Raw genomic sequence first — 115,343 nt, 5'->3', positions numbered from 1 at the left:
GGCCACCGCTCGATCGGCCTGATCGAGCATCCGCAGTCGTACACCGACCGCAACGCCGGCTTCGTCCGCCGCTTCGACGACGCCTTCGAGGCGGAGTGCGCGGCCCTCGGCCTCGCCCTCAGCGTCGAGCGCCCGCACATCGGCCGCGCGAGCGCGTCGGCGGCGGTCGACGCGCTGCTCACCGGCCCGGTCTCCGCCCTCGTGCTGCACTGCAACGAGCCGGTGGCGGAGGCGGCGATCGAGCGCCTCGTCGAGCGCGGCCTCTCGATCCCCGGCGACCTGTCGGTCCTCGCGGCCTGCGCGAGCTACGACGGCGCGGCGCTCCCGGTGCCGGTCAGCAGCATCCCCCTCCCGTTCGACGCGATGTGCCGCGCGGCCGTCGCCCGCACCCTCCAGCAGATCGACTCCGGCCGCACCACCGGCGTCGACCTCCTCCCGCCCCACTACGTCGACCGCGGCTCCCTCGCGCTCGCCGCGACCGGCGCCCCGGTGCCGGCCGCTCCCTGACCCTTTTCAGTCCTCTTCGCCTCCGCGTTCTCCACGCCGATCGTCGAAACGCTTCGACAGCTCGGCCGGTCTCAGAGAGCGCTCTTCGACTCGCACGATCCACCACTCACAGCCCTCGTCCACAGCCCCGCGGCACCGTTTGAAGGAGAACTCCCGCTATGTCGCTTCGTCCCCGCACCGCCTTCCACCGCCCTTCCGCCGCCACCGTCGGCTCGCTGAGCCGCCGCGGCCTGATCGCCGGCGGTGTCGGCATCGGCGCGATGTTCGCGCTCGCCGCCTGCTCCGGAGGCGGCTCCGACGCCGGCTCCGACGCCCTCGCCACCGATGTCGACGGCGCCGGCCGCACCCTCACCATGTGGGACTTCGAGACCCCCGACAGCGACCGCGGCATCGCCTGGCTCGCCGCCCGCGACATCTTCACCAAGGAGACCGGCGCCGAGATCGCCTACGAGTTCAAGGCCTTCGAGCAGCTGCGCACGGGTGCCAGCCAGATCTTCAACTCCAACTCCGCGCCCGACGTCGTCGAGTACAACAAGGGCAACGCGACCAGCGGACTGCTCTCCAGCCAGGGCCTGCTCACCAACCTCGACGAGGCCGTCGAGTTCTACGGCTGGGACAAGCTGATCCCCGGCGCTCTGCAGACCACGGCCAAGTACGACGACAAGGGCATCATGGGCTCCGGCTCCTGGTACGGCATCCCCAACTACGGCGAGTTCACGTTCGTCTACTACAACAAGGACGTCTTCGCGGCGAACGGCCTCGAGGTCCCCACGACCTACGACGAGTTCACCGCCGTGCTCGACGCCTTCGTCGCCAAGGGGATCACCCCGCTCGCCGAGGCCGGCGCGGAGTACCCGCTGCAGCAGCTCTTCTACCAGCTCGCGCTGCTGAAGGCCGACCGCCAGTGGATCACCGACTACCAGACCTACACCGGCGAGGTCGACTTCGAGGACGCGGCCTGGAGCTACGCGGCCGACCAACTGCAGACCTACGTCGACAAGGGCTACTTCTCCGCCGACGCCTCCGGGCTCAAGGCCGAGGACGCGGGCACCGCCTTCATCTCCGGCGAGTACCCGATCTTCTTCTCGGGCTCGTGGTGGTTCGGCCGCTTCAAGACCGAGATCACCGGCTTCGAGTGGGACACCTTCCTCTTCCCGGGCGCCGAGTTCACGATGGGCTCCGCCGGCAACCATTGGGTCATCCCGGAGACGGCGAAGAACAAGGACCTCGCCTTCAAGTGGATCGACATCACGATGCGCCCCGAGATCCAGAACCTCATCGGCAACAACGGCGGCATCCCGCTGGTCGTCGACGAGACGGCGATCACCGACGAGAAGAGCAAGGCGCTGCTCTCGCAGTGGAAGACGGTCGTCGACCAGGACCAGCTCTCCTTCTACCCCGACTGGCCCACCGCCACCTTCTACGACGACCTCGTCGCCGCCTCGCAGGAGCTCATCAACGGCTCGGTCGACCCCAGCGGAATGCTGACGGAGCTCCAGGGCAAGTACGACGACGGCGTCGCGGACATCAAGTAACCGCTGACGGGGCGGGTCTCGATACGCCCCTGCGGGGCTACTCGACCAGCAAGAAATGGGCCCGCCTCCTTTCCATGCTGATCGAGTAGCCCGCGCAGCGGGCGTATCGAGATCCACCTTCCGTCCGAAGCTCCGGCGACAGCGGGTCTCGATACGCCCCTGCGGGGCTGCTCGACCAGCAAGCCCTCCCGCCCCCCCTTAGCCCCCACGTTCAAGGAGTACCCATGACGACGACCGTTCCGCGTCGCGCGGAGAGCGCCCCGCCGCCTCCCACGGCGGAGAAGCCGCCCCGCGAGAAGCGCTCCGGCGGCTACTGGCTGTACCTGATCCCGGGCTTCGTGCTCTTCGTGTTCATCGTGCTGATCCCGCTGATCTGGAACATCTACATCAGCTTCACGTCGTGGCGCGGCATCAAGCCGCCGATCTTCATCGGCCTCGACAACTGGATCGAGCTGATGGGCGACGACCAGTTCTGGACGTCGTTCCTCAACTCGGTCTACATGATCATCGCGATGGTGATCGTCCCGACGATCCTCGGCCTCCTCCTCGCCGCGATCCTCTTCGATCTGGTCGGCAAGAAGTTCGGCGGCCGGATCGCCTCCTTCCTCCGCGCGACCTACTACCTCCCGCAGATCCTGCCGACGGTCATCGCCGCCATCGTGATCGGCTGGATCCTCCGCCCGGACAACGGCGCCCTCAACTCGATCCTCGAGGCGGTCGGCCTCGGCTCGCTCGCGCACGACTGGCTCGGCAAGCCCGACACCGCGATGCTCTCGATCATGGTCGTGATGATCTGGGTGCAGCTCGGCTACCCGGTCGTCATCTTCATGGCCGCCCTGCAGCGCGTGGACCCCGAGCTCTACGAGGCCGCCGAGCTCGACGGCGCGAACTGGTTCCAGCGCTTCCGCTGGATCACGATCTCGATCATCCGCCCCGAGGTCTTCGTCGTCACCCTCACCTGCACCATCGCGGCGCTCAAGGTCTTCGGCCCGATCTACGCGCTGACCCGCGGCGGCCCGGGCGACTCGACCATCGTGCCGAGCTACTACTCCTACACCGAGTTCTTCCAGAAGCAGCAGGTGGGCTACGGCGCCACCATCGCGACCGCGCTGACCATCGTCATCGTGATCCTGGCCGTCCTCTTCATCCGCGCCCAGGAGCGCGTCGAGCGCAGCGAAGGAGCCCGCTGATGTCGGCCATCGAAGCCCTGCCGTTCACCCAGGCCGGAACCGACGACACCGATCTGACCACGCCGAAGAAGGCGCCCAAGGCCTCGAAGGGCGCGACCAAGCGCACCCTCGGCGACTGGGCGATCCTGGTCGTGGCCGTCGTGATCGGACTCGTCATCATCAGCCCGGTGCTGCTGATCCTGCTCAACTCGTTCAAGACCCCGGCCGAGTACTCCGTGGGCGGTCCGCTCGCCTTCCCGACCGGCCTCTCCTTCGACGGCCTCTCGACCTTCTGGGAGCGGGTGAACTTCCCGGAGAAGCTCGGCAACTCGATCCTGATCTCGGGCTCGGTCGCGATCCTCGCGGTCGCTCTCTCGGTGCTCAACGCCTACGCCATCGGCATCGGCCGGGTGAAGGGCCGGAGCTGGATCATCATCCTGTTCCTGCTGGCGAACATGCTGCCGCAGGAGGCCCTGCTCTACCCGCTGTACTACATGTTCAAGGCGGTCGGGATCTACGACAGCCAGCTCTCGGTGATCATCATCTTCACCGTGATCCAGTCGGCCTTCGGCACCTATCTGCTCTCCAGCGTCTACGGCACCTTCCCGAAGGAGATCCTCGAGGCCGCGGCACTCGACGGCGCCTCCAAGTGGCAGGTGCTCACCCGGGTGATCGTGCCGATCTCGCGGCCGACGCTCTCGGTGCTGATGATCTTCTTCTTCATCTGGACCTGGAACGAGTTCCTCATCCCGCTGGTCTTCCTGGTGAGCGACGCGACGCAGACCGTCCCGATCGCCATCTCCAGCCTGCAGGGCGACAAGATCATGGACGTCACGACGACCAGCGCGAGCGCCCTGCTCGGACTGCTGCCGACGCTGATCTTCTTCCTGATCTTCCAGCGCACCCTGACCCGCGGCATCACCGCCGGCGCGGTCAAGTAGCCCCTTCTCACCGCGGCGCGGGTCCTTCCACCGGGGCCCGCGCCGCTGATCCCCTCGGCGCGCCCGGCCGGGAATCGAAGCGCTTCGACCTCGCTCCCGGCATCGGCCTCCCCATCAGAAAGGCACCACCCCATGAAGTTCACCGACGGGTTCTGGCAGACGAGGGCCGGATTCACGCCCCTTTTCGCGCAGGAGGCGTACGACATCCGCTCCCACGGCACCTCGCTCGAGGTGATCGCCCCGACGAAGGTGATCCAGGGCCGCGGCGACGTGCTGAACCGGCCCACGCTGACCGTCACCGTGTCCTCGCCCGCCGAGGGCGTCGCGAAGGTCCGGATCGAGCACTGGCGCGGCACCGCGACCCGCCGCGGCTTCGACCTGGTCGACGACGCGGTCGGCGAGGCGAGCCTGACGGAGTCCGGTGGCGTGCTGCGCACCGGCGACCTCGAGGTCCGCGTCGCGCAGGGCGCGCCCTGGTCGCTCGAGTTCTGGGACACCGCGACGAACACCCGCCTCACCGGCTCCGGCCATAAGGCCGAGGGCTACCTCACCGGCCCCGACGGGGAGGCCTACCTGCACGAGCAGCTCGACCTCGGCGTCGGCGAGCTCGTCTACGGCCTGGGGGAGCGCTTCGGCCCGTTCGTGAAGAACGGCCAGACCGTCGACGTCTGGAACGCCGACGGCGGCACCTCCTCCGAGCAGGCCTACAAGAACGTCCCCTTCTACCTCTCCAGCCGCGGCTACGGCGTCCTCGTCAACGACCCCGGCCTGGTCTCGTTCGAGATCGGCTCGGAGACGGTCGAGCGCGTGCAGTTCTCCGTCGGCGGCGAGGCGCTGGAGTACCTGGTGATCCAGGGCCCGACCAAGAAGGACGTGCTCCGGCGCTACACCGGGCTGGCGGGCCGCCCCGCGATCGTCCCCGCCTGGAGCTACGGCCTCTGGCTCACCACGAGCTTCACCACCAGCTACGACGAGGAGACGGTGAGCTCCTTCATCGACGGCTTCGCCGAGCGCGAGCTGCCGCTGTCGGCCTTCCACTTCGACTGCTTCTGGATGCGCGAGTTCCAGTGGACCGACCTCGAGTGGGACCCGCGCACCTTCCCCGACCCGGAGGGCATCCTCGCCCGCCTGCACGAGCGCGGCCTGCACACCTGCGTCTGGATCAACCCCTACATCGCCCAGGCCTCGGCGCTGTTCGAGGAGGGCCGCGAGAAGGGCTACCTGCTGCGCACCACCGCGGGCGACGTCTGGCAGTGGGACCTGTGGGTCGCCGGCATGGCGCTGATCGACTTCACCAACCCGGAGGCGACCCGCTGGTTCCAGGACAAGCTGGGGGTCCTCGTCCGCCAGGGCGTCGACTCCTTCAAGACCGACTTCGGCGAGCGCATCCCGTCCGAGGGCGTGGCCTGGTCCGACGGCTCCGACCCCGAGGGCATGCACAACTGGTACACCCAGCTCTACAACCGCGCGGTGTTCGAGGTGCTGGAGGAGGAGCTCGGCGAAGGTCGCGCGGCGCTCTTCGCCCGCAGCGCCACCGTCGGCGGTCAGGCGCTGCCGGTGCACTGGGGCGGCGACAACACCTCCTCCTACGTCTCGATGGCCGAGACCCTGCGCGGCGGGCTCTCGCTCGCACTCGGCGGCTTCGGCTTCTGGGCGCACGACATCGGCGGCTTCGAGGGCACGCCCGACCCGGGCGTCTTCAAGCGCTGGCTCGCCTTCGGGCTGCTCTCCTCGCACTCGCGGCTGCACGGGTCGTCCTCGGTGCGGGTGCCGTGGGCGTTCGACGAGGAGGCGGTCGACGTCACCCGGCTCTTCACCCGGCTGAAGCTCTCGCTGATGCCCTACCTCTACGCGGCGGGGGCGGAGGCGGCGCGCACCGGCACCCCGGTGATGCGGCCGATGACGCTCGAGTTCGAGGACGACCGCAACGCGGCGCACCTCGACACGCAGTACATGCTCGGGCACGACCTGCTGGTCGCGCCGGTGTTCACCCCCGGCGGCTCGGTCGAGTTCTACCTGCCGCGCGGGCGCTGGACGAACTGGTGGACCGGCGAGAGCACGGACTCGGCGGGGGAGTGGCGCCGCGAGGTGCACGGCTTCGACTCGCTGCCGCTCTACGTCCGCGAGGGCGCGGTGATCCCGGTCGGCGCGCGCAGCGACGTCGCCGAGTACGACTACGTCGACGGGCTGGAGCTGCGGGTGTTCCCCGGTGCGGACGGCGAGACGGTCGTCCGGGTGCCGGCGCACGACTCCGGCGCGGAGACCGTGTTCACGGTGACCCGCTCGGGCGGCGACGTGAGCGTCGACGCTCCCGCCGGCAGCTGGACCTGGACCCGCGCGGGGTCCTGACCGGTGAGGCCCGCGCACAACATCAGCTGAGAGAGGGGTCCCTCCTCTGTGGGGCGAGGGACCCCTTTCTCAGCTGATGTCGTGCGGCCGGAAGCGCCCGCACCCGCGGATAGGCTGGCCACGGAGAGCAGAGGAGACCGCGGAATGGCCGAGAACGCGACGCGCGGCAACAACCTCGACCGGGTCCGCCGGCACAACCTGTCCGCGCTCCTGCGCCTCGTGCACCGCGGCGGCCCGCGCTCCCGCTCGCAGCTGACCCGCCTCACCGGCCTCAACCGCTCCACCATCGCCGCCCTCGTCGGCGAGCTGGTCGAGCTGGGCGCCGTGCGCGAGCTGCAGCCCGAGACCCTCAACCAGGTGGGCCGGCCGAGCCCGATCGTCGAGACCGATCCGCGGGTCGTCGCGATCGCGGTGAACCCGGAGATCGACGCGGTCACGGTCGCGATCGTCGGCCTGGACGCCGAGGTGCGCCGCCGCATCCGCCGCACCGCCGCCGTGCCGAGCGCCGAGGCCGCGGCGGCGCTCGCGGCCGGCGCCATCGCCGAGCTGGTCGCCGAGCTGCCGGCGGACGCCCGCACCGTCGGCGTCGGCGTCGCCGTCCCCGGTCTCGTCCGCGACGCCGACGGCCTGGTCCGGGTCGGCCCGCACCTCGGCTGGACCGATGAGCCGTTCTCCCGGATGCTCGCCGAGGCGACCGGACTGCCGGTGCTCTCGGCCAACGACGCGAATCTCGGCGCGCTCGCCGAGAGCGTCCTCGGCGCCGGCCGTGACGTGTCCCACCTCGTCTACCTCAACGGCGGCGCGAGCGGCGTCGGCGCCGGCGTGATCGTCGGCGGCACCCCGCTGCACGGGATCGACGGCTACGCGGGCGAGATCGGCCACACCCTCGTCAACAGCGCCGGCGTCGACTGCCACTGCGGCGCGGTCGGCTGCCTCGAGACCGAGGTCGGCCGCGCCGAGCTGCTGCGGGTGCTCGGCCTCGACGAGAGCGCCGACGTGAGCGAGCGGCTCGAGGAGGCGCTCGCCGCCTCGAGCGATCCCGCGGTGCGCGCCGAGGTGGAGCGGCAGCTCGGGCACCTCGCCGTGGCGCTGCGCAACGTCGTCAACATCTTCAACCCGCAGCTGGTCGTGCTCGGCGGGTTCCTCGGCGCGCTCGTCGGCGTCGCACCGGGCTTCCTCGAGGAGCGGCTGGGCCGCGGCGGGCCGTTCCGGGTGGCGCTCGACTCCGTGCGCATCGCCCGCACCGAGCTCGGCGCCGACCTGCTGATGCTCGGCGCGGCCGAGCTGGCCTTCGAGCGCCTGCTCGCCGATCCGCTCACCGCCGAGCTGCACCCGGCCGGCGGCGCGCGGCCGGCGGCCTGAGCGGCGCTCCCCTCATCCCGAAGGCGCGCTCCCGTCCACGGGCTCGGCTCAGACCCTTGCGCGACACCCGGTCGAATTGATTCGATAGTCGGGGAATGAATCCGGTCTCCCGTCGCTTGGCGGTAGAGGCGGTGCCCTTCCGCACGCCCCTCTCCCTTCTCCGCTCTGCGCTCCGCAGGAAGGCTCCGTGACCTCTCTCGCCCCGACCCCCACCGGCTCGATCCCCGTGCACCGGCACGCCGGCGACGCCCTGACCAACCGTCAGCGCCTCGTCTACGTGATCGTGCTCGGCGCGCTCACCGCGCTCGGCCCGTTCACGATCGACCTCTACCTCCCCGCCTTCCCCGCGCTGCAGAGCGAGCTGAACGTGTCGGAGGCGGCGGTGCAGCTGACCCTCACCGGCACGACGCTCGGCTTCGCGCTCGGGCAGCTGGTCGTCGGGCCGTGGAGCGACGTGGTCGGGCGGCGGCTGCCGATCCTGCTCGCGACCTCGCTGCACGTGCTGGCCTGCGTCGGAGCGGCGTTCGCCCCCGAGATCGTCTCGCTCGGCGTCTTCCGCTTCCTGATGGGAGCCGGCGCCGCCGCGGGCGGTGTCGTCGCGATGGCGATGGTCCGCGACCTGTTCGGCGGGCGTCCGCTGGTGAAGATGCTGTCGCGGCTCGCACTGGTCTCCGGTCTCGCGCCCGTGCTCGCGCCGGTGATCGGCTCGCAGCTGCTGCTGGTGATGGACTGGCGCGGCATCTTCGTCTTCCTGGCCGCCTACGGCCTGCTGGTGATGCTGGCGGTCGCGCTGCTGATCGTCGAGACGCGCCCCCGGGTGGCGCGCGCCGACCGCGACTCCCGCTCGCTCGTGCAGCGCTACCGCGCGGTGCTCTCCGACCGGGTCTTCGTCGGCGTCGCGATCATCGGCGGCATGACCTTCGGCGGTCTGTTCACCTACCTCTCCAGCTCGTCGTTCCTCTTCCAGGGGCTCTACGGACTCGACGCGCAGCAGTACGGCCTGCTCTTCGCGGTGAACTCGCTCGGCGTGGTCTCGGGCGTCCAGGCGTCCTCGTACCTCAGCCGCCGCGGCGTCGGCCCGCAGTGGATCCTCGCGATCACCACGGTCACGCTCTTCGTCACCGCCGGGCTGATCGCGCTCTTCGACGGCCTGGGCTTCGGCATCTGGGGCACGCTCGTGCCGCTCTGGTTCTTCATCGCGGCCTGCGGCTTCAGCTTCCCCTGCGTGCAGGTGCTCGGCCTGGTCAACCACGGCCGCGAGGCGGGCACCGCGGCGTCGCTCCTCGGCGCGGTGAACTTCGGCACCGCCGGCATCCTCTCGCCGATCTCCGGCCTCTTCGGCGCCGAGTCGGCCGTGCCGATGGCCGGCGTGATGATGGCCACCGCCGCCGTCTCGATCCTGGCGCTCTGGCTCGTCGTCCGCCCCCGCACGGTCCCGGCCCTGCAGGACTGACCCGCCGAGCCGGATCTCCGGCTCGCGATCCCGGCCTCGGCTCGCCGAATCGCCGTCTTTCCGCGAGCCGGACGCGTTCTCGCGAGCCGGAGGTGCCCGCTGCTGACCTCCGGCTTGCGGAACCGGCTCCGGCTCGCGGAAACGCGCCGGTTCCACGTGCCGGACGCGATCCCGCGTGCCTAACGCGTCCGCCCGGCATCTCCGGCTCGTGGAATCGGCTCCGACTCGTGGAAACCCGCAGGTTCCGCGTGCCGGACGTGGTTCCGCGAGCCGAACGCGTCGCTCGGGATCTTCGGCTCGCGGAATCGGCTCCGGCTCGCGAGAAAGAGCCGATTCGGCGTGCCGGACGTGTTTCCGCGTGCCGGAGGCGTTCGCGTCTGATCTCCGGCTCGTCGTTCCGGCTCCGGCTCGCCGGAACGCGCCGCTTCCACGTGCCGGATGCGTTTCCGCGAGCCAGACCTCGCCGCGGCCGCCCGCAACCCCCAGCGCGTGAACGGCCGGCGACGGCATCATGTCCGGATGGATCCTCGCCACGACCCCCTGAAGACCGAGCCCGGCGTCGCCCAGCCCGACGCCGTGCAGCGCGAGCGCCTGCACCGGCGCGCCCCCTCGGACGACGTCGTCTCGAAGGTCCTCACCACGGAGGCCGCCCGGCACGTCTCGCGCCGCTGGCCGCTGATCTCCGCCTCGATCGCGCTGGCGGTGACGATCGTCCTCGCCGTGATCATCGCCTTCCGCCCCACCTCCGCGTTCTCGTTCGACGTCGAGTGGATGGACGAGATCGTCGAGCACCGCTCGAGCGTCTGGGACGTCCCGGCGCTCATCATGAACACCGTCGGCGCCGGGATCGTCGGCACGGCGATCATCCCGGTCGCGATCATCATCGTGCTGCTGGTCTTCCGCCGGCGCTGGGCCGCGCTCTACTACGCGCTCGCCGCCCTCGTCAGCGTCGGCGCCACCCAGCTCGTGAAGGAGCTGGTCGGCCGCGCCCGCCCCGAGGACATGCTGGTCACCAGCGACTACGGCTCCTTCCCCTCCGGCCACACCGCGAACGCCTCGACCACCGCGATGGTGCTCGCCCTGGTCTTCCCGCTGCTCTGGGTCTGGATCGCCGGCTTCCTCTACAGCGTCGCGATGATGGCCAGCCGCACCTACCTCGGCGCGCACTGGCTCACCGACACCATCGGCGGCCTCCTCCTCGGCCTCGCCGTCGCCCTGATCGTCTGGGCCCCCCTGGCCGGCCGCCTCCGCACCGAGTCCGAGCTCCCCCACCCGCCGATCTGGGTCCGCACCTCGCGCTGATCCCTCCGCCGCGAGATGCCACTTGTGAGCGCGACACGCCGTGGAAAGCGCTCATAAGTGGCATCTCGCGGAGGGATCAGAACGCGCGCAGGCCGTCCAGCTCGTTGAAGGTGTAGACGTGCAGGCCGGCGAGGCGGTCGCCGGCGGCCGCCTCGAGGCGGGCGACGAACGCGGCGGGGTCGAAGCGGCGGCCGCGCAGCAGCCCGCCCGCGACCGACGAGCTCCGCTTCAGGAAGCCGAGCGACGAGCCGACGCCGATCCGCCCGCCCAGCGACAGCAGCCGCGCCCGCTCGACCGGCCCCGGCACGCCGGCCCACAGCTCCGCGTCGATCCCGTCCGCGCGTAGCCGGTCGGCGTAGCGGACGACCGCGTCCACGTCGAAGCACATCTGCGTGACGATCCCGCGGAGGTACGGCGCCCGCTCGCGCAGGTGCTTCGCGATGCTCTCGTCCGAGAGGTGCGGGTGCCCCTCCGGGTAGCCGGCGACGTCGACGGCCAGCTCGGGCCGCAGCTCGCGGGCGTCGCGGATCAGCTCGAGCGAGGTGGAGTAGCTGCCGGCGGCGCTCCTGGCATCGCCCGAGATCACGAACGCCTCGTCGATCCCCGCGTCCCCCATCCGCCCGAGCGCGCGCTCCAGCGCCTCGCGCCCGTCCACGTTCCGCGCCGCGAGGTGCGGCACGACCCGGAAGCCGCGGCCGGCCAGCTCGACCGCGGCGTCGATCGTCCGCTCCGTCCCGTGCTTCGGCAGGCTCGTCACGGTCAGCGTCACCGCGGCCGGATCGGGGAACGCCCGCTCCGCCTTCTCGCCGATGCCGTCCGACGGGATGATCTCGAAGCGCGCCCTGGTCATCCGCCCAGCCTCGCACGCGCCGGTGTCGGAGGGTCGCCCTACCCTGGAGGCGGTCGTCGCCCGGCGGCCCGGGAGGGAGTCGCGTGTATCTCGAGGACGACCGCAGCGGAGGAGTCCGCCTCGTCACGAGCCCGACCGACCTCTCCTCCTGGTCGGCCTGCGAGTGGGCGGTGCTCCGCCGGCTCGACGCGACCCTCGGCCGCGCGCCCCGCGTCGTCGTCGAGGAGGACGCGATGCTGCAGCGCACCGCCGTGCTCGGCGACGAGCACGAGGTCGCCTTCCTCGCCGAGTTGAAGCGCACGCACGAGGTGCTCGAGTTCGCCCGCCCCGAGCGCGCCGACTACGCGAGGGCCGCCGACGAGGCGGTCGAGGCGATGCGCGCGGGCGTCGACGTGCTCTACCAGGCCACCTTCTACGACGGCACCTTCATCGGCTTCTCCGACTTCCTGCTCCGCACCGCGGACGGCGCCTACGAGGTCTACGACACCAAGCTCGCCCGGCACGCGAAGATCCCGGCGCTGCTGCAGCTCGCCGCGTACGCCGAGCAGATGGCGGCCCGCGGGATCCGCGTCGGCGAGCAGGTGCACCTCGTCCTCGGCGACGGCACGACCACCAGCCACGACCTCGCGACGATCGCCCCCGTGCAGCGGGTCCAGCGGGCCCGCCTGCGCGCCGTCCTCGAGGAGCACCTCGCCGCGACCGAGCCGGTGGCCTGGGGCGATCCGCGCGTCACCGCCTGCGGCCGCTGCGGCCTCTGCGCCCCCGAGGTGCAGGCGCACCGCGACCCGATCCTCGTCGCCGGGATGCGCCTCGACCAGCGCGCGAAGCTCGCCGCCGCCGGCATCACCACCCTCGACGCTCTGGCGGTCAGCGAGGGGCCGGTCCCGGGGATGAGCGCCGGGGCCGCCGGGACGCTGCGCGCCCAGGCCCGCCTGCAGCTCGCCACCGAGGCCTCGGCCGACCGCGTCCCCGCCGTCGAGGTCGTCGACGCCTCCGTGCTGACCGCCCTGCCCGCCCCCGACCCGGGCGACCTCTTCTTCGACTTCGAGGGCGACCCGCTGCACGCGGAGGACGGCCAGTGGGGCCTCGACTACCTCTTCGGCATGGTCGACCAGGACGAGGCCTTCACCGCGTTCTGGGCGCACGACCTCGCGGCCGAGCGCCGCGCCCTCGTCGACTTCCTCGCCCTGCTCCGCGAGCGGCGGGCGCGATTCCCGCGGATGCACGTCTACCACTACGCCTCCTACGAGCGCAGCCACCTGCTCTCGCTCGCCCAGCGGCACGGCACGGGGGAGGAGGAGGTCGACTCCCTCCTGCGCGACGGCGTCCTCGTCGACCTCTATCCCGTCGTCCGCCGGGCGCTGCGGGTGGGCTCGCGCAGCTACTCGATCAAGAAGCTCGAGCCGCTCTACATGGGCGAGGAGGCGCGCGACGCCGAGGGAGTGACGAACGCGGCGGACAGCATCACCGAGTACGTCGAGGCACGGGCGCTGCTGCAGTCGGCCGATCGGGACGCCGCGTCGGCGGAGTGGGACCCGGCGAAGGCCGAGGCCGACCGCCGCGAGGGCGAGCGCCGCCTCGCCGAGATCGGCGAGTACAACGCCTACGACTGCCGCTCCACGCTGCGCCTGCGCGACTGGCTGCGCTCGCTCGTCCCCGCCCGCGAGGAGGAGCCGCTCCCGCTCGTCGACGTCGACCTGCCCGTCCCGCGCGAGCCGGACCCGGTCGCCGTCGCGCTCCTCGCCGAGGTGGAGGGGATCGAGCCGCGCGAGCGCACGCCGGATCAGACCGCCCTCGCCCTCGCCGGCGCGGCGATCGACTACCACCGCCGCGAGGCCAAGACCTTCTGGCAGGAGCACTTCGACCGGCTGCGCCAGCCGCTCGAGGACTGGGCCGACGCCCGCGACGTGGTCGTCGTCGAGCGGGTCGAGGTCGTCCGCGACTGGTCGACCCCCGCACGGGCGCGCACCCTCTCCCGCGAGCTGCGGATCCTCGGCCGCCTCGCCCCGGGCAGCCGGCTCGGCATCGGCGCGAAGCCGTTCCTCGTCTACGACTCGCCGGCCCCGCCCGGCGCGCCCTCGCCCGGACCGGGGATGCGCGGAGCCTCCGACCGCGCCGAGATCCTCGGGGCCTCCGACGACGGCGAGCGGATCGTCGTGCTGCTCAAGGAGGGCCTGCGCGCGGAGGAGGACCCGCACGACGACGTCCCGATCGCCCTGGCGCCCGCACCGCCGCCCCGGGCCGCCCCGCAGCCCGAGGCGATCGCGGAGTGGGGCGGTCAGGTGCTCGACGCCCTGCCCGCCCTGCTCGCCGACCCCGCCCTCGACGTGCTCCGGCGCGTGCCCCCGGCCGTCGTCGCGCCGGTCGAGGGCGACGACGTGATCGGCGCGGTCGTCGAGACCCTGCTCGGTCTCGAGCGCGCGACGCTCGCCGTCCAGGGCCCACCCGGCACCGGCAAGACCTACGTCGGCTCGCACGTCATCGCCCGGCTCGTCACCGAGCACGGCTGGCGGGTCGGCGTCGTCGGGCAGTCGCACTCCGTCGTCGAGAACGTGCTGACCGCGGTCGTCGCGAAGGGCGTCGACCGCGCCCGGGTCGCGAAGGTGCCCAAGGCCGGCAGCTCCACGGAGGCGCTCGCCGCCGTCGCCTGGACGCCGGTGAAGAACGGCGCCGCCCTCGCGGCGCTCGCCGAGGGCGGCGGCGGCGTCGTCGGCGGCACCGCCTGGACCTTCGCCAACGCGGGCAGCGTCCCGCGCCGCTCCCTCGACCTGCTGGTGATCGACGAGGCCGGCCAGTTCTCGCTCGCGCCGACCATCGCCTCCGCGATCGCCGCCGAGCGCGTGCTCCTCCTCGGCGACCCGCAGCAGCTCCCGCAGGTCAGCCAGGGCTCGCACCCCGAGCCGGTCGACGAGTCGGCGCTCGGCTGGCTCGCCGACGGCCACGACGTCCTGCCGCCCGCCTTCGGCTACTTCCTCGCGCAGACCTACCGGATGCACCCCGCGCTCGCCGCGGCCGTCTCCGAGCTCTCCTACGAGGGCGCCCTCTCCTCCCGCGCCCCGGAGGAGCGCCGGCTCGACGGCGTCGCGCCCGGACTGCACGCGGTGCCGGTCGTGCACGCCGGCGACACCACCTCCTCCCCGGACGAGGCGCGCCGGGTCGTCGAGATCGCGCTGACCATGGTCGGCCGCACCTGGCGGGACGAGCACGGCGAGCGCGCGCTCACCGCCGCGGACGTCATCGTCGTCGCCCCCTACAACGCACAGGGCGCCCTGCTCCGCGAGGCCCTCGACGCGGCCGGGCTCGAGGAGACGCTGGTCGGCACCGTGGACCTCTTCCAGGGCCGGGAGGCGGTCGTCGCGATCGTCTCGCTCGCCGCGTCCTCCGGCGCCGACGTCCCGCGCGGCCTCGAGTTCCTGCTGCTGCCCAACCGGCTGAACGTCGCGATCTCGCGGGCCAAGTGGGCCGCGTTCCTCGTGCACTCGCCCGCGCTCGCCGCCTCGCCGCCCACCTCGATGGCGGCGCTCGAGCGGCTCTCGCGCTTCATCCGCCTCCTCGAGATCGCGGAGGAGACGGCGCAGGAGTGACGGATTCCGTCGTGCGGATCCGCTCCGCCTCCCGATTTCCACAGTCCGGGCCTTGAACCACGAGTGATTCCGTCGCTACGGTGGCTGCATGAGAATCCTCCTGGTCGGCGCCGGCGGCGTCGGCGACGCCTTCGCGAAGATCGCCGCCCGCCGCTCCTTCTTCGAGCAGATCATCGTCTGCGACTACGAGCTCGCCCGGGCCGAGCGCACCGTCGCCTGGATCCTCGAGCGGCACGGCGCCGACGGCGTCGAGAACCGCTTCGTCGCCGCGCGCATCGACGCCTCCGACGCCGAGAACGTCGAGACCGTCGCCCGCGCGCACGGCGCGACCCACGTGATGAACGCGGTCGAGCCGTCCTTCGTGCCGACGATCTTCGCGGGCGCCCTCGCCGCCGGCGCCGACTACGTCGACATGGCGATGAGCCTCTCCCGGCCGCACCCCGAGGAGCCGCACACCAGGACCGGCCTGAAGCTCGGCGACGAGCAGTTCGCCGCCGCGCCCACGTGGGAATCCGCCGGCCGTCTCGCCCTGGTCGGCATGGGCGTCGAGCCCGGGCTCTCCGACGTCTTCGCCCGCTACGCCGCCGACCACCTCTTCGACGAGATCGACGAGCTGGGCGTCCGCGACGGCGCGAACCTCGTCGTCCGCGACGACTCCGGCGCCGAGATCTTCGCGCCCTCCTTCTCGATCTGGACGACCATCGAGGAGTGCCTGAACCCGCCCGTGATCTACGAGAAGGACCGCGGCTGGTTCACGACGCCGCCGTTCTCCGAGCCGGAGGTGTTCGAGTTCCCCGAGGGGATCGGCCCCGTCGAGTGCGTCAACGTCGAGCACGAGGAGGTGCTGCTGATGCCGCGCTGGCTCGATGCGAAGCGGGTCACCTTCAAGTACGGCCTCGGCGCGGAGTTCATCGGCGTCCTCCGCACGCTCAACCTGCTCGGACTCGACCGCACCGAGCCGGTCCGGGTCCGCTCCGCCGACGGGCCGGCGCTGGTCTCGCCGCGCGACGTGGTCGCCGCGGGCCTGCCCGACCCGGCGAGCATCGGCCCGCGGATGACCGGCAAGACCTGCGCAGGCCTCTGGGTCTCCGGCGCCAAGGACGGCGAGCACCGCGAGGTGTACCTGTACCACGTCAGCGACAACGAGTGGACGATGGCCGAGTACGGCACCCAGTGCGTCGTCTGGCAGACCGCGCTCAACCCGGTGATCGCCCTCGAGCTGCTCGCGACCGGCGCCTGGTCCGGCGCCGGGGTGCTCGGGCCGGAGGCGTTCGACGCCGAGCCGTTCCTCGAGCTGATGGCCCGCCCGCTCGAGGAGGGCGGCTACGGCCAGTCGTGGCACGTCCGCGAGGACTGAGCGGGGCCGGGCGCGGATCCGGGCCGGGATGTCGCGCCGCCGCGAGCCTAGGCTGACCCCATGAGCAACGACGACGGGCTCGCCTCGGCGAGGGACGACGCACGCACGGCCCTCGAGGCCGCCCGACGACTGCAGGCCCAGGCCGCGGAGGCGCTGGCCCGCGCCGAGGCTGCTGCCGCGGCCCTCGAGGCGGTCGCCGGTCCGGAGGAGGCGGCCGCGGTCGTCGACGACGTGCGGCTGGTCGACGGCGGGCCGGGGGAGGGGCCCGCGCCCGCCGCTGCACCCGCACCGGTCGAGGCGTCCGCGCCCGCCGCGGCACCCGCACCCGTACCGACAGCCGCCCCCACTCCCGGACCGCTCGCCGAGTCCGCCGTCGACGCCGTCCGTGCCGGCTACGCCTTCACCGGCCCCGCCCTCGAGATCGGCGCCCTCGTCAACGGCGACGCCCGCGCCGACGTCCCCGTCCGCATCCCGCTCGGGATGCTCAACCGCCACGGCCTCGTCGTCGGTGCGACCGGCACCGGCAAGACCAAGACGCTCCAGGTCCTCGCCGAGCAGCTCTCCGCGCACGGCGTCCCCGTCTTCGCCGCCGACATCAAGGGCGACCTCTCCGGACTCGCGACCGCCGGCACCGCCGACGAGAAGCTGCTCGCCCGCACCCGCACCATCGGCCAGGACTGGACCCCCGAGGCCGCTCCCGCCGAGTACTTCGCGCTCGGCGGCGTCGGCACCGGTGTCCCCGTCCGCGCGACGGTCACCGGCTTCGGCGCCCTGCTGCTGGCGAAGGTCCTCGGCCTCAACCACACCCAGGAGTCGAGCCTCGGCCTGGTCTTCCACTACGCCGAGAGCGCCGGCCTGCCGCTCGTCGACCTCTCCGACCTGCGCGCCGTGCTCACCTACCTCGTCGGCGACGAGGGCAAGGCCGAGCTGGCCGAGCTCGGCGGGCTGTCCAAGGCCACCGCCGGCGTCATCCTGCGCGAGCTGATCGCCTTCGCCGACCAGGGCGCCGACGTCTTCTTCGGCGAGCCCGAGATCGACACGGCCGAGTTCCTCCGCCTCGCGCCCGACGGCCGCGGCGTGGTCAGCCTGCTCGAGGTCCCCGGAGTCGCGGACAAGCCCGCGCTGTTCTCCACGTTCCTGATGTGGCTGCTCGCCGACCTCTTCAACGACCTGCCCGAGGTCGGCGACCTCGACCGGCCCAAGCTGGTCTTCTTCTTCGACGAGGCGCACCTGCTCTTCCGCGACGCCTCGAAGGACTTCCTCGCCGCCATCACGCAGACCGTGCGGCTGATCCGCTCGAAGGGCGTCGGCATCGTCTTCGTGACGCAGACCCCCAAGGACGTGCCGAGCGACGTCCTCGCCCAGCTCGGCTCGCGGATCCAGCACCAGCTGCGCGCGCACACCCCCGACGACGCGAAGGCCCTGCGCGCCACGGTCTCGACCTACCCCGAGAGCGACTACGACCTCGGCGAGGTGCTGCAGGCGCTCCCCATCGGCGAGGCGATCGTCACGGTGATGAACGAGCGCGGCGCGCCGACCCCGGTCGCCTGGACCCGGCTCCGGGCCCCCCGCGGCTCGATGGCGCCGACCCCCGAGGCCGAGCGGGAGGCGAGTGTCCAGCGCTCGCCGCTGCTCGCCCGCTACGGCACCCCGCTCGACCGCGACTCCGCCCGCGAGATCCTCACCCGCCGCCTCGACGCGGCCGCCGACGCCGAGGAGGCCCGCGCCGCCGCCGAGGAGCAGGCGGAGGAGGAGTCCCGCCGCGCGAAGGAGCAGGCCGCCGAGGCCGCCCGCAGCGCCAAGGAGCAGGCCGCCGAGGACGCCCGCCGCGCCAAGGAGGACGCCCGCGCCGCCGCCCAGCGGGCCAAGGACCGCGCCGCCGCCGAGCGCCGCGCCGACCAGGCCGCCGAGCGCTCCCGCCGCCGCACCGCGCCCACCACCCGCTCCCGCTCCACCCGCCGCGACAAGACCGTCGTCGAGGAGGTCCTCGGCTCCTCGGTCGGGAAGACCTTGTTGCGCGAGGTCGTCCGAGGCATCTTCGGCACGGCCCGCCGCGGGCGCTGACGGGGCGATCTGCGGCGTTGTCGTCGGTCGCGATACCGCCGGTATCGCTCCCTCCTCCGCCTTGCAGCTCACCCCGTCAGCGCCTGCGGCGACTGCTGGCCCAGTTGAGGTCTGCGGCGCGCGCCCTCTTCATGCTGATCGAGTAACCGCGCCGCGGAAGTCCATGCTGATCGAGTAGCCCGCGGAGCGGGCGTATCGAGATCCGCCGTGCCCGGCCGGGTGGGTCTCGATACGCCGCCCTGCGGGCGCCTACTCGACCAGCAAGGAGCGCTGATCGCACCCTCGCCTTCGCTGATCGAGCAGCCCGCTCCGCGGAAGCCCCTGCTGATCGAGCAGCCCGCTCCGCGAAAGCCCCTGCTGATCGAGCAGCCCACTCCGCGGAAGCCCATGCTGATCGAGTAGCCCGCGAAGCGGGCGTATCGAGATCCGCCGTGCCCAGCCGGGCGGGTCTCGATACGCCGCCCTCCGGCCGGCTACTCGACCAGCATGGAGCGCTGATCGCGCCCTCGCCTTCGCTGATCGAGTAGCCCGCGCAGCGGGCGTATCGAGATCCACCGTGCCCAGCCGGGCGGGTCTCGATACGCCGCCCTCCGGCCGGCTACTCGACCAGCATGTGCCGCCGCCCCCAGTGCTGTCGGTGGAACCGGCCCTGTGCCCTCCATGCTGATCGAGTAGCCCGCTCCGCGGGCGTATCGAGATCCACGTCACCCGCACTCCCCGTGCAGGGCCGCTAACGCCGCCGTGTTAGCGTCGATACTCGTGACCGAGAGCCCGACGACCCGCGACCGCATCCTCAGTGCGACGGCGGCGCTGCTCGCGGAGGGCGGCCGCGACGCCGTCTCCACCCGGGCGATCAGCTCGGCGGCCGGCGTCCAGGCGCCCACCATCTACCGCACCTTCGGCGACCTCCGCGGCCTGCTCGACTCCGTCGCCGCCGCGGGCTTCGCCTCCGCCCAGGCCGAGTTCGACGCCGTCGACGCACCGGCCGACCCCGTCGACGCCCTCCGCGCCGCCTGGGACCACCACATCGCCTTCGGGCTCGCCGAGCCGCACCTCTACGCCCTGATATTCACCGGGCGCCCGGGGGAGGAGTCGGAGGCGGCCCGCCTCGCCCGCGGCGTCCTCGCCGCCCACGTCCGCGCCGTTGCCGAGGCCGGCCGCCTGACCGTCGAGGTCGAGCACGCCGCGCGCCTGCTCCAGTCCGCCGCTCTCGGCTGCACGCTGACGCTGGCGTCCGCGCCGGACGACGAGCTCTCCGCCCGCTCCCGCGAGGCCGTCCTCGCCGCGATCACCACGGCGGAGGCGGGCCCGACCGACCCCGCGGCCCGCGCCTTCGCCGCTCACGCGGTCGCCCTGCGGACCGCGCTGCCGGGCGTCGACGGCCTGACCGCCGCCGAGTCCGCCCTCCTCGACGAGTGGCTCCTGCGCCTCACCCGCTGACCAGCGCGTCGACTCGCCCGAGAAGGCTCGTTCTCCACCCCGGGAACGAGCTTTCTCGGGCGACTCGAACGCCGTCTCGGGCGACTCGGCGGGGGAGGCGCCGTGCGCCGGGAAACACCATGCGCCGGGAAACAGAGAACGGCGCCGCAGCTGGCGAGAGCGTGCGGCGCCGTTCGGCGGAGGATGGGGGATTCGAACCCCCGAGGGCTTGCACCCAACACGCTTTCCAAGCGTGCGCCATAGGCCACTAGGCGAATCCTCCTGGCGCGACCGTGGCCGCGACTCATCGATACTAGCCGGTGCCGGCGGCCTCCGCTGACCACGGCCCCGCGACGGCCGTGCCTGCACGCCGCCGACGTCGGTTAGACTGTCTCCCGGCTCCCCGCGTGGCGCCATCCAGGCCAACTCCCCCAGGGCGGAAACGCAGCAAGGGTAACCGGGCTCTGGCGGGTGCGCGGGGGGTCTTTCCTCTTAACGGGTCGCGCACCCGGCCCACCTCTCCTCCCCAGCCCGCCGCTTCTGCACGCTCTCCCATCCGGGGCACCCGCCCAGCCTCCGGAGGGCCCCCGTCGCTAGGCTTGCGCCGATGGTTCAGAGCATCTACATCTCGTCCGCCGAAGGTCATTCGGGCAAGTCCACGGTCGCCCTCGGCGTCCTCGACCTGCTCAGCAGTCAGGTGCAGCGGGTCGGCGTCTTCCGCCCGATCGCCCGCTCCACCTCCGAGCGCGACTACGTGCTCGAGATGCTGCTCGGCCACTCCGACTCGGGTCTCGCCTACGACGACTGCATCGGCGTCACCTACGAGGACGTCCACGCCGACGGCGAGGCCGCCCTCTCCCGCATCGTCGAGCGCTACAAGGCCGTCGAGGCGCAGTGCGACACCGTCGTGATCCTCGGCTCCGACTACACCGACGTCGGCAGCCCGACGGAGCTCGGCTACAACGCCCGCATCGCGGCGAACCTCGGCGCTCCCGTCCTCCTCGTCCTCACCGGGCGCGACCCGTCGCGGAGCGAGCAGCTCGGCCAGGCCCCGGCCCGCACGCCCGACGAGATGCGGCAGATCACCGAGCTCGCCGCCGTCGAGCTGCGCACCGCGCACGCGAGCCTCATCGGCGTCGTCGCCAACCGCGCCGACCCGGGCACCTCGGAGCAGGCCGTCGCCGCGATCCGCGAGGCCCTGCCCTCCGGCGCCCCGGTCTGGGCGATCCACGAGGACCCGTCCCTCGTCGCCCCGAGTGTCTCCCGCATCATCGACGCCGTCGACGGCGTCTTCGTCGCGGGCGACCCGGAGCTGCTCGGCCGCGAGGCCCTCGGCGTGGTCGTCGCGGGCATGTCGATGGTCAACGTGCTGCCCCGCCTGATGGAGGGCGGTGTCGTCATCGTCCCCGGCGACCGCCCCGAGGTCGTGCTCGCCGTGATCATGGCGCACGCCTCGGGCAACTTCCCGACGGTCTCCGCGATCATCCTCAACGGCGGCTTCGAGCTGCAGGAGCCGATCGTCCGCCTGATCGAGGGCGTCGACAACCGCCTGCCGATCGTGATGACCGAGCTCGGCACCTACGACACCGCGGTGCGCGTCACCGCGGCACGCGGTCGCCTCGCCGCCGACTCGCCGCGCAAGCGCGACACCTCCCTCGCCCTGTTCGCCGAGGCGATCGACCCGGTCGAGCTGCTCACCCTCCTCGACGTCGGCCGCTCCGAGGTCGTCACCCCGCTGATGTTCGAGTACGGCCTGATCGAGCGCGCCCGCATCGCCGACCGGCACATCGTGCTGCCCGAGGGCGGCGACGACCGCATCCTCCGCGCCGCCGCGACCGTGCTCAAGCGCGGCATCGCCCGCCTGACGATCCTCGGCGAGGAGGTCGAGGTGCGCTCCCGCGCCGCGAGCCTGGGCCTGGACATCGACGGCGCCCGCGTCCTCAGCGTCCTCGACCCGGAGCACCGCAACCGCTTCGCCGAGGAGTACGCCCGCATCCGCGCGCACAAGGGCATCACCTTCGACCACGCCTACGACACCGTCACCGACGTCTCCTACTTCGGCACGATGATGGTCCAGCTCGGCCTCGCCGACGGCATGGTCTCGGGAGCCGCGCACACCACCGCGCACACCATCCGTCCGGGCTTCGAGATCATCAAGACCAGCCCCGGCGTCTCCGTCGTCTCGAGCGTGTTCCTGATGGCGCTCGCCGACCGCGTCCTCGTCTACGGCGACTGCGCCGTGAACCCCGACCCGACCGAGGCGCAGCTGGCCGACATCGCGATCTCCTCCGCCGAGACGGCGCAGCAGTTCGGCATCGACCCGCGGATCGCGATGCTCTCCTACTCCACCGGTGAGAGCGGAGCGGGCGCCGACGTCGAGAAGGTCCGGGCCGCGACCGCGCTGGTCCGCGAGCGCCGCCCCGACCTGCTCGTCGAGGGCCCGATCCAGTACGACGCCGCGGCGGACGCGGCCGTCGCCGCCTCGAAGATGCCCGGCTCGCAGGTCGCGGGACGTGCGACGGTGTTCATCTTCCCCGACCTCAACACGGGCAACAACACCTACAAGGCCGTGCAGCGCTCGGCCGGCGCCGTCGCCATCGGGCCGGTCCTGCAGGGCCTGCGGAAGCCGGTCAACGACCTCTCCCGCGGCGCCCTCGTGCAGGACATCGTCAACACCGTCGCGATCACCGCGATCCAGGCGGCGACGCAGGCCATCGTCCCGCCGACCTCCGCCATCCCCGTCGTGCGCTGAGGGCCACCCGCCCGAGCGCCCCGTCCGACCCCGAACCCCCAGGAGTCCCACCGTGTCCGTCGTCCTCGTCGTCAACAGCGGCTCGTCGTCCTTCAAGTACCAGCTCATCGAGATGACGACGGAGGAGACGCTCGCCAGCGGCCTCGTCGAGCGGATCGGCGAGGAGACCGGCCGCACGAAGCACAGCCACGACGGCGACACCGTCGAGTTCGAGACGCCGATCCCGGACCGCACGGCCGGCTTCGACGCGATGATCCGCGCCTTCGCCGAGCACGGCCCGAGCCTCGACGAGTTCCCGCCGATCGCCGTCGGCCACCGCGTCGTGCACGGCGGCAAGCGCTTCTACGAGCCGACCGTCGTCACCGACCTCGTCAAGATCAACATCGAGGACCTCAGCGACCTCGCCCCGCTGCACAACCCCGCCAACCTCGAGGGCATCGAGGCCGCGCAGAAGGCCTTCCCGAGCGTCCCGCACGTGGCCGTCTTCGACACCGCGTTCCACCACACCATCCCCGCGGCGGCCTCCACCTACGCGATCCCCGCCGAGCTCGCCGACAAGCACCGCATCCGCCGCTACGGCTTCCACGGCACCTCGCACAAGTTCGTCTCCGAGGCGGCCGCCGCGTTCCTCGGCCGCCGCCGCTCCGACCTCAAGACGATCGTCCTGCACCTCGGCAACGGCGCCTCCGCCTGCGCGATCGACGGCGGCGCCTCCGTCGAGACCTCGATGGGCATGACCCCGCTCGAGGGCCTCGTGATGGGCACCCGCTCCGGCGACCTCGACCCCGCCGTCGTCTTCCACCTCGCCCGCAAGGCCGGCCTGTCCACCGACGAGCTCGACACCGTCCTCAACCGCCGCAGCGGACTCCTCGGCCTCTCCGGCCGCGGCGACATGCGCGACGTGCAGGACGCGTCCGAGGCCGGCGACGAGACCGCGATCGCCGCGCTCGAGGTCTACTACCACCGCCTCCGCCACTACGTCGGCGCCTACTACGCCCAGCTCGGCCGCGTCGACGCGATCGTCTTCACCGCCGGAGTCGGCGAGAACGTCCCCGCCGTCCGCGCCGGCGCCCTCCGCGGCCTCGAGGGCCTCGGCATCGAGCTCGACCCCGAGCGCAACACCGCCCGCGACCGCGGCCCCCGCCGCATCTCCACCGACGACTCCCGCGTCGCCGTCCTCGTCATCCCCACCAACGAGGAGCTGGAGATCGCGCGGCAGTCCTTGTCGGTCGTGTAGCGGCGCAGCCGCTACACGACTCGCGGTCGGCTTGCAGGGGTGGGAGCGTTCTGTGGAGCGGGTCGCGTCGGGCTGCCCTGAATCGCTGGCACGCGATTCCGGGTCGGGCCCTCTGCCCTGCCCGTGCAAGCCCGGTGCGGCCGACGTCCTCGGTGGTCGTCTGAGCAGCGGTGGGGCCGCGCTGGCGCGCGCGCTGCCGCCCCATGTTGGTCGAGTAGCCCCGAAGGGGCGTATCGAGACCCACCGTCATCAGCAGGGCGGGTCTGCGGACTCAGGTTTTGACGTGGGTGGATCTCGATACGCCCGCTGCGCGGGCTACTCGATCAGCGGAGTGGGCCGCGCTGGCGCGCGAGCTGCTGCCTCCCGCGGCCACCGCGCCCTGCATGCTGGTCGAGTAGCCGCGGGACGCGGCGTATCGAGACCCACCGTTGTCTGTGCTCGGGGTGCCAGTCCGCCCGCTGCGCGGTCGGCGGGTGGGGCCGCGCTGACGCGCGAGCTGCAGCCTTCCGTGGTCGCTGTGCCGTGCATGCTGGTCGAGTAGCCGCGGGACGCGGCGTATCGAGACCCCGCGTCAGCCGGCGAGGCGGGCGTCGCCCGCGTAGACGTTGAAGCCCGCGCCGCGGCTGAAGCCGATGAGGGTGAGACCCGCGTCGCGGGCGAGGTCGACGGCGAGCGAGGACGGGGCGCCGACCGCCGCGAGGAGGGGGACGCCCGCCATCACGGCCTTCTGCACGAGCTCGAACGAGGCGCGGCCCGACACCTGCAGAAGCGAGCCGCGCAGCGGCAGCCGGCCCTCGCGCAGGCCCCAGCCGACCACCTTGTCGACCGCGTTGTGCCGCCCCACGTCCTCCCGCAGCACCAGCAGCGCGCCGTCCGAGTCGAAGAGGCCGGCCGCGTGCAGGCCGCCGGTCCGCTCGAACACCGCCTGCGCCTCGCGCAGCCGGTCCGGCAGCGACACGACCAGCTCGGTCGAGACCCGCAGCGGATCCTCCGCCACGCTCCAGGCGGACTCCGTCGCGACCGCCTCCAGCGAAGCCAGCCCGCACACCCCGCACGAGCTCGACGTGTACACCGAGCGCTCGCGGTCGAGCAGGATCTCCGCGCGGCCCCCGCGCACCGTCGCGTCGATCACGTTGTAGGTGTTCTCGCTCGGCCCCGCGCCGCTCGCGCAGTAGCGCATCGCGGCGAGCTGCTCCGTCGAGGTGAGCACCCCCTCCGACACCAGGAACCCGGCGACCAGGTCGAAGTCCTCCCCGGGCGTGCGCATGGTGACGCTGAAGCGCCGCCCGCCCACGCGGATCTCGAGCGGCTCCTCGACGGCGAGCACGTCCTCGCGGCGGCGGGTCGGCTCCCCGGCGCGGACGGCCATCAGGCGGGTCCGGGCGACGGCACGGCTCATGGGGTCCTCCTCGACGCGGCTGGCGCACCGCCCCACGACCTGAGAGCCCGGACGGCAGGCGCTCATCCTCCCACCCGCTCCCCGACGTACGATGCAGGAATGGTCGATGACGCCGAAGCCCGTGAGAACCCGATCGACGAGCGCGCCGTCACGGTCGGCGCCCCGAAGCGGCGGGCCGTCGGCATCCCCGGCGTCGCCCACGCACTGCAGATCTCGCTCAAGCAGATGGGCCCGCTGCGCAGCGCCGAGACGCTCCTCCGGGTGAACCAGAAGACCGGCTTCGACTGCCCCGGCTGCGCCTGGCCCGAGGCCGACAAGCGGCACGTCGCCGAGTTCTGCGAGAACGGTGCGAAGGCGGTCGCCGAGGAGGCGACGCTGCGCACCGTCACGTCCGCCTTCTTCGCCGCGCACGCGATGACCGAGCTCGAGGGCTGGGACGACTACCAGCTCGGCCAGCAGGGCCGCCTCACCGAGCCGATGCTCCTGGACGAGGGCGCGACGCACTACCGCCCGGTCGGCTGGGACGAGGCCCTCGACGTCGTGGCGGACGAGCTGCGCGCCTGCGCCGACCCGGACGAGGCGATCTTCTACACCTCCGGCCGCACCTCCAACGAGGCCGCGTTCGTCTACCAGCTGCTGGTGCGCGGCTTCGGCACCAACAATCTGCCCGACTGCTCCAACATGTGCCACGAGTCCAGCGGCTCGGCCCTGACCGAGACGATCGGCATCGGCAAGGGCACGGTCAGCCTCCGCGACGTCGAGCGAGCACCCCTGCTGATCGTCGCCGGCCAGAACCCCGGCACCAACCACCCGCGGATGCTCACCGCGCTCGAGCGGGCGAAGCGCGCGGGCAGCACCATCGTCGCCATCAACCCGCTGCCCGAGGCGGGCCTGCTGCGCTTCGAGAACCCGCAGACCGTGCGAGGGATGATCGGCGGCGGCACGGCCCTCGCCGACCACTTCCTCCAGGTGCGGCTCGGCGGCGACCAGGCGCTCTTCCAGGGCTTCGGCAAGGCGCTCCTCGACGCGGAGGAGGCACGCGGCGGCGTCTTCGACCGCGCCTTCATCGCCGAGAGCACCGACGGGCTCGAGGGCTACCTCGACGAGATCCGCGGCACCGAGTGGTCCGAGATCGAGCGGGCGAGCGGGATCGACGAGACCCGGATCCGCGCGATCGCCGAGCTGATCGCCGCGAGCGAGGGCACCATCGTCTGCTGGGCGATGGGGCTCACCCAGCACGCGCACTCCGTCGCGACGCTCAAGGACGTCGTCAACGTCCTGCTGCTGACCGGCAGCATCGGCAAGCCCGGCGCGGGCGTCTGCCCGGTCCGCGGCCACTCGAACGTGCAGGGCGACCGCACGATGGGCATCTTCGAGCGGATGCCCGACTCCTTCCATGACGCCCTCGACCGCGAGTTCTCCTTCGCCTCGCCGCGCGAGCACGGCACCGACACGGTCGCCGCGATCCGAGCCATGCGCGACGGCAAGGCGCGCGTCTTCATGGGCCTCGGCGGCAACTTCGCCCGCGCGACGCCCGACACCGGCGTCACCGAGGCCGCGATGCGCTCGCTCGCGCTCACGGTGCACGTCTCGACCAAGCTCAACCGCTCGCACGTCGTCACCGGCCGCCGCGCGCTGATCCTGCCGACCCTCGGCCGCACCGACTCCGACAAGCGCGCGACGGGGGAGCAGCGGGTCACCGTCGAGGACTCGATGAGCGCCGTGCACGCCTCGCGCGGGCGGCTCGCGCCGCCGAGTCCGGTCCTGCAGTCCGAGGTCGCCATCCTCACCGGCATCGCGGAGCGCCTGCTCGCCGATCGCCCGAACGCGCCGGTCGTCGACTGGGCGGGGCTGCGCGAGGACTACCGCCTGATCCGCCGGCACATCGCCGCCGTCGTCCCCGGCTTCGAGGACTTCGAGCGCCGCGTGAACGAGCCGGGCGGCTTCGTGCTGCCCAACCCGCCCCGCGACGAGCGCCGCTTCGCCACCGCGACCGGCCTCGCCCGCTTCACCGCGAATCCGCTGCAGTACCCGAAGGTCCCGGAGGGGCGCCTGCTGCTGCAGACGCTGCGCTCGCACGACCAGTTCAACACCACGATCTACGGCAAGGACGACCGCTACCGCGGCATCCACGGCGGCCGTCGCGTCGTCTTCGTGCACGCCGACGACATCGCCGAGCAGGGCCTCGCCGACGGCGCGATGGTCGATCTCATCTCGGAGTGGGAGGACGGCCTCGAGCGCCGGGCCCCGTCCTTCCGCGTCGTCGCGTACGACACCCCGCGCGGCTGCATCGCGGCCTACTACCCCGAGACGAACGTGCTCGTCCCGCTCGACTCCACCGCGGCCGTCAGCGGCACCCCGACCTCCAAGTCCGTCGTCGTCCGCCTGGAGCCGGCCGCCTGACCCGCCCGGTGGATCTCGATCCGCCCGCTGCGCACCATGCTGGTCGAGTAGCCGCGCAGCGGCGTATCGAGACCCACCCTTCCCGACGGTGGTGGATCTCGATACGCCCGCTGCGCGGGCTACTCGATCAGCATGGAGGCGGGCCACTAGATATGGCCGCTGGGCAACATGCTGGTCGAGTAGCCGCGGAGCGGCGTATCGAGACCCGCCCCTGCAGACCCCCGTGTCGACGCCGGCGGATCTCGATACGCCCGCTGCGCGGCCTACTCGATCAGCATGAAGGCGGGCCACTCGCTACGGCCGCTGCGGAACATGCTGGTCGAGTAGCCGCGCAGCGGCGTATCGAGACCCGCCCCGTCAGCAGTCCGGTCGCGCTCACCACGGCAGCCGCAGCAGCCGCACCCGCTCGCCGGCCGCGGCACCGCCCGCCGGAACGACGGCGACAGCCTCCGCCACCGTGAGCCCCGAGAGCATGTGCGAGCGGATCCCGTGCACCGCCCGCCAGACGCCGTCCGCCTCGACGACCGGCACGAGCACGGTCGACCCGGCGCGGCCGAGCGGCTCGCCCAGCACGCCCTGACGCAGCACCGGCGCGGCGGCCCCGCTCGCCGCGTCCAGCGCCGGCGGCAGGAACGACAGCGCCGCGAGGAACGCCGCGAGCGGGTTCCCGGGCAGCGCGAGCACGACCGCCCCGCCGGGCAGCGACGCGATCACCGTCGGATGCCCCGGCCGCATCGCGACCCCGTCGACGACGAGGGTCGCTCCCGCGATCCGGAGCGCCCGCCGCACCGCGTCCACCCGCGACCGCCCGGTCCCGCCCGTCGTGATCTGCAGTGGAGCCGTGCTCGCGAGCAGCGCGCGGGCGATCGCCTCGTCGTCGTCGCCGAGCCGCCGCACGGATCCCACCGCACCCCCGCCGCGCGCGACGAGCGGCGGCAGCAGCGGCGTGAACGCGTCGCGGACGCGGCCGGACCCCGGCATCCCCGCCGTGTCGACCTCGTCACCGGTGAAGAGCAGATCGACCGTCGCCGGCCGCCGCACGACGAGCTCGTCGAAGCCCGCGATCGCGAGCAGCGCCAGGTGCGCCGGCCGCAGCCGCACGCCGGAGTCGACGAGCGCGGTCCCGGCCGGGGCCTCGTCGCCCGCGCTGCGGATGTGCCGCCCGAGCGGCACCGGATGCTCCGAGGAGAGCACGTCCCCGGTCACCCGGCCGCGCTCGCTCGGGACGACGCCCTCGCACCACTCCGGCACGATCCCGCCGGTGACGATCGGCTCGGCACTGCCCGGTCCGAGCCGCCAGGGCGACGCCCCTCGGACGGCCCAGCCGTCCATTGCCGAGGAGTCGTAGTGGGGGAGCGGTCGCGGCGCGAGCACGGCGCCCGCCGTGACGCAGCCCTCCGCCTCGAGCAGCGGGACCGTCGCGAGCGGCCCGGGAGCGGTCGCCGCGGCGATCCGCGCGCGAGCGCCGTCCCAGTCGATGTCGCTCATCCGTCCATTCTGGTCGCGCCCAGGGCGGGCGAGCGACGGCGCCGGATCCGAGGACCCGGCGCCGTCGACCGGCTCAGCCGAGGTACCCGTTCGGGTTCAGCACGAACTTCTTCGCCGCGCCCTTGTCGAAGTCGGCGTAGCCCTGCGGCGCCTCGTCCAGCGTGATGGCCGTGGCCTGCACCGCCTTCGCGATCTGCACCTTGTCGTGCAGGATCGCCATCATCAGCGAGCGGTTGTACTTCATCACCGGGCACTGGCCGGTCGTGAAGGACAGCGACTTCGCCCAGCCCAGCCCGAGGCGGATCGAGAGCGAGCCCTCCTGCGCGGCCTCGTCCACTCCGCCCGGGTCACCGGTGACGTAGAGCCCCGGGATGCCGAGCGCGCCGCCCGCCGCGGTGATCGACATCAGCGAGTTCAGCACCGTGGCCGGCGCCTCGGTGCCCGAGTCGGCGCCGTTGCCGTGCGCCTCGAAGCCCACGGCGTCCACGCCGCAGTCGACCTCCGGCACGCCGAGGATCTGCTCGATCTGCCCGGCCGGGTCGCCCTTCGAGACGTCGACGGTCTCGCAGCCGAACGAGCGGGCCTGCGCGAGCCGCTCCTCGTTGAGGTCCGCGACGATCACGACGGCCGCGCCGAGCAGCTGCGCACCGACGGCCGCGGCGAGTCCGACCGGGCCCGCTCCGGCGACGTACACGGTCGAGCCGACGCCGACGCCCGCGGTGACCGCGCCGTGGAAGCCGGTCGGGAAGATGTCCGAGAGCATCGTGAGGTCGAGGATCTTCTCGAGCGCCTGGTCGCGGTCGGGGAAGACGAGCAGGTTCCAGTCCGCGTAGGGGACCATCACGTACTCGGCCTGGCCGCCGACCCAGCCGCCCATGTCGACGTAGCCGTAGGCGCTGCCCGGGCGGTCCGGGTTCACGTTCAGGCAGATGCCGGTCTTGCGCTCCTTGCAGTTGCGACAGCGGCCGCAGGCGATGTTGAACGGCACCGAGACGATGTCGCCGACCTTGACGAACTCGACGTCCGGCCCCACCTCGACGACCTCGCCCGTGATCTCGTGCCCGAGGACCAGATCGGCGGGAGCGGTGGTGCGCCCGCGGACCATGTGCTGGTCCGAGCCGCAGATGTTGGTCGAGACGGTGCGGAGGATCGCGCCGTGCGGCAGCTTCCTGCCGATGTTCGCCGGGTTCACGCCCGGCCCGTCCTTCAGCTCGAAGGTCGGGTAGTCGATGTCGATGACCTCGACGACGCCGGGGCTCTTGTAGGCGACTGCTCTGTTGCCTGACATGCGGTTCTCCTTCACGGGATGCGACCGCGGTGCGTGAGCGCCCGCGGGAGCCGCGCCGCGATCGTCCGGAGGAGGGCCGCGGCGTCGAGGCTCGAGCGAACCGTACGCCCGAAGCCTGGTGCCGGATCGAGGGGGAGGGAGTAGCGTCTCAGAATTCGTGCGTTCGCATGCGAATGGCCTCGAGCGACGTCCGCACCGCCCCGTCGAGCGCCGCCCGGTCGCCGCCCTGCAGTCCCGCCGCGTAGCCGGCGAGGAACGTCGTCAGCGGAGCGGCCGGCCGCACCACGCCGTGCGCCGCGTCGCCGGCCAGGGAGAGCAGGGCGTCGCGCTCGACCGGCACGTCGGCGAGGCCGAGGGCGGCGCTCAGCTCGTCCCACCAGGCGGCGAGCAGTGCGGCGGTGTCCTCGCGGGCGTCCGGGGCGGAGGAAGGGGTCGCGTTCGTGTCGTGGGTCACGCGTTCAGTCTGCGCCCGGTTCGGATCCTGCGCCCGGCGCGCTCTCCGCGCCCGGCACGGCGATGCCGTGGCGGCGGGCGTCGGCGCGGTCGTCGACGTCCGCGGTCGATCCCACCGGCACCTCGACGAGCCGCACGGCCAGCCCCACCAGGAGTGCGCGGACGGAGGCGCCGTCGACCGCGGGGAGCCGGGTCACGGCGGCGGTCAGTGCGGCTCGGCGGTGCAGGCCGAGGAGGAGCTGAGCGCGGCCGTCCCCGTCGACGGCGAGCAGGGCGTCGTCCTCCGGATCGGCGGAGGCGGCGATCGCCAGCAGCCGGTCGAGCGCGGGGGCCGGATCGACCAGGTCGGCCGCGAGCACGGCGATCCAGCCGGCCGCGTCGTCCCGCGCGAGCAGGGGCAGCGCCGCCGCGAGACCGGCGACCGGTCCGCCGAACGCGGGCCGCTCCTGGACGAGGAGCGCCGCTCCGACTCCGCCGCGGAGCTCCGGCGGTCCCGCGACCACGACGCTCCGCGCGCCGGCGACCGCCGCGAGGGCGTGCCCGAGCAGCGTCGAGCCGTCGTGCTCGAGCAGCGGCTTGGCTGCGCCGCCGAGGCGCTCGCCGCGTCCGCCGGCGAGGATCACGGCGTCGAACGGGGGAGTGCTCGGGCGGTCGGTCACGGCCTCGAGGCTACGGGAGGCGGCCGCTCCGGCGACCCGCGTCCGGTGTCGGAGGTCGCGGCTACTCTTGTCGGGTGGTAGCAGCCCTGTATCGCCGGTACCGGCCGGAGACGTTCGCCGAGATGATCGGCCAGTCCCAGGTGACCGATCCGCTGATGACGGCCCTGCGCACCAACCGCGTCAATCACGCCTACCTCTTCAGCGGCCCGCGCGGCTGCGGCAAGACGACCTCGGCGCGCATCCTCGCCCGCTGCCTCAACTGCGCCCAGGGTCCGACGGACACCCCGTGCGGCGTCTGCGACAGCTGCGTCGAGCTCAGCCGCGACGGCCAGGGCTCGCTCGACGTCGTCGAGATCGACGCCGCGAGCCACAACGGCGTCGACGACGCGCGCGACCTGCGCGAGCGGGCGATCTTCGCCCCGGCCCGCGACCGCTTCAAGATCTTCATCCTCGACGAGGCGCACATGGTGACGCCGCAGGGCTTCAACGCGCTGCTCAAGATCGTCGAGGAGCCGCCGGAGCACGTGAAGTTCATCTTCGCGACGACCGAGCCCGACAAGGTCATCGGCACGATCCGCTCGCGCACCCACCACTACCCGTTCCGGCTCGTCCCGCCGGCGCAGATGCTCGACTACACGCAGGAGCTCTGCGAGCGCGAGAAGGTGGGCGTCGCCGCGGGCGTGCTCCCGCTGGTCGTCCGGGCCGGCGGCGGCTCGGTCCGCGACACCCTCTCGCTCCTCGATCAGCTGATGGCCGGCTCCGAGAACGAGACGGTCGAGTACGAGCGCGCGGTCGCCCTCCTCGGCTACACCCACGGCGCGCTGCTCGACGAGGTCGTCGACGCCCTCGCCGAGCACGACTCCGCCGAGGCGTTCGGCGCCGTCGACCGGGTCATCCAGACCGGTCAGGACCCGCGCCGCTTCGTCGAGGACCTGCTCGAGAAGCTCCGCGACCTCATCGTCGTCGCCGCCACCGGAGGCGCGGCCTCCGCGGTCCTGCGCGGCGTCTCCCAGGACGAGCTCGACCGGATGGCCGGCCAGTCGCGCGCCCTCGGCCTCGGCGAGCTCTCCCGCATCGCCGACATCGTCAACGACGCGCTCACCGAGATGACGGGCGCGACCTCGCCGCGGCTGCACCTCGAGCTGATGATCGCGCGCACGCTGGTGCACGGCTCCGGCGCGGCGGCCGCCCCGGCGTCCGTCGTGGTGCCGGCGCCGTCGCAGGCCGCCCCGGCGCCGACGCGGCCGTCCGCCGACTCGCGTGCTCCGGAGCCGCGCGCGCCCGAGCCCCGTGCCGCCGCCTCCCGCGCACCCGAGACCCGCGCACCCGAGTCGCGCATGCCCGAGCCGCACCTCCCGTCGCACGCCGCGACGCCGGAGTCGGTGCCGGAGTCGATCGCGGCGGCCCCGCGCGTCGAGGCCCCGGTCGTCTCCGCGGCGTCGGTCGAGGCCGGCTCCGGCACGCCCGACGCCGCCCCGAGCGAAGCCGCCGACGTGACTCCGGCCGACTCGACTCCCGCCGACACCGCGGCGTCCCGCCCGGCCGCCCCGGCCCCGGCGCCCCACCCCTCCGCGGCGGACGAGCCCGGCGGTGTCACCCTGCAGCGGATGAAGGACAGCTGGCCCGAGATCCTCGAGGTCGTGCAGAAGGCCCGGATGACGGCCTGGCTCGTCGCCTACACCGCGCAGGTGCGGGCGCTGAAGGACGACGTCCTCACCCTCTCCTTCCCGAGCCAGAACGACGTCGACTCGTTCAAGATGGCCGGCAGCGCCGGTCAGCCCGGCGTCAGCGAGCACCTGCGCCAGGCGATCCAGCAGGTCCTCGGCCTCCGGGTGAAGTACATCGCCCGCGTCGAGCCCCGCGCGACCGCGCCCGAGGCCGAGCGCGCTGCCGTCGAGGCGACCCCGCCGCCCGCCGCCGAGCAGCCCGCAGCGCAGCAGCCCTCGGCGGCGACCGCCCCCAGCGACCCCGACGAGTGGGCGACGGTCGCCATCCCGGCCGACCCGGCCCCCGCCGAGGTCGCCGCCGAGCCCGCGATCGAGTCGGTCGTCGCCCCGGAGCCGACCGACGTGCCGGTCCTCGCCCCGTCGCCGCGCTCGGCGCCGGTCGTCCCCGAGCAGGAGCCGCCGGTCCGCCCGGCGGCCTCGTCGGCCGGCCCCGCCGACGACGAGCCGCCGTTCGACGAGGAGCCGCCCGAGGAGGACATGCCGCCGGTCGAGCCGCCGATGCCCGACTCCTGGGCGACCGTCGCGCCCCCCGGCGAGCCGTCCGCACCCTCGGCGCCCATCGCCCCCGCACCCGTCCGTGCCCGCGAGCGGCCCGAGCCGGCGCCCCGCCCCGTGACCCGCACCACCCGCTCGGCCACGGCCGACGGCCGTCAGCGCTACGGCGAGGCGGTGGTGCGCGAGATCCTCGGCGCCCAGTTCATCGAGGAGCAGCCGCACGTCCCGCGCGGTCCCCGAGTGACCGGCGCATGACCGCCGCCCCGCTCCTCGCTCCCGCTCTCCTCACCACTGAACCCGCATCCCGAGAGGAGGCGACCGCATGTACGAAGGCATCGTCCAGGAGCTGATCGACGAGCTCGGCCGGCTCCCCGGCATCGGCCCGAAGTCGGCCCAGCGCATCGCGTTCCACATCCTGCAGACCGAGACCTTCGACGTGACGCGCCTCGCCGAGATCCTGCTGGAGCTGCGCAACCGCGTGCACTTCTGCGACATCTGCGGCAACGTCGCGGAGGAGGCCACCTGCGGCATCTGCCGCGACCCGCGCCGCAGCCGCGCCGTCATCTGCGTGGTCGAGGAGGCGAAGGACGTCCCCGCCATCGAGCGCACCCGCGAGTTCCGCGGCCTCTACCACGTGCTCGGCGGCGCGATCAGCCCGATCGACGGCATCGGCCCCGACCAGCTCCGGATCCGCCAGCTGCTGCAGCGCCTGGCCGACGGCGAGGTCCAGGAGGTCATCATCGCGACCGACCCCAATCTCGAGGGCGAGGCCACCGCGACCTACCTTTCCCGCATGCTCAGCACCCTCGGCATCCGCATCACCCGCCTCGCCTCCGGCCTCCCCGTCGGCGGCGACCTCGAGTACGCCGACGAGATCACCCTCGGCCGCGCCTTCGAGGGCCGCCGCCTCGTCGAGAACTGACGCGGACCGCCCCGCCCCCGCCCCTCCCTTCTCCACCTCCGGCTCGCGGAATCACCCCCGGCTCGCCATTCCGGTCGGTCCCGGCGTGCCGGGCCTGTTTCCGCGTGCCGAACGTCCCCGGACCGGACCTCCGGCTCGCGGTTTCACCTCCGGCTCGCGGTCTGGGTCGGTTCCGGCGTGCCGAGGCCGTTCTCGCGTGCCGGACGTCCCTGGAGCGGACCTCCGGCTCGCGGTTTCACCTCCGGCTCGCGGTCTGGGTCGGTTCCGGCGTGCCGAGGCCGTTCCCGCGTGCCGGACGTCCCCGGATCAGACGTCGGGCTCGCGGATTCACCTCCGGCTCGTGGTTTCGGTCGGTTCTGGCGTGCCGGGCCTGTTTCCGCGTGCCGGAGGTCCTCGGATCGGACTTCCGGCTCGTGGTTTCATCTCCGGCTCGTGGTTCCGGTCGGTTCTGGTGTGCCGGAGCCGGTTCCGCGTGCCTGACGCGCCCCGCCGGGCTCGGAGGACACCCGCACAGCCGCCGCCGCAACATGGCCCCTCGCGCATGCGCCCGCCGGTAGACTCCTGCGTCGGGTCGCCACGGCCCGAGCCACTGACCCGGGAGTAGCGCGTGAGCCTGATCGTCCAGAAGTTCGGCGGGTCCTCCGTCGCCGACGCGGAGAGCATCAAGCGGGTCGCGAAGCGCATCGTCGCGACGAAGCAGGCGGGCAACGACGTGGTCGTCGCCGTCTCCGCGATGGGCGACACCACCGACGACCTGCTCGAGCTGGCCCACCAGGTCACGCCGATCCCCGCGCCGCGCGAGCTCGACATGCTGCTCTCCTCCGGCGAGCGGATCTCGATGGCGCTGCTCGCCATGGCGATCAAGAGCATGGGCTACGACGCCCGCTCCTTCACCGGCAGCCAGGCCGGCATGATCACCGACGCCCAGCACGGCGCCGCCCGCATCGTCGACATCACCCCGGTCCGCCTGCGCGCTGCGCTCGATGAGAACGCGGTCGTCATCGTCGCCGGCTTCCAGGGCTTCAACCGCGACACCAAGGACATCACCACCCTCGGCCGCGGCGGCTCGGACACCACCGCTGTCGCGCTCGCCGCCGGCCTCGGCGCCGACACCTGCGAGATCTACACCGACGTCGACGGCGTCTTCACCGCCGACCCGCGGGTGGTCAAGAAGGCCCGCAAGCTCGACCGCATCTCCAGCGAGGAGATGCTCGAGCTCGCCGCCGCCGGCGCGAAGGTCCTGCACATCCGCGCCGTCGAGTTCGCCCGCCGCCACGGCGTCACCCTGCACGTGCGCTCGTCGTTCAGCCCCAACGAGGGCACCATCGTCTACAACGCCGTGCCCGGCGAGGACGCCCCCGGAAGCACCGAGAAGAATGGACAGCCCGTGGAAGAGCCGATCATCGCCGGAGTCGCCGCCGATCTCAACGAGGCCAAGATCACCGTCGTCGGCGTGCCCGACATCCCGGGCAAGGCCGCGCAGATCTTCACGATCGTCGCCAAGACCGGCTCGAACATCGACATGATCGTGCAGAACGTCTCCGCCGCCGCGACCGGTCGCACCGACATCTCCTTCACGCTGCCCAAGGCCGACGGCCAGACCGTCCTCACGGCGCTGAACGCCGAGAAGGACGAGGTCGGCTTCGAGTCGCTGCAGTACGACGACCAGATCGCCAAGCTCGCGCTCGTCGGCGCCGGCATGCGCACCAACGCGGGCGTCTCGGCCAAGCTGTTCCGCTCGCTCTACGAGGCGGGGATCAACATCGAGATGATCTCCACGAGCGAGATCCGCATCTCGGTCGTGACCCGCGCCGACACGGTGAACGACGCGCTCCGTGTCGTGCACACCGCCTTCGGCCTCGACGCCGAGGACGAGGCCGTCGTCTACGCCGGCACCGGGCGCTGACCGCCGAACGCCCTCGCGATCCCGCCGATCGCACCCTCCGGCCCCGTCGACTCCGCCGTCGTTCGGTACCGTCTCCGGGGAGCCCGCCCCGGCCCTCCCGCCAGCACCCCTTCGCGCCGCTCCTTCCGCGAGCGGCCCACGGACGAAAGAGCCCAGCATGAGCAGCACCCCCCTCCACGTCGGAGTCGTCGGCGCCACCGGCCAGGTCGGCACCGTCATGCGCCGCCTCCTCGAGGAGCGCGACTTCCCGATCGCGTCGATCCGCTTCTTCGCGACCGCCCGCTCGGCCGGCACGACCCTGCCGTTCCGCGGCGAGGACATCGTCGTCGAGAACACCGAGACCGCCGACCCCTCGGGGCTCGACATCGCGCTCTTCTCGGCCGGAGCGACGGGGTCGCGTGCGCAGGCACCGCGCTTCGCCGCCGCGGGCGCCGTCGTCATCGACAACTCCAGCGCCTGGCGGATGGACCCCGAGGTCCCGCTGGTCGTCAGCGAGGTGAACCCGCACGCGATCGAGCAGGCCGTGAAGGGCATCATCGCGAACCCGAACTGCACCACGATGGCCGCGATGCCGATCCTCAAGGTCCTCGACCAGGAGGCCGGGCTCACCCGCCTCATCGTCAGCACCTACCAGGCCGTCTCCGGCAGCGGCCTCGCCGGCGCGAACGAGCTGGCCGGCCAGGTCCGCGCCGCCGTCGCCGACGAGCACCTGCTCGACCTCGTGCACGACGGCTCGGCGGTCGCCTTCCCGGCGCCGGACAAGTACGTCGCGCCGATCGCCTTCGACGTCATCCCCTTCGCCGGCAGCCTCGTCGAGGACGGCCTGAACGAGACCGACGAGGAGAAGAAGCTCCGCAACGAGAGCCGCAAGATCCTCGAGCTCCCCGGCCTGCTGGTCTCGGGGACCTGCGTGCGCGTGCCGGTCTTCACCGGCCACTCGCTCTCGGTCAACGTCGAGTTCTCCGCGCCGCTCAGCCCCGAGCGCGCCCGCGAGCTGCTCGCCGACGCCCCCGGAGTCGCGCTGCGCGAGGTGCCGACGCCGCTCGAGGCCGCCGGCAGCGACCCGAGCTACGTCGGCCGCATCCGCGCCGACGAGGGAGCCCCCGAGGGCCGCGGCCTCGCCCTCTTCATCAGCAACGACAACCTCCGCAAGGGCGCGGCGCTCAACGCCGTGCAGATCGCCGAGCTGATCGCCGCGAAGCAGCCCGTCGCCTGACCCGGCGGACCGCCATGCCGGTCGAGTAGCCGGAGCGGCGTATCGAGACCCACGCCTCCAGGACGATGGCTTCCGGCCGCCGTCTCTGCGACGGTGGATCTCGATTCGCCCTCTGCGAGGGCTACTCGATCAGCATGGGGTGCCCGCCTGCGCGCCGCGGCGCCTGCAGGGGGAGCGCCTGCCTGCGTGCCGCGGCGCCTGCGTGAGGTGCGCCCGCCTGCGCGCCGCGGCGGCTGCAGGGGGTGCGCCCGCCTGCGCGCCGCGGCGGCTACAGGGGGTGCGCCCGCCTGCGCGCCGCGGCGCCTGCAGGGGGTGCGCCCGGCTGCGCGCCGCGGCGCCTGCATGGGGTGCGCCCGCCTGCGCGCCGCGGTGGTTGCATGCTGGTCGAGTAGCCGCGCAGCGGCGTATCGAGACCCACGTGTCCGAGCAGCGGCCGCCGCCGCCGCCCCACGACGGGAAAAGCCGTCAATTTGATGGGCGAGCGACCCCTCGGCCCGCCTGCCGCCCGGCGCCCGACGGTAAACTCGACTCTCGTGAACTCCTCGGAACCGGTCGACGTCGCCCTCATCGGTGGGGGCATCATGAGTGCCACCCTCGGTGCACTCCTCACCAAGCTCCAGCCCGACTGGACCATCGCCGCCTACGAGCGCCTCGGCGACGTGGCGCAGGAGTCGTCGAACCCCTGGAACAACGCGGGCACGGGCCACGCCGCCCTCTGCGAGCTGAACTACATGCCCGAGGCGGCCGACGGCTCCGTCGACCCCGCCAAGGCGATCCAGATCAACGAGCAGTTCCAGATCTCGCGGCAGTTCTGGTCGAGCCTGGTCGAGGCCGGCGACATCCGCGAGCCCTCGAGCTTCATCAACTCCGCTCCGCACATGACCTTCGTGCACGGCGAGGCCAACGTCGAGTACCTCCGGAAGCGCTACGAGGCGCTGAAGGACCAGCCGCTCTTCGCCGGCATGGAGTTCACCGAGAGCACGAAGACCATCCACGAGTGGGCGCCGCTGCTGATGGAGCAGCGCCCCGCCGGCGGTGGACCCTACGCCGCGACGCGCATCCCGGCCGGCACCGACGTCGACTTCGGCGCGCTCACCCACCAGCTCTTCGACTACGTCGTCGCGCACGGCGGCACGCTCGACACCGGCCACGAGGTCACCGGCATCACCCGGCAGAAGGACGGCACCTGGCGCCTGGACCTCAAGCAGAAGGTCGGCGGCACGCCCAAGAAGGTCGTCGCCCGCTTCGTCTTCGTCGGCGCCGGCGGCGGTGCGCTGCACCTGCTGCAGAAGTCCGGCATCCCCGAGATCAAGGGCTTCGGCGGCTTCCCGATCTCGGGGCAGTTCCTCCGGACCGACAACCCGGCGATCGTCGCCCGGCACCAGGCGAAGGTCTACGGCAAGGCCGCCGTCGGCGCCCCGCCGATGTCGGTCCCGCACCTCGACACCCGCGTCGTGGACGGCCAGGCGTCGCTGCTGTTCGGCCCGTACGCCGGCTTCACCCCCAAGTTCCTCAAGCGCGGCTCCTGGCTCGACCTGCCGCTGTCGATCCGCCCGCACAACATCGGCCCGATGCTCGCCGTCGCCCGCGACAACCTCGACCTGATGAAGTACCTGCTCGGCGAGGTTCTGGCCGGCCGCGACAAGAAGATGAAGGCGCTGCGCGAGTTCCTGCCCACCGCCCGTTCCGAGGACTGGTACCTGATCACCGCCGGCCAGCGCGTCCAGGTGATGAAGAAGGACGAGAAGAAGGGCGGCGTGCTGCAGTTCGGCACCGAGGTCATCACCGGCGCCGACGGCACGATCGCCGGACTGCTCGGCGCCTCGCCCGGCGCCTCGACGGCCGTGCCGATCATGCTCGACATCGTCAAGCGCTGCTTCCCCGACCGGATGAAGGCCTGGGAGCCGCGGATCCGCTCGCTCGTCCCCAGCTACGGCTCGACTCTCAACGACGCCCCGGAGACGGCGGAGCGCACCGTCGCCGCCACCTCCGAGGCGCTCGCGCTCCGCGCCTCGGTCTGAGCACCGAGGGCGAACCGCCCTGCTGATCGAGCAGCCCGCACAGCGGGTGTATCGATCGCATGCTGATCGAGTAGCCCGCGCAGCGGGCGTATCGAGATCCGCCATCGTCAGAAGACGAGTCTGCAGACCCGCCCTGCTGAGGACGGTGGGTCTCGATACGCCGCTTCCCGGCTACTCGACCAACATGCGTCCACCGGAAACGTTCGAACACATGTTCTAATGGACGCATGAGGTGGAGCGGACAGGCGATCGGCGCGGCGGACGAGGCCGCGCTCCCGGGCCTGGTGAAGCTCACCGAGCTGGTCCGCACCGTCCGCACCCCCGAGTTCGACGGGATCACCTTCTACGAGGTGCTCGCCAAGTCGGCGCTGAACCGGGTGCACTCCTCGTCGAAGATGCCGTTCGGCTGGACGATCAACCCGATGCGCGGCTGCACTCACGCCTGCACCTACTGCTTCGCCCGGCCCACCCACGAGTACCTCGAGTTCGACGGCGGGCGCGACTTCGACTCGCAGATCGTCGTCAAGGTGAACGTCGCCGAGGTGCTCACCCGGGAGCTCGCCCGGCCGAGCTGGGAGCGGCACCCCGTCGCGCTCGGCACCAACACCGACCCGTACCAGCGGGCGGAGGGCCGCTACCGGCTGATGCCCGGCATCATCGCCGCGCTGGCCGCCTCCGGCACCCCGATCTCGATCCTGACCAAGGGCTCGCTGCTCCGGCGCGACCTGCCGCTGCTGCGCGAGGCGGCCGAGCACGTGCCCGTCGACCTCGGCGTCTCGATCGCCGTGTTCGACGAGGATCTGCAGCGCTCGATCGAGCCCGGCGCTCCGTCCGCCGCGGCCCGGCTGGCGACCGTCACGGCCGCCCGCGAGGCGGGCTTCGAGTGCTCGGTCTTCCTGATGCCGATCCTGCCGTTCCTCACCGACACCCGCGCCCACCTGGACGCCTCGCTCCGCGCCTGCCGCGAGGCGGGGGCGAGCACGATCATGTACTCGACCCTCTACCTCAAGCCCGGGGTCAAGGAGTGGTTCCTGCAGTGGCTCGCGCAGGAGCACCCCGAGCTGCTCGACCGCTACCGCTCCCTGTATCCCGGGCGCTCCGCCTACGCGCCTGCGGAGTACCGCCGCTGGCTGTCCGCCCGGATCCGCCCGCTGATGCGCGACCACCGGCTGGAGGAGGGGGAGGCCGACCCGGCGACCGGCTCGATGCGCTCCTCCGCACTCGGACCGACCGCGCGCGGCGCCTCGGCGCTGCCCTCGCTCGGTGTGCTGCGGACCCTCGGCGGCGAGCACGGCCGCCCGCAGGACGGCGACGAGCCGGCCCGGCACGCCGGCCTCCGCGGCGGCGGACTGATCCTCCGCGAACTGGGCGAGGACGGCGCCTCGATGCTGCCCGGCGTGGGCCAGCCGACGCTGTTCTGAGAGGGCCGCGGAGGCGATCCGGCCTCGCGGCTAGGATCGTCGCATGCTCCCTCGCCCCGGTGAGCCGACGTCCGGCTCCTCCGCCCGGGCCGCCGAGTCCCGGTCTGTCGAGACGCGGTCCGCAGAGACCCCCTCCGCCGACGGCGGCGCGCGACCGGTCCGGCTCGGCATCCTCGACGACCACGAGCTGCTCCTGGACAGCATGAGCAGCTGGATCGCCGCGAACGCCCCGGACTTCGAGCTCGTCGTCAGCGCCGGCACCTGGATGGAGCTGGTCACCAGCACGGTGTTCCCGACGCAGGTCGTCCTGATGGACTTCGAGCTGAGCGAGCCGATCTCGATCGAGGCGCGGATCCGCACCTGCCGTGCCGCGGGCGCGACCGTGATCGTCCTCGCCGAGCGCGAGGACGACGAGATCCGCGAGCGCTCGCTGCGGGCCGGCGCCGCCCGGCACCTCACGAAGGCGCAGTCGATGCAGGACGTGATGGAGGCGGCGCGCTCGGCCATGGCCATGCGCTCGACCGCGGGGTCCGCCTCGCAGTGGCGACCCCTCCCGATCGGTGTCGCCGCGCAGCAGCGTCCGCGCCTGAGTGCGGGGGAGCTCGAGGCGCTGCGCCACTACGTCGCCGGCGCCAGCACTCCCGAGGTCGCCGCGAGGATGAACGTCCAATTCGAGACGGCGAAGACCTATCTGCGCCGCGTCCGGCAGAAGTACGCCAAGATCGGCCGCCCGGCCAGCCGGCGCGCCGACCTGATCCGGCGGGCGGCGGAGGACGGCCTCCTCGAGTGACCGGCACGACCGCCGACGTCACCACGACCACGACGACCACCACGACCACGACGGCCGCGCCGGGCGCGGCCCGCGGGCACCGCCCGCCCCCGAGCAGAGACAGGACCTGATGGCGAAGCTCTACTTCCGCTACGGCGCGATGAACAGCGGCAAGAGCACCTCGCTCCTGCAGGCCGCGCACAACTACGAGGAGCGCGGGCACCGGGTGCTGCTCGCGAAGCCGGCCGTCGACACCAAGGGCGACGAGCTCATCGTGTCCCGCCTCGGCGTGACCCGTCCGGTGGACATCCTGTTCGAGCCCGACGGCGATCCGGTCGCCGTGTTCTCCGCCGCGCGCGCCCGCGTGCTCGCCGAGACGGCTCGCGACGTCAGCGCGCTGCTCGTCGACGAGGCGCAGTTCCTGCCCGAGTCGCACGTCGACGATCTGCTCCGGATCGCGATCCTCGAGAACGTCCCCGTCCTCGCCTACGGCATCCGGACCGACTTCCGGACCGCCGCGTTCCCCGGAAGCAGGCGGCTTCTCGAGATCGCGCACAGCCTCGAGGAGCTCAAGACGATCTGCCGCTGCGGGCGGAAGGCGATCTTCAACGGCCGGGTGGTCGACGGCCGATTCGTCTTCGACGGCGACCAGGTCGCCATCGACGGGGCCGAGGTCACCTACGAGTCGCTCTGCGGCTCGTGCTACCTGCAGGAGAGCCGCGGCCGACTGCGCGGCTAGCAGTGTCGAGCAGTGCTCATCAGGCGTGACCCGAATGAAACAGGGAAGTGGGTAGCCTTGCGGGCGTGACATCACCGGAAACGCACGCAGGCCTTCCGACGCAGCACGCGAGACCGGGGGGTTCGATGGCTTCGCAGGAGACTCCGCCGAAGCGCCGTCCGTCCTGGGAGCAGGACTACCGCCGGCGCCTCCTCGCCACCGACGTCGTCGCGATCCTCGTCTCGGTCTTCGGCACGCAGCTGTTCTGGTTCGATCTCAACCTGAACTCCGACGTGGGCTTCAACAACCCCGTGGACATCGCCGTCAGCTACACCTGGGTCTCGGTCGTCCTCTCGATCGGCTGGCTCCTCGCCCTGCAGGTCTTCGACACCCGCGACCGCCGCATCGTCGGCACCGGCTACGTCGAGTACCGGCGGATCGTCGACGCCTCCATCTGGCTGTTCGGCATCGTCGCGATCATCGCCTACCTCCTGCAGATCCTGCTGGCGCGCGGCTACATCATCACGGCGTTCCCCGCCGGGATCCTGCTGATCTGCGTCGGCCGCCTGGTCTGGCGCTCCTGGCTGACCCGTCAGCGCAGGGTCGGCCGCTTCTCCAGCCAGGTCGTCCTGCTCGGCTCCCGCGCGAGCGTGCTGCACACCGCGCGCGAGCTCCGGCGCGGCACCGAGGCCGGCTACAAGCTGGTCGGCGCGGTCTCCACCTCCGTCGGCGGCGCCGAGGCCCTCACGAGCGAGGCCGAGCTGGCGGGCCTCTCGCTGCACGGCTTCTCCGGGATCGACGGCGTGCGCGCCGTGATGGACGCGACCGGCGCCGACACCGTCGTCGTCACGAGCTCCGACGAGCTGGCCCCGCAGCGCATCCGCGAGCTCAGCTGGACCCTCGAGCCCGGTCGCGAGCACCTCGTCGTGGCGCCGAGCCTCACCGACATCGGCGGCCCGCGCATCCACACCCGGCCGGTCGCCGGCCTGCCGCTGATCCACGTCGAGACCCCGCGCTTCGACGGCCGCCAGCGCTTCGCGAAGCGGCTGTTCGACATCGCCGCGTCGACGATGCTGATCATCCTCAGCGCGCCCGTGCTGATCGTCGTCGCCGTGCTGGTGAAGACGACCAGCCCGGGCCCGATCCTGTTCCGCCAGGAGCGCATCGGGCTGAACGGATCGACCTTCGAGATGCTGAAGTTCCGCTCGATGGTGGTCGACGCCGAGGCGCGCCTGGCCGAGCTCGCTGCCCAGCAGCGCGACGAGGGCAACAGCATCCTCTTCAAGATGGCCAAGGACCCCCGGGTCACCAAGGTCGGCACCGTCCTCCGCCGCTTCAGCCTCGACGAGCTGCCGCAGTTCCTCAACGTCTTCCGCGGCGACATGTCGCTGATCGGCCCCCGCCCGCCGCTGGCGCGCGAGGTGGAGCAGTACGAGGAGCACGTGCACCGCCGCTTCCTGATGAAGCCCGGCATCACCGGCCTCTGGCAGGTGAGCGGCCGCTCCAACCTCTCGTGGGAGGACACCGTCCGCCTCGACCTCTACTACGTCGAGAACTGGTCGATGACCGGCGACATCGTCATCCTCTTCAAGACCGCGCGCGCGGTCCTGGCGAGGGACGGGGCGTATTGAGCTCCTCCGTGCAGACGGGTGCCGACCGGCCCGGTGACGAGCGATCGGGGCCGGAGCGATCCGGACCACGCAGCATGTCGCTGGTGGTCCTCGAGGTCCCGTTCCGCGTCGAGTTCGGGCCAGGACTGTCCGACGAGGACGTCGCCCGGATCCGGAGGAGCTGGCGCTCCTGCGCCGCCGCCGACAGCGCCGACGCTCGCGTGATCTCGGCCGAGGTGTCGCTCCCCGGCGCGGTCCCGCCGGGCGGCGTCCGGGTCGTCTCGCACTCCGTCGCGCAGCTCGAGGAGTCGCTCACGTCGACGCTCACGCTCGAGGCCATCGGTGAGCGCCGCAGCGACCTCCTGATGCTGCACGCCTGCGGCGTCGCCGCCGACGACGGCCGCGTGCTCGCGTTCGTGGCCGCCTCCGGCACCGGCAAGACGACCGCCTCGCGGGTGCTGGGGGAGCGCTTCGGCTACGTGACGGACGAGACGGTCGCCGTGACTCCCTCCGGCGCCGTGCTGCCCTATCCGAAGCCGCTGTCGGTGAAGCCCGCGAGCGGAAGCGCCCCGAAGGCCCAGCTCTCGCCGGTCGACCTCGGTCTGCGCCCCGTTCCGCATGCGCCGCTCGTGCTGGCCGGGATCGTTCTGCTCGAGCGCCGAGACGGCGTCGACGCGCCCCGCCTCGAGCAGGTGGAGCCGACCGTGGCGATCGACGCCCTGGTGCCCCAGACCTCCTACCTCGCCGCCCGGCCGAGGGCGCTCTCCGCGCTGGTCCGCACGATCACCTCGGTCGGTGGCGCGAAACGACTGGTCTACTCCGAGGCGGCCGACGTGCTCGATCTCGTCGACGGTCTGCTCGCCGCTCCGGTCGAGCCGGCGCCGGCGGTCTGGCAGGACGTCGTCGCGCTCCCGCTCGAGGCGGAGGACGCGGCCCCCGGCGGCTCCCTGCGCCGGGCGGACGTCGACGACGCGCTCGCTCTGCCCAGCGGCGAGCTGCTCGTCTTCCGCCAGAACACGGTGATCCGGCTCGCCGGCATCGGTCCGGTCCTCTGGCGCTCCGCCGCCGGCGGCGCCGATCTGCCCGACCTCGTCGCCGCGGTGCTGGCCGAGCTCGGCGGACCGCCGGAGGGGATCGACGCCTCGGCCGCGGTGTCCGCCGCCGTCGACGAGCTGCTCGGGCTCGGCGTGATCGCGAGAGCGACTCCGCTCCCGCCCACCCCGGAAGGGGTGCACGTCTGACGGTCCCCGAAACGGGGCCGATACACCGGCGTGCAATGATTCTGAAGCCCGTCTCCGGCAGTCGCCGATCGGTCCGGACCAGTGAAGGAACTTGACACTGTGGAACTTAGAGACGTCCTCCGACTTCTCCGCGATCACTGGATCGCCATCGTCGCAGCCGTGCTCCTGGGCACCCTCGTCGCCTACGGCTGGTCGCTGACCCAGAAGCCGCGCTACGCCGCGGAGGCGCAGGGCCTCGTCTCGGCGGCCGTCGCCGATGCCGGGGGAGACCCGAGCCAGGCGATCTACCTCCGCCAGATCGCGGACTCCGTCGCGAAGTCGAGCACCCTCACCTACGTCCCGATCGCGAAGTCGCGGAACGTGGCCGAGATCGTCATCGGCAACCTCGGGCTCGACGTGACCGCGGAGTCGCTGATCACCGCCGTCCAGGTCACGCCCGACCCGGAGTCGCCCATCCTCAACGTCCGCGCGACGGCGTCCACCCCGGAGGGCGCCCGCACCCTCGCCGACGCCTGGATCGACGCGATCGCCATCCGCATCCAGCAGGTGAACCAGGAGTCCGGAGCCGGCGACACCGTCAGCCTCTCCGGAGTCCAGGCGGCCGCGCTGCCGTCCGCGCCCGAGTTCCCGAACGTGCGCCTGGTGCTCGGCGTCGGCGCGCTGGCCGGCCTCGTGCTGGGCCTCGTCTACGCCTTCGTCCGCAACACCCTCGACCGCCGCATCCGCACCGCCGAGGTGGTCGAGCGGCTGTTCGACCTCCCCGTCGTCGGCACGCTCCCCGTCGACAAGCGCCTGAACGAGACCAACCGCATCGTGCCCGAGGCGGACACGACCGACTACGTGAAGTCCGACGGCAAGCACGCGCTCGCCGAGGCGCTGCGCGAGCTGCGCACGAACCTGCAGTTCATGAACGTCGACAGCCCGCCGCGGATCATCGTCGTGACCAGCCCGCTGCCCTCCGACGGCAAGTCGACCGTGACCGCGAACCTCGCGGTGACGCTCGCCGCCTCCGGTCAGCGCACGGTCGTCGTGGACGGCGACCTCCGCAAGCCCACCGTCGCGAAGTCCTTCGGCCTCGTCCCCGGGGTCGGCCTCACCGACCTGCTGATCGGCAAGGCGGAGCTGCAGGACGTGCTCCAGCCCTGGGGTCCCTCCGGCAACCTCTGGATCCTCGGCGCGGGCTCGATCCCGCCGAACCCGAGCGAGCTGCTCGGCTCCAACGGCATGGACATGCTGCTGCACGAGATCGCCCGCGAGGCGATCGTGCTCGTCGACGCCCCGCCGCTGCTGCCCGTGACCGACGGCGCGATCCTCACCGCCCGCACCGACGGCGCCCTCGTCGTCATCTCGGCCGGCCGCACGACGACCGACGAGCTCGGCAAGGCGATCCAGAACCTCGAGCGCGTCAGCGGCCACACCCTCGGCGTCATCCTCAACCGCGTCCCCCCGCGGGGCCAGGTCGGCCGGGGCTACGGCTACTACTACACGAGCTACTACGGCTCGCAGAAGTCGGGCGCGCGTCCGGACGCGGCAGCCGCTCCGGCTCCTGCTCCGGCCCCCAGCGCGGTCTGAGCGGCCGCGGATGACGTTCCCGGGGGACGACGGCCTGCGGCGCGCCCGGCGCGGGTGGCGCCCCGGTGAGGCGGCCTCGACGCCCGCCGCTCCGGTCTTCACCGTCCTCTCGGTCTGCACCGGAAACATCTGCCGCTCGCCGATGGCGGAGCAGCTCCTGCGGGCGCAGCTGGGTGACCTCACCGCGCCGAGCGGAGCGGCGCTCCTCGCCTTCCGCAGCGCGGGCGTGCAGACGCGGGACGGCTACCCGATGGAGCCGACCTCCGCACGCCTGTCCGCCGAGCTCGGCGGCGACCCGTCCGGCCACCTCAGCGCGAAGCTCTCCGACGCCGTCGCGGGCGAGGCCGACCTGATGCTCGCGATGACCCGCGACCACCTCGTCGACGCGTCGCGGAGCCACCCGCCGCTCCTGCTGCGCGGTTTCACCCTGCGCGAGTTCGCCCGCGTGCTCCCCTTCGTCCTCGCCGAGGTGCCGATCCCCGCGGTCGAGGACCCCGCCGCTCGACTGCGCTCGGTGGTGCGGCTCGCCGCGGCGAACCGTGGCCGGGCGCCCCGCGGCGAGGGCGACGACATCGACGATCCGATCGGCCGCAGCGAGAGCACGCACGTCCGCGTCGCTCAGGAGATCGCCGCGGCCGTCCACGACATCTCCCGGGATCTGAGAGCATTGGCGCGGAGCTGACCTCGCGCGTGCCGCGCGGGCTCCCTCCGCTCCACCCGTTCCTCCCTCCTGCAGTCGCCGACGCGACATCGACCCGCCTACGATTCGGAGAAATCCCGTGAAGCTTTCTGTCATTGGTTGCGGCTACCTCGGAGCCGTCCATGCGGCCGCGATGGCCGAGCTCGGACACGACGTCATCGGCATCGACGTGGACCCCGCGAAGATCGAGGCGCTCTCCGCCGGCACCGCTCCGTTCTTCGAGCCCGGTCTGCCCGAGCTGCTCTCCTCGGGCGTGGCCTCCGGCCGCCTCCGCTTCTCGACCGACACGGCCGACGCCGCCGATGCCGCCGTGCACTTCATCGCGGTGGGAACTCCGCAGAAGAAGGGCGAGAACGCGGCCGACATGACCTACGTCGACGCGGCGATCGACGGCATCCTGCCGCTGCTGACGGCGGACTCGCTCGTCGTCGGCAAGTCGACCGTCCCGGTCGGCACCGCCGCCCGCCTCGCCGAGCGGATCGCCGCCAGCGGCGCGACGCTCGCCTGGAACCCGGAGTTCCTCCGCGAGGGCTTCGCCGTCGAGGACACGATCAGCCCGGACCGCCTCGTCTACGGCGTGCCCGCGGGCGCGGCCGGCGAGGCCGCCAAGGCGACCCTCGACGAGGTCTACGCGACGGCTCTGGCCGCCGAGACCCCGCTCGTGGTCACCGACTACGCGACCGCGGAGCTCGTCAAGGTCTCGGCCAACGCCTTCCTCGCCACCAAGATCTCGTTCATCAACGCCATCGCCGAGATCGCCGAGGTCACCGGCGCCGACGTGACCCAGCTGGCCGACGCCATCGGCTACGACGTCCGCATCGGCCGCCGCTTCCTGAACGCCGGCATCGGCTTCGGCGGCGGCTGCCTGCCCAAGGACATCCGCGCCTTCTCCGCCCGCGCCGACGAGCTCGGCGTGGGCGACTCGGTCGCCTTCCTCAAGGAGGTCGACGCGATCAACCTGCGCCGCCGCCAGCGCGTGGTCGACCTCGTCACCGAGGGGCTCGGCGGCTCGGTCGAGGGCAAGAAGATCGCCGTTCTCGGCCTCGCGTTCAAGCCGGAGTCGGACGACGTCCGCGACTCGCCGTCGCTCGACGTGGCGACCCGCTTCCACGACCTCGGCGCCGACGTGGTCGCGACCGACCCCGAGGCGATCGAGAACGCCCGCCGCCGCTACCCCGACATCACCTACACGACCGACGTCGACGAGGCCCTGCGCGAAGCCGACGCCGTCGTGGTCGTCACCGAGTGGAAGCAGTTCCGCGCGATCGACCCCGTCGCCGCGGGCGAGAAGGTGGCCGGGAAGCTCGTGGTCGACGGCCGCAACTGCCTCGACCAGGACGCCTGGCGCGCCGCAGGCTGGGAGTACCGCGGCCTCGGCCGCTGATCCACGGCAGCTGACGGCCGCCCGCTGACCGGCGGCCGCTCCGTTCCACCCGGGGATCGACCCCCGTCACGCCGGAGGGCGGCGGAGCGGGACACGTGCGCGAGCGCGGTCCCGCTCCGCCGCCCTCCGGCGTCGTCGTGCCAGGACTCGTCGGCGCAGGACGACGCCGAGGACCGCGCCGATCGCGGCGCCCGCGGTGTTCGCCAGCACGTCGTGCACGTCAGCGTGGCGCTGGGGCAGCAGCAGGAGCTGCACGGTCTCCACGGCGGCGCTCGTCGCCGCGCCGAGCAGGACGGCGAGCCGCGCCCGGTGCCCGCGGAGGTGCAGCGCCGCGAGCAGTCCGAGCGGGACGAAGAGCAGCACGTTCGCCGTCGCCTCGATCCCGCTGTAGCCGAGGAGCCCGAGGTCGTGGGCGCGGGGCTGTGCGAGGGCCTGCTTCAGCTCGCCGGCGTGCCCGCCGTCGACCGGTGTCGGCCAGAAGACCACGGCGGCGAGGACCAGGGCGTAGGCGAGGGCGACGACGACGGTGAGCCGGGTCGGGGGTCGAGGCACGGTTCTCGTCTCGGCGAGGGTCGCTGCGGCGACGGGAGGGAGCACGTCGTCAGCGACGGCGAGAGCGCCCCAGTCTTCCCGGCTGCGTCGGGCTCCGACGGCCCTGGCGCCGGAACGCGGGCTCCGTGGCGCCGCTTGTCCGTCCGCACTGCGACGTCGCTCTGTCCGTCCGCACTGCGGAAACGACGAAGCCCGGCCGGATCATCGATCCTGGCCGGGCTTCTCACCGGTCGGGGTAGCGGGATTCGAACCCACGACCTCCTCGTCCCGAACGAGGCGCGCTACCAAGCTGCGCCACACCCCGGTGGACTCTTCGCGGTGAACCGCTCACGAGCCTCGTCAATAGTAGCCGATTTCCGCGGCGGTGTCGGACACCGGTCGCGGCGCCTCGAGCGGGACTCCTCGAGCGGGACCGCTCAGGCCACCGGCTCGAGCGTCAGCAGGCTGACCTCGGGGCGGCAGGCGAAGCGCACCGGCGCGTAGATCGAGGTGCCCACTCCCGCGGAGACGTTGAGGAAGGAGCTGTGCAGGCCGTTGTCCCAGCTGGAGAAGCCGGAGACCTTGTCGCGGGGGATGTCGCAGTTGGTCACCAGCGCGCCGAAGCCGGGCACGCAGACCTGACCGCCGTGGGTGTGGCCCGCGAGGATCACCTCCGCCCCCCGCGCGACGAAGTCGTCCAGGACGCGCTGGTAGGGCGCGTGCGCGACGCCGATGCTCACGCCGGCCGGCTCCTCGGCCGAGGCCCGCAGCTCGTCCACGGCGCCCGCCACGAGGTCGATCCGGTCCAGGCCGATGTGCGGGTCGTCGACGCCGAAGACCTCAACGCGGGTGCCGCGGACGGTGAGGGCGTGCGCGGTGTTGTTGAGGTCCTGCCAGCCCAGCTCGTCGGTGAAGAATCCGGTCAGTGCGGCGGTGTCGAGGTCGCTGGCGTTGCGCGCGGGGTTCTTCGACGGGCCTCGGAAGTAGCGCAGCGGGTTCTTCACCCGGGGGCCGAAGTAGTCGTTCGAGCCGTGGACGAAGACGCCGGGCACGCCGGCGAAGGGCTCGAGGGCACGGCGGATGCCGAGGACGCCGTCGCGGTGCCCGAGGTTGTCGCCGGTGCCCACGACGAGGTCGGGGGCCAGGGCGGTGAGCGAGCGCAGCCAGTCCTGCTTCTTCGTCTGCCACGGCGCCATGTGCAGGTCGGAGAAGTGCAGGATCCGGAGCGGTGCGGAGCCCGCGGGCAGGACGGGCACCGACTCGTGGCGGACCGTGAACATCGTCCGCTCGACGGCGATGCCCCAGACGGCGGCGGCGCTCCCGACGGCGGCGGCGGCCGCGAGGGCCGTGGTGAGGGGGCGAGCGCTGCTGCGTCCGGTCATGGATCCTTCTCTCGTCGGGGCGGTGCCGCGGGAGCGGCCGCGTACAGTCTGCCCGACGCGGCCCGGGGGACCGCCCGGGTTCAGCCGCCCGGCGGCGGGGTGGACGGACCGGCGCTGATCTGCAGTGAGATCGCCGCGCCGCGGGCGAGTCGGGAGCCGGCCGGCGGGTTCGACTGGGCGACGGAGCCGGCGGGCCGGTCGGACGGCACCCGCGTCGGGTCGACCGAGACGACGAAGCCGAGCTCGCGCAGGCGCGCAGTGGCGGCGGCGGGGTTCTGGCCGGTCACCTCCGGGACCGCCTGCTGCGGCGCGTCGACGAGCGACTGCTGGGGCGAGGGGAAGGCCGAGCCGCCGTACTTCTGATCGGCGACGCGCATGATCCGCGGCCAGATCTGGTGGCGCACCTGCCCGGCGTTGACCCGGTTGAGGCTGAAGCCGCGCATCGAGGTGAAGCCGCTGACGTTGCCGACCCAGGTGGCGGTGGCGACCTCGGTGCTGGCACCGACCATCCAGGTGTGGACCGCGTTGTCGGTGGTGCCGGTCTTGCCGATGTGCGGGACGCCGGTGCCGGTCGCGGAGGCGCGGCCGGTGCCGCCCGTCATCACCTGCTGCAGGGCGAAGTCGGCGGTCGCGGCGACCTCCTCCGACAGGCCCTGCGTGCAGGCGCTCGCGGGCGGGGCGACGTCGGCGCCGCTGCGGTCGACGATCCGGTCGATCGCGATCGGCGTGCAGACGGTGCCCTTGTTGGCGAAGCCGGCGAACGCGGTCGCCATCGTCAGCGGGGCGATCTCGTTGGTGCCGAGGATGGTCGGCGCGAACTTCTGCAGCTCGGTGCCGTCGGCGCGGTGCACGCCCATCGCGAGCGCGGTGTTGCGGATGCCGCAGAGGTCGAGCTGCTGCGCCATCGCGGCGAAGCCGGTGTTGATCGAGCCCTTGGTCGCGTCGAGCGCGGAGTAGACGCCGCCGTTGCCGCCCTCGTCGTTCTTGGGGTCCCAGGGCTCGCCGCCGTAGTAGGTGCCGTCCGGCTCGCAGCTGTCGCGGAAGGTCGTGTACGCGCGACGGGTGCCGTCGACGGTCTCGTTCAGGGCCCGGCCCTCCTGCAGCCATTCGGCGAGGGTGAAGACCTTGTAGGTCGAGCCGACCTGGAAGCCGCTGGAGCCGCCGTAGCCGAAGTCGGTGCTGTAGTTGACGCTGGTGTAGTTGGCGCCGCTGACATCGGGGTCGTTCGAGTAGTCCTTGTTCTGCGTCATCGCGAGGATGCGGCCGGTGCCGACCTCGACCGAGACGCTCGCGCTGCCGATGTCGACCCGGGCCATCGACTTCGGCACCCAGTCCTCGGTGGCGGCGACCGCGGCCTCCTGCAGATCGGAGTCGAGGGTCGTGTAGATCTGGTAGCCGCCGCGCTTGAAGGTCGCGTCGCGCTCGTCCTGGCTGGCGCCGAAGGCGTCGTCGTTCTTGATCACCCAGGTCACGTAGTCGCAGAAGTAGGCCGCGATGCCGGCGGTCTGGCAGCCGGTGCTCGGCTCCGTGATCGCGGGGACGACCGGCGTCGCGGACGCCTCGGCGATCTGCTCCGGGGTGACCTTCGACTCGATCCCCATCCGGGTCAGGATGTAGTTGCGGCGGTTGAGCGTCTCGGGGTACCCCTCCACCGCGAGGTTGGCCGGGTCGTCCGGGCGATCGAAGCGGAACTTCTCGGGGTTGTTCACGATCGCGATCAGGGCGGCGGACTGCGCGAGGGTGAGGTCGCGCGCGCTGGTGTCGAAGTAGTACCGCGCCGCCGCCTCGATGCCGTAGACGGTGCCGCCGAAGAGCGCGATGTTGAGGTAGCCGAGCAGGATGTCGTTCTTCGGGTACTCCTTCTCGAGCCCGATCGAGAGGCGCATCTCGGCGACCTTGCGCTCGGCCGTGGTCTCGGTGGCCTCGCGGTAGGCGGCGTCGCGCTCGATCGGGTCGGAGAGCGCCTCCGCCTTCTGCACGAGCACGTTCTTGACGTACTGCTGGGTGATCGACGAGCCGCCCTGCACGTTGCCGCCGGAGGCGACCGTGGCCGCGGCGCGGATCGTGCCGAGCAGGTCGATGCCGCCGTGCTCGTAGAAGCGCGGGTCCTCCGAGGCGACGACCGCGTCCTTGACGAAGGGGGAGATGTCGTCCCAGCCGACCTCCACGCGGTTCTGCGCGTAGAACGAGGCGAGGAGCACGTCCTGGCCGTCCGCGCCCTTCGCGTAGACGTCGCTCTTCTCGGCGAGCGTGCCGATCTCGAGGTAGCCCGGGAGGTTGTCGAACATGGTGACCGTGTTGTTCGCGGCCATCCCGCCGAGCGCGATCGCCGGAGTGACCGACGCCGCGACGAGGACTCCGGCGATGACGCTCATGGCGACGATCCCGATCAGTCCTCCGACCGCGGCGCCGATGGACGTGACGACCCTGTTCCCGACTGCCCCCGACATAGAATCAGCGTAACCGCCGCTCCTGACACCGGACGCGGCGCTCGACCCGCCGGCGCCGGCTCCTCCGGGTGCGGACCGCCCGGCACCCGCACCCCTGCCTCACGAGGAGAGCCATGTCCGTCCCCCGCTGGGAATACATCACGACGCCGCTGATGATCCACAACACCACCGCGATCCTGAACACCTGGGGCTCCGAGGGCTGGGAGCTGGTGCAGATCGTCACCGGTCCCGAGGGCGGGCTCGTGGCCTACCTCAAGCGCCCGGTCGCCGAGGCCGGCGCGTGATCGCCCAGCGCCTGGCCGAGCTGGGCATCGAGCTCCCCGCGGTCGCGGTGCCGGCCGGCGCCTACATCCCGGCCGTGGTCGAGGGGAACCTGGTCTTCACGGCCGGGCAGATCCCGTTCGTCGACGGCGCGCTGCCGGCGACCGGCAAGGTCGGCGCGGGCGTCGAGCCCGAGGTCGCGAAGGACCTGGCCCGCGTCTGCGCCCTGAACGCGCTCGCGGCGATCGCCGACGTGATCGGCTCGCTCGACCGCGTGACCCGCATCGTCAAGGTGACCGGCTTCGTCGCCTCCGCGCCCGGCTTCAACGGCCAGCCCGGCGTCATCAACGGCGCCTCCGAGGTGCTCGGCGAGATCTTCGGCGAGGCGGGCCGGCACGCGCGCTCGGCCGTCGGCGTGGCGGAGCTCCCGCTCGACGCACCGGTCGAGGTCGAGCTGATCGTCGCCTTCGCCTGAGCCGGATCCCGGCTCGACGCCGAAGGGCGCCGCTCTCCCTCGGGAGGCGACGCCCTTCGGCGTTCGAGGCTCAGCACGCTGCGGCTCGGCCCTCAGCGGCTCGGCCGTCCGGGGCTCAGTCGTCGGCGGCGACCGCGGAGGAGATGACGGACATCACCTGCGTGTCGGCGAGCGTGGTCGTGTCGCCGACGGCCCGGCCCTCGGCCACGTCGCGCAGGAGCCGGCGCATGATCTTGCCGGAGCGGGTCTTCGGCAGCTCCTGGACGATGAAGATGCGCTTCGGCCGGGCGATCGCGCCGATGTGCTCGGCGACGTGCGCCTTGAGCGTCGCCTCGAGCTCGTCGTGGCCGCTGGCGAGCGCCTCCGCCTGGCTCGCCTTGGCGATGACGAAGGCGACGACGGACTGGCCGGTCGTCTCGTCCGCCGCGCCCACCACGGCCGCCTCGGCGACCACCGGGTGCGAGACGAGGGCCGACTCGATCTCGGCCGTCGACAGGCGGTGGCCGGAGATGTTCATCACGTCGTCGACGCGGCCGAGCAGCCAGAGGTCGCCGTCCTCGTCGAGCCGGGCGCCGTCGCCGGCGAAGTAGCGGTCGCCGAACTTCGACCAGTAGGTCTCGACGTAGCGGTCCGGGTCTCCCCAGATGCCGCGCAGCATCGACGGCCAGGGCTCGGTGATGACCAGCAGCCCGCCGGAGCCCGCGCCGACCGGGGCGCCGGAGTCGTCGACGACGTCGATCGAGATCCCGGGGACGGGGACCTGCGCCGAGCCCGGCTTCAGGGTCGTGACGCCGGGCAGGGGCGAGACCATGATCGCGCCGGTCTCGGTCTGCCACCAGGTGTCGACGATCGGGGTGCGGCCGCCGCCGATGACGTCGCGGTACCAGATCCAGGCCTCGGGGTTGATCGGCTCGCCGACCGAGCCGAGCAGGCGGAGGCTCGAGAGGTCGAAGCGCTGCGGGATCTGCCGGCCGAGCTTCATGAAGGTGCGGATCGCCGTGGGGGCGGCGTAGAGGATCGTGACGCCGTGCTTCTCGATGATCTCCCACCAGCGTCCGGCGTGCGGGGTGTCGGGCGTGCCCTCGTACATCACCTGGGTGGCGCCGTTCGCGAGCGGTCCGTAGACCACGTAGCTGTGCCCGGTGATCCAGCCGACGTCGGCGGTGCACCAGTAGACGTCGGTCTCGGGCTTGAGATCGAAGACCGTGCGGTGGGTGTACGCGACCTGGGTGAGATAGCCGCCGCTGGTGTGCAGGATGCCCTTCGGCTTCCCGGTCGTGCCGCTCGTGTAGAGGATGAACAGCGACTGCTCGGCGGGGAACGGCCGCGCGACGTGGTCGGCGTCCACCGCGACGATCTCCTCGTGCCACCACAGGTCGCGGCCGGCGCTCCACTCGACGGTGTTGCCGCCGCGGCGGACGACGAGGACGTGCTCGACGCTCGACGTGCCGCCGTCCAGCGCCAGCGCCGCGTCGACCGCGGGCTTGAGCGGGAAGACCGAGCCCTTCCGCCAGCCCCCGTCGGCGGTGACGACGAGCTTCGCCTCGGCGTCGTCGATCCGCGCGCGCAGGCTCTCGGCGCTGAAGCCGCCGAAGACGACCGAGTGCACGGCGCCGAGCCGGGCGACCGCGAGCATCGCGATGACGGCCTCGGGGATCATCGGGAGGTAGATCGCGACGCGGTCGCCGGCCTGCACGCCCAGGCTCGTGAAGAGGTTGGCCGCGCGCTTCACCTCGGCGGTGAGCTCGGCGTAGGTTAGGTCGCGGCTGTCGCCGGGCTCGCCCTCCCAGTGGATCGCGACGCGGTCGCCGTGACCGGCCAGCACGTGCCGGTCGAGGCAGTTGTAGGCGACGTTGAGCTCGCCGTCGTCGAACCAGCGCGCGAAGGGCGGCTCGCTCCAGTCGAGGGTGCGCGTGAACGGCCGGTGCCAGTGCAGCAGCTCGCGGCTGCGGTCGGCCCAGAAGGCGAGGCGGTCGGCGGCGGCCTGCTCGGCCTGCCCGGCGGTCGCGGCGGCGTCGGCGGCGAACTCGGCGGGCGGCGGGAAGCGGCGCGTCTCCTGCTGGAGGCTGTCGATGGCGCTCGAGCCTGCGGCCCCGGACGCGTCGAGGGGTGTGGACATCTGCGATTCGCTCCTTCGCGAGTGCGACGTGCGCCGGCCGGCGTGGTCGGTTCCGGACCACCGTAGCGTCCGGCTCTCGGGTGGGGAGGGGACGACGCGAAGCTGACCGTCCGGCGGGGTTTCGTGAAGAGTCGGCTCAGAACGCGGATCCGACTTGGCGAAATCGCCTCCGTGCCCTAACGTTGCATACGGCCGAATGAACTTCGGCTCAGCGGCGCGAGTGATTCCCCCCAATCCAGCGCCGCCGAGGCGGCACCTGTTCCCCCCAATGGGTGCCGCCCCCTTCTCTTCCCTCCGCTGGTCGAGCGTCCCGCTCCCCCGGAGGATCCGCACGGCCGCTGGCCGGCCGCATCTTCGGCCCGCGAGAGCACGCTGGGCACGCTGGACAGGCCGGTTCCGGCGAGCCGGGGCGTGGATCGCGAGCCCGACGTCCGCTTGGTAGACCTCCGGCTCGCGGAAACGCCTCCGGCACGCCCGATCAGCCGGTTTCAGCGTGCCGGGGCCCGAATCGCGTGCCCGAGCTTCGACCGGTGGACCTCCGGCTCGCGGAATCGACGCCGGCACGCCGGATCGGCCGGTTCCGGCGAGCCGGGGCGCGGACCGCGTGCCGGAGTTCGGAGCGGCGCACCCTCGGCTCGCGAGAACGCCCTCGGGCCGGAGCTCGTCGCTCCTCCCCAGGGGCGTCCTCGGCGCTGACGTCCACCGATGCGGTCCTCGGCGCGCCACCGGAGGGCGCGCGCTCCTACCGTTCCCGGATGACCACCGGTTTCGTCCCGCTCGTTCCCGCCGCCTATCGCCCGGACGCACCTCGCCCGCCGGGTGAGGACGACGGCGGTGCACCGCGAACGGCGCCGGTCCGTCCGGCGGCGGCGGCGCTCGGCCTGCTCGCGCCGTTCGCCGCCGATCCGGCGGTGACCGACCTCTTCGTCAACGGCGACTCCGGTCTCTGGCTCGACCGCGGTGGCGGGGCGGTCCGCGTCCCCTCCTGGACGCTCGACGCCGCGGGCGCCAGGAGACTCGCGGTGTCGCTGGTCGCGGCCGGCGGACGGCACGTCGACGAGGCGAGCCCGTGCGTGGACGTGCGGCTGAAGCACGGCGTCCGCGTGCACGTGGTGCTGCCGCCGGTCGCGACGGCGGGGACGCTGATCTCGGTGCGTGTGCCGCGGGCCGATGCCTGGAGTCTCGACGAGCTGCACGCGGCGGGGATGCTCGACGACGCGGGACGCGGCCTGCTGCGCCGCGCCGTCGCCGCGCGCTGGAACCTGCTCGTCACCGGTGCCGGCGGATCGGGCAAGACCACGCTCCTCGGCGCCCTCCTCGGCTGCGCGCCGCCGCACGAGCGCCTGGTCGTGATCGAGGACGTCGGCGAGCTGCGGCCCGCGCATCCGCACGTCGTCTCGCTCGAGGCGCGCCAGCCGAACCTCGAGGGCGCGGGCGGCGTCGGCCTCGACCGTCTGGTCCGCGAGGCTCTGCGGATGCGGCCGGACCGGCTCGTCCTCGGCGAGTGCCGCGGCGTGGAGCTGCGCGATCTGCTGTCCGCGCTGAACACCGGGCACGACGGCGGCGCGGGGACGCTGCACGCCAACTCGCTCGCCGACGTCCCCGCGCGGCTGGAGGCGCTCGGGTCGCTCGCCGGGATGGGGCCGGAGGCGGTCGCGCGGCAGACGGTCAGCGCGATCGACCTGGTGCTGCACCTCGAACGGCGGAGCGGCCGGCGCCGGCTCGCGGCCTCGGGCTGCTTCCGGCTCGATCGCGCCGGGCGGCTCCGGATCGAGGAGGGCGCCGTGCCGCAGCGGGGCTCGCCGTGAAGCGCGGGGAGGGGGTCGACGAGGTCGCGGCCGTGGTGCACCGCCTCTCGGTGCTGCTCGCGGCGGGCGTCGCGCCGGCGTCGGCGCTGGCGCACCTCGCGGCGTCGGACGACTCGGAGGCGGCGGGTGCCGCGCGACGTCGTCGGCTGCTGCGCGCGGTGGCGGTCGAGGCGGCGCGCGGCGGGGACGTGACGGCGGCGCTCCTGGCGGGCGTGCCCGCCTCCCGCCGAGAAGAGGGGCGGGGGGAGGGCGAGCGGGCCCCTCGCCGCAGGGCAGGCGCCGCGCGGCCTTCGCGTGATCGCGGCGAGGAGACGGCCTGGGCGGCCCTGGCCGCCTGCTGGCGGGTCGCCGCGGACTCCGGGGCGCCGATCGCCGCGGCCCTCGGCGAGCTGGCCGAGTCCCTCCGGGAGCTCGGCCGGGCGCGGCGCGACATCGAGGTCGCCCTGGCGGGGCCGCTCGCGACGAGCCGGGTGGTCGGCGGGCTGCCGCTGGTGGCGCTCGGCTTCGGCACGCTGCTGGGCTTCGATGTGCTGGGTGTGCTGATCGGGACGGTGCCGGGACTCGTCTGTCTGGTGGGCGGGCTCGGGCTGATGCTCGGTGCCGCGGCGTGGACGCGCCGGCTCGTCCGCGGCGCCGGCCCGGGGGACCCGGCACCGGGGCTGGCGCTCGACCTGCTCGCGGTCGCGCTCGCGGGCGGGGGATCGATCGGGGGCGGGCGGGAGCGGGTGCTGGCGGCGCTCGCCGAGTGCGGGCTCGCGTCGGGGCCGCCCGCGCTCGCCGCGGCGGAGCCCGTGCTCGCGCTCTCGAGCGCGGCAGGGGTGCCCGCGGGCCGGCTGCTGCGCAGCGAGGCGGCACTGGCGCGGGTGCGGGCCGCGTCCGAGGCGCGGGAGCGGGCGGCGAGGCTCGGTGTGACGCTGCTGCTGCCGCTCGGAGTCTGCGTGCTGCCGGCGTTCCTCCTGCTGGGCGTGGCTCCGATGATGATCTCGGTGCTGCTGTCGACGTTCGCGGGGCAGCGGTGAGCGGTCCCGCGGGAGCTCTCCACAGGCCCCTCCTCTCTCCTCTTGTCCACCGTTCGCGAGCTCGCCACCCCGACCCGCTCCGTGCTCGGCGATCCTCGAGTGGGGGCAGTGACGACGAACGGAGCGAGCGGATGAACGGCAGTCGGAGCAGTGGTGCGGGGACGATCGGACGAGTGACGGGCGGTGCCGGGCGGGAGCGCTTCCCGCAGCCCGCGTGGGAGGCGGGGCCGCTGAGCGGATGGCGCGACGAGGAGGGCTCGGCCACGGCCGAGTACGCGATCGCGACGATGGCCGCGGTCGGCTTCGCAGGTCTGCTGGTGGTGATCCTCAAGGGCGACGAGGTGCGCGGGATCCTCACGGACCTGGTCACCCGGGCGCTCACCGCGGGCGGATGAGCGGTGCGGTACCCGAGTGGTGCCCGGGTGGCGACGAGAGCGGAGGAGGCCGGGATGCGGACCGGCGACGGCCGTCGAGGCGAGGACGGCTCCGCGACGGCCGAGCTGGCGGTCGTGCTGCCGGCGGTGGTGGTCGTGCTGGCGCTCTGCCTCGGCTCGGTGGCGGCCTCGGCGCAGTACGTCCGGCTGGTCGACGCAGCGGCGGACGGCGCCCGGTCGCTGGCGCGGGGGGACGATCCGGGTCGGCCCGTCGCGCGGGTCGATGCGGGAGCGAGTGTCGCGACCTCCGCGGACGGCGAGCTCGTCTGCGTGGACGTCGCCGCGCGGCTCCGGCCGCTGCCGGCGCTGGAGCTGCCGGTCTCGGTCTGGTCCTGCGCGCTGGGCGGAGGACGGTGATCCCCCGGCGGGAGCCGGACCGCGCAGGGGAGGACGGCTCGGCGGCGGTCGTCGCGGTCGGCGTCGTCGCGGGGACGATCCTCGTGACCGCGGCCGTGCTCGCCGGTTGCGGGGGAGTCGCGGGGCACCAGCGTGCCGTGGCCGCGGCGGATGCGGCGGCGCTCGCCGCGGCGGACGTGGCCTCCGGGCTGCTGCCGGGCGAGCCGTGCGGGGCGGCCGAGCGCGTCGCGGGGGCGATGACGGCGACCGTCGCGGGCTGCGCGGTGGAAGGAGGAGTGGCGACCGTCGAGGTCGTCGTGTCCGTCGGGCCGCTCGCGCTCCCCGCCCGGTCGCGCGCCGGGCCGCCGCCGTGACGCTCCTCCCGCGACGGGGACGGCGGCCACGGCTCCCGCCGCGCCCGGGGCGCAGCAGCAGCGCGCTCCCGTGCTCGGTCGGGTCGCCGGTGTCCGACCCGCCCGGTGGGACCGGGGCTCAGTCGGCGCTGACCCGCAGGTAGCGGTAGGCCGCCGCGGTGGGCAGCGCGCCCGCTCCCTCGTCGTGCTCGAGAGCGCCGGCGAGGAGATAGAGGTAGCGGGTGCCCTCGCGGGCGGCCGGGATCTCGAGGCGGCCCGCGGGGGCCGTCGCCTCGCCGTAGGAGCGGCGGAGCGTCTTGCCCTCGAGCGGCCCGTCGAGGAATTTCGCGGTGTAGGCGGAGGTGGTCGGAGCGGAGGTGGTGTGCGTCGTTGCCATGCCCCTCATCATGCGCCGATCGCCGCGATCCGTCACCGGGTGCGGTCGTCCCGATTCGGCGGATTCCCGGGCGGCGGCCGGAGTGCTCCCAGCGCGCGGCGAGCGGACGACGGCGAGGGACGCCCGGAGTCAGTGTGTATGGTGTGCCTGTCGGGCGCCCCGAAGCCGACGCGAACGGATCGTCGTTCCTCCTGCGGACGCCGCGCACCGCCTCCCCGCCGAAGGGGACCCGTCGGACTCGCTGAGCGTCCGATCCGACAGCATCAATCGAGGAGAACTGTGTCCGGCACGAAGAAGCTGGTGATCGTCGAGTCGCCGGCGAAGGCCAAGACCATCGCCCAGTACCTGGGCGAGGGCTACGAGGTGCTCGCCTCCGTCGGGCACATCCGCGACCTCATCGAGCCGAAGAACCTGCCGCCCGAGCTCAAGAAGGGCGGACTGGGCAAGTTCTCCGTCGACGTCGACAACGGCTTCGAGCCCTACTACGTCGTCTCCGATCAGAAGAAGAAGACGGTCGCCGACCTCAAGCGCGCGCTGAAGAACGCCGACGAGCTCTTCCTCGCGACGGATGAGGACCGCGAGGGCGAGGCCATCGCGTGGCACCTCCTCGAGGAGCTCAAGCCCAAGGTCCCCGTCAAGCGGATGGTCTTCCACGAGATCACCAAGGACGCGATCCAGACGGCCCGCGACAACACCCGCGACATCGACACCTCCCTCGTCGACGCGCAGGAGACCCGCCGCATCCTCGACCGCCTCTACGGCTACGAGATCTCCCCGGTCCTCTGGCGCAAGGTCGGGCCCGGCCTCTCCGCCGGCCGCGTGCAGTCCGCCGCCACGCGCCTCGTCGTGGACCGCGAGCGCGAGCGCCTCGCCTTCGTCTCCGCCTCCTACTGGGACCTCGCCACGGTCCTCGCCCCCGAGGCCGACGCCTCGGCGGCGTTCGACGCCCGCCTGGCGCGCCTGGACGGCAAGCGCATCGGAAGCGGCCGCGACTTCGACGACCGCGGTCAGCTGAAGGGCGACGTCACCGTCCTCGACGAGGCCTCCGCCGGCGCCCTCGCCGAGGCGCTACGCGACCCGAAGACGCTCGTCCGCGTCTCGAACCTCGAGTCCAAGCCCTACTCGCGGCGCCCCGCCGCCCCGTTCACCACCTCGACGCTCCAGCAGGAGGCGGCGCGCAAGCTCCGCTTCTCGGCGCGCCAGACGATGAGCGTGGCGCAGTCGCTCTACGAGAACGGCTTCATCACCTACATGAGGACCGACTCGCCGAACCTCTCGCAGCAGGCGCTGAACGCCGCCCGCTCGCAGGCGGCCTCGCTCTACGGCGCCGAGACGGTCCCCGAGAAGCCGCGCCTCTACTCCGGCAAGAACAAGAGCGCGCAGGAGGCGCACGAGGCGATCCGGCCCGCGGGCGAGACCTTCCGCACCCCGGACCAGCTCGCCGGCACCCTCCGTGGCAACGACCACCGCCTCTACGACCTGATCTGGAAGCGCACCGTCGCCTCGCAGATGGCCGACGCCAAGGGCTCGACCGCCACGGTCACCCTGCTCGCGAATCCGGCCGGCGACACCGAGCGCACGGCCGAGTTCACCGCCTCGGGAACGGTCATCACCTTCCGCGGCTTCCTGCTCGCCTACGAGGAGGGCCGCGACGAGGAGCGCCACGGCGTCCGCGACGAGAAGGACGCCAAGCTGCCCGTCCTCGAGGTCGGCCAGAGCCTCGTCGTCGCCGAGGTCGAGGCCAAGGGCCACGAGACCTCGCCGCCCCCGCGCTACACGGAGGCGAGCCTCGTCAAGTCGCTCGAAGAGCTGGGGATCGGGCGCCCCTCGACCTACGCCTCGATCATCACGACGATCGTCGACCGCGGCTACGTCACTCCGCGCGGCACGGCGCTCGTGCCCAACTGGATCGCCTTCTCGGTGGTGCGCCTGCTCGAGGAGTTCTTCTCCGACCTCGTCGAGTACGACTTCACCGCCGCGATGGAGGGCGACCTCGACCGCATCGCCGGCGGCGAGGAGGACCGGGTCGACTGGCTGAACCGCTTCTACTTCGGCGGCGGCGACCAGCCGGGCCTGCGCCACGTCGTCGACAACCTCGGCGAGATCGACGCGAAGAGCATCAACTCGGTCCGGATCACCGACGACATCACCCTGCGCATCGGCAAGTACGGGCCCTACCTCGAGGTCGCCCAGGAGGAGGGGCAGGAGACGCCGCGCCGGGTCAACCTGCCGCTCGAGCTGGCCCCGGACGAGCTCACGCCCGCGAAGGCGCAGGAGCTCGTCGACGCCCCCGTGCAGACCGACCGCGTGCTGGGCAGCAACCCGGACTCGGGCAAGACCGTCGTGGTCAAGGACGGCCGCTTCGGCCCGTACGTGACCGAGGTCGACCCGGAGCCCGAGACCACCGCCGACCCCGCCACCGGTGAGGTCGTCGAGCCCGTCTCCGCTCCTGCTGCGAAGCGCGGTGCGAAGAAGGCGGCCGCGGTCAAGCCGCGCACCTCCTCCCTCTTCAAGTCGATGGACGTCGCGACCGTCGACCTCGCCACCGCTCTGCGCCTGCTCGACCTGCCGCGCACCGTCGGCGAGGACCCGGAGTCGGGTGAGCCGATCACCGCGCAGAACGGCCGCTACGGCCCGTACCTGAAGAAGGGGACGGACAGCCGCTCGCTCACCAGCGAGGACCAGATCTTCGAGGTCGACCTGCCGACCGCGCTCGAGGTGTTCGCCCAGCCCAAGTACGGCGCCAAGCGCGCCACGAGCGCCCTCGCGGAGTTCGAGGCCGACCCGGTCAGCGGCAAGCCGATCCGGATCCGCGACGGCCGCTTCGGCGCCTACGTGACCGACGGCGAGACCAACGTCACGATCCCCAAGGGCCAGCCGATCGAGGAGATCGACTTCGAGCAGGCGGTGCAGATGCTCGCCGACAAGCGGGCGAAGGGTCCGGCGCCCAAGAAGGCCCCGGCCAAGCGCGCCCCGGCCAAGAAGCCCGCCGCGAAGACGACGGCGGCCAAGGCGACGGCGACGAAGACCACCGCCGCGAAGACCACGGCGGCGAAGGCGACGGCGGCCAAGACCACGGCGGCCAAGACCACGGCGGCGAAGACGACGGCGGCCAAGACGACGGCCGCCAAGGCGACGGCGGCGAAGACCACCGCCGCGAAGAAGCCGGCCACCACCCGCGCCCGCAGCACTGCGGCGGAGGCGACGGGCTCGACGGAGTCGTGACCGGGCTGTTCGTCACCCTCGAGGGCGGGGACGGCGCGGGCAAGACCACGCAGGCCCGGCTGCTCGAGGAGTGGCTGGGCTCGCGCGGTGAGACCGTGCGGCGCACCCGCGAGCCCGGCGGCACCGAGGTGGGCGTGCAGATCCGCGAGATCGTGCTGCACCACCGCGGCGAGATCGATCCGCGGGCCGAGGCGCTCCTCTACGCCGCGGACCGCGCGCAGCACATCGGCACCTTCGTCCGGCCCGCGCTCGAGCGGGGCGAGGTCGTCGTCCAGGACCGCTACATCGACTCCTCCGTCGCCTACCAGGGCGCCGGCCGGGTGCTCGACGCCGCGGAGGTCCGCTCCCTCTCGGAGTGGGCGACCCGCGACCTCCGCCCCGACCTCACCGTCCTGCTCGACCTCGACCCCGCCGTCGCCCGCACCCGGCTGGACGCCGCGCGCACCCGCTACGACCGGCTCGAGGCGGAGAAGGCCGAGTTCCACGGCCGGGTCCGGCAGGCGTTCCTCGACCTCGCCGCGGGCGACCCGGAGCGCTTCCTCGTCCTGGACGCGAGCCGTCCGGTCGAGGAGCTCGCCGCGGCCGTCCGCGCCCGCGTCGAGCCGATGCTCAGCGCCGGTCCCCAGGGCGCGCGGCCCGCTGTCGGACCTCGCGGTTAGCCTGGATCCGTGACCGTCTGGAGCCAGCTCGTCGGCCAGGAGCACGCCATCGGCGCCCTGCGCGACGCCTCGACCCCCCGCGACGAGAGCGGGCACGAGTCGACCTCGATGACCCACTCCTGGCTGATCACCGGGCCGCCCGGCTCCGGCCGCTCCAACCTCGCCTACGCGTTCGCCTCCGCGCTGCTCTGCCGCCGCGGCGGCTGCGGCGAGTGCCCGGACTGCGCGCAGGTCGCCGCCCGCTCGCACCCCGACCTCGCGGTCCTCGCCACCGAGCGCGTCATCATCTCGATCGAGGAGGTGCGCCGTCTCGTCTCCTCCTCGCAGTACTCGCCGTCGGTCTCGCGCTACCGGGTGATGGTCATCGAGGACGCCGACCGGATGAGCGAGCGCACCTCGAACGTCCTGCTGAAGGCGCTCGAGGAGCCGCCCGAGCGCACCGTCTGGATCCTCTGCGCGCCCAGCGAGGCCGACCTGCTGCCGACGATCCGCTCGCGGGTGCGCTCGGTGCGCCTGCGCGTCCCCAGCGTCGAGGACGTCGCCGGCCTGCTCGAGCGCCGCGACGGCGTCGACGCGGAGACGGCCGAGCGCGCCGCCCGCCAGGCCCAGAGCCACATCGGCATGGCGCACCGGCTCGCGACCGATGCGAACGCCCGCGAGCGGCGCGAGGAGACCCTGCGCATCGCCCTGAGCCTGCGCGGGGTGTCCGACGCGGTGCTCGGCGCCGCGCGGATGATCGAGGTCGCCACCGAGGACGCGAAGGCCTACACGCTCGAGCGCGACGAGGTCGAGCGCCAGCAGGCGCTCCGGTCGCTCGGCGTCGAGCCCGGCGGCACGATCCCCGCCCAGCTCCGCTCGCAGCTGCGCACCCTCGAGGAGGACCAGAAGCGCCGGGCGACGCGCAGCCTCCGCGACGGCCTCGACCGCATCCTCGTCGACCTGCTCTCGCTCTACCGCGACGTCGTGCGCCTCCAGCTCGGCGCCCCCGGCGGCGTGATCAACGAGGAGGTGCGGAGCGAGATGACGGCGCTCGCCTCGGCCACCGCCCCCGAGCGCACGCTCGCGGTGCTCGACGCCGTGGCGGAGGCCCGGCAGCGCATCGACGCGAACGTCTCGCCCGTCCTCGCCCTCGAGGCGATGCTCGTGGTCGCCGCGCGGCGCCCGGTGGCCGCGTGAGGCGCCCGGGCCGCTGGTCGGCGCTCGCCGCGGTCGGCGCCGCGGTCGCGCTGCTCTCCGGCTGCTTCGCTCCCGGACCCTCGCCCGAGCGCACCTCCACCCCCGCCGCGCAGGCCGTCGACGCCGATCTCGAGCAGTACTACGGCCAGGTCCTGGTCTGGGACGACTGCGGCGAGGGCATGCAGTGCACCGACGCGACAGTGCCGCTCGACTGGGACGACCCGGCCGGCGAGACCGCCTCGATCGCCCTGGTCCGCCACCCGGCGACGGGCGGGGACGCGATCGGCTCCCTCCTGGTCAACCCGGGCGGGCCCGGCGGATCCGGGGTCGACCTCATCCGCGACAGCCTGGACTTCGCCGTGGACGACGAGCTCGCCGCCCGCTTCGACGTGGTCGGCTTCGATCCGCGCGGCGTCGGCGCCTCGACCGCGGTCTCCTGCCTCGACGCCGCCGGACTCGACTCCTACCTCTACGACATCGTCCCGGGTGAACGCGGCAGCGACGAGTGGATCGCCGCCCAGCGCACCGCCTCGGCCGCCTTCGCCGCCGCCTGCGAGGAGCGCAGCGGAGCGCTGCTGCCCGAGGTCGGCACCACCAGCGCGGCCCGCGATCTCGACGTGCTGCGCGCGGCGCTCGGCGACGAGTCGCTGCACTACCTCGGCTACTCCTACGGCACCTTCCTCGGCGCCACCTACGCCGGCCTCTTCCCCGATCGCGTCGGCCGGCTCGTGCTCGACGGCGCGATCGACCCGGCCGCGAGCTCGCTCGACGTCGTCCGCGAGCAGGCGATCGGCTTCGAGAGCGCCCTGCGCGCGTATCTCACCGCCTGCCTCGGCGGCGAGGGCTGCCCCTTCACCGGCACGGTCGACGAGGCGATGGCGCAGGTCGCCGCGATGCTGGAGCGGGTCGACGCCTCGCCGATCCGCGCCCAGGACGGCCGGCAGCTCGGCTCGAGCACGCTGCTCACCGCGATCGTCTACCCGCTCTACTCCGCCTCCTCCTGGGGTGGGCTGAGCGAGATGCTCACGGACGTGCGGCAGGGCGGCGCGGAGATCGCCTTCCAGTACGCGGACGCCTACAACGGCCGGACGGCCGACGGCGACTACTCCGACAACGCGACCGAGGCCTTCCTCGCGATCAACTGCGTCGACTACGCCTACGACGCCGAGACGGAGTCGATGCGGGCGGACGCCGCGGAGCTCGAAGCGGCGGCGCCGACGCTCGGCCGCTACCTCGCCTTCGGCGACATCCTCTGCGGCGAGTGGCCGGCCGCCTTCGAGGGCTCGCGGGCGCCGATCACGGCGGAGGGCTCGGGCCCGATCCTCGTGGTGGGCACCACGAACGACCCGGCGACCCCCTACGTCTGGGCGCAGGCGCTGGCGGAGGAGCTGTCCGACGGGCACCTCGTGACCTTCGACGGCGAGGGCCACACGGCCTACAACAAGTCGAACTCGTGCGTGAACGACGCGGTGGACGCGTACCTGCTCGAGGGCGTCGTCCCCGAGGAGGACCCGCAGTGCTGACCGAGCAGGAGCGCCGGGGCGCGCCGGAGCAGCCGGGACTCCGGGAGCGCAAGCGCCTCGCGACCCGGCGCGCGATCGAGACCGCGGTGCTGCGGCTCGCGAGCGAGCGCGGGCCGGACCGCGTCACGATCGAGGACGTCTCGCGGACGGCCGACGTCTCCACGCGCACCTTCTTCAACTACTTCGCCTCGAAGGAGGACGCGCTGGTCGGCGGCCTTCCGGTGATCTCCGACGAGACGGCCGCCGCGTTCCTCGCGGGCGACGCGCCGCTCCTCGTCGATCTGCAGGCGGTCTTCGTCGCGGCGGCGGAGGTCCCGGGGGAGGAGGACCGCGAGCTGCACCTGCTGCGGCGCAGCCTCTTCCGCGAGCACCCGCAGCTCGTCGGCCTCAAGATCGCCGGCATGCGGGAGTTCGAGCTCGCGATCGAGGATCTGGTCGCCGAGCGCCTCACCCGCGGCGGGACGGACGCCGAGGCGGTGCGCAGCCGGGCCCGGATGCTCACCCTGCTCGGCCTCGCCGCCATGCGGCACGCCTGGGCCGGCTGGGTCGACCACGACGGTCGCGACGCGCTCCCGGGACTCATCGTGCACTCGTTCGAGGAGCTGCGCGGCGCGCTCGCCGAGTAGCCCGCGGGCTGCGCGCACCGATTCACGCCCCGGCCCGCGAGCAGGCTATGCTGTGTAATCGTGTCCGGGGCCAGCGCCTCGCGAGCACGCCGCCTTAGCTCAGTCGGTAGAGCGTCTCACTCGTAATGAGAAGGTCGTCGGTTCGATTCCGACAGGCGGCTCCGCATTCCTTCCCGTGGTGCAGCCGCACGTGCAGCCGACGCCTCGGATCCCTCGAACGGATCCCTCGCCCCCAGGCCCCGTCGATCCCGTCCGGCTACCCTGGTTCGGATGACCGACACCCCGCCCCGCCGCCGACCGCGCGCCCTCGTGGCCGCCGCAGCCGTCGTCGCCGTGCTGCTGGGCGTCGGAGCCTTCGGCGCCGGGACGGCGATCGGCCGCACGGCGACTCCCGCCGCGGCGCCCACCGCCTCTGCACCCGCCACCGCGACGACGACGGCCACGCCGACGCCGACGCCGACGCCGACCGCCCGCCCGGCCGGCACCGAGACAACCGAGGCGCTGCGCACCTGCTCCGTCGCCGAGCTCGCGGCGGATCCGCGCCTCGGCTCGATGCAGGCGCGGGTCGTCGATGCGGCGACCGGCGAGGTGCTCTTCGACCGCGGCGGCACGACCGCCTCGCGCACCGCCTCCGCCCTGAAGATCCTCACCGCCGCCAGCGCGCTCGCCGTCCTCGGCCCCGACACGCGCATCGCCACGACGGTGGTCGCGGGCGACGCTCCCGGCAGCGTCGTGCTGGTCGGCGGGGGCGACCTCACGCTCAGCCGGCTGCCGAGTGGTCAGGAGTCGGTCTACGCCGGCGCCGCGCACCTCGACGACCTCGCCGCGCAGGTCGAGGCCGCCTGGGACGCCGACCCGGCGACCGCGGGCACCACGATCTCCTCGGTCGTGCTCGATGCCTCGCTCTACTCCGGCGACACCTGGCAGCCGAGCTGGAACCGCAAGGAGCAGACCGACGGCTACATGCCCGAGATCACCGCCCTGCAGGTCGACGGCGACCGCGCGGATCCGACCGCCGCCACCTCCCGCCGCGGCGAGGACCCGATCGGCCGGGCGGGTGACGCCTTCGCGGACGAGCTGTCCGGCTCGCCGACGGTGAGCACCGGCACCGCCCCGGCGGGCGCGCGAGTGCTCGGCACCGTCGAGTCGGCCCCGGTGAGCACCCTCGTGCAGCAGATGCTGCTCGTCTCGGACAACGCGCTCGCCGAGATGCTCGCGCGGCTGGTCGCGATCCGGACGGGCTCCGGCAACGACTTCGGCGCCGAGCAGGCGGGCGTCCTCCAGGGCCTCGCCGGCTACGGAGTGGACACGGCCGGCATCACGATCGTCGACGGCTCGGGGCTCAGCGACGACAACGCTGTGGCTCCGGCGTACTTCACGAGCCTGCTGCGGAAGGTCCAGGCGCGGGAGGGGCAGCTCGGCGTCCTCCTCGACGGCCTCCCGGTCTCGGGGCGCACCGGCTCGCTCTCCTACGCCGACCGGTTCGCCGGCGACAACGCCGTGGCCGACGGCGCCGTCCGCGCGAAGACCGGCTGGATCGACACCGGCTACACGCTCGCCGGCGTCGTCGACGCCCAGGACGGCACGGCGCTCACCTTCGCGGTCTACGCGCTCGGCGACGTCTCCGACTCGGCGAAGTCCGCCATCGACACGCTCGTCACCGGCGTCTACCGCTGCGGCGGCTCGCTCTCCGACTCCTGACCGACCCGACCGCCCCGCTCCGAGAGGACCACCATGACCACGGCACTCCTGATCGTCGACGTGCAGAACGACTTCACCGAGGAGGGCGCCCTCGCCGTCGCCGGCGGCACGCGCGTCGCGGAGGGGATCACCGCCCACCTCGCCGCGAGCGCCGGCCGCTACGCGACGGTGCTGGCCTCGCGCGACTGGCACGACGGCGAATCCGACAACGGCGGGCACTTCGCCGCCGAGCCCGACTACCTCGACACCTGGCCGGTGCACTGCGTGGCGGGGACGGCCGGTGCGGAGTACCACCCGGCGCTCGCTGTCGACGCAGTCGACGTGCACATCCGCAAGGGCCAGGGCCGGCCGTCCTACTCGGCCTTCGAGGGGACAGCGGACGACGGCGCGCCGGTTCCGGCGCTACTCGAGCGCCTGGGCGTGACCGAGCTCGACGTCGTCGGGCTCGCCACCGACTACTGCGTGCGGGCCTCGGCCCTCGATGCGCGCGCGGCCGGCCTGGAGGTGCGCGTGCTGTCCGACCTCGTCGCCGGGGTCTCGCCCGAGGCGAGCGCCGCGGCGCTGCTCGAGCTGGCCGAGGCGGGCGTGCGCGTCGAGGTCTCCTCCACCGCGCTTCCCTCCTCCACCGCGCTTCCCTCCTCCACAGGGGCTGGTCCGTCCACAGGAGCGACCGGCTCCTGAGGTGCGTCCGGGGGCGGTCGTAGACTGAGAAGCATCGTCGCGCGGGGTCCGCGCGACTCGATCCGCACAGGAAGAGTGTTCTCGTGAGTGATTCCGTCGTTCGAAGCGCCGCCGAGGCGGCCCTGCTCGCCCGCGTCCCGTCGCAGCTGCTCATCGGCGGCGCCTGGGTCGACGGCTCGGGCGGCGGCACGATCGACGTCGAGGATCCGGCCACCGGCGAGGTGATCCGCACCATCGCCGACGCGACTCCGGAGGACGGCCTGCGGGCGCTCGACGCCGCCGTCGAGGCGGGGCCGGCCTGGGCCGCGACCGCGCCCCGGAAGCGCGCGGAGATCCTCCGCCGCGCCTTCGACCTGCTGCAGGAGCGCAAGGACGACTTCGCCCTGCTGATGACGCTGGAGATGGGCAAGCCGTTCGCCGAGGCGCTCGGCGAGGTCGCCTACGGGGGCGAGTTCCTCCGCTGGTTCAGCGAGGAGGCGGTGCGCATCTCGGGCCGCTACGGCGTGAACCCGGAGGGCACGGGGCGGATGATCGTCTCGCAGCACCCGATCGGCCCGTGCTACCTGATCACCCCGTGGAACTTCCCGCTCGCGATGGCGACCCGCAAGATCGCCCCGGCCCTCGCCGCCGGCTGCACCGTCGTGGTGAAGCCCGCCGAGCTGACGCCGCTGACGACGCTCGCCTTCGCGGCCCTGCTCGCCGAGGCGGGGGTGCCGGACGGCGTCGTCAACGTCGTCACCACCTCCTCGGCCGGAGCGGTGTCGGAGCCGATCCTGTCGGACCCGCGACTGCGCAAGCTCTCCTTCACCGGCTCGACGCCGGTCGGGCGGACGCTGCTGGAGCAGGCGGCCGAGGGCGTCCTGCGCACCTCGATGGAGCTCGGCGGCAACGCGCCGTTCGTGGTCTTCGAGGACGCCGATCTCGACCGCGCGGTCGAGGGCGCGATGCTCGCGAAGTTCCGCAACGTCGGCCAGGCCTGCACCGCCGCCAACCGCTTCTTCGTGCACGAATCGATCGCCGAGGAGTTCGCGGCCCGCGTCACGGAGCGCGTCCGCGCGCTGACCGTCGGCCGCGGCACCGACTCGGGCGTCACGATCGGTCCGCTGATCGACGATCGCGCCGTCGAGAAGGCCTCCTCGCTGGTCCGGGACGCCGTCGAGCGCGGCGCCGAGGTCCGGGTCGGCGGGCACGGCATCGACGGTGCCGGGCACTTCTACGAGCCGACGGTGCTCGCGGGGGTCGCGGCCGGCAGCGAGATCCTGCGCACCGAGATCTTCGGCCCGGTCCTCGCGATCGTTCCGTTCCGCGACGAGGACGAGGCGGTCGCCCTCGCCAACGACACCGAGTTCGGGCTCGTCTCGTACGTCTTCACCCGCGACCTCGCCCGCGGCCAGCGGATGATCGAGCGGCTCGCCACCGGGATGATGGGCCTGAACGTCGGCGTCGTCTCGAACGCCGCGGCGCCGTTCGGCGGCGTCAAGCAGTCGGGGCTCGGCCGCGAGGGCGGGCTCGAGGGCATCCACGAGTACCTGAGCACGAAGTACACGCTCACCCCCGACCCCTTCGCCTGATCCGTGGAGCTGATCGAGGTCCGCTCGCTCGAGGATCCGCGGCTGCGTGACTACGCGCACGCCACGGACGTCGCGCTGAAGAACGCCCGCGGACCGCACGGGCTCTACCTCGCGGAGTCGGCGCTGGTGCTCGAGCGGGCGCTCGCCGCCGGGCACCGGGCGCGCTCGGTGCTCTCGCTCGGCGGCTCGGTCGAGGAGGCCGAGCGGCTGCTCGGCGACCGCGACGTCCCGGTGTTCACCGGGCCCGGCGAGCTGCTGGCCGAGCTGACCGGCTACACGCTGCACCGCGGCCTGATCGCCGCGCTGGACCGGCCCGTCCTGGCCGACCCGGCGGAGCTGCTCGCCGGCGCGCGCCGCGTGGTCGTGCTCGAGAACGTGGTCGACCCGACCAACGTCGGCGCGATCTTCCGCTCGGTCGGCGCGATCGGCGCCGACGCCGTGCTGGTGACCCCGCGCTGCTCCGACCCCTTCTACCGCCGGGCGATCCGCGTCAGCATGGGCACGGTGCTCCAGGTGCCGTGGACGCGGGTAGGCGACTGGCCGAGCACGCGCGCGCTGCTGCACGAGGCCGGCTTCACCATCGCCGCGATGGCGCTCACGCCGGACGCGGTGCCGCTGCGCGAGTTCGCGGCGGCCGCACCGGAGCGGGTCGCGCTCGTGCTCGGCACCGAGGGGGAGGGGCTCACCGCGGAGGCGCTGGCCGCCGCGGACGTCGCGGTGCAGATCCCGATGCGGCACGGGATCGACTCGCTGAACGTCGCGGCGGCGAGTGCGGTCGCGATGTGGGCGCTCGCGGCGCCCTGACCCCCGTCAGGGCCGCGGCCCGTCGTTCCGCGCACCCCGGACGCCCCGGTCCGAGCGCCTGCGCTACGCTCGCCACGAACCCGGCCGGCACCGCTCCTCCGGCGCCCTGCCGTCCTCCGCCGTCATCCACTCCCGAGGTCGTCCATGCCCGAGCGCTCCCGGCTCCGCGCCGCCCGCCTGCCGTCGGCCGTCGCGGCCGTGCTGCTGCTGGCCCCGCTCGCGGGCTGCACGCTGGACCCGGCCGAGGTGCCCGACTCCGGTGCCACGCCCGCGCGGACCATCCGGGCGACCGAGCCGACGCCCGTCGCGACCGGAGCGGTGACAGAGGGCGACACGGTCTCGCAGCTGATCACCCGGTGCCTCGCGCGCTACGGCCTCAACGAGCGGCCCCCGGCGCCGGACGGCTCGCTCAGCGAGACGGAGTGGCTGGCCGCGCAGGAGGCGATCGCCGACTACGACCGCACCCTCACCGACTGCTCCGCCGAGGTGCTCTCCACCGACGCGCCCGCCCCGACGATCGCCCCCTGATGCGGGTCGAGGGCTGCGCGGCGCTGGTCTCCGGGGGAGCCTCGGGGCTCGGGGCCGCAACGGCGCGAGCCCTCGCCGAGGCCGGAGCGCGAGTCGTCGTGCTCGACCTGCCAGCGGCGCTCGACAGCGCCGACCTGCCGGAGTCGGTCCTGCGGATCTCGGGCGACGTCCTCGACGCCGACGCGGTCCAGCGGGCCGTGACAGCCGCCGAGGGGCTGCGGATCGCCGTGACCTGCGCCGGCGTCGCCACGCCGGGCCGGCTCCTCGGCCGCGACGGACCGCTGGCGCTCGACGCCTTCGAGCGCGTCCTCCGGATCAACACCGTCGGCACGCTGAACGTCCTGCGGCTCGCGGCGGCCGCGATCGCCGAGGGCGAGCCGGTCGAGGGGGAGCGCGGGGTCCTGATCACCACGGCGTCGATCGCGGCCTTCGAGGGGCAGATCGGGCAGGCGGCCTACGCCGCCTCGAAGGGTGCCGTGGCCGCGCTGACCCTGCCGCTGGCGCGCGAGCTGGCGGCCGCGCTGATCCGCGTCGTCTCGATCGCGCCCGGCACCTTCGACACCCCGCTGCTCGCCGGGCTGCCGGAGGCGGCGCGCGCCGCCCTCGGCGAGGCGGTGCCGCACCCGGCCCGGCTCGGCCGGCCGTCGGAGTTCGCCGCGCTCGTGCGCCACGTGATCGAGAACCCGATGCTCAACGGCGAGGTGATCCGCCTCGACGGCGCGCTGCGGATGCCGCCGCGCTGACCGGGCCGGGGCCGCGCTCAGACCAGCAGCTGGTGCTTGGCCAGGTCGCGGTAGAGCGGCGTCGACTCGACGAGCTCGGAGTGCGTGCCGATCCCGACGACCTCGCCCTTCTGCAGCACCACGATCTGGTCGGAGTCGACGACCGTCGAGAGGCGGTGCGCGATGACGAGCAGCGTGCGGTTCTCGGCCACGGCGTCGATCGCGAGGCGCAGGCGCTGCTCGTTGAGGCCGTCCAGGCTCGAGGTGGACTCGTCGAGCAGCAGGATCGGCGGGGCCGCGAGGAGCGCGCGCCCGATGGCGAGGCGCTGGCGCTCTCCGCCCGAGAGCATGACGCCGCTCTCGCCGACGGGCGCGTTCAGTCCGAGCGGGTTGCGCTCGAGCACGTCGGTGAGGTTCACGGCCTCGAGCACCCGCAGGCAGTCCTCGTCGGAGGCGTCCGGTCGGCCGAGCACGAGGTTCTCGCGGAGGGTGCCGGCCAGCACCGGCGCGTCCTGCTCGACGTAGCCGATCTGGGCGCGGAGAGCGTCGCGGTCGATGGCGGTGATGTCGACGCCGCCGAGCCGGACGACGCCGGCCTCGGGGTCGTAGAAGCGCTCGATCAGCGCGAGGATCGTGCTCTTGCCGGCGCCGGACGGGCCGACCAGGGCGGTGCGCTTGCCGCGCGGGACGGTGAACGAGACGCCGCGCAGGACGGTGCGGTCGCGGGCATCCTCGTCGGCGTCGAGGGCCTTCTCGTCGTAGGAGAAGACGACGTCGTCGAAGGCGATCGCGGAGTCCGCGACGCCCGGGCCGAGCCCGCCGCCGTCGCGCTCGCCGTCGCCCTCGATCGGCAGGTCGATGATCTCCTGGATCCGGCCGAGCGCGCCGAGCGCCGAGTTGACCGAGGTGATCGCGCCGATGAAGTTGCCGAGCGGCATCACCATCATGAAGAGGAAGAGGATGAACGACACCAGCTGGGCGATGTCGATCGCCCCGGAGGCGACGCGGTAGCCGCCGACGCCGAGCACGGCGAGGAAGGCGACCTGCATCGCGATCCCGGCCACCGGGACGACGAGCGCCGAGATGTGCGCGACGCGGATGCCGAGGCGGTAGGCCTCGGTCGCGTGGGTGTCGACGACGGCGATCTCGCGGTCGGTGGCGCCCGCGGCGCGGATGGTGCGGACGGCGCTGATCGCGCGCTCGACGGCGGCGGCGAGATCGCCGACCTTCTCCTGCGCCTTCCGGCTGGCGACGCGGATGCCGCGGCCGAGGGTCAGCGCGGCGCCGAGGGCGACGGCGACGACGACCACGATGATCAGCAGGAGGACCCAGTCGATGATCGCCATGGCGACGATCGCGCCGACGAAGAGCAGCGAGCCGGCGATCGAGTCGACGAGGCCCTGGGTGAGCACGGCGCGCAGCAGCGTGGAGTCGGAGCCGACGCGGGAGACGAGGTCGCCGGTGCGGCGGGCGTCGAACTCGCGGATCGGCAGGCGGAGCAGCCGCGCGACGAGGCGGCGGCGGCTGGAGAGGACGATGCCCTCGCCGGTGCGCTGGAGGAGGTAGTGCGCGAAGCCCGAGATGAGGCCGGAGGCGACGACGAGCACGAGGAGCGCCCAGACCAGCGGGCCGAGGTCGAGGCCGTCCTGCACGCGGGTGATGACCTGGCCGACGACGAGCGGCTGGGCGAGGCTGGCGGCGGCGCCGAAGAGGCTGAGCACCACCACGACCGAGAGGATGCCGCGGTGCTCCAGCAGGTAGGGGACGAGCTGCGAGAAGGAGGCGCGGGGTCCGTCGTCCTTGCCGCGGCGAGGCCGCCGTCCGCCGCGCGTGCTCTCCGTGGTGCTGCTCATCGCTCGTTCGTCCTCGCTCACGCCTTGCCGTACTTCTTGTGGACCGCCGTCCATCTTGCCCCTTCGTGGCTGCGAACCGGCCCTCGATCGGGACGGGAAGCCGTGCTGATCGAGTGGCCCGCGGAGCGGGCGCATCGAGATCCGACGGCGTCTGAACGCGAGTCTGCAGACCCGCCCAGTCGGGGACGGTGGGTCTCGATACGCCCCTGCGGGGCTACTCGACCAGCATGAAGGGGTCGACCGGCATGAAGGGTCGACCGGCATGAAGGGTCGACCGGCATGAAGGGCCGGCGCCGCTTCCTTTCGCACGGGCCCGGAGACGGGTCCGGCCCGCCGGGGGAACCGACGGGCCGGACAGGCAGTGAGCAGGAGCGTCCTACGACACGTTGTCGTGGTACGCCGTGTGCTGCGTCTCCTTCGAGAGCAGCAGCGCGATGAGCGTGAGCACCGCCGCGCCGCTGAGGTAGAGGCCCACCAGCAGCGTGCTGCCGCCGGCCGACTGCCAGAGCGCCACCGCGATGATCGGCGCGAGCGCCGCTCCGAGGATCGACGCCAGGTTGTACGACATCGCCGAACCGGTGTAGCGGACGTTGGTCGGGAACAGCTCGGGCAGGACGGCGCCCATCGGGCCGAAGGTGAGTCCCATCAGCGTGAAGCCGAGGATCAGCACCGCCATGACGCCGGCGAAGCCTCCGCTGAACAGCGGGACGAAGAGCAGGCCGAAGACGAGGATCGCCGAGGTGACGACGAGCAGAGTGCGGCGGCGGCCGAACTTCTCGGCCAGCGGGCCGGAGACGAGGGTGAAGATCCCGAAGAAGACGACGCCGACGATCAGCATGATCAGGAAGTCGTTGCGGCTGTAGCCGAGGCCCGGGGTCGCCGCGTCGGAGGGCGTGGTGCCGTAGGTCAGCGTGAACGTGGTCATCAGGTAGAAGAGCACGTAGGTCGCCAGCATGATGAACGTGCCGAGGATGAGCGGGCGCCAGCTCGTCTTGAAGACGCGGGCGAGCGGCAGCTTGGCCACCTCGCCGTTGTCGACGACCTTCTGGAACGCGGGGGTCTCGACGAGCTTGAGGCGCACGTAGAGGCCGACGATCACCAGCACGGCGCTCGCGAGGAACGGCACGCGCCAGCCCCAGGCGGCGAAGGTCTCGTCGCTCATGGTGCTCGCCAGCACGAAGAAGAGCACATTCGCGACGATGAAGCCGATCGGGGCGCCGAGCTGGGGGAACGTGCCGTAGATTGCGCGCTTGTTGGCGGGGGCGTTCTCGGTCGCGAGGAGCGCGGCGCCGGACCACTCGCCGCCGAGGCCGAGGCCCTGGCAGAAGCGCATCACGACGAGCAGGAACGGAGCGAGGAACTCCCAGCCCGGCGTGAGGGCGGTCGGCAGGCAGCCGATCAGGAAGGTCGCGATGCCCATCGTGAGCAGCGAGGCGACGAGGGTCCCCTTGCGGCCGACGCGGTCGCCGAAGTGGCCGAAGATGATCGACCCGATCGGGCGGGCGATGAAGGCGACGCCGAAGACCGCGAAGGAGGCGAGGAGGGCGACCGCCGGGTCCTCGTTGACGAAGAAGAGCGACGGGAAGACCAGGACGGCGGCCGTCGCGTAGGCGTAGAAGTCGTAGAACTCGATCGAGGTGCCGATGAGGCTCGCCAGGATGACCCGGCCCCGGGAGTTCTGCGGGGCGGCGGCGGGAGCGTCGGCTGCGGTACGGGAAGAAGACATGGAAGAGGGCTGCTCCGGTGGAGGGGTCTCCCGGTGCCGGCGGGGGCGGCGTCGATCGGGCGCTGCGGGCCGCGGGGGCCGAGGGGGAGGGAGGGTAGGGCCGCTCGTGACGACCCGCCCACTTTACTCCGGGTCTTCTCAGCAAGAGCGCCTCTCCGCGAAGTGCGCCGACGCCCCCGACAAGGGGGGAGTCGGCGCTCGGGGTCGCGGCTAGCCGCGGAGCTCGCGGAGGACGAGCGCGGTCGCGATCGCCGCCTCCGCCGCCTCGCGGCCCTTGTCCTCCTTCGAGCCGGGCAGGCCGGCGCGGTCGATGCCCTGCTGCTCGGTGTCGAGGGTGAGCACGCCGAAGCCGACCGGCTTGCCGGTCTGGATCGAGACGTTCGTCAGGCCCGAGGTCGCCGCGTCCGAGACGTACTCGAAGTGCGGGGTGCCGCCGCGGATGATGACGCCGAGGGCGACCACCGCGTCGGCGCCGGCCTCGAGGGCGGCCTTCGCGGCCACCGGCAGCTCGAACGAGCCCGGGACGCGCACGAGCGACCAGGAGGCGCCGGACTCGTCGAGCGCGGCCTTCGCACCGGCGATCAGCCCGTCGCTGATCTGCTGGTGCCAGGTCCCCGCGACGACGACGACGCGGAGGCCGCTCCCGTCGACGGGGGAGGTGGTGGGGGCGCCGCTACCGGCCATGGCTTACTCCTTCGGTGTCGCGCCGGCGGGTCCGGCGTCGAGGGGGTCGAGTCCGACGAGGGGGTCGAGATCGCTGAAGTGGCCCATCCGGTCGCGCTTGGTCGCGAGGTAGCCCTGGTTGAAGGCGCCGACGCCGGCCACCAGCGGCACGCGCTCGGACACGGTGATGCCGCGGTCGGTGAGCTGGCGCACCTTCTCCGGGTTGTTGGTGAGCAGGCGGACGTCGGTGACGCCGAGGTCCTCGAGGATGCCGACGGCGGCGCCGTAGTCGCGGGCGTCGGCGGGCAGGCCGAGGGCGAGGTTGGCGTCGAGGGTGTCGAGCCCGTCCTCCTGGAGGCGGTAGGCGCGGAGCTTGTTGATCAGGCCGATGCCGCGGCCCTCGTGCCCGCGGAGGTAGATCACGACGCCGCCGTCGCGCTGGATCGTGTCGAGCGCGGCGTCGAGCTGCGGTCCGCACTCGCACTTCAGCGAGCCGAAGGCCTCGCCGGTGAGGCACTCGGAGTGCACCCGCACGAGCGTGCCGTGACCGTCGCCGATGTCGCCCGCCACGACGGCGACGTGGTCGGCGCCGGTCTGGCGGTCGCGGTAGGCGCGCAGCTGGAACGGCCCGTGCGTGGTCGGCACGGTCGTCTCGACCTCGAAGATCACCCGCGGGGTGTCCCGGGCGGGCTCCACGCTCGAGGCGTCCAGCTCGGCGTGGTGCTCCTCGAGGTAGGCGATCAGGGCGGCCACCGTGGTGACCGGCACGCCCTCGCGCTCGCCGAGCGCGATCAGGCCGGGGAGGCGCATCATCTCGCCGTCCTCCGCCACGATCTCCGAGATGGCGCCGACGGGCTCGAGCCCGGCGAGCTTCATCAGGTCGACCGCCGCCTCCGTGTGCCCGTCGCGCTCGCGCACGCCGCCCTCCACGGCGCGCAGCGGCAGGATGTGGCCGGGCCGGTGCAGTCGCGCCGGGGTCGCCTCCGGGTCGGCCAGCACGCGGAGCGTGTGCGCGCGATCGGACGCGCTGATGCCGGTGGAGAGACGGTCGGCGGCGTCGACCGAGATCGTGTACGCGGTGCCGCGCGGGTCCTCGTTGTCGACGACCATCAGCGGGAGCTCCAGGCGGTCGGCGATCTCGTTCGTCATCGGCGCGCAGATGAAGCCGGAGGAGTGGCGCACCATCCAGGCGATCGTCTCCTGGCTGGCGAGCTGGGCCGAGACGATGACGTCGCCCTCGTTCTCGCGGCCCTCGTCGTCGGCGACGATGATCGGCCGGCCGGCGCGGAGGGCAGCGACGGCCTCGGGGATCGTGGCGAGGCTCATGCCCGGCCTCCTTCGTCGGCGGCGGACCGCAGCGCGAGCATCCGCTCGACGTGGCGGGCGAGGATGTCGGTCTCGATGTTGACGCGGTCGCCGACGGCGCGGGCGCCGAGGGTGGTGGCGGCCAGGGTCTCGGGGATGAGCGAGACCTCGAACCACTGCTCCGGCTCGGTGGCGGGGCTGATCGCCGAGACGGTCAGCGAGACGCCGTCGACCGCGATCGAGCCCTTGTCGGTGACCAGGGGAGCGGCCGCGGCGGGGAGGGAGAAGCGCAGCACGCGCCAGGCGTCGCCGGGCGTGACCGCGAGCAGCGTCGCGGTGCCGTCGATGTGGCCCTGGACGATATGGCCGCCGAGGCGGTCGCCGACCAGCGCCGCGCGCTCCAGGTTGACGGGGTCGCCGACCGCGACGTCGTCGAGCGTGGACATCCGCAGGGTCTGCGCCATCACGTCGGCGGTGAAGCCGTCCGCCGACTGGTCGACGACGGTGAGGCAGACGCCCGAGACCGCGATGGAGTCGCCGTGCCGGGCGCCCTCGACGGCCAGGGGACCGCGCACGGTCAGGCGGATCGCGTCGGTCCCTGCCGAGACGGCCGTGACGACGCCGACCTCCTCGATGATTCCGGTGAACATCAGGACTCCTTCTGCGGGGCGGTGCGCCGGGCGGGGGAGCCCGGCCGGGCGGTGACGAGGAGGTCGCCGCCGAGGACCTCCACGGAGCGGAGGTCGAGGCGGTGCGCGCCGGCGATGCTCTCGACGCCCAGGTCGTCGAGGGCGAGGCGCGGGCCACCGAGCAGCGCCGGGGCGAGGTAGACGAGGAACTCGTCGACGAGTCCGCCGGCGACGAGGGCGGAGGCCAGCGTCGGGCCGCCCTCGACGTAGACGTGGCGGATCTCGGCGTCGTAGAGGCGGTCGAGGACCGCGGCGAGGTCGTGGGTGCGCTCGAGGACCGGGGGGCGCGGGTGCTCGAGGACGCGGGCGCCGACGGGGACGGCGCGGGTGCCGACGACGACGGGAAGCGGCTGCGCGGCGAGGAGCTCGCCGGCGTCGCCGCGGGCGGTGAGGCTCGGGTCGTCGGCGAGGACCGTGCCGGTGCCGACGAGGATCGCGTCCGCTGCGGCGCGCTGCTCGTGCACGCGCTGCCGGGCCGCGGCGCCGGTGATCCAGCGGCTGCTGCCGTCGGCGGCGGCGGTGCGGCCGTCGAGCGTAGACGCCCACTTGAGGGTCACCCAGGGGCGGCGGCGGCGGGTCGCGGCGAGCCAGACGTGCAGGAACTCCTCCGCCTCCTCGGCGAGGACGCCCTCGATCACGTCGACGCCGGCCGCGCGCAGGGTGTCGCCGCCGCCGGCCGAGCGGTCGCCGGGATCGCCGACGGCGTAGACGACGCGGGCGACGCCGGCGTCGATCAGCGCCCGGCTGCAGGGGCCGGTGCGGCCGGTGTGGTTGCAGGGCTCGAGGGAGACGACGGCGGTGGCGCCGGTCGCGGCGCCGGGGGCGAGGGCGGAGAGGGCGTCGACCTCGGCGTGCGCGGTGCCGGCGCCGTGGTGCCAGCCCTCGGCGAGGACGGTGCCGTCGGGCGCGAGGAGGACGCAGCCGACGCGCGGATTCACGCCGCGGGCGGGGCCGCGCTCGGCGAGGGCCAGCGCCCTGCGCATCGCGTGCTCGAAGTCGATCGTCATTCCCGGTTCCGTTCGTCGCCGAACTCCGGGGTGCGAGCGGCGGTGCGCGGGCACCGTCGTTCAGCGCCGCGCTCGCGCGCGACGCTCGTGCTGCCTCCCATCCGGACTTTCACCGTCGGTCCCGGAATTCCACCAGGTCAACCGCCTCCCACCGAAGTGGTCAGCGGCTCGCGGACTGTCACCGCCGGTTCGGACTCTCACCGACCCCGGAGCACGTTGTATCCCCGTCAGCCTACTCACCGCGGCTGGGAGCGGGGTCTCGCGGCGTCATGCTCGCCGGCGGCGGGGTCTCGATACGCGCTTCGCGCTACTCGACCGGCATGGGTCGCTCATGCTGATCGAGTAGCCCTCGGAGAGGGCGTATCGAGATCCGCCGTCGTCCGGTGAGTGGGTCTCGATACGCGCTTCGCGCTACTCGACCAGCATGGGAAGGGCTGCGGCGGCATCGTGCTCGCCGGCAGGCGGGCCCCTGCCCTCCTGCACGGTCGGCTCGCTCCTGCTGATCGAGTAGCCCTCGGAGAGGGCGTATCGAGATCGACCGTCGGTCGGTGGGCGGGCCTCGATACGCGCTTCGCGCTACTCGACCAGCATGCTGCCGCCGCGCGGGTCAGGACTGGTCGGCGGCGGCGACGTGCTCGGCGTGGGCGCCGTGCTCGTCGTAGTGGTCGCCGTGCAGGGCGTGGCGGTGGGTGCCGTGCGCGTAGTCGACGTGGTCGTCGTGCTGGACGGTGGTGTGGCCGCAGCCGTCGCCGTGCTGGTGCTCGGTGAGGTCGTGCTCGGCGTGGAGGTCGGTGCTGCTCATGGTGCTGCCTTTCGAGGAACGCGGCCACCGGTCGGCGGCCAGGACCAGTGGACCAGATCCATAAACACATCGCAATACATTCTGGTAATCGAGAGTGATGATCATCCGCAGCAGCGGGCTACCCTCGAGGCGATGGACGAGGACAGGTACGGGCAGGACGTGCTCGCCGGGAACTGGCGGGCGAAGAACACGGTCGAGGTCGCGGTGGTCGAGGCCGAGCGCGATCTCGTGGTCGAGGAGGTCGCCTCCGGCTTCGTCGGCGCGGTCGTCGGCGTCGAGCTGCGGATGGTGAAGCTCGAGGACCGCTTCGGCAAGGTCCGCGTCTTCCCGATCGGCCCCGGCTTCCTCATCGACGGCAAGCCGGTGTCGCTCAAGGCCCCCGGTCTCAAGCGCGACGCGAACCTCGGCCGCGCGCGCTCCGCCTCCGGCTCCTTCCACGTCGCGGACGCGAAGGCGCGCGTCGCGCTGCCGAGCCGCATCTACGTCGAGGGCCGGCACGACGCCGAGCTGGTCGAGAAGGTCTGGGGCCACGATCTGCGGATCGAGGGCGTCGTCGTCGAGTACATCGAGGGCGTCGACAACCTCGACGAGCTGGTCCGTGCCTTCGCCCCCGGGCCCGGACGGCGGATCGGCGTGCTCGTCGACCACCTCGTCCGCGGATCGAAGGAGTCGCGGATCGCCGACGCGGTCGCCGCCGGCCCGCACGGCGCACACGTCCTCGTCGTCGGCCATCCCTTCGTCGACGTCTGGCAGGCGGTCAAGCCGGCCCGCGTCGGCCTCGAGCGCTGGCCCGACGTGCCGCGCTCGATCGAGTGGAAGAAGGGCATCTGCCAGGCGCTCGGCTGGCCGCACGACGAGCAGGCCGACATCGCGCGCGCCTGGCAGCGCATCCTCGGGCAGGTCCGGACCTTCAAGGACCTGGAGCCCGCGCTGCTCGGCCGGGTCGAGCAGCTGATCGACTTCGTGACGGAGCCGGCATGACCCGCCGCGCCGGGCTCGGCCTGGCGGTGGACGTCCTCCTCGTCGCGGTCTTCGTGCTGATCGGGCGGCGGACGCACGACGGCGACTCGGTGCTCGAGGGCTTCCTCGTGACGCTCTGGCCCTTCCTCGCGGCGCTGCTGCTCGGCTGGGTGATCGCGCGCGCCTGGCGGACGCCGGATCGCATCGTCGTCTCCGGAATCGTGGTCTGGGTCGTGACGGTGGCCGGCGGGATGCTGCTGCGGGTGCTCTCGGGGCAGGGCGTGCAGCTGAGCTTCGTGGTCGTCACGACGATCGTGCTCGGGGTGTTCCTGCTCGGACGCCGCGCGCTCAGCCGGCGGATCGGGCGACGGCGCGCGTAGAGCGGGCGGCGGGCTTCAGCCGAGGACCCGCACGCCGAAGTGCTCGGCGAACAGCGGCAGCATCAGGCTGAGCTGCAGCTCCGTGAGCGCGACGCCGCGGAGCCCGTCGAGACCGCCGAGCACGTGCAGCTCGGCGCCGCGCAGGTCGAGGTCCTGGATCCTCGCGCCGGGCAGCTCGAGGGAGCGGACGTCGCAGTCGGTGAAGGCCACTCGCGAACCGGTGGCCCCGCCGAGGTCGAGCTCGTCGATCGTGCAGCGCTCGAAGAGGACGTCGCGCAGGGTCGCTCCGCGCAGGTTGACGTAGCCGAGCTTGCAGTCCGAGATCCGGACCTGCTCGAAGGTGCTCTCGTAGAGCTCGGCCGAGCCCAGCCGGGAGGAGGCGAGCTCGATCGAGCGCCAGCGGCTGCGGGGCGCGGACAGCCCGGGCACGTCCAGCCGCTCGAGCCGCGATTCCACGAGGGAGGCGGCGCGCAGCTGCGCCCGCTCGAGGACCACGCCGTCGAGCACGCACTCGCTGAACGACGCGGCCGTCAGGTCGGCGCCGGTGAGGTCGACGCCGTCGAAGCGGAGGCCCTCCGCGTGCTCCCGAGCGCCGGTGTCGCCGGCGTAGCCCTCCGCGAGGCCGTCGAGGAGGAGCGGATCGAAACGGGGGGCGGGGAGGGCGGCGCGCACCCGGCGAGCCTACGCGGCGAGCACCTGCGCACCGCCCACCGGCGAGCCTCTGCGCGCGAGCGGGGCCCGGCGGTGAGAGCATGACCGCATGCCCCGACTCCTCGCCGTCTGCCGCGTCGACCGCCTGCTCCCGGACCCGGGCCTGGTCGGCGTGACCGCCATCGACAAGCGCCCCGTCGAGGGGCCGGTCGTCATCCGCGATCTCGGCGTCTACGCCGACGTGCAGGCCGACCGCGCGCACCACGGCGGCGAGGCGAAGGCCCTCTACGCCTACGCCCGCGAGGACGCCGAGTGGTGGGCGGAGCGGCTCGGCTACGAGATGCCCCCCGGACGGTTCGGCGAGAACCTGCGCGTCGAGGGGCTCGAACTCACCGGCGCCGTGATCGGCGAGCGCTGGCGGATCGGCGAGAAGGTCGAGGTCGAGGTGACGATGCCGCGGACGCCGTGCGCGACCTTCCAGCGCGTGCTCGGCGAGCCGCACTGGGTCAAGCGCTTCGCCGACGAGGGGCGCACCGGCGCCTACCTGCGGGTCCTGCACCGGGGGAGCATCGAGGCCGGCGACGCGATCGAGCTGCTCTCGCGCCCGGAGCGCGCCGTGCCGCTGCGCCGCTGGTTCGTCGAGCGCCGCGCCGACGACGCGCAGACCCTCCTCGACGCCGAGGCCGCCGGCGAGCTGCGCCTCGCCGCCGACCTGCGCCCGTACGTCGAGCGCGCGCTCGCCTGACCCGCGGTCCGTCTCGATACGCCGTTCCACGGCGGAGCGGCCGGAAACAGCTTGTTGATCGAGTAGCCCTCGGAGAGGGCGTATCGAGATCCACCGTCGTCGGGTGGGTGGGTCTCGATACGCCGCTGCGCGGCTACTCGACCAGCATGGAAGGGCCGCTGCGCGGCTTCTCGACCAGCATGGAGGGTCCGCTGCGCGGCTGCTCGCGCGGCAGGGACGGCCGCTGCGCGTCCGCTCAGCGGGATCAGCATGCTGATCGAGTAGCCCTCGGAGAGGGCGTATCGAGATCCACCGTCGTCGGGTGGGTGGGTCTCGATACGCCGCTGCGCGGCTACTCGACCAGCATGGAGAAAGCGCTGCGCGCCTGGTCTGCCGGCGTGAAGGGGTCGCCGCGCGACTACTGGGCCGCGGCGGTCCGGCGCAGGAAACTCGGGGAGGATGGGGGGATGAGTCTGACGCTGCTCGAACGGATGCCGACGCCCGACGCCGACGGGCGCGTCGACGACGACGCGGTGTACCTGGCGTTCACGGAGTGGGCCGAGGCGCGCGGGCTGCCGCTGTACCCGGCGCAGGACGAGTCGATGATCGAGATCTCGTCGGGGGCGAACCTGATCTTGTCGACGCCGACGGGCACCGGGAAGTCGCTGGTCGCGATCGGGGCGCACGCCGCCGCGCTCGCGAACGGGCGGCGCAGCTACTACACCGCGCCGATCAAGGCGCTCGTCTCGGAGAAGTTCTTCGCGCTGGTCGACGTCTTCGGCGCCGCGAACGTCGGCATGGTGACCGGCGACTCCTCGGTGAATCCGGACGCGCCGATCATCTGCTGCACCGCCGAGATCCTCGCGAACCTGGCGCTCCGGCACGGCGCCGAGACCGACGTCGACCAGGTCGTGATGGACGAGTTCCACTTCTACGCCGACCCTTCCCGCGGCTGGGCCTGGCAGGTGCCGCTGCTGACGCTGCCGCACGTGCAGTTCGTGCTGATGTCGGCGACGCTCGGCGACGTGACGGCGCTCGCCGCGGACCTCACCCGGCGGACGGGGCGCGAGACCGCGACGGTCACCGGGGTCGAGCGGCCGGTGCCGCTGCACTTCTTCTACGAGATCGCGCCGATCCACGACTCGATCGAGGAGCTGCTCTCGACGAACCAGGCGCCGGTCTACATCGTGCACTTCTCCCAGGCCGCCGCGCTCGAGCGCGCGCAGGCGCTGACCAGCGCGAACATCGCCACCCGCGAGCACCGCGACCGCATCGCCGAGGTGATCGGCGGCTTCCGCTTCACGACCGCGTTCGGCAAGACCCTCTCGCGCCTGCTCCGGCTCGGGATCGGCGTGCACCATGCGGGCATGCTGCCGAAGTACCGCCGCCTGGTCGAGCAGCTGGCCCAGCAGGGCATGCTGCGCGTGATCTGCGGCACGGACACCCTCGGTGTCGGCATCAACGTGCCGATCCGGACGGTGCTGCTCAGCGCGCTGACCAAGTACGACGGCGTGAAGAGCCGCCAGCTCTCGGCCCGCGAGTTCCACCAGATCGCCGGGCGGGCCGGCCGCGCGGGCTACGACACCGCGGGCACCGTGGTGGTGCAGGCGCCCGAGCACGAGTCGGAGAACCGCAAGGCGCTCGACAAGATGGGCGACGACCCGAAGAAGCGGCGCAAGTGGGTCGGCAAGCGCGCGCCGCAGGGCTTCGTCAGCTGGGGCGAGCCGAGCTTCCGCAAGCTCGTCGACGCCGAGCCCGAGACGCTCACCTCGCACATGACGATCACCTCGTCGATGCTGCTCAACGTGATCGCTCGCGGCGGCGACGTCTTCGCGAACGTGCACGCGCTGATCTTCGACAACCACGAGCCGTGGAAGCGGCAGCTGCAGCTGGCCCGACGGGCGCTGGGCATCTACCGCACGCTCCGCACCGCGGAGGTGGTCGAGCAGATCGTCGACGCCGACGGCGTGGTCCGCATCCGGCTGACCGTCGACCTGCAGCCGAACTTCGCGCTCAACCAGCCGCTCTCGCCGTTCGCTCTCGCCGTGTTCGACGTGCTCGACCCGGAGTCGCCGACCTTCGCGCTGGACGTGATCTCGGTGCTCGAGGCGACGCTCGACGACCCGCGGCAGATCCTCGGCGCCCAGCAGTTCCAGGCGCGGGGCGACGCGGTCGCCGCGATGAAGGCGGACGGCATCGAGTACGAGGAGCGGATGGAGCTGCTCGAGAGCGTCACCCACCCGAAGCCGCTCCAGGAGCTGCTCGAGGCGACCTTCGAGTCCTACACCGCCGTGCAGCCGTGGGTGCGCGACTTCGAGCTCTCGCCCAAGTCGGTCGTGCGCGACATGTACGAGCGCGCGATGTCGTTCGGCGAGTACTGCGCGTTCTACAAGCTCTCCCGCTCGGAGGGCCTGGTGCTGCGCTACCTCTCCGACGCGTTCCGGGCCGCCCGGCAGACCATCCCGGACGAGATCAAGAACGAGGAGCTGCACGATCTGATCGAGTGGCTCGGCGAGCTGGTGCGCCAGGTCGACTCCTCGCTGGTCGACGAGTGGGAGGAGCTGGTCAACCCGGCCCTGCACGCCGCAGACCAGGCGATCGTGCCGCCCGCTCCGCGCCTGCTCACCGCGAACCACCGCGCCTTCCGGGTGCTGGTGCGCAACGAGCTGTTCCGCCGGGTCACCCTCGCGGCCCTCGACGACCACGAGGCGCTCGGCGAGCTGGACGCGGCGGCCGGCTTCGACGCCGACGCCTGGGGCGAGGCGCTCGACGACTACTACGACGAGCACGACTCGATCGGCATCGGCCCGGACGCGCGCGGACCGAAGATGCTGCTCGTCACCGAGACGCCGACCGAGTGGCGGGTGCGGCAGATCCTGGACGATCCGGCCGGCGATCACGACTGGGGGATCTCCGCCACGGTCGATCTCGCGGAGTCGGACGAGGCGGGCGCCGCGGTCGTGCGGGTCACCGCGGTCGGGCGGCTCGACGGCGCGAGCTGACGGCGCGAACCGACGGCCGGCGCGCGGCCGAAGACCGCGAGCCGCCACCGCGAACCGACGTCGGGCGCCGCACGTCGCGTTTTCCGCGACACATCGAGCCCTCATACTGGTTCGCGTGGCAACGGGATCAGGGGTCGCGCTCGTCGCGCGAGAGCGGCTCGCCTGGATCGACACGACCCGCGGCCTCGGCGTCCTCGCGGTCGTCCTCTTCCACGTCCTGATCTGGAGCTTCGCCACCGTCGCGGATCCGGGATCCTCGGTCGCCGCGCTCTGGGACCAGGTCGGCGGCTCGCTCGGACGCATCCGGATGCCGATCCTCTTCGCGCTGGCGGGGCTCTTGGCGCAGTCCGGTCTGCTGCGCGGCTGGCGTCGCGGCTCCGCGCGAGTGCGGCTCGTCTCGAACTACTACCTCTACGCGGTGTGGGTCGTGCTCTACGCCGTGTTCTTCGCCCTGCTCGCGCGCCCCGACTTCCCGCACTCGATCGACTCGCTCGACCGCGTCCTCCTGCAGTTCGTCTTCCCGACGACCACGCTCTGGTTCCTCTTCGCGCTCGCGCTCTACCCGCTCGTGCTGGTGCTGCTGCGGGCGCTGCGGGTGCCGTGGTGGGGGATCCTGCTGCTCGGCACCGCCGCCTGGTTCCTCGCGACGAACCTGCGGGTGATCCTCTTTGGCGACGCGCTGCTGGCCAACTTCGTCTTCTTCGCGCTCGGCGTCCTCGGTGCCGAGCAGCTGCGCCGCTTCTCGCGTCCGGGCGTGCTGGTGCTGCTCGTGCCGCTCGGGGTGTTCCTGGTGGCGGTCGTGAGCGGGCGCGTCCTCGACGGGGCGGCCGGGCAGATCGCGGGCTTCGTGGTGAGCGCGAGCGCGATCCCGCTCGCCGTGGCCTGCGCGGCTCTGCTCTGCCGCTGGGCGCCGGCGGCGCGGGTCGGCTCGGCGATCGGACGGCGGACGCTGCCGATCTACCTGCTGCAGGTGCCGCTGCTCGGGCTGTGGTCGCTCGTCGCGAACCCGGACGCCGCCTGGCTGACGGGGCTGCTCGAGAAGCCGGTGGCGGCGCTGCTCTACCCGCTGGTGCTCACGGCGGCGATCGTCGCGCTCTCGCTCGGGATCCGCCGGGCGCTCGCGCTGATCCCGGGGGATCCGCTCTTCACGGTGCCGGCGCCGCTCGTCGCGCTGGCGCGTCCGGCGCGGGCCGGGCGGCACGCGGGCTGAGCGCCGGCAGCCGCGCGCTCAGGCGGCGTGTCGGTCAGGCGGCCGGGTGATCAGGCGGTCGGCTGCTCAGCCGGTCGGCTGCTCAGCCGGTCGGCTGCTCGGCCGGTCAGGCCCAGATCTGGGCCAGGTACTCGCTCGTCACCTGCGGGCTGCGCTCGTGCACGTCGTCCGCGGTCCACTCCAGGATCGACTCGTCGATGATCCACTCGCCCTCCTTCGGGGCGGCACCGCTGGTCTCGTAGCCGGCGGTCGAGTTCGTCACCGACGCCCAGGTCGCGGCGCCCATCGGCCCGATGAAGGTGCTGTCGAGCGCCGAGCAGCCGAACTCGACGCCGGGGCCGTTCGAGGCGCCGAAGCTGCCGTCCTGGTCGGCCTCGTCCGGGACCGGGAAGACGCGCTTCACGACGTCCGCGCCGACGACCAGGCAGTGCTGGTAGCGCACGTTCTCGGCCGAGCCGATCTGGAACGCGGTGTTGGTCGAGGCGAAGTCGATGCAGTCGATGCTGGTGATGTCGCCGTAGTAGTTGCCGCCCTGGCCGGAGAACTGCACGGTGTCGGTGTGCGCGCCCGAGCCCTTCTCCTTGTACGCCGGGGCGGTGTAGCAGCCGATGCGGAAGATGTGGCGAAGGCCGCCCGCGCCGTCGGTGGGGGTGCGCATGCTCGAGACGTCCTCGTCGCGGAGCTGGGCGTCCGGGACGACCACCTCGACGAGCTCGACGTTCTCGGTGAAGTCGGTGCCGTCCACGCCGTAGACGTTGTAGGCGTTGGTGGTGATCCGCGCGAAGGCCGAGCTGCTGCAGCCGGAGGCGAGGAAGGCGCCGTTGGTGACGATGCCGACGAGCGCGACGTTGTAGACGCGGAGCAGGCGCCAGGAGTTGGCGGTGGTGACCGTGCCCCAGCCGTCGCGCGGGTAGACGAGGACACGGGTGTCGCGATCGAGCGTGCCGATGTCCTGCATCATCGGGGACGAGCTCGAGCCGGCGCCGCCGCCGGGCAGCTCGCCCGGTGCGACGAGGATGCGGACGGTGTCGGCGGGGCCCGCGGTGTCGAGCGCCGTGGTGATCGCCTCGCTGATCGCCGACCAGGAGCACTCCACCTCGACCTCGAGGTCGACGTCGCCGGTGAACCACGGGGTCCGCGAGGGCCAGTGGGTGCCGTTCGGGCCGAAGGAGGGCGTCGGAGTCGGGACGCCGGCCAGCAGGTCGAGCTCGGCGGCCGGGGTGCCCGGCTCGCCGGAGACGCCGGGCTGGTCGGGCTGCAGGGCGCGGTAGGCGGCGTAGCCGCCGCCGCCGAGGGCGACGAGGCCGAGGCCGGCGCCGACCGCGCCGAGCACGACGGCTCGGCGGGAGGGCCGCTTCGGCGGGAGCTCGTGGAACTGCGACGCGTCGAAGGGAGGCTGCGCGGAGGAGGGCGAGGAGGAGTCGGCCAAGGGTGTCCAAACCGTCAGTGGGCGGTGCCGGAGGCGGCACGCCTCGGGTCCGGCGCGCCACGCTGTGCCGTGAGCGCAGCCGTCGGGACGTCGGCGCGCTCGACACGCACCCTAGCAGCCGGGGTCGACGGGACTCCTGGGAGGGGGGTGCCGGGTGGGGCCGGGGCTGTCGGTGGGTGGGTCTCGATACGCCGCTGCGCGGCTACTCGACCAGCATGGTGCGGCGGCATGGTGAGCGGGCGATGCGCTGCATGCTGATCGAGTAGCCCGCGGAGCGGGCGTATCGAGATCCGCCGGCGTCGGAACGGGGGCCGCAGAACCGCCCTGCTGGGGACGGTGGGTCTCGATACGCCGCTGCGCGGCTACTCGACCAGCATGGAGCGGGCGTGCGGCTGCGCGACCAGCAGGGAGCGGGCGTGCGGCTGCTCGACCAGCATGCAGGCGGGCGTCTCTTCCGAGGCGACCGGGGTCAGCGGCCGCGGAGCTCGCGCTTGCGCATCTGGGCGGCGATGTCGGCCTCGGTGATCTCCTTCTTCGCCGGGCCCCAGAGGGCGGCGGCCTGGCTGACCACCCCGATGCCGATGCCGAGCATCGGCCAGATCGGCCAGAAGTAGCCGTCGGCGCCGGTCGCGAACCAGACGCCGGTGGTGATCGCGGAGACGCTCGCCCAGCCGCCGACCGAGCCGGCGAAGTCGCGGCGGCGCTTGAGGTCCTTGACGGCCTGCGCCCGCTCGATGTCCTCGGGGCGGGCGAGCTCGGCCTCCGCCGGCGTCTCGGCGCCGTTCTCGGCGGGCGGCTGCGCTGCGGAGCTCCGCTCGACCCCGGTCGCCGACGGCTGATCGCGCCGGGCCGACGGGTCCGGGGACCCCCAGACGTTGTCGCTCATGACACCCCTCCGCTCGTTCCGCCCAGCCTACGCAGGCGGGCGGTCGAGGGCACGGCCCGCCTCAGGGGAGGTCGGGCTGGCAGTGCGGGCACCACCAGGTGCGCCGCTGCTCCGGGTCGTCGCGGACCTCGGGACGGACGAGGACCGTGGTGCCGCAGCGCAGGCACGGCCGGCCGGCGCGGCCGGCGACTCAGTGCCGCTCCCCGCGGCGGGTGTCTCCGGTGGTGGTCTGGAACATCCCGGGCACGGTCACCGAGGCGCGCAGGCCCCGGGCGGCGGTCGCGACCAGGGCGCGGACGTCGACGGTGCCGACGGGCCGCCAGGGGAAGAGCCCGCGGAGGAAGCAGACCTCGTTGGCCCAGAGGTTGCCGAGACCCGCCATCAGGCGCTGATCGAGCAGGGCGGCGACGACCGGCCGCTCCGGTGTGCGGGAGAGGCGGGCGACGGCCTCCTCCGCGCTCCAGTCGGCGCGGAGCGGATCCGGCCCGAGGTGGCCGACCGCGCGCGCCTCGTCGCGGGTCGGCAGCAGCTCGACGACGGGGAGGTCGACGCCCCAGAGGGTGACCCCGTCGTCGAGTCGGAGCCGGACGCGGACGTCCTTCTGCACGGCCCGCGGGACGGCGCGGCCGGGCGAGGTGACCGTCCACGAGCCCTGCATCCGGAGGTGGGTGTGCAGGGTCAGGTCACCGGAGAAGCGGGTGAGCAGGTGCTTGCCGTGCGTGTCGTGCTCGAGGATCCGCAGGCCCTCGAGCGAGCTGCCGGCCGCGTCGCCCGAGCGCAGCTCGCCGTCCGCCACGGTGCGGCCGTCCGCCGCCCGCCTCAGACGGGCGGCGAGACGGTGGACGCTGTCTCCCTCGGGCATGCTCCGCACTCTAGGAGCCGGACCCGCGCGACGTCAGGGGTGGCGCGACGAGGGCGGGCCCGCTTCTCAGCGGGCCCGCCCCGGCGGTCGGTCGTGCGCGGTGCTCTAGCGGGCGCTGTACGCCTGCTGGTAGGTGCGCTCCGTGCCGTCCTTCGCGGTGACCTCGATCGTCGCGGTGCCGGCCTTGATCGGGCGGAGCACCGTGAGGTAGGAGGTCGTGAACGACTGGCCGGGCTTCACCGAGCTCTTCGTCCGCGTGCCGTAGGGCGTCGAGATCTCGATCGCGACCGCCTCCGGGCCGTTGTTGACGGCCGTGACCGTCAGCGTGCGGAGCACGGCGAGGCGCGTGGTCTTCGCGCTGGTCGCGACGTCGATCACGGTCGCGGGCGCGGTCTCGGGCAGGTCCAGTCCGACGACGACCGGGTCGTGGTCGCTCGAGCGGTAGGCCGAGGTGTCGTAGAAGATCGTCGCGTTGTAGTCGTAGCGGCTGTACTCCAGCGCCACCGACTCCCCGCTGTTGATGTTCCAGGTGTCGACACCGGTCACGGTCGCGTCGGCCGCCGGGGAGGCGAAGACGTGGTCGAGCGAGCCGACCGCGCCGTCGAAGGAGTAGGAGTACTTCCCGTCCTTCGCGCCCTGGTCGATGTAGCCCGCGTCGCGCAGGACCTGGATCGGGTCCTCCTGCGAGTAGGCGTTGAAGTCGCCGAGCAGGTAGACGAGGTCCGTCGCCTTCTCGGTCTTCAGGCGGTCGGCGAACGCGACGAGCGCGGTGGCCTGGTTGACGCGGGAGGCGTTCGAGGCGCCCTGGCCGTCGCCCTGGTCCGCGTCGACTCCGGAGCCGGAGCCCTTCGACTTGAAGTGGTTCACGATCGCGACGAACTCGCTGGCGCTGTCGCCGATCAGGCGGAACTCCTGGGCGAGGGGCTTGCGGGCGTTGGAGAAGGCGACGCCGTCGTTCAGGATGACGGATTCGCCGACCGGCTCGATGACGGCCTTCTTGTAGATGAACGCGGTGCGGATGACGTCCTCGTCCGCGAGCGCGGGGAGGGCGGCGGGCGAGGGCACGTAGGCCCACAGCTCCGAGCCGGCGGCGGAGTTGAGCGCGGCGGTCAGCGTGGCGAGGGCCTCGTCGCGCGGCTTGCCGAACTTGGCCGAGTTCTCGATCTCCTCGAGCGAGACGACGCCGGCGCCGAGGCTGTTGATCGCGGTGACGATCTTGGCCTGCTGGCGCTCGAGGTCGTCCGCGTTCGCGGCGCCGCGGGCGTCGCAGCCGCTCTTGACCGTGACGGGGTCGCCGTCGCGGTCGGTGTAGAAGGTGCAGCCGGTGATCGAGTCACCCGTGGTGGAGAAGTAGTTGAGCACGTTGAAGGACGCGATCGAGAGGTCGCCGCCGACGGCCTCGGGGGCCGCCTCGCGGGTGTTCGCGAAGGTCGCGGGCTGGACGGTCGCGGCGTTCTCGACGGTCAGCTGCGTCGTCGGCTGGAAGGACCAGCCGCCGTTGCGGTAGTCGAGGACGACCGGGGTCGTGAAGGTCGCCGGGGCGCCCACGCGGATCGGCTCGGCCGGGGTGAGGTAGGGCAGCGGGATCGCCTTGTTCGCGGCGGCGCCGAGGAAGTTGATCGAGGCGCCGTCGTCGAGGACGATCGCGCGGGCGGCGTTGTCGGCGACGACCGCGGCCAGCTCGGGCGTTCCGGGGCGGGCGACCTCGGTCGGGGTCAGCAGCGGCGAGTCGCCGGCGGCGAGGCCGACGGAGCCGAAGCTGTTGAGGTCGAAGGTGTCGGTCACGGTGAACGCGCCCTGCGGGGCGATCAGCATGCTCTCGAGCGTCTCGCGCTCCTCCGTGGAGCGCGGCAGGCCGACGGCGGCCGGGACCGGCGCGACGGCCGGGGTGCCGAGCTTCTCGACGGTCGCGGCCGAGGTCGGGGTGAGCTCGGTGAGGCCGTTGAACTCGCTGACGGCGCCGGTGATGCGCAGGTTGTCGCCGATCGCGACCGCGCCGACCGAGGCGGAGGAGTAGACGAAGACGGCGTCGGAGGCGGTGCGGCCGGTGGTCTGCGCGCCGGTGCCGGCGGTCTGGATCACGTAGCCGTTGTAGCCGCCGGTGGCGTAGCGCGCGGTGACGACGCCGATGGTGGTGACGGTCTGCCCGACGAGCGGCGACGCGGCTCCGGTGCCCTGGATCTCGGCGATCGCGACGGTCGGCGCGGTGGTGGGCGGCGTCGTCGGGGGAGCCGTGGGCGTCGCGGTGGGGGTCGCGGTGGGGGTCGGCGTCCCGGTCGGCGCGGGCGTCGGCTCCGGGGTGGCGCCGCCGCCGGCGGACTCGGGGGTCATCGCGCCGACGGTGAAGTCGGCGGCGTTGGAGTCGGTGTCGCCGGTCGCGGAGTCGGCGCGCGCGATCGACTCGGTCAGCGTCGGCGCGGTGGCGGCCGCCGACTCGAAGGTGTTGGAGGTGCCGTAGCCGAGCAGGTCGAGGACCGCGTCGGGCTGCTCGGCGGTGCCGGTCGGCGGGGCGACGAGGGTCGCGGTGCCCTCGACCAGGAAGAGCGTGCCGCCCGCGGCCGCGATGTTGAGGCCGTTCGCGGTCTGGTCGGCGGCGGGGAGCGGCGCGCCGTTGCTGCCGTTGCTCGCACCGGCGATCAGGAAGTGGCCCTCGGCGGGGACGGTGCCGGTGAGCGCGACGGTCGTCGTCGGATTCGCTGTGCCGGTGGCCGAGCGGTACTGCAGCGAGAGGCCGGACAGCGCGACGTCGGCGCCGGTCGGGTTGTAGAGCTCGACGAAGCGGTTGCTGTAGGTCGCGCCGGCCGAGCCGCCGCGGGCGAAGACCTCGCTGATGACCAGCTCGTCGCCGCTCGGAGCAGCGGTGGCGGGAGTCGCGACCAGCGGCGACGCGACGAGGGCCAGGCCGGCGAGGGCCGCGAGCGCGAGACCTCTCCGGGGTGCGCGGGCGCGGGGCCTCTGCGCGAGGAGGTCGGGGGAGTCGGGCATGGTGGTCCTCTCGATCGCCGCTCCGGGGAGCGGTGGTGCGTCACCGCACGTCGACGGCGACCCTCGCCCCTGAAAGGGGCACAGTGAGCCACGCTATGCAGTGCGGGTGCCCGGCCTGTGAACCGGACGTTTCATGAACGTAAACTCACCCACCGACATCGGGGCCGCAGGCCCGTCTTCGCGGCCTCCGTCCGGGAACGCGGGCCATGATCGGGAGATGATCTCCTTCGAACTGGCCAGGGCGCTGCGGACCGCGGGTCTGCGCTGGGCACCGGTCACCGGCGACCGTTTCCGCATCGAGCGCGAGGGGTTCGACGGCGACGTCTTCACCGTGAGCGACATGACGATCGAGGCGCACGAGTACGAGACCGGCACGGTGCTCGGCTTCAACGGCACGACCGAGTGGGCGCTCGACTCCGTGGCGCTCGACGACTCGCTCTGGCTGCCGCGCGAGGACCAGCTGCGCGAGCTGCTGCGCGGCACGTTCCGCGCGCTGCGCCGCGTCGCGGACGGCGGGCCGGTGCGCTTCGCCGTGACCGTCGAGCTCGCCGGCGAGCAGCGCGACTTCGAGGACGAGATCGCCGAGAACGCCTATGCGGAGGCGCTGCTCGCGCTGGTCAGCTCGGTCGCGGTCGACCTCGACGACGTGGACGAGCTCGCCTGAGCCGATCCTCCGGGCCGCTCGGGCTCAGGACGCCGCCTTCTCCTCCTCCTCCGCTTCGGCCGTCGAGGCCGCCTTCTTCGCGGCGGGCTTCTTCTTCGGGGTGATCTTCTTCGGAGCGGCCTTCTCGTCGTCGGTCTTCGCGGCGCTCTTCTTCGCCGGCGCCTTCTTGGCGGCGGTCTTCTTCGGCGCCGAGTCCTCGTCGGCCGAAGCGTCCTCGTCCGCCTTCCTCCGCGTCGCCCGCTTCTTCGCCGGCGCCTTCTCCTCGGAGTCCGCGGACGCCCCCGCCTTCGCCCCGCGGCTGCGCTCGACCGAGCGCTTCAGCGCCTCCATCAGGTCGAGCACCTCGCCACCGCCCTCCTCCTCGGGCTTCTCGCCGAAGGTCGCGGAGGTGTCGAGGGCGTCGCCCTGCTCGATCTTCGCGTCGATGAGGGTGCGCAGCTCGGCCTGGTAGGAGTCCTGGAACTTCGACGCGTCGAAGTCCTCCGAGTAGGAGTCGACCAGGTGCGAGGACATCTCCAGCTCGCGGGCCGCGATCCGGGTGGTCCCCTCGAGCGACGGGAACTCGACCTCGCGGACCTCGTCCGCCCAGAGCAGCGTCTGCAGCATCAGCAGCTTGCCGCGCACCCGCAGCGCCGCGAGGCGGGTCTTCTGCCGGAGCGCGAACTCGACGATGGCGGTGCGGTCGGTCTCCTCGAGGGTGCGGCGCAGCAGCACGTAGGCCTTGGGGGAGGAGGAGTCCGGCTCGAGGATGTACGCGCGGTCGAACATGATCGGGTCGACCTGCTCGCTCGGCACGAACTGCACGACGTCGATCTCGCGGTCGCGCTCCTCCGGCAGCGCCTTCAGCTCGTCCTTGGTGAGCACGACCGTGCGCTCGCCGTCGTCGTAGGCCTTGTCGATGTGATCGAAGGTGACGACCTCGCCGCAGATCTCGCACTTGCGGGCGTAGCGGATCCGGCCGCCGTCCTTGTCGTGCACCTGGTGTAGGGGGACGTCGTGGTCCTCGGTCGCGCTGTAGATCTTCACCGGCACGTTGACCAGGCCGAAGGTGATCGCGCCCTTCCAGATGGCTCGCATGGCCCCAGTGAACACCGTGCGCCGCCGCGGCGGGAAGCCCCGCCCCTCCCGCGAGATGCCACTTGTGCACGCGACACGCCGTGGAATCGCGTCACAAGTGGCATCTCGCGGCGCGGAAGGGGGGGCACTCGACGTCCTTTCGGGCGGCGGGTGTCGAATGGACGGCGATGACTGACGAGAACCGGCCCGCCGACAGGCTCCGCGCCGCCCTGACCGCCCCCGACGCGTCGTCCCGGCTGCAGGCGGCGATGACGGCCGGCACGCGGCCCGCCGAGGAGTACGCCGCGGTGCTGGTGGAGCGCTGCGCCGTCGAGCCCGACTTCGGCGTGCGCGAGATGCTGACCTGGGCGCTCACCCGCCACGAGCCGGCGGTCACCGTCGACCTGCTGCTGCCCGAGCTCGAGTCCGAGACGCCGCAGGCCCGCAGCCAGGCGCTGCACACGCTGTCCAAGGTCGGCGATCCGCGCGCGTTCCCGGCGATCACGCCCGCGCTGCTGCACGACGAGCACCCCGCGGTCGCGCACGCCGCCTGGCGCACCGCCGCCCGGCTCGCCCCGGACTCCGAGCGGCCCGCGCTGGCCCGGCAGCTCGCGGAGCACCTCGGCGAGCGGGACCGCCCGGACCAGCGCGCCCTCACCCGCGCGCTGCTGATGCTCGGCGACGCCGCGGCCCCCGTCCTCGAGGCCGCCGCGCGCTCGGAGGAGGACCCCCGCCGCTTCCACGCCCTCGCGACCCTCCGCCTCCTCGCCGACCCGGACGAGGACGTCGAGGAGGCCTTCGCCCGCGCCCGCCGCCCCTGACGCGCCCGACCGCTCGGAAGCGGACCGGCAGGACCCTGCTGATCGAGCAGCCCGCGCAGCGGGCGTATCGAGATCCACCAGCGTCAGAAGCCGAGTCTGCGGACCCGCCCGGCTGACGACGGTGGGTCTCGATACGCCCCTGCGGGGCTACTCGACCAGCATGGGTCGCCCAGGCGGCTGCTCGACCAGCATGGGTCGCCCAGGCGGCTGCTCGACCGGCGTGGCTCTGCTCAGAGGGCTGCGCGTCCGGTGTGGAGGTGGCCCACGGCTCTCCTCCATGCTGATCGAGTAGCCCGCGGAGCGGGCGTATCGAGATCCACCAGCGTCAGAAGGACGAGTCTGCAGACCTGCCCTGCGGATGATCGTGGGTCTCGGTACGCCCCTGCGGGGCTACTCGACCAGCAGGGGTCGCCCAGGCGGCTGCTCGATCAGCGTGAAGAGGGCTGCGGCCGCGTCCTTCTCCACACCACCGAGACGCGAAGCGGCCTCCTCACTCCGACGGTGGGAACGGGTGAGGCGTCCCGCCCCCGTCGAGGCGTCCTGCCGGAGCGGGACGCGTCGACCGGAGCGGGACGCCTCGGGTGGTGCGGTGGCTACGCGCCGATGAGCACGCCGCGGTCGGCGAGGTACTCGCGGATCAGACGCTCAGCGCTCGCCCGGTCGGTGATGCCGTAGCGGTCGATGATCTGCTGCACGTAGGGACGCGCGATCGCCTCGGTGATTCCGAGCTCGGCCGCGATCTCGCGCGGCGAGAGGCCGGCGGCGATCAGTCCGAGGACCTGCTCCCTGGTGGGGAGCACGAACGGCGGGGTGGTGGGCTCCGGCTCCGGCGTGGTCGGGTCCTTCTCGGCGTCGATCGCGGAGGTGTCCTCGGCGAACGAGGCGGTCACGAAGGCGATCGCCTTCGAGGTGATGCCGAGCGCCTCCTGGTTGATGTTCGCCAGGTCGTCGCCGGCCGAGTGGTAGTTCGGGTCGTGCGCGATGCCGACGGTGCCGCCGAAGAGCGCGGCCTCCTCCTCGGTCTTGATGTCGTCCGCTCCGGTGAACAGGCCCGAGGCCGGGATGCCGGCGGAGATGAAGCCGTCGTAGTCGCTGCGGCCGTCGAACGCGGTGTCGATCCAGGGCTGGTCGATCGAGTCGAAGTAGTCCGTGAACGCCTTCTCGGTGGCGATGGAGCCCGCGGGCACCTCGACCGGGGCCTCGTAGGTGGACTCGTTCGCGTCGTAGACCGAGACGACGTAGTTCGGCGAGGCGACCATGTCGAAGTTCAGGTAGGTCGCGATGTCACCGGCCTCCTCCTCGGAGAGCGAGTCGACGTAGGTGTACGAGCCGACGAGCCCGACCTCCTCGGCGCCCCACCAGGCGAAGCGCACGGCGTTGGTGGTCTCGCCCGCGTCCGCGAGCTGGACGGCGGTCTCGAGGAGCGTGGCCGATCCCGAGCCGTTGTCGTTGATGCCGGGACCCTCGGGCACGCCGTCGAGGTGCGCGCCGAGCATGACCACGTTGTCGTGGTCGCCGCCGGGCGTCTCGGTGATGATGTTGAAGGTGTCGGTGTCGGTGGTCGTCTGCTCGAGGACCAGCGTCGCCGTGCTGGGCAGCGCCGCGATCAGCGACTGGCCCTCCTCGAGCGTCACGCCGACCGACGGGATGTAGCTGTCGTCGGGCGCGCCGAGCGTGCCGTTGAGCGCCTCGCCGGGAGCGTTGTTGTAGATGATCACGGCCGAGGCCCCGGCGGCGCCGGCGGCGGCCGACTTCTCCGAGAAGCTGCAGGTGCCGCGGCTGACCAGGGCGACCTTGCCGGTCGCGTCGAGTCCGGCCCAGGCGTCCGCGTCGCAGCCCAGCGGGTCGACCGGCTGGATCAGCTCGCCGGTGACGCCGCCCTCGGGGGTGGAGGGGGTGAACGACATCGGGATGCCCTCGACCGCGGGGGTCGTGGTCAGCGAGAACTCGTCGATCGTCTGGGTGGTGGTGGTGAAGTCCTGGCGCTCGGTGGTGTAGCCGGCGGCCTTCAGCACGGCCTCGACGTACTGGCCGCTCTGCTCGTAGCCCTCGGTGCCGATCGCGCGGTTGCCGTCGTTGGCGTCCGCGATCGCCTGGAAGGCCTCGAGGTGGTTCATGATGCCGTCGACGGTCACCGTATCGGCGAAGTCGACGGGCTCGACGGCGTTCGCCGCGGGAGCGAAGGCGAAGCCGGCGACCAGCGCACCGGCGCCGATCATCGCGGCGGAGCCGAGGAGTGGACGTCGACGTCGTGCGCCGGAGGTGTCTTCAGTGGTGGTAGCCACAGGTGGTCCCTTTCGTCGAGGGCGGCGGCCGTCGGACCGACGGCCTCCGTCGCCCTCGCTGTGCTGAGAAGCGGCGGTGCCCTCTGCGAGCGTATTCACAGGTCGCGCGCGAATGACACCCCTTCGCGGCACTTGTCACCCGGTGGAAACACGGAGCGCCGTCCGCGGTCGGAGCGCGTCTCAGGCCGTCGCGTCGCTCTCGGCCCACTCGCGGAGCATCGCGATCGTCTCGGCGGGCCGGTCGCGGTGCGGGCTGTGACCGGCTCCGGCGACCACCGCGTAGCGGACGCGCGGGTTCGCGTGGAGGACCCGTGCGGCGAGGGACGGCGGGAAGAACGTGAACACCTGCGGGTCGCCCGCGAGCACGAGCGCCGGCGCCTGCAGGGTCGGGACGTCCGCGAGCAGGTCCCAGGGGTCGTTGTCGTCGACGGTCGCGGCGACGGCGGACGGATCGGCGGCTTTCGCGGCGCGGAGCTTCTCCGCCCGGTCGCGCTCGTCCCAGAGCGGCTCGGCAGCGGCGAGCTCGTCCGCGGTGACGGCGAGAGCGGCGAGCTCCTCCGCGCGCACCTCCGCCCGCGACTCGGCGGGCAGCTGCAGCACCGGGTCGAGCAGCACCAGCCGGGCGGCCCAGCCGGTATCGCGCGCCGCCGCCCTGACCGCCACCGCTCCGCCGAGGGAGTGGCCGACCACCAGGTCCCAGGTGCCGGACGGAGCGCGCAGGGCGAGCACGTCGTCGGCGTAGTCGTCGTGCCGGGACGACCCGCCGCGGGCGCCCGCACCGTGCCCGCGCAGATCCGGAGCGGTCACGCCCCACCCGGCGCCGGTCAGCCCCTCGGCGACCCGCCACCAGGTGCCGGAGGCACCGCCGAGTCCGTGCAGGAGGAGGGCGGTTCTCGTCTCCGGGGCTCGCGTCGTCATGCCGCCAGGCTAGGGCGCGTCAGTCGAGGCTCGGATCGCGGCCGGTGCGCTCGCCGGTCGCGAGGGCACTGATTCCTGCCAGATCCTCCGCGTCGAGGGCGAAGCCGAACACGTCGAGGTTCTCCCGGATCCGCGCGGGCGTCACCGACTTCGGGATCACGACGACTCCGAGCTGCACGTGCCAGCGCAGCACGACCTGCGCGGGCGAGACGCCGTGCTTCGCGGCGATCGAGGCGAGCGCGGGCTCGTCGAGCAGGCGGCCGCGGGCCAGCGGCGACCAGGCCTGGGTCACGATGCCGTGCGCGGCGTCGAAGGCGCGCAGCTCGTCCTGGGGGAGCCGCGGGTGCAGCTCGACCTGGTTAATCACCGGCACGACCTCGGTCTCGCCGAGCAGCCGCTCGAGGTGCTCGACCGCGAAGTTCGAGACGCCGATCGAGCGGGCGCGGCCCTCCTGGCGGATCCGCTCCAGCGCGCGGTAGGTGTCGACGTAGCGGTCGCGGGAGGGGATCGGCCAGTGCACGAGGTAGAGGTCGACGTAGTCGGTGCCGAGGAGCTCGAGGCTGCGGTCGAAGGCCTCGAGCGTCTCGTCGAAGCCGTGGTCGTCGTTCCAGACCTTGGTGGTGACGAAGACCTGCTCGCGGGGGAGGCCGCTGGCGCGGATCCCCTCGCCGACGCCGCGCTCGTTGCCGTAGAGGGTCGCCGTGTCGATGTGCCGGTAGCCGGCCTCGAGCGCCGTGGCGACCGTGCGGGCCGCCTCGTCGTCGCCGATCTTGTAGACGCCGAGCCCGATCTGCGGGATCGCCCGTCCGTCGTTCAGGGGGACCAGGGGAACGCTCATCCCCCCATTCTTCCCCCTCCGCGAGATGCCACTTGTGCGCACGACACGCCGCGGAAGCCGGTCACAAGTGGCATCTCGCGGCGAGCGTCAGAGGTGCCGGCGGTCAGAGGTGCCAGTGCAGCTCGCCGTGCGGGCCGACGCGGACGGTGTCCTCGATCAGCGCGGCGAGGCCGGCGACGCCGAAGAGGAGGCGGCGGTCGTCGCGAGCGGCCTGGCTGGTGTGCACGAAGCGGCGGACGGCGAAGTAGTCGTCGTGTCCGGGCTGGAGGCCGTCGACGAGGCCCTGCTCGCCGAGGGCGCGCAGTCCGCGGCCCGGTCGGCGGGCGGGCCCGAGACCGAGCCAGAGCGTGCCCGTCTCGAGCAGCACGACGGTGCTCGGCACGATCGCGCCGGCCCGCAGTCGCCGGGCCGTGATCTGCCAGCCGAAGCCGAGATGGTGCACCCGGATCGGATGCGGTCCGCGCCAGGCGTGCGAGGGGTCCTCCGCGCGGTAGTAGACGGGGCTGGGGCGGAACGAGCCCTGCCAGAGCGCCGCGGCCAGCTCGCCGGCCCACTCGGGCGTCTCGGGGTCGGCCCAGGGGTCGAGGACGTGCGCCTCCTCCGCCTCGCGCTGATGCTGGCGGACGAGTTCCTCCGCGTCGTCGCGCAGTGCCATCGGCAGCCCCTCCGTCCCGTGCGAGCCCCACCCTAAGGGGGACAGGCTGGGAGCCTCAAGGGAGCCGGGTCGGAGCCGAGTGGGAGGGGCCTCCGCGCAGAGGCGTCAGAGGCCGCCGACTCAGGTCGGCAGCTCCACCGGCTCGGTGTCGGGCAGCGGGCTCGCGTCGCGGCCGCGGAGGTCCGGGTGGAAGCGGCGGCCGAGCGCCGGGACGACGAAGCCGACGAAGGCGAACACCGCGGCGACCACGATCGCGGCCGTCGGGCCGGACCGGTCGATCTGCACGCCCGCGATCGCCGAGCCGAGCGCCGCGCCGATCAGCTGCCCGGTGCCGACCCAGCCGTAGGCCTCCGCCGTGTCCGAGAACTTCACGCTCGCGGCCGTGATCGTGAAGAGCGCGGCCAGCGCCGGCGCGATGCCGACACCGGCCAGGAACAGCGTGATCGAGAGCCACCAGAAATCGGTCGAGAACGCCGCGAGGCCCATGCCGACGGTGACGATCAGCATCCGCCGCGCGGTCGCCCAGCGGCTGATCGGGATGTGGCCGAGGGTGAGGCCGCCGACGAGCGAGCCCGCCGCGAAGACCGCCAGGACGACGCCCGACTCCACGCCGCCCTCGCCGAAGACCGCCACGACGCCGGCCTCGACCGCGGCGCAGGCGCCGACCAGCAGGAAGCCGACGACGGTCGCGAGCAGCACCGGCGGCTTGGTCAGCACGACGCCGAGCTTCCGACGCGAGCGCGGGATGCGCACCCGGCCGACCTCGGGTGAGGCGATGAACCAGATGCCGCCGCCGACGAGGAAGAACGCGGCGGTGAGGATGCCCGCGACGGTCGAGATCTGGATCGAGACGAACGTCGTCAGCACCGGGCCCAGCACCCAGATGATCTCCTGCGCCGACGCGTCGAGGGAGAACAGCGGGGTCAGCTGCGAGCTGGGCACCATCTTCGGGTAGATCGTCCGGACCGCCGGCTGCACGGGCGGCATGCTGAGGCCCGAGACGAAGCCGATGACGACGAACTGCCAGATCTCCAGCGGCAGCACCGCCATCGCGATGATCGCGGCCGCGCAGACGATGAGGGTGGCGGTGAGCACCCGCCGCATCCCGAGCCGGCCCATCAGGCGGCTGGTCAGCGGGCCGGCGATCGCCTGGCCGATCGACATCGAGCCGAGCACCAGGCCGGCCGCGGCGTAGGAGTCGTGCACGCGCTCCACGTGCAGCAGGAACGCGAGCGAGAGCATCCCGAACGGGAAGCGCGCGGTGAGCTGGGCCGCGATGATGCGACCCACGCCGGGGGTTCTCAGGAGTTCGGTGTAGCTGCCCACCGGACGACACTAGCGGCCCGCGGCGGCCCGCCGGCGTCGTCCGCCGAACCGGCCGCCGGCGGTCCCGGTCAGCCCGCGAGGACCTTCCGGATCCGCTGCAGCGACACGCTCTCGACGGTGCCGAGGCTCTGCGCGAAGAAGCTGATCCGCAGCTCCTCGATCAGCCAGCGCGCGCGCACGAGACGCTCCGGCGCGTGCGGCGGCAGCGGGATCGTGCCGCCCGCGGAGCGGTAGAGCTCCTGCGCCGCCTGCACCTCGTTCAGCCAGACCCGGTCGCGGCCGACGTTCTCGCCGATCTTGCCGAAGCGCTCGGTGATGCCGGCGAGGTAGCGCGGCAGGTGCCGCAGCCGCTCGAGGCCGGTCGCGGAGACGAAGCCCGGGTGCACGAGCCCGGTCAGCTGCTCGCGGGCGTCGGTCAGCGCGGGGAGCAGCGCCATGCTCGTCGAGGCCTTGAGCGCCTTCTCGACCCCGCGCGCCGTGGTGAGGATCGTGGTGACGGTCTTCACGGTCTCGAACATCGAGTCCATCACGCTGCCCGAGACCCGGTCGCGCACCGCGTCGAACTCGGCGCGGAGGAAGAGCATGCCGTCCGGCTTCATCCGCCAGAGGACCGCGTCGACGCAGGCGAGCAGGCAGTCGCCGAACAGCGCCGTCGTGTTCTGGTACGGGCTCTGCGCGAGCACGAGCTTCTCGTTCGCGGTCAGGTACTGCTGCACGTAGGCGACCGGGCTGGGCGTCGCGAGCAGCAGCAGCCGGCGGACGCCGCGCGGGTGCTCGCGCGCCTGGTCCTCCGCTGTCGCGAGCAGGCGGATCGAGACGGAGTCGCCGTCGTCGATCAGTGCCGGGTAGGCGCGGATCGTGTTGCCGCCCTGGCGGGTGTCGGTGACGCGGGGGAGCTCCGCCATGTCCCACGTCTTGATCCCCCGGCGCTCGAGGGCGTCGGGCACGCGCGCCTCGACGACCCGGGCGACCTCGTCGCGGACCCGGCCGCGCAGGCGCTCGGCCAGCGGCGCGAGCTCCTTGCCAGCGGCGACGGTGCGGCCGCGCTCGTCGGCGATCGCGAAGGTGACGCGGAGGTGCGCGGGGATGCGCTCGAGGTCGAAGTCGGAGGCGCCGATCACGACGCCGGCCTCGCGGCGGATCGCGCCGGCGAGGGTCGCGGCGAACGACTCCGTCGGCGGATTGGGCACGTCCTGGGGGAGCGCGGCGGTGAGCTTGCGCGCCCAGTCGTTCGCGGGCACGACGTTCCTGCGCAGGTGCTTGGGCAGTGCCTTGATCATCGCGGTGACGAGCTCGGCGCGGAGCCCCGGCACCAGCCAGTCGAAGCCGAGCGGCGTGACGCGCGGCAGCAGCGCGAGCGGCACGTGCACGGTGACGCCGTCCTCCTCCGTGCCCGGCTCGAACCGGTAGGAGAGCCGGAAGCGCTGGTCGGCCTGGCGCCACTGGGTCGGGAAGGCGGTCTCGTCGATCTGCTCCGCGTCCTCGGGCAGGAGGGTCTCCTGCGTCATGGTCAGCAGGTCGGGCTCGTCGTGCTGCGCGGTGCGCCACCAGGAGTCGAAGGAGCGGACCGAGGTGATGTCGCGGGGGACCCGGCGGTCGTAGAAGTCGAAGACGGCCTCGTCGTCGACGAGCAGGTCGCGGCGGCGGGTGCGCTCCTCGAGGCGCTCGAGCTCGGCGCGCAGGGCCCGGTTCTTCCTGTCGAAGGCGTGCCGCGCGTCCCACTCGCCCTCCACGAGGGCATGGCGGATGAACAGCTCGCGGGCGTACCCGGCGTCGATCCGGGAGAACTGCACCCGGCGCCGGGCGATGATCGGCACGCCGTAGAGCGTGACCTTCTCGTAGGCGACGGCCGCGCCCTGCGCCTTCTCCCAGTGCGGCTCGCTGAACTGCCGCTTCACGAGGTCGCCGGCGATCGCCTCGGCCCAGGCCGGATCGATCGCGGCGTTGGAGCGGGCGAACAGCTTGCTGGTCTCGACCAGCTCCGCGCTCATCAGGGCGTCGGGCTGCTTCTTCGCCAGCGCGCTGCCGGGGAAGATCGAGAACTTCGCGTTGCGGGCACCGACGTACTGGACGCTCTGGCGCTCGCGGTTCTTCGCCGCGCGCTGCGCCTGCTGCGAGGTGGTGTCCTTGATGCCGAGGTGCGAGAGCAGACCGGCGAGCAGGCTCCGGTGGATCCCGTCGGGGTCGACCTTCGGCTCGCCGAGCTCGAGCTTCAGCGGCCGGGCCAGCTGGCGCAGCTGGCGGAAGACGTCCTGCCACTCGCGCACGCGGAGGTAGTTGAGGTACTCGGCCTTGCAGAGCCGGCGGAAGGCGCTGGAGGAGAGCTCGGCCTGCTTCTCCTCCACGTAGTTCCAGAGGTTGAGCAGTGTCAGGAAGTCGCTGGTGGGGTCGACGAAGCGGGCGTGCTGTTGGTCGGCCTGCGCGCGGCGCTCGAGCGGGCGCTCCCGGACGTCCTGGATCGTCAGCCCGGCGACGATCGCCATCACCTCGCGGCTGACGTCGTGCTTGCGCGACTCGATCACCATCCGCCCGAACCGCGGGTCGATCGGCAGCCGCGCGAGATCCCGCCCGATCCTGGTCAGCTGAGGCGCTTTCTCGGCCCCCGTTCCCCGCGAGATGCCACTTGTGACGCGTTTCTGCGGCGTGTCGCCCTCATAAGTGGCATCTCGCGAGGGGGAGTCGGCGGGGGTGGCGGGGGAGCGGAGGGCGCCGAGCTCGGTGAGGAGGTCGAGGCCGTCCTTGATGCCACGGGAGTCGGGCGGGGTGAGGAACGGGAAGCCGGCGATGTCGCCGAGCCCGAGCGAGATCATCTGCAGGATGACGGCGGCGAGGCCGGTCCGCAGGATCTCCGGATCGGTGAACTCGGGGCGGCGCTCGAAGTCCTCCTCCGAGTAGAGCCGGATCGCGATGCCCGCACTGGTGCGGCCGGAGCGGCCGGAGCGCTGGTTCGCCGACGCCTGCGAGATCGCCTCGATCGGCAGGCGCTGCACCTTCGAGCGGGCGCTGTAGCGGGAGATGCGGGCGGTGCCGCCGTCGATCACGTAGCGGATGCCGGGGACGGTGAGGCTGGTCTCGGCGACGTTGGTCGCGAGCACCACCCGGCGCCGGACCCCCGGGGTGCGCCCGCGCTCGAAGACGCGGTGCTGGTCGGCGGCCGACAGTCGGCCGTAGAGGGGGAGGACCTCGGTGCCGGGGAGGTTCCGGCCGCGGATGGCGTCCTCGGCGTCGCGGATCTCGTTCTCGCCGGAGAGGAAGACGAGGACGTCGCCCTGGTCCTCGCGCGCCAGCTCGGCCAGCGCGTCGGCGATGCCGGTCATCAGATCGCGGCTGCCGCTCGTGGCGTCGGGGACGTCGGTGTCGTCCTCCTCCTCGGGCTCCTCGGCGACGAGCGGGCGGTAGCGGATCTCGACGGGGTACGTGCGGCCGGAGACCTCGATGATCGGCGCGGGCTCGCCGGCGGCGTCCCGGAAGTGCTCGGCGAAGCTCTGCGGGTCGATCGTGGCGGAGGTGATGATCAGCTTGAGGTCCGGGCGGCGGGGCAGCAGCCGGTGCAGGTATCCGAGCAGGAAGTCGATGTTGAGGCTGCGCTCGTGCGCCTCGTCGATGATGATCGTGTCGTACCGGCTGAGCATCCGGTCGTGGTTCATCTCGTTGAGCAGGATGCCGTCGGTCATCAGCTTGATCCGGGTCGACGCGCTCGCCTTGTCGGTGAAGCGGACCTGGTAGCCGACGATCCCGCCGACCTCGTCGTCGAGCTCCTCCGCGATGCGCTCGGCGATGGTGCGGGCGGCGATGCGGCGGGGCTGGGTGTGCGCGATGCTCTCGCGGCCGAGCTCGAGGCAGATCTTGGGCAGCTGCGTCGTCTTGCCGGAGCCGGTGGCGCCGGCGACGATCACGACCTGGTGGTCGCGGATGGCGGCGGCGATGTCGTCCCTGCGCGCCGAGACGGGGAGTTCGGGAGGATACCGGATGCTGAGGACGTCTGACATGAGCCCTCCATCCTACGGCGCCGTGACATGATGCCCAGGTCTCCCGGCGGAATCCCGCGGGCGGCCACCCGCGCCGAGCGGGCCGAGCAGAGAGCCGAGTGTGAACACGCAGTCCCTCCTCGTGATCCTCAACATCGTCCTGCTGATCCTCGCGATCCGGGGCGTGCTGGCGAACGGGCGGCTGTCGAAGGTCGCGAAGGTCGGCTGGGTGGCGCTGATCGTGATCCTCCCGTTCGCGGGGAGCATCGCGTACCTGGTCTTCGGCCGGCGGGCGAGCGGCGGCGGGACCTCGCCGGGGCCGCAGCGGCCGACGGGGTGGTTCTTCGAGCGCTGAGGCGTCCTTCGGCGTCTGACGTGCTGGCGGGTGGGGTGGACGCGGTACCTCGTCGCGGCTCCTTCCCGCGCGCCTGCGGCGCGCCCGCCAGACCCGAGCCAGGAGCCGCGACGAGGCACCGCGTCCACCCCGCCGGAAGCGAGGGTGGGCGCCGAGGGAGGCGTCCATCCCTTCGGGAGGAGACAGCGCCGAGGGGTGGCGTCCATCCCTTCGGGATGAGACTCGACGTCGTCAGCTCCGACGCTGGTGCGTCCCTCGGAAGGAGATGCCCGCACCTCATGCTGGTCGAGTAGCCCCGGAGGGGCGTATCGAGACCCGCCGTCGTCAGCAGGGCGGGTCTGCAGACTCGTGTTCGGGCGCCGGTGGATCTCGATACGCCCGCTGCGCGGGCTACTCGATCGACATGAAGTCAGCAGATCATGCTGGTCGAGTCGTCACGCGGGGGCGCATCGCAGTCATGCCGGTCGAGTGGTCCCGCAGGGGCGTGTCGCAGTCATGCTGGTCGAGTAGCCCCGGAGGGGCGTATCGAGACCCGCCGTCGTCAGCAGGGCGGGTCTGCAGACCCGGCCTCCTGGCGGTGGTGGATCTCGATACGCCCGCTGCGCGGGCTACTCGATCAGCATGGGCAACTCCGCGCGGAGCGTGGGCCTCATCTTGAACAGCTGTTCGCGCGGAGCGTGGGAGCGGCTGTCAACGCCCCGGACGGCGGCGGGCGGCGCGTCTAGCGTGGAGGGCATGGCCGAACGACTTCGCAGCAGTGTCAGTCCGTACCTCCGCTCGCACGCCGACAATCCGGTGGACTGGTGGCCGTGGGGGGAGGAGGCGTTCGCGGAGGCGGTGCGCCGGGACGTGCCGGTGCTGGTGTCGATCGGGTACGCGACCTGCCACTGGTGCCATGTGATGGCGCGGGAGTCGTTCTCGGACCCGGTGCTCGCGGCGCGGTTGAACGACGGGTTCGTGGCGGTCAAGGTGGACCGCGAGGAGCATCCGGACGTCGATACCGCCTATCTGACGGCGGCGAGTGCGTTCACGCGGAATCTGGGCTGGCCGCTGACCGTGTTCACGACTCCGGCGGGGGAGACGTTCTACGCGGGGACGTACTTCCCGCCGCGGGCCGTCGGCGGGGTGCCGGCGTTCTCGGACGTGCTCGACGCGGTGTCGGAGGCGTGGCGGCTGCGGCGCGACGAGGTGCAGGCGACGGCGGGGTCGCTCAGCACCGCGCTGCGGGAGGCGACCGCGGTGGTGCCGACCAACGGCGCACTCCCGGACGATGCGGCCCTCGCGGCGGCCGTCGAGGCGCTCGCCGCGGAGGAGGACCGGGTGCACGGCGGTTTCGGCGGGGCGCCGAAGTTCCCGGTGGCGCCGGTGCTCGGCTTCCTGGCGTCGCGGGACGACGGCGCAGGGCTGGCCGAGCGGACGCTGCTGACACTGGCGGGCTCGCCGCTGCGGGATCGCGACGGCGGCTTCTTCCGCTACGCCACTCGCCAGGACTGGAGCGATCCGCACTACGAGCGGATGCTCTACGACAACGCCCAGCTGCTCGACGTCGCGGCGGTGCTGCTCGGGCGCGACGGCACCGATCGGGAGGCGCTCGCCGGGGTGGCGGAGGGCGTCGCGTCGTTCCTGCTCGCGACGCTGCGGCGGCCGAGCGGCGGCTTCGCCAGCGCGCAGGACTCCGAGAGCGTCATCGACGGGCAGCGCTCGGAGGGCGGCTACTACCTGGCCGAGGACCGCACGGATCTGACCCCGCCCGCGCTCGATGAGAAGGTCGTCACGGGCTGGAACGGGCTGGCGATCGGAGCGCTCGCGCGGGCCGGGCGGGTGCTGGGCCGGGAGGACTGGATCGCTGCCGCGCGCGACGCCGCCGATCTCCTCCTGGAGCGGCACCTCGTCGACGGGCGCGTCGGCGTCCGCGCCTCGCTCGGCGACTCCGTCTTCGCCGCGCGCCCGGCGCTGGAGGACCTCGGCATGCTCGCCGGCGGACTGCTGCAGCTGGCGCTCGCCGAGGGGGCGCCGCGCTACGCGGTCGTCGCCCGGACGCTGATCGACGGGGCGCTGGACGCGGCCCCGTCCTGGCCGCCCTTCGCGCTGCCCGGCGGCGGGGACCCGGCGCTCACCGCGCGCGGGCTGCTGCTGGCGGCGGATCCGTCCGAGGGCGCCTACCCCTCGGGCCTCTCGGCGGCGGCCGACGCGGCCCATGTGCTGTACCTCCTGACGGGGGAGCGGCGCTACCGGGACGCGGCGGAGGCCGTGGTCGCGGGCATCGCACCGGGCGCGCTCGGGCAGCCGATGGGGTTCGGCGGCGTGCTCGCGCTCGCCGGGCGCCTCGCGCGGCCGGTCACGCAGCTCGTCGTCGTCGTCCCGGACGACGGCGCACGGGCACCGCTGCAGCGCGGCGCCCGGGAGACCGGGCTGGGCGTGCTCGCGGTGGTGAGGGGCGACGCGGCGGCGGAGTGGGCCCGCGCGGGCTTCGAGCTCTTCGAGGGCCGGACGTCGCGCGACGGCCTGCCGACGGCCTACTCCTGCGAGGCGTTCGTCTGCGCGCTGCCGACGACGGAGCTGCCGGAGGAGCTGCTCACGCAGCCGTGACGACGAGCGGGGCGTCGGGGTCGGCGGCCCACTCGTTCAGCGAGCCGTCGTAGACGACCGCGGTGTCGACGCCGAGGACGGCGAGCGCGAGCGCGTCGGCCGTCGCGGCGATCCCGCCCGCGCAGTAGAGGACGATCCGCTCGGCCTGGAGCGTCTCGCCGAAGAGCGCCCGCAGCCGCTCCGGCGGGAGGAGCGTGTTGTCCTCGCGGTCGACCAGCCGCACGGCCGGAACGCTGACCGAGCCGGGGAGATGGCCGAGGCGCGGCCGGCGCCCCTGCTCGCCGGTGAACTCTCTCGGCGGCACGGCGCAGACCAGGGCGCCCGGCTCCTCGCCGCGGACGACGCGCTCGACGCCGGCCTTGTCGATCCAGAGCGGGCGCTCGGGGCGCACGATGATGCCCGCGGCCGCCCGCGGCTCGACGTGACCGGTCTCGATCGGGCGCTCCTCCCGCCGCCAGGCGCTGAGTCCGCCGTCGAGCACCGCGACCGCGTCGTGCCCGGCGGCGCGCAGGAGCCACCACAGGCGCGACGCCCACTGGCCCACCGCGGAGTCGTAGACGACGACCACCGAGTCGTCGTCGATGCCGAGGGCGGCCGTCGCCGCGGCGAAGCGCTCGGGGTCGAGCCGGGTGAAGGGGAGGGCCGCCTCGGGATCCGAGAGCTGCGCGAGCAGGTCGCCGAACACCGCACCGGGCACGTGGCCCTCGAGGAGGTACTGCTCGTCGCCGCCGAGGTAGCCGGGCCGGCCGTCGAAGCCGGTCACCAGCAGGACGCTCGCGTCGACCACGACGAGGTGCTCGCGGCCGAGCTGGTCGGCCAGCCACTGGGTCGAGACGATCGGCCGGGCGAGGTAGGGGGCTGCAGGGCTGCTCACCCGCACCACGCTAGGCGCGACCCCCGACGCTCCGCAGGCCGGTGCGTCATCGTGGTTCATCCGGCGTCACAGTCCGCTCGGCGCGGCCGTCCCTCCTGCGGTACCGACCGCCGCGCTCAGCACTCGATGACGTTGACCGCGAGGCCGCCCTCGCTGGTCTCCTTGTACTTCGAGGACATGTCGATGCCGGTCTGCCGCATCGTCTCGATCACGGTGTCGAGCGAGACCCGGTGCGTCCCGTCGCCGTGCAGCGCCAGCCGCGCCGCGCTGACCGCGGTCGAGGCCGCGATCGCGTTGCGCTCGATGCACGGGATCTGCACCAGCCCGCCGACCGGGTCGCAGGTGAGCCCGAGGTGGTGCTCCATCGCGATTTCGGCCGCGTTCTCCACCTGCCGCGGGGTCCCGCCGAGCACCGCGCACAGCGCGCCCGCCGCCATCGCGCACGCCGAGCCGACCTCGCCCTGGCAGCCGGCCTCGGCGCCCGAGATCGACGCGTTGGTCTTGCAGAGCGAGCCGATCGCCGTCGCGGTGAGCAGGAACCGCCGGATGCCCGCGCGGTCAGCCCCGGGCACGAAGCGGAGGTAGTGGTGCGCGACGGCCGGGATGATGCCCGCCGCCCCGTTCGTCGGCGCGGTGACGACGCGCCCGCCGGCCGCGTTCTCCTCGTTGACCGCGAGGGCGAACGCGTGCAGCCACTCCACCGAGGTCGCCCGCGCGCGGTCCAGCGGGTCGTCCTCGAAGGCCTCGAGCCTGCCGCGCAGGACGGAGGCGCGGCGCTGCACGCCCAGGCCGCCGGGCAGGACGCCCTCGGTCGCCAGGCCGTGCTCGACGCAGGCGGCCATCGCGTCCCAGATCGCGTCCAGCCGGGCGTCGACGTCGAGGCCGGGGTGCAGTGCCCGCTCGTTCGCGGCGGCGATCTCGTCGATGCTCGAGCGGGTCCGGTCGCAGGTCGCGAGCAGATCGAGCGCGGAGACGAAGGGGTAGGGGTGCGGAGCGAGCGAGGCCAGCTCGGCGCGCTCGCCGGCCCGGCGGATGAAGCCGCCGCCGATCGAGTAGTAGGTCTCCTCCCACTCGGGCAGCGCCGCGTCGCCGAGCCAGACGCTGAACGTCAGGGCGTTGGGGTGCTCGGGGAGCCGGGTGCGCGGCTCGAAGGCGATGTCGTCGCGCGTCATCGGCAGGCGTGCCTCACCCGCGAGGACGATCGCGCCGTCCTCGTCGAGACGCCGCCACGCTCCGCGGACCTCCTCCGGGTCGCAGGTCTCCGGGTGCAGCCCGGACAGCCCGGCGACGATCGCGTCCGGCGTCCCGTGGCCGATGCCCGTGGAGCCGAGCGAGCCGTAGAGCGTGCAGACCACGCGGCTCACCCGGTCGAGCAGCCCGGCGTCGCGCAGCCGCTCGGCGAGGGCCAGGGCCGCCCGCATCGGTCCGACCGTGTGCGAGCTGGAGGGGCCGATCCCCACGCTGAACAGGTCGAAGGCGGAGACGTATGCACTCATCTCCCGAGACTACGCCTCGCGCACAGAAGGGGGCGGGCGCCCGATCGAGCGCCCGCCCCTGTCGTTCCGAGTACCGGGACCGAGGTCCCGAGCGTCAGAACTCGCAGTGCACGTGGTCCGAGTGGCCCGCATCGCCGGGGCCGAGCGTGAGCGTCGCGCCCATCTCGGCGCAGGCGTTCTGGATCGCCTGGTGGTCGGCGCCCTCGTAGACCCGCACGCCGTCGATCAGGTCGATGTCGACCGCGTCGCCGGTGTAGTGGCCGGAGCCGGTGGAGTGGTCCTCACCCGCGATGGAGGTGACCCGCAGGGTGTGGCCGTACTGCGTGTTCAGCTTCAGCAGCGCGTCGAGCATGGCCGGGTTCAGCGCGACCGAGGTCACACCGGCGTCGCCCTCGGGGCTCGTCTTCGCCGGCTGGCCGGCGGCCGTGTCGCGGATGTTGGCGAGCGAGGTGGAGGCGGCGTCCGAGCCCAGCTCGTAGAGCTCGATCCCCGGGTTGTCGAGGATCGCCTGCGCGGTCGCAGCGGCGTCGCCCGACGGGGGAGGCGTGGTGCCGCCGCCCGTCCCGGCGACCAGGGCCTTCCAGGTGGCCGGTCCGACGATGCCGTCGGCGGTCAGTCCCGCAGCGCCCTGGAAGCTCTGCACCGCGGCGGTCGTCGCCGCGCCGAACGCGCCGTCGACCGCGACGGACGCGCCGTTCGCGTTCAGCTGCGTCTGGACCGCACTGACCGCGTCACCGGAGGCGCCGCTCTGCACGGTCACCGTCAGCGCGCCCCAGGTGGCCGCGCCGATCACGCCGTCGGCCGCGAGGCCCGCGCCGGACTGGAAGGAGGTGACCGCCGACTGCGTGCCGGCGCCGAACGCGCCGTCGACCGCGAGCGACTGGCCGGAGGAGCGGAGCAGGTACTGCGCGGTGGTCACGTCCTCGCCGGTCGAGCCGGAGGAGAGGACGGGCCAGTCGGCCGCCTGGGCGCTGGTCGCGGTCCCGACGCTGACGCCGAGGGCGAGCAGCAGGGCGGTGACGACCGCGAGGACGCGGGCGCCGATGCTCCGCCGGTGCCGGGCCTCGGGGGCCGCCGTGCTGGTGGTCGTGCTGATCTCCGTCGTGCTGATCTCCGTGGTGCTCATGATCCTCATCCCTCGCTCTCGACGGCCTCGCGCGCCAGGGTCTCCCACTGCGCGTAGGCGTCCGGGTAGGCGGAGACCTGCACGGCCTGCGCCGCCTCGGTCACCGACATCGACTCCCAGCCGGCGATGTCCGTCAGGCCGGTGTTGGTGGTGGGGCTGTTCGCCGCCCCGTAGAAGGCCCTCGAGGCGTAGACCGGGTCGACGAGGTCGGCCGGGTCGCCCCAGCCCGCCGACGGGCGCTGCTGGAAGAGGCCGACCGAGTCGCGGTCGCCGCCGGAGAGGTTCCGCAGTCGCGACTCCTGCATCGCCGTGGCGATGGCGACGACCCAGCCGTACTCGGGGACGCCCGCCGTCTTGCCCTCCGCGATGATCGTGCGGACGTTCGCGAGCTGCTCCTCGCTGAGGGTCGCGAAGGTCTCGCCCGGCTGGCCCGGGTCGGGCGTGGTGCCCGAGCCGGCGCCGACGAGCGACTGCCAGGTCTGCGGACCGACGACGCCGTCGACCGTGAGCCCGGCCGCCGACTGGACGCTCTTCACGGCGGCGAGGGTCGCGGCGCCGAACGCGCCGTCGACCGTGAGGCTCGCGCCGACCTTGTTCAGCTGCACCTGGAGCGCGCTGACCGCCTCGCCGGAGTCGCCGGAGGACACCGTCGTGATCAGGGCGGCCCAGGTCTGCGCGCCGACGATGCCGTCGGCGGAGAGGCCGCGCGCGCTCTGGAAGGAGGTCACCGCGGCGGCGGTGGCGGGGCCGAAGACGCCGTCGGCGTCCACGGAGGCGCCGGCGGCGTTCAGCAGGTGCTGCACGGTCCGGGCGTTGGCGCTGTTCTCGCCCTCGGCGACGACGGGCCAGGCGGCGGCCGACGCGGCAGCGGCGCTGACCGGCGCCTCGGCCGCGAAGACGGCCGGGGCCGTGGCGACCGACCCGAAGGCGAGGGCGCCGCAGGCGATCCCTGCGATCAGGAGGCGCCTCGGGCGCTGGGCGAGTGGAGTGGGACGGGTGGTTCTCATCGTTTCGTACACCTCTTCGTGGCCGCCATGCGGCCGGATTCGTTGTCACGATCGGCGGAGTTCGCTTCTCCCTTGCCCGTCCTGCCTACTCCTGTCGCTGTCACGGATCCGGGGACACGGAGGGGTCGCCCAGAGAGCGCCCACGCGATGCGGAGGAGACTCCGCCGGGAGGGGGAG

At 73.0% G+C, this 115,343-nt stretch carries 89 protein-coding genes, 3 tRNA genes, 1 other RNA gene and 1 riboswitch (1 of these 94 running past the window's edge); of the genes, 57 read left to right on the top strand and 36 right to left on the bottom strand.

What is annotated here, in order from left to right:
• The 8 genes from EDF17_RS16575 to EDF17_RS16540 all read left to right on the top strand — a co-directional run.
• Nucleotides 1-507 carry the end of a LacI family DNA-binding transcriptional regulator gene (locus EDF17_RS16575; protein WP_166649720.1) on the top strand. 522 nt of this gene lie to the left of the window's left edge, so 507 of the gene's 1,029 nt are visible here — the last part of the coding sequence; its start codon lies off the left edge, out of view; it ends in the stop codon at nt 505-507.
• A gap of 158 nt (nt 508-665) precedes the next feature.
• Nucleotides 666-2,042: an extracellular solute-binding protein gene (locus tag EDF17_RS16570; RefSeq protein ID WP_243732939.1), complete on the top strand. Its 1,377-nt coding sequence runs from the start codon at nt 666-668 to the stop codon at nt 2,040-2,042.
• 224 nt (nt 2,043-2,266) lie between these two features.
• Nucleotides 2,267-3,232, top strand: a complete 966-nt coding sequence (locus EDF17_RS16565; RefSeq protein WP_123447720.1) for a sugar ABC transporter permease — start codon at nt 2,267-2,269, stop codon at nt 3,230-3,232.
• Entirely contained in the window at nt 3,232-4,152 is a 921-nt protein-coding gene (locus EDF17_RS16560) for a carbohydrate ABC transporter permease (protein ID WP_123447719.1), read from the top strand. The genes EDF17_RS16565 and EDF17_RS16560 overlap by 1 nt, the downstream gene beginning before the upstream one ends.
• Nucleotides 4,153-4,284: 132 nt before the next feature.
• Nucleotides 4,285-6,501 carry an alpha-xylosidase gene (gene yicI / locus EDF17_RS16555; protein WP_123447718.1) on the top strand — a complete coding sequence of 739 codons (2,217 nt, stop codon included), beginning with the start codon at nt 4,285-4,287 and terminating at the stop codon, nt 6,499-6,501.
• Between the two features lie 144 nt (nt 6,502-6,645).
• Nucleotides 6,646-7,863 (top strand): ROK family protein, encoded by a 1,218-nt coding sequence (locus EDF17_RS16550; protein WP_123447717.1) that lies wholly within the window; start codon nt 6,646-6,648, stop codon nt 7,861-7,863.
• 187 nt (nt 7,864-8,050) lie between these two features.
• A complete protein-coding gene (locus EDF17_RS16545) occupies nt 8,051-9,316 on the top strand; it encodes a multidrug effflux MFS transporter (RefSeq protein WP_185020004.1) in 1,266 nt (421 codons plus the stop codon).
• 519 nt (nt 9,317-9,835) lie between these two features.
• Nucleotides 9,836-10,618, top strand: a complete 783-nt coding sequence (locus EDF17_RS16540; protein ID WP_123447716.1) for a phosphatase PAP2 family protein — start codon at nt 9,836-9,838, stop codon at nt 10,616-10,618.
• A 76-nt stretch (nt 10,619-10,694) separates the two neighbouring features.
• Here EDF17_RS16540 and EDF17_RS16535 read toward each other — a convergent pair whose 3' ends face one another.
• Entirely contained in the window at nt 10,695-11,468 is a 774-nt protein-coding gene (locus tag EDF17_RS16535; RefSeq protein WP_123447715.1) for a methylenetetrahydrofolate reductase, read from the bottom strand.
• A gap of 83 nt (nt 11,469-11,551) precedes the next feature.
• Between EDF17_RS16535 and EDF17_RS16530 the strand changes: the two genes are divergently transcribed.
• The 4 genes from EDF17_RS16530 (at nt 11,552) to EDF17_RS16515 (ending at nt 19,913) form a co-directional block, all read left to right on the top strand.
• On the top strand, nt 11,552-15,052 hold the full coding sequence (locus EDF17_RS16530) for a bifunctional RecB family nuclease/DEAD/DEAH box helicase (protein WP_123447714.1): 3,501 nt from the start codon (nt 11,552-11,554) through the stop codon (nt 15,050-15,052).
• 88 nt (nt 15,053-15,140) lie between these two features.
• Complete coding sequence (locus tag EDF17_RS16525; protein ID WP_123447713.1) at nt 15,141-16,409, top strand: saccharopine dehydrogenase C-terminal domain-containing protein; 1,269 nt, start codon at nt 15,141-15,143, stop codon at nt 16,407-16,409.
• A gap of 60 nt (nt 16,410-16,469) precedes the next feature.
• Nucleotides 16,470-18,473 carry a helicase HerA-like domain-containing protein gene (locus EDF17_RS16520; protein ID WP_123447712.1) on the top strand — a complete coding sequence of 668 codons (2,004 nt, stop codon included), beginning with the start codon at nt 16,470-16,472 and terminating at the stop codon, nt 18,471-18,473.
• 759 nt (nt 18,474-19,232) lie between these two features.
• The gene (locus EDF17_RS16515; RefSeq protein ID WP_208110634.1) at nt 19,233-19,913 is read left to right on the top strand and encodes a TetR/AcrR family transcriptional regulator; all 681 of its coding nucleotides are present in this window, start codon (nt 19,233-19,235) and stop codon (nt 19,911-19,913) included.
• A gap of 177 nt (nt 19,914-20,090) precedes the next feature.
• On the opposite strand, the gene EDF17_RS16510 is transcribed toward EDF17_RS16515, so the two are convergent.
• A tRNA-Ser gene (locus EDF17_RS16510) sits at nt 20,091-20,175 on the bottom strand.
• 111 nt (nt 20,176-20,286) lie between these two features.
• Between EDF17_RS16510 and ffs the strand changes: the two genes are divergently transcribed.
• The 3 genes from ffs to EDF17_RS16495 all read left to right on the top strand — a co-directional run bounded on the left by ffs (nt 20,287) and on the right by EDF17_RS16495 (nt 23,881).
• Nucleotides 20,287-20,383: signal recognition particle sRNA small type (gene ffs, locus EDF17_RS16505), an RNA gene on the top strand.
• A 116-nt stretch (nt 20,384-20,499) separates the two neighbouring features.
• Nucleotides 20,500-22,644, top strand: coding sequence for a phosphate acetyltransferase (pta, locus tag EDF17_RS16500; RefSeq protein ID WP_123447710.1), 2,145 nt, complete (start codon nt 20,500-20,502; stop codon nt 22,642-22,644).
• A 52-nt stretch (nt 22,645-22,696) separates the two neighbouring features.
• Nucleotides 22,697-23,881: an acetate kinase gene (locus EDF17_RS16495; protein WP_133672120.1), complete on the top strand. Its 1,185-nt coding sequence runs from the start codon at nt 22,697-22,699 to the stop codon at nt 23,879-23,881.
• Nucleotides 23,882-24,452: 571 nt separating this feature from the next.
• Here the strand turns inward: EDF17_RS16495 and fdhD are convergent.
• Nucleotides 24,453-25,280, bottom strand: a complete 828-nt coding sequence (gene fdhD / locus EDF17_RS16490) for a formate dehydrogenase accessory sulfurtransferase FdhD (RefSeq protein WP_123447708.1) — start codon at nt 25,278-25,280, stop codon at nt 24,453-24,455.
• Nucleotides 25,281-25,379: 99 nt separating this feature from the next.
• Here fdhD and EDF17_RS16485 point away from each other — a divergent pair, with 99 nt between their 5' ends.
• On the top strand, nt 25,380-27,683 hold the full coding sequence (locus EDF17_RS16485) for an FdhF/YdeP family oxidoreductase (protein ID WP_123447707.1): 2,304 nt from the start codon (nt 25,380-25,382) through the stop codon (nt 27,681-27,683).
• A gap of 375 nt (nt 27,684-28,058) precedes the next feature.
• Here EDF17_RS16485 and EDF17_RS16480 read toward each other — a convergent pair whose 3' ends face one another.
• From EDF17_RS16480 to EDF17_RS16465, 4 genes are all read right to left on the bottom strand, one after another.
• The gene (locus EDF17_RS16480; protein WP_123447706.1) at nt 28,059-29,171 is read right to left on the bottom strand and encodes a molybdopterin-binding protein; all 1,113 of its coding nucleotides are present in this window, start codon (nt 29,169-29,171) and stop codon (nt 28,059-28,061) included.
• 73 nt (nt 29,172-29,244) lie between these two features.
• On the bottom strand, nt 29,245-30,459 hold the full coding sequence (gene fdhA / locus EDF17_RS16475; protein ID WP_123447705.1) for a formaldehyde dehydrogenase, glutathione-independent: 1,215 nt from the start codon (nt 30,457-30,459) through the stop codon (nt 29,245-29,247).
• A 148-nt stretch (nt 30,460-30,607) separates the two neighbouring features.
• Entirely contained in the window at nt 30,608-30,913 is a 306-nt protein-coding gene (locus EDF17_RS20380; RefSeq protein ID WP_123447704.1) for a DUF6457 domain-containing protein, read from the bottom strand.
• A gap of 4 nt (nt 30,914-30,917) precedes the next feature.
• Complete coding sequence (locus EDF17_RS16465; RefSeq protein ID WP_243732938.1) at nt 30,918-31,571, bottom strand: NTP transferase domain-containing protein; 654 nt, start codon at nt 31,569-31,571, stop codon at nt 30,918-30,920.
• A gap of 74 nt (nt 31,572-31,645) precedes the next feature.
• On the opposite strand from EDF17_RS16465, the gene EDF17_RS16460 reads away from it, so the two are divergent.
• From EDF17_RS16460 to EDF17_RS16400, 13 genes are all read left to right on the top strand, one after another.
• Nucleotides 31,646-34,048 (top strand): DNA polymerase III subunit gamma and tau, encoded by a 2,403-nt coding sequence (locus tag EDF17_RS16460; RefSeq protein ID WP_123447703.1) that lies wholly within the window; start codon nt 31,646-31,648, stop codon nt 34,046-34,048.
• 67 nt (nt 34,049-34,115) lie between these two features.
• Nucleotides 34,116-34,715: a recombination mediator RecR gene (gene recR / locus EDF17_RS16455; RefSeq protein ID WP_123447702.1), complete on the top strand. Its 600-nt coding sequence runs from the start codon at nt 34,116-34,118 to the stop codon at nt 34,713-34,715.
• Nucleotides 34,716-35,322: 607 nt separating this feature from the next.
• Entirely contained in the window at nt 35,323-36,621 is a 1,299-nt protein-coding gene (locus EDF17_RS16450; RefSeq protein WP_123447701.1) for an aspartate kinase, read from the top strand.
• A 157-nt stretch (nt 36,622-36,778) separates the two neighbouring features.
• Entirely contained in the window at nt 36,779-37,837 is a 1,059-nt protein-coding gene (locus EDF17_RS16445; protein WP_123447700.1) for an aspartate-semialdehyde dehydrogenase, read from the top strand.
• A gap of 473 nt (nt 37,838-38,310) precedes the next feature.
• A complete protein-coding gene (locus EDF17_RS16440) occupies nt 38,311-39,858 on the top strand; it encodes a malate:quinone oxidoreductase (protein WP_123447699.1) in 1,548 nt (515 codons plus the stop codon).
• 227 nt (nt 39,859-40,085) lie between these two features.
• The gene (locus EDF17_RS16435; protein WP_123447698.1) at nt 40,086-41,279 is read left to right on the top strand and encodes an Rv2578c family radical SAM protein; all 1,194 of its coding nucleotides are present in this window, start codon (nt 40,086-40,088) and stop codon (nt 41,277-41,279) included.
• Between the two features lie 43 nt (nt 41,280-41,322).
• Nucleotides 41,323-42,069 (top strand): response regulator transcription factor, encoded by a 747-nt coding sequence (locus tag EDF17_RS16430; protein ID WP_123447697.1) that lies wholly within the window; start codon nt 41,323-41,325, stop codon nt 42,067-42,069.
• A gap of 109 nt (nt 42,070-42,178) precedes the next feature.
• Entirely contained in the window at nt 42,179-42,787 is a 609-nt protein-coding gene (locus EDF17_RS16425) for a thymidine kinase (protein WP_123447696.1), read from the top strand.
• A 125-nt stretch (nt 42,788-42,912) separates the two neighbouring features.
• On the top strand, nt 42,913-44,397 hold the full coding sequence (locus EDF17_RS16420; RefSeq protein ID WP_123447695.1) for a sugar transferase: 1,485 nt from the start codon (nt 42,913-42,915) through the stop codon (nt 44,395-44,397).
• 83 nt (nt 44,398-44,480) lie between these two features.
• Nucleotides 44,481-45,617 carry a hypothetical protein gene (locus tag EDF17_RS16415; protein WP_133672118.1) on the top strand — a complete coding sequence of 379 codons (1,137 nt, stop codon included), beginning with the start codon at nt 44,481-44,483 and terminating at the stop codon, nt 45,615-45,617.
• Between the two features lie 99 nt (nt 45,618-45,716).
• On the top strand, nt 45,717-47,189 hold the full coding sequence (locus tag EDF17_RS16410; RefSeq protein ID WP_166649719.1) for a polysaccharide biosynthesis tyrosine autokinase: 1,473 nt from the start codon (nt 45,717-45,719) through the stop codon (nt 47,187-47,189).
• Nucleotides 47,190-47,199: 10 nt separating this feature from the next.
• Nucleotides 47,200-47,871 carry a low molecular weight phosphatase family protein gene (locus EDF17_RS16405; RefSeq protein ID WP_123447692.1) on the top strand — a complete coding sequence of 224 codons (672 nt, stop codon included), beginning with the start codon at nt 47,200-47,202 and terminating at the stop codon, nt 47,869-47,871.
• A 97-nt stretch (nt 47,872-47,968) separates the two neighbouring features.
• On the top strand, nt 47,969-49,273 hold the full coding sequence (locus EDF17_RS16400) for a UDP-glucose/GDP-mannose dehydrogenase family protein (protein ID WP_123447691.1): 1,305 nt from the start codon (nt 47,969-47,971) through the stop codon (nt 49,271-49,273).
• A 66-nt stretch (nt 49,274-49,339) separates the two neighbouring features.
• On the opposite strand, the gene EDF17_RS16395 is transcribed toward EDF17_RS16400, so the two are convergent.
• The 4 genes from EDF17_RS16395 to EDF17_RS16380 form a co-directional block, all read right to left on the bottom strand.
• On the bottom strand, nt 49,340-49,825 hold the full coding sequence (locus EDF17_RS16395; protein ID WP_166649718.1) for a VanZ family protein: 486 nt from the start codon (nt 49,823-49,825) through the stop codon (nt 49,340-49,342).
• Between the two features lie 230 nt (nt 49,826-50,055).
• Nucleotides 50,056-50,129, bottom strand: a tRNA-Pro gene (locus tag EDF17_RS16390).
• A 112-nt stretch (nt 50,130-50,241) separates the two neighbouring features.
• Nucleotides 50,242-51,186: a metallophosphoesterase gene (locus EDF17_RS16385; protein WP_123447689.1), complete on the bottom strand. Its 945-nt coding sequence runs from the start codon at nt 51,184-51,186 to the stop codon at nt 50,242-50,244.
• Nucleotides 51,187-51,266: 80 nt separating this feature from the next.
• Nucleotides 51,267-53,636, bottom strand: coding sequence for a transglycosylase domain-containing protein (locus EDF17_RS16380; protein WP_123447688.1), 2,370 nt, complete (start codon nt 53,634-53,636; stop codon nt 51,267-51,269).
• A gap of 113 nt (nt 53,637-53,749) precedes the next feature.
• On the opposite strand from EDF17_RS16380, the gene EDF17_RS19970 reads away from it, so the two are divergent.
• Entirely contained in the window at nt 53,750-53,920 is a 171-nt protein-coding gene (locus EDF17_RS19970; protein ID WP_164861113.1) for a hypothetical protein, read from the top strand.
• Entirely contained in the window at nt 53,917-54,372 is a 456-nt protein-coding gene (locus tag EDF17_RS16375; protein WP_208110633.1) for a RidA family protein, read from the top strand. Before EDF17_RS19970 ends, EDF17_RS16375 begins: the two co-directional genes overlap by 4 nt.
• Nucleotides 54,373-54,487: 115 nt before the next feature.
• Here the strand turns inward: EDF17_RS16375 and acs are convergent, their stop codons facing one another.
• Nucleotides 54,488-56,491, bottom strand: a complete 2,004-nt coding sequence (gene acs / locus EDF17_RS16370) for an acetate--CoA ligase (RefSeq protein WP_123447687.1) — start codon at nt 56,489-56,491, stop codon at nt 54,488-54,490.
• A gap of 755 nt (nt 56,492-57,246) precedes the next feature.
• Between acs and EDF17_RS16365 the strand changes: the two genes are divergently transcribed.
• The 5 genes from EDF17_RS16365 (at nt 57,247) to EDF17_RS16345 (ending at nt 60,462) form a co-directional block, all read left to right on the top strand.
• A complete protein-coding gene (locus tag EDF17_RS16365) occupies nt 57,247-58,299 on the top strand; it encodes a TadA family conjugal transfer-associated ATPase (protein WP_123447686.1) in 1,053 nt (350 codons plus the stop codon).
• Entirely contained in the window at nt 58,296-59,318 is a 1,023-nt protein-coding gene (locus EDF17_RS16360; protein WP_123447685.1) for a type II secretion system F family protein, read from the top strand. Before EDF17_RS16365 ends, EDF17_RS16360 begins: the two co-directional genes overlap by 4 nt.
• 131 nt (nt 59,319-59,449) lie before the next feature.
• On the top strand, nt 59,450-59,713 hold the full coding sequence (locus EDF17_RS16355; RefSeq protein ID WP_123447684.1) for a DUF4244 domain-containing protein: 264 nt from the start codon (nt 59,450-59,452) through the stop codon (nt 59,711-59,713).
• 54 nt (nt 59,714-59,767) lie between these two features.
• A complete protein-coding gene (locus EDF17_RS16350) occupies nt 59,768-60,109 on the top strand; it encodes a TadE family type IV pilus minor pilin (protein ID WP_123447683.1) in 342 nt (113 codons plus the stop codon).
• Complete coding sequence (locus EDF17_RS16345; RefSeq protein ID WP_243732937.1) at nt 60,106-60,462, top strand: Rv3654c family TadE-like protein; 357 nt, start codon at nt 60,106-60,108, stop codon at nt 60,460-60,462. Before EDF17_RS16350 ends, EDF17_RS16345 begins: the two co-directional genes overlap by 4 nt.
• A 118-nt stretch (nt 60,463-60,580) precedes the next feature.
• Here the strand turns inward: EDF17_RS16345 and EDF17_RS16340 are convergent, their stop codons facing one another.
• Entirely contained in the window at nt 60,581-60,838 is a 258-nt protein-coding gene (locus tag EDF17_RS16340) for a hypothetical protein (RefSeq protein WP_123447682.1), read from the bottom strand.
• A gap of 279 nt (nt 60,839-61,117) precedes the next feature.
• Between EDF17_RS16340 and topA the strand changes: the two genes are divergently transcribed.
• The 12 genes from topA (at nt 61,118) to EDF17_RS16280 (ending at nt 74,075) form a co-directional block, all read left to right on the top strand.
• The gene (gene topA, locus EDF17_RS16335; RefSeq protein WP_123447681.1) at nt 61,118-64,063 is read left to right on the top strand and encodes a type I DNA topoisomerase; all 2,946 of its coding nucleotides are present in this window, start codon (nt 61,118-61,120) and stop codon (nt 64,061-64,063) included.
• Complete coding sequence (gene tmk / locus EDF17_RS16330; RefSeq protein WP_123447680.1) at nt 64,060-64,722, top strand: dTMP kinase; 663 nt, start codon at nt 64,060-64,062, stop codon at nt 64,720-64,722. Before topA ends, tmk begins: the two co-directional genes overlap by 4 nt.
• A gap of 9 nt (nt 64,723-64,731) precedes the next feature.
• Nucleotides 64,732-65,898 carry a DNA polymerase III subunit delta' gene (locus EDF17_RS16325; RefSeq protein ID WP_123447679.1) on the top strand — a complete coding sequence of 389 codons (1,167 nt, stop codon included), beginning with the start codon at nt 64,732-64,734 and terminating at the stop codon, nt 65,896-65,898.
• Nucleotides 65,895-67,421: an alpha/beta hydrolase gene (locus tag EDF17_RS16320; RefSeq protein ID WP_185020003.1), complete on the top strand. Its 1,527-nt coding sequence runs from the start codon at nt 65,895-65,897 to the stop codon at nt 67,419-67,421. The genes EDF17_RS16325 and EDF17_RS16320 overlap by 4 nt, the downstream gene beginning before the upstream one ends.
• Complete coding sequence (locus tag EDF17_RS16315; protein ID WP_164874522.1) at nt 67,415-68,047, top strand: TetR/AcrR family transcriptional regulator; 633 nt, start codon at nt 67,415-67,417, stop codon at nt 68,045-68,047. The genes EDF17_RS16320 and EDF17_RS16315 overlap by 7 nt, the downstream gene beginning before the upstream one ends.
• 88 nt (nt 68,048-68,135) lie before the next feature.
• Nucleotides 68,136-68,208, top strand: a tRNA-Thr gene (locus tag EDF17_RS16310).
• Between the two features lie 109 nt (nt 68,209-68,317).
• A complete protein-coding gene (gene dacB / locus EDF17_RS16305) occupies nt 68,318-69,748 on the top strand; it encodes a D-alanyl-D-alanine carboxypeptidase/D-alanyl-D-alanine-endopeptidase (RefSeq protein ID WP_123447678.1) in 1,431 nt (476 codons plus the stop codon).
• A gap of 33 nt (nt 69,749-69,781) precedes the next feature.
• A complete protein-coding gene (locus EDF17_RS16300) occupies nt 69,782-70,429 on the top strand; it encodes an isochorismatase family protein (RefSeq protein ID WP_123447677.1) in 648 nt (215 codons plus the stop codon).
• Nucleotides 70,430-70,512: 83 nt separating this feature from the next.
• Nucleotides 70,513-72,000 (top strand): NAD-dependent succinate-semialdehyde dehydrogenase, encoded by a 1,488-nt coding sequence (locus EDF17_RS16295; RefSeq protein ID WP_123447676.1) that lies wholly within the window; start codon nt 70,513-70,515, stop codon nt 71,998-72,000.
• Between the two features lie 3 nt (nt 72,001-72,003).
• Nucleotides 72,004-72,804, top strand: coding sequence for an RNA methyltransferase (locus tag EDF17_RS16290; RefSeq protein ID WP_123447675.1), 801 nt, complete (start codon nt 72,004-72,006; stop codon nt 72,802-72,804).
• Nucleotides 72,805-72,948: 144 nt separating this feature from the next.
• Nucleotides 72,949-73,332: a hypothetical protein gene (locus EDF17_RS16285; RefSeq protein WP_123447674.1), complete on the top strand. Its 384-nt coding sequence runs from the start codon at nt 72,949-72,951 to the stop codon at nt 73,330-73,332.
• Nucleotides 73,332-74,075 carry an SDR family NAD(P)-dependent oxidoreductase gene (locus EDF17_RS16280; RefSeq protein ID WP_123447673.1) on the top strand — a complete coding sequence of 248 codons (744 nt, stop codon included), beginning with the start codon at nt 73,332-73,334 and terminating at the stop codon, nt 74,073-74,075. The genes EDF17_RS16285 and EDF17_RS16280 overlap by 1 nt, the downstream gene beginning before the upstream one ends.
• Nucleotides 74,076-74,092: 17 nt before the next feature.
• Here EDF17_RS16280 and EDF17_RS16275 read toward each other — a convergent pair whose 3' ends face one another.
• The 7 genes from EDF17_RS16275 to EDF17_RS16245 form a co-directional block, all read right to left on the bottom strand.
• Nucleotides 74,093-75,907: an ABC transporter ATP-binding protein gene (locus EDF17_RS16275; protein WP_123447672.1), complete on the bottom strand. Its 1,815-nt coding sequence runs from the start codon at nt 75,905-75,907 to the stop codon at nt 74,093-74,095.
• A gap of 376 nt (nt 75,908-76,283) precedes the next feature.
• Nucleotides 76,284-77,633: an MFS transporter gene (locus EDF17_RS16270; RefSeq protein WP_123447671.1), complete on the bottom strand. Its 1,350-nt coding sequence runs from the start codon at nt 77,631-77,633 to the stop codon at nt 76,284-76,286.
• A 210-nt stretch (nt 77,634-77,843) separates the two neighbouring features.
• Nucleotides 77,844-78,317, bottom strand: coding sequence for a 6,7-dimethyl-8-ribityllumazine synthase (gene ribH, locus EDF17_RS16265; protein WP_123447670.1), 474 nt, complete (start codon nt 78,315-78,317; stop codon nt 77,844-77,846).
• Nucleotides 78,318-78,320: 3 nt separating this feature from the next.
• Nucleotides 78,321-79,622, bottom strand: coding sequence for a GTP cyclohydrolase II (gene ribA / locus EDF17_RS16260; protein WP_123447669.1), 1,302 nt, complete (start codon nt 79,620-79,622; stop codon nt 78,321-78,323).
• Nucleotides 79,619-80,251, bottom strand: coding sequence for a riboflavin synthase (locus EDF17_RS16255; protein WP_123447668.1), 633 nt, complete (start codon nt 80,249-80,251; stop codon nt 79,619-79,621). Before EDF17_RS16255 ends, ribA begins: the two co-directional genes overlap by 4 nt.
• Nucleotides 80,251-81,297 carry a bifunctional diaminohydroxyphosphoribosylaminopyrimidine deaminase/5-amino-6-(5-phosphoribosylamino)uracil reductase RibD gene (gene ribD, locus EDF17_RS16250; RefSeq protein ID WP_243732936.1) on the bottom strand — a complete coding sequence of 349 codons (1,047 nt, stop codon included), beginning with the start codon at nt 81,295-81,297 and terminating at the stop codon, nt 80,251-80,253. The genes EDF17_RS16255 and ribD overlap by 1 nt, the downstream gene beginning before the upstream one ends.
• An 84-nt stretch (nt 81,298-81,381) precedes the next feature.
• Nucleotides 81,382-81,515, bottom strand: a riboswitch (FMN riboswitch).
• A gap of 389 nt (nt 81,516-81,904) precedes the next feature.
• The gene (locus EDF17_RS16245) at nt 81,905-82,099 is read right to left on the bottom strand and encodes a zinc transporter permease (protein WP_123447667.1); all 195 of its coding nucleotides are present in this window, start codon (nt 82,097-82,099) and stop codon (nt 81,905-81,907) included.
• Between the two features lie 132 nt (nt 82,100-82,231).
• Between EDF17_RS16245 and EDF17_RS16240 the strand changes: the two genes are divergently transcribed.
• Both EDF17_RS16240 and EDF17_RS16235 read left to right on the top strand, forming a co-directional pair.
• Nucleotides 82,232-83,080 (top strand): DUF3097 domain-containing protein, encoded by an 849-nt coding sequence (locus tag EDF17_RS16240; protein WP_123447666.1) that lies wholly within the window; start codon nt 82,232-82,234, stop codon nt 83,078-83,080.
• The gene (locus EDF17_RS16235) at nt 83,077-83,439 is read left to right on the top strand and encodes a DUF3054 domain-containing protein (RefSeq protein ID WP_123447665.1); all 363 of its coding nucleotides are present in this window, start codon (nt 83,077-83,079) and stop codon (nt 83,437-83,439) included. Before EDF17_RS16240 ends, EDF17_RS16235 begins: the two co-directional genes overlap by 4 nt.
• Nucleotides 83,440-83,454: 15 nt before the next feature.
• Here the strand turns inward: EDF17_RS16235 and EDF17_RS16230 are convergent, their stop codons facing one another.
• Nucleotides 83,455-84,111 (bottom strand): pentapeptide repeat-containing protein, encoded by a 657-nt coding sequence (locus tag EDF17_RS16230; protein ID WP_123447664.1) that lies wholly within the window; start codon nt 84,109-84,111, stop codon nt 83,455-83,457.
• Between the two features lie 88 nt (nt 84,112-84,199).
• Between EDF17_RS16230 and EDF17_RS16225 the strand changes: the two genes are divergently transcribed.
• The 3 genes from EDF17_RS16225 to EDF17_RS16215 all read left to right on the top strand — a co-directional run bounded on the left by EDF17_RS16225 (nt 84,200) and on the right by EDF17_RS16215 (nt 89,026).
• Nucleotides 84,200-84,835 carry an MOSC domain-containing protein gene (locus EDF17_RS16225; protein ID WP_123447663.1) on the top strand — a complete coding sequence of 212 codons (636 nt, stop codon included), beginning with the start codon at nt 84,200-84,202 and terminating at the stop codon, nt 84,833-84,835.
• Between the two features lie 446 nt (nt 84,836-85,281).
• Complete coding sequence (locus EDF17_RS16220) at nt 85,282-87,816, top strand: DEAD/DEAH box helicase (protein WP_123447662.1); 2,535 nt, start codon at nt 85,282-85,284, stop codon at nt 87,814-87,816.
• Between the two features lie 115 nt (nt 87,817-87,931).
• Entirely contained in the window at nt 87,932-89,026 is a 1,095-nt protein-coding gene (locus EDF17_RS16215; protein ID WP_166649717.1) for an acyltransferase, read from the top strand.
• A 106-nt stretch (nt 89,027-89,132) separates the two neighbouring features.
• Here the strand turns inward: EDF17_RS16215 and EDF17_RS16210 are convergent, their stop codons facing one another.
• From EDF17_RS16210 to EDF17_RS16195, 4 genes are all read right to left on the bottom strand, one after another.
• Nucleotides 89,133-90,455: a hypothetical protein gene (locus tag EDF17_RS16210; protein WP_123447660.1), complete on the bottom strand. Its 1,323-nt coding sequence runs from the start codon at nt 90,453-90,455 to the stop codon at nt 89,133-89,135.
• Nucleotides 90,456-90,924: 469 nt separating this feature from the next.
• Nucleotides 90,925-91,341, bottom strand: a complete 417-nt coding sequence (locus EDF17_RS16205) for a 2TM domain-containing protein (RefSeq protein WP_123447659.1) — start codon at nt 91,339-91,341, stop codon at nt 90,925-90,927.
• A 190-nt stretch (nt 91,342-91,531) separates the two neighbouring features.
• The gene (locus EDF17_RS16200) at nt 91,532-92,203 is read right to left on the bottom strand and encodes a DNA-formamidopyrimidine glycosylase family protein (RefSeq protein ID WP_243732935.1); all 672 of its coding nucleotides are present in this window, start codon (nt 92,201-92,203) and stop codon (nt 91,532-91,534) included.
• A 105-nt stretch (nt 92,204-92,308) separates the two neighbouring features.
• Nucleotides 92,309-95,188 (bottom strand): ExeM/NucH family extracellular endonuclease, encoded by a 2,880-nt coding sequence (locus tag EDF17_RS16195; protein ID WP_123447658.1) that lies wholly within the window; start codon nt 95,186-95,188, stop codon nt 92,309-92,311.
• Nucleotides 95,189-95,405: 217 nt separating this feature from the next.
• On the opposite strand from EDF17_RS16195, the gene EDF17_RS16190 reads away from it, so the two are divergent.
• Nucleotides 95,406-95,852 (top strand): hypothetical protein, encoded by a 447-nt coding sequence (locus EDF17_RS16190; protein WP_123447657.1) that lies wholly within the window; start codon nt 95,406-95,408, stop codon nt 95,850-95,852.
• 24 nt (nt 95,853-95,876) lie between these two features.
• Here EDF17_RS16190 and EDF17_RS16185 read toward each other — a convergent pair whose 3' ends face one another.
• Entirely contained in the window at nt 95,877-96,929 is a 1,053-nt protein-coding gene (locus EDF17_RS16185; protein ID WP_123447656.1) for a Ku protein, read from the bottom strand.
• Nucleotides 96,930-97,096: 167 nt separating this feature from the next.
• Between EDF17_RS16185 and EDF17_RS16180 the strand changes: the two genes are divergently transcribed.
• On the top strand, nt 97,097-97,729 hold the full coding sequence (locus tag EDF17_RS16180) for a HEAT repeat domain-containing protein (RefSeq protein WP_123447655.1): 633 nt from the start codon (nt 97,097-97,099) through the stop codon (nt 97,727-97,729).
• Between the two features lie 593 nt (nt 97,730-98,322).
• Here EDF17_RS16180 and EDF17_RS16175 read toward each other — a convergent pair.
• The 6 genes from EDF17_RS16175 to hrpA form a co-directional block, all read right to left on the bottom strand.
• Nucleotides 98,323-100,014 carry a M28 family peptidase gene (locus EDF17_RS16175; protein WP_243732934.1) on the bottom strand — a complete coding sequence of 564 codons (1,692 nt, stop codon included), beginning with the start codon at nt 100,012-100,014 and terminating at the stop codon, nt 98,323-98,325.
• Between the two features lie 180 nt (nt 100,015-100,194).
• On the bottom strand, nt 100,195-100,932 hold the full coding sequence (locus tag EDF17_RS16170; protein WP_123447653.1) for an alpha/beta hydrolase: 738 nt from the start codon (nt 100,930-100,932) through the stop codon (nt 100,195-100,197).
• Nucleotides 100,933-100,951: 19 nt separating this feature from the next.
• Nucleotides 100,952-101,770, bottom strand: a complete 819-nt coding sequence (locus EDF17_RS16165) for an aldo/keto reductase (protein WP_123447652.1) — start codon at nt 101,768-101,770, stop codon at nt 100,952-100,954.
• A 103-nt stretch (nt 101,771-101,873) separates the two neighbouring features.
• A complete protein-coding gene (locus tag EDF17_RS16160) occupies nt 101,874-102,425 on the bottom strand; it encodes a hypothetical protein (protein WP_123447651.1) in 552 nt (183 codons plus the stop codon).
• Nucleotides 102,426-102,545: 120 nt separating this feature from the next.
• On the bottom strand, nt 102,546-103,751 hold the full coding sequence (locus EDF17_RS16155; protein WP_123447650.1) for an MFS transporter: 1,206 nt from the start codon (nt 103,749-103,751) through the stop codon (nt 102,546-102,548).
• Between the two features lie 68 nt (nt 103,752-103,819).
• Nucleotides 103,820-107,740 carry an ATP-dependent RNA helicase HrpA gene (gene hrpA, locus EDF17_RS16150; protein ID WP_123447649.1) on the bottom strand — a complete coding sequence of 1,307 codons (3,921 nt, stop codon included), beginning with the start codon at nt 107,738-107,740 and terminating at the stop codon, nt 103,820-103,822.
• 100 nt (nt 107,741-107,840) lie between these two features.
• On the opposite strand from hrpA, the gene EDF17_RS16145 reads away from it, so the two are divergent.
• Nucleotides 107,841-108,074, top strand: coding sequence for a PLD nuclease N-terminal domain-containing protein (locus EDF17_RS16145; protein ID WP_123447648.1), 234 nt, complete (start codon nt 107,841-107,843; stop codon nt 108,072-108,074).
• A gap of 735 nt (nt 108,075-108,809) precedes the next feature.
• Nucleotides 108,810-110,663 carry a DUF255 domain-containing protein gene (locus EDF17_RS16140; RefSeq protein WP_123447647.1) on the top strand — a complete coding sequence of 618 codons (1,854 nt, stop codon included), beginning with the start codon at nt 108,810-108,812 and terminating at the stop codon, nt 110,661-110,663.
• Here EDF17_RS16140 and EDF17_RS16135 read toward each other — a convergent pair.
• From EDF17_RS16135 to EDF17_RS20505, 4 genes are all read right to left on the bottom strand, one after another.
• Nucleotides 110,650-111,537, bottom strand: coding sequence for a rhodanese-like domain-containing protein (locus tag EDF17_RS16135; RefSeq protein ID WP_166649716.1), 888 nt, complete (start codon nt 111,535-111,537; stop codon nt 110,650-110,652). The two genes, EDF17_RS16140 and EDF17_RS16135, sit on opposite strands and share 14 nt — an antisense overlap.
• A gap of 116 nt (nt 111,538-111,653) precedes the next feature.
• On the bottom strand, nt 111,654-113,033 hold the full coding sequence (locus EDF17_RS16130; protein ID WP_123447645.1) for an L-serine ammonia-lyase: 1,380 nt from the start codon (nt 113,031-113,033) through the stop codon (nt 111,654-111,656).
• Between the two features lie 94 nt (nt 113,034-113,127).
• The gene (locus EDF17_RS16125; protein ID WP_243732933.1) at nt 113,128-114,159 is read right to left on the bottom strand and encodes a peptidoglycan-binding protein; all 1,032 of its coding nucleotides are present in this window, start codon (nt 114,157-114,159) and stop codon (nt 113,128-113,130) included.
• Between the two features lie 5 nt (nt 114,160-114,164).
• Nucleotides 114,165-115,166: a peptidoglycan-binding protein gene (locus tag EDF17_RS20505; protein ID WP_123447644.1), complete on the bottom strand. Its 1,002-nt coding sequence runs from the start codon at nt 115,164-115,166 to the stop codon at nt 114,165-114,167.
• Between the last annotated feature and the right edge of the window lie 177 nt (nt 115,167-115,343).

It is taken from the genome of Rathayibacter sp. PhB1, assembly GCF_004362935.1.
Lineage (GTDB): Bacteria > Actinomycetota > Actinomycetes > Actinomycetales > Microbacteriaceae > Rathayibacter > Rathayibacter festucae.
The sequence above is the reverse complement of the archived record's forward strand: the minus strand, read 5'-3'. Positions and strand labels throughout refer to the sequence as shown.

Excerpts from the sequence above, each read along its gene's own strand:
- EDF17_RS16235 (WP_123447665.1), top strand. The coding sequence starts at position 83,077 with ATGACCCGCCGCGCCGGGCTCGGCCTGGCGGTGGACGTCCTCCTCGTC.
- EDF17_RS16275 (WP_123447672.1), bottom strand. The coding sequence starts at position 75,907 with ATGAGCAGCACCACGGAGAGCACGCGCGGCGGACGGCGGCCTCGCCGC.
- EDF17_RS16185 (WP_123447656.1), bottom strand. The coding sequence starts at position 96,929 with ATGCGAGCCATCTGGAAGGGCGCGATCACCTTCGGCCTGGTCAACGTG.
- EDF17_RS16280 (WP_123447673.1), top strand. The coding sequence starts at position 73,332 with ATGCGGGTCGAGGGCTGCGCGGCGCTGGTCTCCGGGGGAGCCTCGGGG.
- EDF17_RS16380 (WP_123447688.1), bottom strand. The coding sequence starts at position 53,636 with ATGTCGGGGGCAGTCGGGAACAGGGTCGTCACGTCCATCGGCGCCGCG.
- EDF17_RS20505 (WP_123447644.1), bottom strand. The coding sequence starts at position 115,166 with ATGAGAACCACCCGTCCCACTCCACTCGCCCAGCGCCCGAGGCGCCTC.
- pta (WP_123447710.1), top strand. The coding sequence starts at position 20,500 with ATGGTTCAGAGCATCTACATCTCGTCCGCCGAAGGTCATTCGGGCAAG.
- EDF17_RS16565 (WP_123447720.1), top strand. The coding sequence starts at position 2,267 with ATGACGACGACCGTTCCGCGTCGCGCGGAGAGCGCCCCGCCGCCTCCC.
- ribD (WP_243732936.1), bottom strand. The coding sequence starts at position 81,297 with ATGACGATCGACTTCGAGCACGCGATGCGCAGGGCGCTGGCCCTCGCC.
- EDF17_RS16340 (WP_123447682.1), bottom strand. The coding sequence starts at position 60,838 with ATGGCAACGACGCACACCACCTCCGCTCCGACCACCTCCGCCTACACC.
- hrpA (WP_123447649.1), bottom strand. The coding sequence starts at position 107,740 with ATGTCAGACGTCCTCAGCATCCGGTATCCTCCCGAACTCCCCGTCTCG.
- EDF17_RS16170 (WP_123447653.1), bottom strand. The coding sequence starts at position 100,932 with ATGACGACGCGAGCCCCGGAGACGAGAACCGCCCTCCTCCTGCACGGA.
- EDF17_RS16485 (WP_123447707.1), top strand. The coding sequence starts at position 25,380 with ATGGTCGATGACGCCGAAGCCCGTGAGAACCCGATCGACGAGCGCGCC.
- EDF17_RS16255 (WP_123447668.1), bottom strand. The coding sequence starts at position 80,251 with ATGTTCACCGGAATCATCGAGGAGGTCGGCGTCGTCACGGCCGTCTCG.
- EDF17_RS16240 (WP_123447666.1), top strand. The coding sequence starts at position 82,232 with ATGGACGAGGACAGGTACGGGCAGGACGTGCTCGCCGGGAACTGGCGG.
- EDF17_RS16535 (WP_123447715.1), bottom strand. The coding sequence starts at position 11,468 with ATGACCAGGGCGCGCTTCGAGATCATCCCGTCGGACGGCATCGGCGAG.
- EDF17_RS16285 (WP_123447674.1), top strand. The coding sequence starts at position 72,949 with ATGCCCGAGCGCTCCCGGCTCCGCGCCGCCCGCCTGCCGTCGGCCGTC.
- EDF17_RS16300 (WP_123447677.1), top strand. The coding sequence starts at position 69,782 with ATGACCACGGCACTCCTGATCGTCGACGTGCAGAACGACTTCACCGAG.
- EDF17_RS16160 (WP_123447651.1), bottom strand. The coding sequence starts at position 102,425 with ATGGCACTGCGCGACGACGCGGAGGAACTCGTCCGCCAGCATCAGCGC.
- acs (WP_123447687.1), bottom strand. The coding sequence starts at position 56,491 with ATGTCCACACCCCTCGACGCGTCCGGGGCCGCAGGCTCGAGCGCCATC.
- EDF17_RS16520 (WP_123447712.1), top strand. The coding sequence starts at position 16,470 with ATGAGCAACGACGACGGGCTCGCCTCGGCGAGGGACGACGCACGCACG.
- EDF17_RS16385 (WP_123447689.1), bottom strand. The coding sequence starts at position 51,186 with ATGACCGGACGCAGCAGCGCTCGCCCCCTCACCACGGCCCTCGCGGCC.
- EDF17_RS16550 (WP_123447717.1), top strand. The coding sequence starts at position 6,646 with ATGGCCGAGAACGCGACGCGCGGCAACAACCTCGACCGGGTCCGCCGG.
- EDF17_RS16540 (WP_123447716.1), top strand. The coding sequence starts at position 9,836 with ATGGATCCTCGCCACGACCCCCTGAAGACCGAGCCCGGCGTCGCCCAG.
- EDF17_RS16270 (WP_123447671.1), bottom strand. The coding sequence starts at position 77,633 with ATGTCTTCTTCCCGTACCGCAGCCGACGCTCCCGCCGCCGCCCCGCAG.
- EDF17_RS16245 (WP_123447667.1), bottom strand. The coding sequence starts at position 82,099 with ATGAGCAGCACCGACCTCCACGCCGAGCACGACCTCACCGAGCACCAG.
- dacB (WP_123447678.1), top strand. The coding sequence starts at position 68,318 with ATGACCGACACCCCGCCCCGCCGCCGACCGCGCGCCCTCGTGGCCGCC.
- fdhD (WP_123447708.1), bottom strand. The coding sequence starts at position 25,280 with ATGAGCCGTGCCGTCGCCCGGACCCGCCTGATGGCCGTCCGCGCCGGG.
- EDF17_RS16180 (WP_123447655.1), top strand. The coding sequence starts at position 97,097 with ATGACTGACGAGAACCGGCCCGCCGACAGGCTCCGCGCCGCCCTGACC.
- EDF17_RS16200 (WP_243732935.1), bottom strand. The coding sequence starts at position 92,203 with ATGCCCGAGGGAGACAGCGTCCACCGTCTCGCCGCCCGTCTGAGGCGG.
- EDF17_RS16525 (WP_123447713.1), top strand. The coding sequence starts at position 15,141 with ATGAGAATCCTCCTGGTCGGCGCCGGCGGCGTCGGCGACGCCTTCGCG.
- EDF17_RS16190 (WP_123447657.1), top strand. The coding sequence starts at position 95,406 with ATGATCTCCTTCGAACTGGCCAGGGCGCTGCGGACCGCGGGTCTGCGC.
- EDF17_RS16220 (WP_123447662.1), top strand. The coding sequence starts at position 85,282 with ATGAGTCTGACGCTGCTCGAACGGATGCCGACGCCCGACGCCGACGGG.
- EDF17_RS16205 (WP_123447659.1), bottom strand. The coding sequence starts at position 91,341 with ATGAGCGACAACGTCTGGGGGTCCCCGGACCCGTCGGCCCGGCGCGAT.
- EDF17_RS16225 (WP_123447663.1), top strand. The coding sequence starts at position 84,200 with ATGCCCCGACTCCTCGCCGTCTGCCGCGTCGACCGCCTGCTCCCGGAC.
- ribA (WP_123447669.1), bottom strand. The coding sequence starts at position 79,622 with ATGAGCCTCGCCACGATCCCCGAGGCCGTCGCTGCCCTCCGCGCCGGC.
- EDF17_RS16195 (WP_123447658.1), bottom strand. The coding sequence starts at position 95,188 with ATGCCCGACTCCCCCGACCTCCTCGCGCAGAGGCCCCGCGCCCGCGCA.
- EDF17_RS16350 (WP_123447683.1), top strand. The coding sequence starts at position 59,768 with ATGCGGACCGGCGACGGCCGTCGAGGCGAGGACGGCTCCGCGACGGCC.
- EDF17_RS16420 (WP_123447695.1), top strand. The coding sequence starts at position 42,913 with ATGGCTTCGCAGGAGACTCCGCCGAAGCGCCGTCCGTCCTGGGAGCAG.
- recR (WP_123447702.1), top strand. The coding sequence starts at position 34,116 with ATGTACGAAGGCATCGTCCAGGAGCTGATCGACGAGCTCGGCCGGCTC.
- EDF17_RS16405 (WP_123447692.1), top strand. The coding sequence starts at position 47,200 with ATGACGTTCCCGGGGGACGACGGCCTGCGGCGCGCCCGGCGCGGGTGG.
- fdhA (WP_123447705.1), bottom strand. The coding sequence starts at position 30,459 with ATGTCAGGCAACAGAGCAGTCGCCTACAAGAGCCCCGGCGTCGTCGAG.
- EDF17_RS16430 (WP_123447697.1), top strand. The coding sequence starts at position 41,323 with ATGCTCCCTCGCCCCGGTGAGCCGACGTCCGGCTCCTCCGCCCGGGCC.
- EDF17_RS16125 (WP_243732933.1), bottom strand. The coding sequence starts at position 114,159 with ATGAGCACCACGGAGATCAGCACGACGGAGATCAGCACGACCACCAGC.
- yicI (WP_123447718.1), top strand. The coding sequence starts at position 4,285 with ATGAAGTTCACCGACGGGTTCTGGCAGACGAGGGCCGGATTCACGCCC.
- EDF17_RS16355 (WP_123447684.1), top strand. The coding sequence starts at position 59,450 with ATGAACGGCAGTCGGAGCAGTGGTGCGGGGACGATCGGACGAGTGACG.
- EDF17_RS16365 (WP_123447686.1), top strand. The coding sequence starts at position 57,247 with ATGACCACCGGTTTCGTCCCGCTCGTTCCCGCCGCCTATCGCCCGGAC.
- EDF17_RS16560 (WP_123447719.1), top strand. The coding sequence starts at position 3,232 with ATGTCGGCCATCGAAGCCCTGCCGTTCACCCAGGCCGGAACCGACGAC.
- ribH (WP_123447670.1), bottom strand. The coding sequence starts at position 78,317 with ATGGCCGGTAGCGGCGCCCCCACCACCTCCCCCGTCGACGGGAGCGGC.
- EDF17_RS16130 (WP_123447645.1), bottom strand. The coding sequence starts at position 113,033 with ATGAGTGCATACGTCTCCGCCTTCGACCTGTTCAGCGTGGGGATCGGC.
- EDF17_RS16445 (WP_123447700.1), top strand. The coding sequence starts at position 36,779 with ATGAGCAGCACCCCCCTCCACGTCGGAGTCGTCGGCGCCACCGGCCAG.
- EDF17_RS16440 (WP_123447699.1), top strand. The coding sequence starts at position 38,311 with ATGGGCGAGCGACCCCTCGGCCCGCCTGCCGCCCGGCGCCCGACGGTA.
- EDF17_RS16140 (WP_123447647.1), top strand. The coding sequence starts at position 108,810 with ATGGCCGAACGACTTCGCAGCAGTGTCAGTCCGTACCTCCGCTCGCAC.
- EDF17_RS19970 (WP_164861113.1), top strand. The coding sequence starts at position 53,750 with ATGTCCGTCCCCCGCTGGGAATACATCACGACGCCGCTGATGATCCAC.
- EDF17_RS16165 (WP_123447652.1), bottom strand. The coding sequence starts at position 101,770 with ATGAGCGTTCCCCTGGTCCCCCTGAACGACGGACGGGCGATCCCGCAG.
- EDF17_RS16570 (WP_243732939.1), top strand. The coding sequence starts at position 666 with ATGTCGCTTCGTCCCCGCACCGCCTTCCACCGCCCTTCCGCCGCCACC.
- EDF17_RS16480 (WP_123447706.1), bottom strand. The coding sequence starts at position 29,171 with ATGAGCGACATCGACTGGGACGGCGCTCGCGCGCGGATCGCCGCGGCG.
- EDF17_RS16435 (WP_123447698.1), top strand. The coding sequence starts at position 40,086 with ATGAGGTGGAGCGGACAGGCGATCGGCGCGGCGGACGAGGCCGCGCTC.
- EDF17_RS16425 (WP_123447696.1), top strand. The coding sequence starts at position 42,179 with ATGGCGAAGCTCTACTTCCGCTACGGCGCGATGAACAGCGGCAAGAGC.